Consider the following 114,459-nt stretch of genomic DNA (forward strand, 5'->3'; position numbering starts at 1 on the left):
TCGTCGAGGGGCCCAAGCTGCTGCTGCCGACGGCGAATCGCAGCCGCAACTGGGTGAAGAACGTGACGCAGACGCCGAAAATCTCAGTCGCGATCGGCGACGCGACTTTCAGCGGCACCGCCCGCCGCCTCGACGACGGTCCCGAGCGTCAGCACGCGCTCGCACTCGTGATGCGCAAGTACTGGTACGCGGCGCCGTTCATGATGATCGCCCGGATGCTCTTCGCGGCGGGCCTGATGACCGATGCCAGCACCGGCTTTGAAGTCGCGCTCGACGAATCGCCCGCGCCGGCGCAGGTTTGACAAGCGCGCCGTCATCCTAATAGCTAAGCCGAAGAATCCCTGGCGGAGAGTTTGCGCCGATGCCGACCAAGTACGTCCAAGTCAAAGGCTATGCGACACAGATTTATTATCGCGGCAAAACCACGCTGCCCGACGTCATTCCTGATTTCTCGCGCGGCCGCACGATCGCGCTGATTCATGGCGCCGGTTCCAACGGCCACACCTTTCATCGCCAGGTCGAGGCGCTTGGCGAGAAGCACAGTCCGGTCGCCCTCGACTTGCCGGGTCATGGCCGCTCGAGCGGCGTCGAAGGTCTGACGACGGTCGGTGATTACGCCGATTTCATCGCCGCCTGGCTCGACACGTTGAAAATAAAGTCCGCCGTGATTCTCGGCCATTCGATGGGCGGGGCGATCGCGATGGAGTTCGCGCTGCGTCATCCCGCACGCGTCGATGCGCTCGTGCTCAGCTCGACCGCGGCGAAGTTCAATGTCACCCAGGAACGAATCGATGCGCTGCGGGCGGTCTCGATGGGCCGCACGACGCAGGCGTTTAACACGGACGGCTACTCGCCTAAAACGATCAAGGACAACTTCGACGTCGTCCGCGAAGGATGGATGGAGCAGATCAAAACCGATCCGCGCGTGCGCTACGGCGACATCGTTGCCTGCTCGAAGGTCGATCTGCGTGAGGCCATTGCGAAAATCGACCAGCCGGCTTTGGTCCTCGCCGGCAAAGACGACCAGGGTACCACTGTCGATGACGCGGAGTTGATTGTCTCGAGGATTAAGGGCGCGAAACTCGAAGTCATCGCTGACGCGGGCCATTACTCGACTCGCGAGCAGCCGGCGCAATTCAACGCCGCCGTCCAGCAATTCGTCGATGGTCTTAAGTAGGAAGCAGCTTCATGAGCCTCAAACATAAAACCGCAATCGTCGGCGCGTATGAGCATCCCGCGCGATTTGCTCCGGACAAGACCGCATTTCAGATCGCCGCCGAGAGTCTGCGCGGCGCGCTCGACGACGCGGGCCTGACAATCAAGGACGTCGATGGAATCGCGTCGAGCGGGATGGCAGGCGGCATGGGCATCATCTCGCTCTGCGACTATTTGAACCTGCAGCCGAACTATATTGATTCGACGAGCGTGGGTGGCGCGTCGTTCCTGTTCCACGTCGCGCACGCGGCGGCCGCGGTAAACGCGGGATTATGCAACGTATGCGCTGTCGTGTTCGGCTCGACGGTCGCCTCGCGACCGGCAGGCGGCATGGGCGCGGGCGGTGCGGATCCATGCGATCAATATGAAGTGCCGTTTGGCGTTACGACCGTCAACGCGTACGCGATGATCGCGCAGCGCCACATGCACGACTACGGCACAACGCCCGAGCAGCTCGCCGAAATCGCGGTCACGATGCGGCTGCATGCGTCGATGAACCCGGCCGCCAAGTATCGCGAGCCGATCACGATCGATGACGTGCTGAAGTCGCGTTACATCGCGACCCCGCTGCATCTGCTCGATTGTTGCATCATCAGCGACGGCGGCGGCTGCGTGCTGGTCACATCGGAGGAGCGCGCGCGCAGCATGAAGAAGAAGCCCGTGTACCTGCTTGGAGCGGGCGAGACAGCGCGGCACACTTCCGCCGGTCATCGCGATTTCCTCGAGCTCGCGGCGTATCAATCCGGCAAGCTCGCCTTCGAGCGCGCCGGCGTGACGCACAAAGACATCGACATGGCGATGATCTACGACTCGTTCACGATCACCGTCCTGACGCAGCTCGAGAATCTGGGCTTCTGCAAGCGCGGCGAGGGTGGCGCGTTCGTGCAGGGCGGGCGGCTCCGCTTCGATGGTGAGCTGCCGCTCAACACCGACGGTGGCGGGCTCTCGTCGTGTCATCCGATGATGCGCGGGATGTTCCTGCTCATCGAGGCGACCAGGCAGCTCCGCGGCGAATGCGGTGCGCGCCAGGTGAAGGACTGCAAGACCGCGCTATGCCACGGCACCGGCGGCGCGCTCGGCACGCGTCACTCGGGCGCAACGCTCGTACTCGGAACGGAATAGGCAGGAGCATCGACAATGGCTGAACAGCAGAAGAAATACACAAAGCCCCTGCCGCAGATCGACGAGGAAAGCCGCCCCTACTGGGAGGCGTTGCAGCGGCACGAATTGTACATCCAGAAATGCCGCGCCTGCGGCCATCAGTTTTTTCATCCGCGCGCCGAATGCCCCGATTGCCTCTCGCCCAACCCCGAATGGGTCAAGTGCAAGGGCAGCGGCAAGGTGTACACCTTCAGCGTGACGCATCAGAATCCGACGCCCGGATTTCGCGAGGCGCTGCCGTATGTGCTCGCCTATGTCGAGCTCGACGAGGGCGTGAAAATGCTCACCAACCTTGTCGACTGCCAACCGGATACGGTTAAAATAGGGATGCCCGTCGAGGTCGTATACGAGGATGTCACGCCCGAGGTGACGCTCGCGAAATTTCGCCCGGCGAGGTGAGGATAACCGCCCTGAGCACAATCCTTGATCTGCATACCCATAGCGAAGCTTCGGAAGACAGCCGCGCGCCGGTAGAGGCCTATCTCAACTGGATCAAGCTGCGTCACGCCGAACGGCCGCTCGATGGAATCGTGCTGACCGAGCATCGGCAGTACAACCGCGAAGGCGAGTATCGTCCGCTCGAGGACAAGTTCGGACTGATGGTGCTGCGTGCGTCGGAAGTCGAGACCAACTACGGTCACATGCTCGTCTTCGGCGTGAATGACGACATTCTGGCGCGCTTTGATTTCGCCAATATCCGGCTCGATGCGCAGACTGTGATCGACGAAGTCGCGAAGATGGGCGGGATCGTGGTCCCGTGTCATCCGGGGCGGCCGAATATCGGACTGTATGAGCATTACCAGGCAAAGCCTGCGCTGGAGAACGTCGTCGCGGTCGAGGCGCTTAACGGCGGCTCGCGCAAGGGCGAGGACGAGCGCAGCGAGGAGCTCATCGCGAAGTTCGGCTATGCTGCAACGGGCGGCTCCGACAGCCATCTCGTCAGCCTGATCGGCCTTTGCGCAACGCGCTTCACCGCTGATATCAAGACGATCGATGACCTCGTGCGCGAGCTCAAATCCGGCAACTACGAACCGGCCGACTTCCGTCCGCGGCGCAAGACCGTGCCGCACGCCGTCGCGGTAGAGACGAGATAACAAATGGTCGATTACGATCCAGCAATAATCAACAAGGTGTTTGAGACCACCGATCCGGTCGAGGTCAAACCTCATCGGATTGCGGAATACTGCGCCGCGGTCGGCGAGACCAATCCGCTCTTCACCGATGAGGAAGCGGCGAAGAAGGGACCGTATGGATCGCTGATCGCGCCGCCGTCGTTCGCGGTCACGTTCCGCAACGGACGCAACTTCTTTCAGCATATTCCGCGCTTCGGCAAGCGCGGCTTCGACGCGGGCAAGGACGTCGAGTTCGTGGCGCCGATTCACGCGGGCGACAAGATCGTGCTGAGCTCGGCGGTCAAGGAAATCTACGACAAGACCGGACGCACGGGCACGATGGTGTTCGTCGTGATCCGATCGACGCTCACCAACCAGAAGGGCGAGGTCGTCGCGCATATCGACCATCGCTTCATGAACCGTCCCTGACGGAATTCGCTGCGGGAATCAAAAAAACGTGAAGAGCTTCCAGGAAATCAATGTCGGCGACACTCTCGGCCCGCTCGAACTGCACGTGAGCAAGGACCAGGTCCGCGCGTACGCGAAGATCATGGGTTTCGGCGATATCGCCGGGCGCTTCACCGACGAAGAAGCGGCCAAGAAGGAGGGGCTCCCGGGGATCATCCTGCCCGGCAACATGAGCCTCGGACTTTTGACCAAGCTCGTCACCGACTGGATCGGCGCCGATGGTGGCGCGCGCCTGTCGCGAATCGGCACCACGTACCGCGTGCCGGTACAGCCCGATCGCACGATCATGATTCACGGCTTTGTGACCAACACCAACGCCGCCGATCGCACGGCGGAGATCGACGTGTGGGTCGAGAATGAAGACGCCGAGCGCCTCGTGACCGGCACCGCAACGGTGGAGTTCGCGAAGTAATGGAGCCGCGATACATTACGCCCGAGCATCGCACGTTCCGCGAATCGCTGCGCTCGCATATCCAGCGGCATATCGCGCCGCACGCGCTCAAATGGGAAGACGCGCGCAAGGTTCCGCGCGAGGCGTGGCTTGAGATGGGCCGCCTGGGATTTCTCTGCCCGTGGGCTGATCCCAAGTACGGTGGCAGCGGCGCGGATTTCGGCTACAGCGCCATCTTGCGTGAAGAAATGGTCCGCTCGGGATCGACGGGCCTCTCCGAAGGCGCCGCGGTCCATACCGATATCGTTGCGCCATATTTCGAGCGCTTCGGCTCCGAGGAGCAGAAGCAGCGCTGGCTTCCCGGATGCGTCAGCGGTGAGTTCATCGCGGCGATCGGCATGACCGAACCCGACGCCGGTTCCGATGTCGCGGGAATCCGCACTAGCGCGGTCCGCGACGGCGATCATTACGTCGTCAATGGTCAGAAGATATTCATCACCAATGGCATGAACTGCGATCTGATCCTGATGGCGGTGCGGACCACGCCGCAGTCGCAGGCGGGGCCGCGTCATAGTGGTGTCAGCCTGCTAGTGATCGAAAACGGTACGCCCGGGTTCATCAAGCATCGCCAGCTCGACAAGATGGGCCTGCATGGCCAGGACACGGCGGAACTCTTCTTCGAGGATTGCCGCGTGCCCGTATCGAACCTGCTCGGCCAGGAGGGCGCGGGCTTCAAGTACCTGATGCAGAACCTGCAGCGCGAGCGGCTCATCGTCGCGATCGGATGCCAGGCGTATTCCGAGTGGATGCTCGAGAAGACGATCGCATACACGCAGACGCGCAAAGCGTTCAACAAACCGATCGCGGCGTTTCAGCACAACTCATTCAAGCTCGCCGAGATGGCGACCGAAGTTAGAATCGGCCGCTCCTTCATCGATCGCCTCGTCGATACCTTCATCGAGGGCAAAGAAGACATCACGACCGAAGTCTCGATGGCGAAGTGGTGGATCAGCGAGAAGGCGAATCAGATCGCGTACGAATGCGTGCAGCTCCACGGCGGCTATGGCTTCATGCGCGAGTTCGAGATCTGCCGCGACTACATGGACGTGCGCGCGATGCCGATCTACGCCGGCACCAATGAAGTGATGAAGCAAATCATCGCCAAGCGCCTCGGCTTCGGCGAGTAGCGACACCGATCGAGCTCCTGAAAATAGCCTCGACTGCGGCTGGAGGCCATGGCGGAAGCCGCACGCCGGAGACGCGGCTGTTCGGCCTCCGGGGGCAATCAGCGGTGCGGGTGCAGCGCCAGGAGTAAGAAATCTCGCCGATCACTTTAGTGCAAATCGCGGCACAAACCGGGTTACACTCAGCTCCACGAGGTAACTCCGATGCTGACAACCGTAAAAGAGTTCCTGCAGCAGGTGATGCGCGACTTCTCTCAGGATGAATGTCCGTCGATGGCGGCGGCGTTGGCATATGCGACTTTGTTCGCGCTGCCCTCGCTCTTGTTGATAGTCATTTTCATTGCCGGACTCGTTCTCGGGCCCAAAGCGGCGAGCGGCCAGATCGAGGCGAGGTTGAGCGGCGCCATGGGGGCCCAGGCGGCGGCGCAAATCCAGACCATGGTCAGCAACGTGGCTGAGAACCGCAAAGGCGGGTTAGTCGCGACGGCGCTTGGAATCGTGGGGCTTCTTCTCTCGGCTACTGGCGTGCTGATGCAGCTTCAGCAGTGTCTCAACAAGGCCTGGAAGGTAAAGGCCGTCGGCTCCGGCGTCCGGAATTTCGCGATGAAGCGCGTGCGCTCAGGCCTGCTCCTGGTGGGCGCCGGTGTCTTGGCAATGATTTCGGTGGCAGCGAGTTCGGCGATTTCGGCCCTGGCCAAGATGCTGCCTTTTGCGGGAGCTGCGCACGCGGGCGAGGTTTTCACGTCCCTTGCGATGTTCACGTTGATCTTTGCCGCAATTCTCAAAGTGATGTCCGACGTAGAGTTGCGCTGGAGCGACGTCTGGGTGGGAGGGTTTTTCATCGCGATATTGTTCGTGGTCGGGAAATTCCTGCTCGCGATTTACCTCGCTCATGCTGGAAAGGCGAGCGCCTACGGAGCCGCCGGCTCGCTCGCGCTGATCCTGATGTGGACTTACTATTCGGCGCTCATCTTGCTCCTGGGAGTTGAATTGACCCAGGTCTGGGTCCGTCGCGGCGGGCGCGATATTGAGCCGAAAGAAGGCGCCGTGCGACTCGTTTCGGTCTGACTTCGTGAGCCGATCGAGTCGTTTCAGAGTCAAAGACAGAAGAAAAAATCACTACCAGGAAACAAATGCACCAAGGCATCAGCGCCGCGCCTCTTCGAAAACTGTTTCGGACTTTGTGGCTTCGTGCCTTGTTGGTGCTCAGTCATCCGAGAGTTTGAAAAGGATCGACCTAAGGCTCGTGCCACATCTTGCCGTCGGCGATGATTAGTTTCTCGGCGGCGACTGGTCCCCAGGTGCCAGCGGAATAATCCTGGATCGGTGAGCGGCCGCGATCCTGCCATCCGTCGAGGATACCCTGGACGAACTCCCAGGACTTCTCGACGAACGAGCCGCTCGGGAACAGCGTATGATCGCCGTCCATCACATCGAGTAAGAGCCGCTCGTACGCGTCAGGCGATACGCCCCCGCCGAATGCATTTTCATAGCTGAGATTCATCCGCACCGGCCGCAGCGACAGGTCGAGGCCCGGCTGCTTCGCCATTACGTCGAACGAAAATCCTTCGTCAGGCTGGATGCGAATCGTCAGCAGGTTCGCCGGCAGCGTCGAATCGCGGTTGAAGAGAATCTGCGGCACGTCCTTGAACTGTACGAAGATCGAGCTCGCGCGCTTGGGCAATCGCTTGCCGGTGCGGATATAGAACGGCACACCCGACCATCGCCAATTGTCGACGTAGGTCTTCAGCGCGACGAAGGTTTCGGTCATCGAGTTGTCGGGGATGCCCTCCTCGTCCATGTAGCCGACTACCGGCTTGCCTTCCTCCGAGCCTGCGGTGTAGCGGGCGCGTACGGTGTTGCTGCGCACGTTCTCGCTGCGCAATGGCCTCAAGGCGCGCAGCACGTTGAGCTTCGATTCTTCGATCGCGTTGGCGTCGAGCGAAACCGGCGGCTCCATCGCGAGCATCGAGAGCGTTTGCAGGATGTGATTCTGAACCATGTCGCGCAACGCGCCGGCGCCGTCGTAGTACATCGCGCGCGTGCCGAGACCTTCCTCCTCGGCGACCGTTATCTGCACGTGATCGACATTGCGCGAGCCCCACAGGCGCTCGAAGATATTGTTGCCGAAGCGCAGCACCAGCAGGTTCTGCAGCGTCTCCTTGCCGAGGTAATGATCGATGCGAAAGATCTGTGACTCGTCGAGATGCTTCAGCAGGGTGCGGTTGATTTCGAGCGCGCTCGAGAGATCGTGGCCGATCGGCTTTTCGACCACGATGCGCGCGAAGTGCGGCGAGCCCGGCGCCACCAGCAACCCGGCTTCCTCGAGGCGCTGCACGCTGTCGATAATCGCTTCGGGCGGCACCGACAAATAGAAGATGCGATTGGGCGGAATCTTGCGCGCCTTCTCGATCTCCTCGAGCTTGCTCTTGAGCCGCGTGAAGCCGTCCGGTTTGTCGAGGCCCGACAGGTAGTCAAGTCCCTCGGAGAAAGTCTGCCAGCACTTTTCATCGACCTTCAGACGCGAGAAGCGATCGGTCCAGTCGCGCGCGCTCTTGCGGAAGTCGTCGAGCGAGATCTCGCGCCGCGCAAAACCCAGCACGGCGCTCTGCGGCGACATCAGGCCCTGGCCGCACGCGACGAGATTGTACAGCGCCGGAATCAGCTTGCGCTTGGCGAGGTCGCCCGAAGCGCCGAAAATCACGACCGTGCATGGCGGCGCGGCATGGGTCTTCTGGATTGTCAGTATCTGGTCCATCGCACAGGCCTCTCAATCGATGATGCGGTGTCGAAGTCGGCTTAGCTTGGCATCGCTCGACTCAAGTGTGGCACGTTGCCGAATTCATGAAAAAGGACTTCGTCGCATCTGATGCTCGGCGTCGAGGATAGTTTCGCCGCACTTGCGAATCGGTTAAGCTGTCGCGACTGCAGTGATGACCGCCGATATCTCCAAGGAAGCTGCGCTGCGCGAATGGATTCCCGTTGCGCTTTGGGGGCTGGTGATTTTCACGCTGTCCACCTCAGCGTTTTCGGCGGCCAATACCGCCAAGATCATCGATCCGCTGCTGCGCGCGATTATCCCCGGCATCTCAGGCCCGGCGATCGACATCGGTCACGCGCTGATTCGCAAGGCCGCACATTTCACTGAATACTGCATCCTATTCTGGCTCCTCATCCGCGGGCCGATGGCGGGGCGGCCGTATCAGGCGCTGATGCTGTGCGTGATCTACGCGATGCTCGACGAAGGCCACCAGATCTTCGTCCCCGGCCGCACCGCGTCGCTGTACGACGTTGCGCTCGATTCCACCGGTGCGCTCTTTAGCCGCTTCCTCAACGCCGCCGTCCAGGAACTAAGCTGATGGGGCGACCAAGCGGTCGCGGGAGTGCTCGAGGATTTCCATCGTCTGGCGGTAACCCTGCTCGATCGCGGACTCCCATGAATGCCAGTCGAGCATGCCCATGTTGCCGAGCCGCGGCTCGATCAGGACATCGACCTGCTGACGGCGCAGCTTGACCTGCGCTTCGCTGTTCACCATGCCGGCGCTCATCAAGAGGCCGATGATGTTCGGCGTGCCGCGGCGCTTGGCGCTCAGCAGTTGCCATAACGAACGGCCTTCGAGGTCGTCGGCGTCTGCTGTCAGCACGTGCTCTCTGGCGACATCGACGCCGACCACGCGCCCACGGCGCATCGCGCTCATAACATCGACGGGCAAATTGTTCATTACGCCGCCATCGATCAGGATCTGATTGTTATCGATCACAGGCGGCAGCACGCCTGGGATCGCGATACTGGCTCGCACCGCGCGCCACAGCGGACCGAGCCGATGAACCTTCGCCTGGCCCGAAGTGAGATTCGACGAAGTGCAAAAGAAGGGACGCCAGCAATCCTCGATAAGCGCATCGCCGAAATGCTCGCGCAGGAGGCGCGATACCTTGCGCCCACGCACGACGGCGACGAGTGGCAGCGTGTAGTCGCTGAGAGGATTGGTCAGCACGAAGGCGCGCTTCAGATGATCGACGGTTTCGTCAAGTTCCCATTCGAGCGCCGCCGCACCGGCGATCATCGAGCCCATGCTGGTGCCGCCGGTCATGTCGAATGGAATCCCGGCGGCGTTGAAGGCCTTCATCACGCCGATATGAGCGAAGCCGCGCGCGCCGCCTCCTGAGAACACCAAGCCAACCGCGCGTCCCGAGATGAGCCGCGCCACGCGCGCGATGTCGGCGCGGCGCCTATCGCGCACATGATAGTGAAATCCTACGTTGAAGCGCGCGAGCATCTCCTCAATTCGCTGCGTGCGCGGCGCTCCTGAACCATGAATGAACACCATCTCGATTTGCTCGCCGCGCACCGCCGCGGGCATCACGCTGAGCGCTGGCGGTTCCGACTCGGGCGGGCGTTCGGCCGCGGCGAGCAACAGGATCCGATCGGCCTGGCGCACGCAGAGCCGTGTCCACTCCGACGGATCGTAATCGGCCTGGTAGAGGACAGTGTCGTGCGCCTCTTCGAGCGCGGTGAACCATTCCGTGTCGCGCTCGGCCGCGCGGCGGTCGACGGCGATCACGCGCGTACCGAGCTCGCCGAGCGCGCCTTCGAGCGCGCGCGCAAATTCGGCAGGATCGATCGCGCGGGTCAGCGGAACGATCGCGATCGTCGAACATGAGCCCGTCGCGGCCGTCCGATGCGACGTGCGTTCGAGGCGCTGCACGAGCAGGCGCGTGATGAAGCGCATGATCGCGGGATGGCGCTCGGCGAGCAGCTCGAATGACTGCTTGGTGAGCCGCAGCAACTCCGAGTCGCGCATCGCGACGACGGTGGCGCTGCGCGGCGAGCCGGACAAAAGCGCCATTTCACCCACGGTCTCGCCGGGAGTGATGTGACTGATGATCGTTTCGCGCCCTTCGGAGTCCGCCGTGACGACGCCGAGCCGCCCGGCAACGACTACGAACAGCGAATCGTCCTGCTCGCCCTCGCGGAACAGCACCCATCCTCCCGGCAGCCCCTGCCATTCGAGTTCGCCCGCGAGCGCGTCGAGCTCGTGCGGCCGCAGTTCTTTGAACAACGCAAGCCTGCTGAGCTTCGTGCGCAATTCGTTCGGCCTGCCATTGGCGCCGGCATCGCGAATCAAGCTTACTGCGGTCATCGAAGTTGCAACCTCAACATCTAGCCGAGCACCATGCCGCGGCCCGGCTCGTTGCGCTTCATCAGGAAGACGAACGGAATCATGCACGCGCTCAGCACCGCCATCAGATAGAACGCATCGATGTACCCGAGCGTCGCGGCCTGCGCCTGCAATCCCTGGTAGAGTCGCGCGTAGGTCTGGCCGAGAGCGTGCGACGCGCTGAGACCCTGATGATGCAACTGGCTCGTTACGTTAATTGCGAAGCTGCGCAGCGGACCGTCGTAGCTGGTCGCGTGCTCGACGAGATTTGCCTGGTGCAGTTGCGCGCGCTCGGTCACCACCGCCGAGCTGAGTGCGATACCGACGCTGCCGCCGATGTTGCGCGCCAGATTGATCATGCTCGAGACGTCGTCGTTATGCTCGGCGGCGACGCCTGTGTACGCCATTGTGTTGATCGGCACGAACAAAAATGCGACGCCGACTGCCATGTAAACCCGCAGCATCATCGTATTGTAGTAGTCGATTTGCGGATCAATGATCGTCATGTGATAGAGCGCTGCGACACAGGTCGCAAACCCGATCGCGATAAGCCAGCGCGCATCGAAGCGCGCCACCAGCGCGCCCGCCAGCGGCATGAGCAGCATCAGCGTGAACCCTCCAGGCGACAGCGCCATGCCCGCGCGCTCGGCGCTCCATCCGAGCAGTACCTGCACGTATTGCGGCAGCAGCACGATACTGCCGTAGAGCACGAAGCCGAGCACGAACATCAGGAGCGTCGAGATCGCGAAGGTGCGATTGCGAAAGAGGCGCAAGTTAACAACCGGTCGGCGATGGCTCGTCTCCCAGATGATCAATAACGCCAGTGACGCCATCCAGACGATCGCGAGGATCAAAATGAGATGCGACGAGAACCAGTTCGCCTCTTCGCCGCGATCGAGCATGATCTGCAGCGGACCTAGAAACGTCGCCACGAGCACCAGCCCGGTAAAATCGATACTCAGGCCGCGCCGCCACGCCATCTTGCGCTGGCGCACGAGATACGGCGGATCCTCGATCATGCGATAGGTGAGAATCAACGACAGAATCCCGGCCGGCAGGTTGATGAAGAAGAGCCAGCGCCATGAATAGTGATCCGTGATCCAGCCGCCGAGCGCGGGACCGATCGCAGGTGCCAGAATGACCGCCATGCCGTAGATCGCAAACGCCATCCCGCGTTCTTCGGGCGCGAACGTGTCGGCCAGGATTCCCTGCTCGCTTGGGCCGAGACCGCCGCCGCCCGCGCCCTGCGCGACGCGAAATATGATCAGCATCCACAGCGACGAAGCCATCCCGCATACCATCGAGCTCAGCGCGAACACCGCGACGCATCCCATGTACAGGCGCTTGCGGCCGAAGACGGTCGAGAGCCACGCGCTGATCGGCAGCACGATCGCGTTTGCGACGAGATACGACGTCAGCACCCAGGTGCTTTCGTCGAGCGTCGCGCCAAGTCCGCCCGCGATATGCGGCAATGCGACGTTGGCGATACTGGTGTCGAGCACCTCCATGAAGGTCGCGATCGTGATGCAGAGCGCGATCACCCAGCGATTGTGACGCGGGCGCCACGCCGCGGTCGGCTTCAGATGAGCGTGGCGATGTACAGGTGGATGGCTCTTTGGGGCGGCATTCATTTGAGCCAGACCGTGGCTTCGACCGACATCCCGGGCCGCAAGCGTTCGATATCCTGCTGGCCATCGAGGCGAATCCGCACCGGGATGCGCTGGACGATTTTCACGTAGTTGCCGGTCGCGTTTTCGGGCGGCAAGAGGCTGTACTTCTCACCGCTCGCGCCCGACAGGCTTTCGACGGAGCCGGTGAAATCGCGATCGAAGGTGTCGATATGGATTGTCGCAGGCTCGCCGCGACGCATCCGCGAGAGCTGCGTCTCCTTGAAGTTTGCAGTCACCCACAAATCGTCATTGCGGACGATGGCGAGCAGCTCCTCGCCGGGATCGACGTGCTGTCCCACTTCGACCGAGCGTTTGCCGACGATTCCATCGACTGGCGCGACGATCTTCGTATAGCTGAGATTGAGCAGCGCCTGGTCGAGCGTTGCCTTGGCGGCGGCTGCACCGGCTACGCGCGCGGCGCGAACTTTCTCGACCGATTCCGCAGCGGCAGCCTCCGCGGCGAGCGTCGCGGAGTCGACCTTTGCCGTCGCCGATGCCTGATCGAACTCCTCGAGCGACGAGACGCCGTTGTGCGACAGCACCTGGTAGCGGCCCTCGTCGCGCTGCGCCTTGGTGTCGGCGGCGCGCGCTGCCTTCACGCGCTCGATGGCGGTCTCGTAGTCCTTGGCCGACATATCGATCTGCGCGCCTGCCTGATCGTAGTTGGCGCGCGCCTCCTCGACGGCGACCTGGTAGTCGCGCGGATCGATATCGGCGAGCAGTTGTCCCGCTTTCACGCGCTGGTTGTCGTCAACGTAAACATGCAGCACCGTGCCGCTGATACGCGGGCTTATCGGATCGATGTGGGCATCGACCTGCGCGTCGTCGGTGGTCTGGTAGGAATTGAAATAGACCAGCGCGCGCCGACCGGCAGGAAAAGCGGCGGCCGCGATGATCAACAGAATCAGCGCGGTAACCGGGTTGCGGCGCAGCCAGGCCGCGAGCCGCACCGGCAGCGCGCGGGATTGGCCGGGCACTTCGTCGAGTTCTTCTTCGAGTTCCTCGCGGTCGCGGCGCAGGCGCTCGACCTCCTCGTGAAGTCGAAGGACTTCGCGCCTCAGCAGCAGGTGATCTTCGTAAAGGTGTGCGGCGATCGAGCTTTCTTCGCCGTTTTGCAATTCGGGCGATTCGGGATCGGTCCGGGCACTGAGGTCGCGCTCGAGACCATGAACTGCCGGTTTCTGCGCCATGAACAATCCGCCAGACTGTCCGTTTTTACTCCCTTCTGTCGTGGTCTGGCGCGGCGAACTATAGCCCAAGACCGTCGAAGCGCAAAGCGCGAACTTTTAAGTAGCTTGGATAATCTCTTTGTTGCGCGCGCGAGCTTTCAGGCGCTGCCGCTTTCGAGCTGCGACGAGATCCGATCGATCCGGCCGAAGTAGGCGCGCAGGTTCGGCAGTGTCGCGGGAATCTTCAGCTCACCCGTGAAGGCGAGATAGAACAACTGGCCGTATAAGCAAAAGTCAGCCAGCCCGATGCGCCCGGTAAGGAACGCCTTGCCCTCGAGCTGCGCCTCGAACGGCGCCAGCGCCTGGTTCACGCGCGCCCAATTCGCTCGGTCGTCAGCGATCATGCGATCGACGAAGCCCCTGCCGTATTTGCGCTCGCGGATGAAGGTCCACATCGCGCCGCGATCGATTCCCTGCCGCGTGTAATATTCGCGCTCATCGGCAAGTGCGACCGGGTAGATCGATTCCTCGAGATGATTGTCGATGTAATCCGCGAGCACGCGATGGAGCCCGGCCCATCCTGGCGGCATGATCGTCGGCTCGGGATAGAGCGCTTCGAGGCGCGCGGCAATCTTCGCCGAATCGATAATTGTCTCGCCGTCAGCCAGAGTCAGCGCGGGAACCATCATTTGTCCCGTCGCGAGCAGCAGCTCCTTGCGCTCGAGGTAATCGACTTCGACGATTTCGAATTCGACGCCCTTAAATTCAAGGATCTTGCGCGCTTTCGCGCAGAACGGACTGCCGAGAAACTGGTAGAGCCTCGCCTGCATCCTTATCACCAGCAAATTTCCAGATTCGCCGCCGAATCGTAGCACACGGCGTGACTCCGCAACCGTCGATGGCGCGCGAAATGCGAAGAACGAACGCCCAATACGTGCGCATCTATTAACATTTCAAGTCGCCTCTCTGGAACATACGACGTCATAAAGTTAGTAGCTGAGATCGGTCCTGGGGGGTCTGAGCGGCGTTGTAAATTTCTGTGACACGCGATTTTCGATCAGGCTCACCGCGCAGGATAAAGCGGACCTCGTCGCGTTTCTGCAAGCGCTGTAATTAAGACGCGCCCCGACCTAGGTCGAGTGCATCTGCGCGACGGCGCGCAGGACTTCGTCGAGATCGGTTTGATCGAACGACGGCCGCACGAAGTCTGCCGCGCCGAGAACCGCGGCCGAAGCGGTGTGCATCACCGCGAGCACGAGCATGCCCGCGCGATGCGCGGCCTCGATTCCGGCGGCAGTGTCCTCGACGACCAGACATTCGTTTGGTAGCACCGGATCGCGCTGGCGCAGCAGGAATCCGATTCGGCCGAGCGCGAGGTTGAACCCGTCGGGATCAGGCTTGCCGCGTGCGACGTCTTCCGCGGCGATTATGTCGAGGAACAAAGCGCGCAGGTCTGCGCTGCGCAGGATGGTCTCGGCTTCGTGGCGCAGCGTGCCCGTCACCAGCATCAAGGGAAACCGCGCGTGGCATCGGCGGACGAAGTCGGCGGCGCCGGGGAAAAAGACATTGCGCCCCGCGAGCATCGCCAGGTAGAGCCCGCTCTTGCGCTTGATGTCCCCGGCGATGCGGGCCTCATCTGCGGGCTTGCCGTGCTCGCGCAGTACGGCAGCGAAACAGTCGTGATCGTTCAGCCCGATGAAGCGCGTAAAGTACGCGTCACGTGCGATCGGCGCGCCGGCGTTGCCAAGAATCTCGCTGAACGCCTCGAAGTGAAGCGGCTCGGTATCGACCAGAGTACCGTCGAGATCGAACAAAACGGCGCGAATCACGACTAAACCTTGGCCGCGAACAGCGCGACGATCGCGCGTTGCCGCGGCTCACCGCTGATGAGCGCCCGGCCGCCTTCGATCGTCATGTCGAGCTCGCTGCGGACCCCGAATTTTCCCGGCAGGTAGATGCCCGGCTCGACGGAGAAGCACGTGCTCTCGATAAGGCGGCGATCGTCGAGAGTCTCAAGCGAATCGAGATTGGCCCCTGTGCCGTGGACCTCGCGGCCAATCGAATGGCCCGTGCGATGAACGAACTGCGCGCCGAAACCGGCCGCCTCGATGACGCTGCGCGAAGCGCGATCGGCTTCGCGACCACTTACGATTTCGCCTGCCGCAACTTTGCTTTGCACCAGTGCAATTGCCGCGTCGCGGGCGCGCGCCACGATGTCGAATATTCGCCCATGCTCGTCGGGAACGCGCTCGCCGGCGAACGCCGTCCAGGTGAAGTCGGCGTAAATCGAATCCGCACCTGACTCTTTCGCCCACAAATCGAGAAGCACGAAGTCGCCGCGCCCGATCTCGCGATCGTTGCCGGGCGCCGGACCAAAATGAGGATCAGCGCTATGCTCGTTGACGGCCACGATCGGTGGTTCATGTGCAATCATCCCGTGCGCTGCGATACGTTCCATTACGAACGCCTGGATCGAACATTCGCTGGCGGGCTCGCCGGAAACGATCCGGCCCGCGAGTTCGGAGAAAGTTTCATCGACGATGATACGCAGGCCGCGCGCGGCGCGATGATGGCTCTCGAGTTGCGCGGGTGTCAGCGTTGCCTCGAAGCGCTGAACCAGGTCCGCCGCCGAAACAACTTCGACGCCGAAGCTGCGCACGAGTTCAACCGTGCCGGCATCGACGCGCGAGACATACGGAATCGCGGCCGCGGGCGAGTAGTTCATCGCGATTCGGCGTGCACCTTTCAGGACGCCGGCGAGCGCCGAGCTCAGCTCGTCGTGGGATCGGTAGACCATCTTGCGCGCCGGCAAGGCATCCAGGCGATGCGCTTCGACCGCGGAAACGATCGCAACCGGCTCACCGGTGGCCGGCACGTAGCAAAACCATCGACGCGTTGTGGTTCCTTCGGTGGCGAGTTGCAGAATCCGGTAGGCGAGCGGATCGCTCAGGCGAAAGTCGTAGAAGAGCCATCCGTCGAGCTGCGCATCGAAAAGAGCGGCGGCGATTTCGGCGAGCCGCATCATGTCTGTTGCGCGCGGAACCGCGCACCCCATGCGTGCACATGCATAGGATCGATCCTCACGATCGGATTCTTCTCAGGCACCATCGTCATCGCCCGATACTGCACATACTTGTCGCGCAGATATCGCAGCGCGAGCATGTACTCCTGCGGATCGTCAACCACCCGCGCCGTGCCGCGAATCAGCACATAGCCGAGCTGTGTCCAATCTTCCTCGTAGTGATCGACCACGAGCGCGACGCGCGGATTCGCCGCGATATTGCGCATGCGCTTGAGCGCCAGGCCCTCTTTCGATTTGGGCTTCTCGTCGATCGCGAAGTAAAAGCGCGTGCCGTCGAACCAGAAGCAGAGCGGCACGTTATGCGGCGTGCCTTCGGCATCGGCGGTCGCCAGATGACCAACGCGCGCCGCAGTCAGAAATGACGCAACGCGCGGTTCGAACTGCAGGGGCGGCTGCTCGGCCATCAGCGCTGCTCCATCCGCGTGAGCGCCGAGCGTGCCGCACGCTGCATCGATTCGTCGCCTTCAGTTGAGGCGGCGCGCTCGAGCGCCGCGCGCATCCGCGGCGAAGAATTGGCAATCGTGCCGAGGGTTGCGGCCGCCGCGCGCCGCACACCGGGATCGGGATCTGATTCGAGACATCGCAGGGCAATTTCGGCCGCCGCCTCGCGCGAGTTTTCAAGCCGCACGAGTGCCGCCAGCGCGGCGAGTCGTAGATGATGCGAGCCGGCGCGGCTGGCGGACTCGATCGCTTCGAGCACGGCGGGACCGCTCGCGCGGAGATCGCGCAAACAATAGAGGGCCATCCGGCGCGCGACCGCATTATCATCGTGTGCCAGTGTCAGCAGGCGGCCGATCACCGTCTCACGATTCGCTTCGCCGAGAAGCAGCACGAGACCCGACGCGGCCCATCTGACATCGCCGTCATCGTTTGCGAGCGCGGCGAAGAGCGCGTCCGCCGCATGATGCGCATGCTCTCCGGCGCCGAGCCGCGCGAGCGCGTAGGCCGCGGGCCATCGCGCGCGCAGGTCGCTGCTATCGAGCACCTCGCGCAGCTTGAGCTGCGCGCGATTGTCATGTAGCGCGATCGCAGCGAAGGCGTCTGCGGCGCGGCGCTGAATCGCTTTGCTCTCGGCCCCGAGGCATCGCGCGAGAGCGTCAAGCGCGCGCGGCGAGAGCTGTACGTCGCCGTTTTCGGCAAGGTGCATCAGCGCGTCGAGTGTGCGCGCGGGATCGCCCAGCGCGTCGGCGAGCGAATCAATCCCGATGTCGATACCGTCTCTCATGCGGCCTTCACTATCAGTTGCACGAGATTCGACAAGTCGCCAATGCCAAGGAAGTAGTTGTCGCGGCCCGCAAACGTCTTAACTACCGCGCGCGACATCGTTGGAAAGTCGAGGCATGCGCCGCGGAGCTCGCGGTCGAGCGCGGTTAGACCGGGTGAGTTGGCGATGAAGTCGCCCGCAAGCATCAGATGATCGATGGTCTGGTTGTCGCGCAGGGCGATGCGAGTTTCGATTGCACCGAGTTGGGCAGTCATTCGCGAGGCAAGTTTGAATTCGCTGCCCAATCGACGCTGCAGCCATCCCGATTCCATCAACGTCGCGCCGCGATCGCGGCCACGCTTGGTTTCGTCCGCGGTGAGATCGCGCGCGTCGATTGCGCCATGCTGCGCCCGATAACCGGCCATTAACGCATCGGCGATCTCGCTGAACCCAGGCTCGCGATTCAGTTCGCGCGCGAGCGTCGTGGAATTTTCTGAATCGTACATCGCACACGCAAGCCGGCCGTCCGGGTCGGCATGCTCGAGATCGAGCACCAGATCGTGCATGCCGCGGCTTAGCGCCAGCGACGCTTCGAACAGCAACGCGCCGTTGCTATCGGTCTCGAAGCTACACATCGCGAGTTCACGCCGATCCAAGGTTACCGCGTCGCGACCGGGGTAGAAACATTTCAATTTGAGAGCGTCCAGCGCCGCGAGCAGTCCACGTGCGTAGCGATTAATGACTTGATCGGGTTTGATGCGCGCGTCGCGCTCCGGCAACAAGGCGGTGAGATGCGGCAGTATCAAGGCGACGCCGATCCATCCTTCGCCCGCGCCGACGATTCGTCCGCCAGTCAGCCGCCGCGTCAGGGTGATTCCGTCGCATTCGGCCGGACCGTCGTAGAGATGATGTCTGCCGATCGAGATGGCGCGGCCCGCCAGCGCATACACCAGCATGACAGGATTCGCTGCCCGGCTCGCGACGCGCTCCATGAAGTGAAGCTCGAGTCCGAGCAGGTCCGCCGCAGTAAGCGACGGGATGAGGATGGCGTCGAGTACGGCCACAATCTCGATGCTATGCGCGGCGCGGGCGGTGCGCCAATCAGTGCTCTTCGCCGAAAAGAAAAATCGACACGGCGATCATCGAGAACATCACGTTCGGTATCCACGCCGCGACCCATGGCTGGAGCAGACCCGAGCGCCCGAACGACGACGTAATTCCGAGCGCGAGCCAATAGCCGAAGCCGATCACGATCGCGAGGCCGAAGCTCCGGCCGAGACTCAGATGGCGCGGCAGCGGGTCGAGGCTCAGCACCATCCCGAGCGCGACCATGATCAGGCATGCCAGCGGCATCGCGTATTTCAGATCGCGATCGACAATATAGCCGCCCGGGTCGAGGCCCTTGCTGCGCAAATCCTGGATATAGCGGTTCAGTTCCCAGAGACTGAATTCCTCCGGGTCCAGCTTGAGCAAGCTGAAATCCGCGGGCGCGAGGCCGAGATCGAGGCGGTGATTTTCGCCGCGCGTCACATCGCTGCCCACCAGCTGATAGGTGCGCATATTGTCGGGGATCCATTGCCGGCCGTTCCAGCTTGCACTCGTCGCGCGCTCGATCGCGTGGAGGCCGAAATCCTTGCCGAGCGAATAGCGCGTGATGCCGAAGAGCTGCTGATGGCGGCTGTCGTAACTGTCCGCCGATACGAAACCGTCGTGCGCGCGCACCCAGATTCGATGCGCCGCGAAAACGGCCTTGAGCTTGCGCTTCTTCAGCTGCACGTCGTAGAGATATTTCGCCTCCCGCGTCGCGGCGGGAACGATGGTCTCACTCAATACAAAGTTGAACCCCGAGATCAGGATCGCCACGAACAGCACCGGCACCGCCATCTCGAGGCGGCTCACGCCGAGTTGCTGGCAGGCCAGCACTTCGCCCGAGCGATTCAGAATCGCAAAGCCGAGCAACACTCCGGCGAGGCTCGCGACCGGCAACACCTGCGACACGATCAGCGGCAACTTGAGCGCGAAGTATTCGAGACCGAGGAGCCCGAGACCTCCGTAATGAATCAAATCGTCGAAGCGATCGAACATGTCACCGAGCAGGTACGCGGAAGTAAAGGCCGCCAGGCAGACAAGGAATGGGCCGAAGAACTGGCCGGCCAGGAACCGATCGATAACTGGCGAAAGGCGGGGACGCAGGTTCATGCTGCCGCGCGGCCCCGTTCGTAGCGTTCGACCAGATCCCAGATGAAGTCGCCGGGACCGCGGCCCTGGTCGCCGCGATCGCTCGCGGCGCGCGTGAAGAGCCATATGGCGAGAATTACAAACGCGATATCGGGCAGGCTCATCGCGACGAACGCGTTGAGCTTGCCGCGCTGCGCGAGCGTCTCGCCCACGCGCATCAGTGAGTAGTAAATGAAGAACAGTCCGACCGCGACGCCGAACCGCTCCGAATGGCCGCCGCGCGCGGGCTTGAGGCCCAGGGGAATTCCGATAATCGCAAACAGCATTGTCGCGAATGGGATCGTATACTTGCCCGCAAGCTCGGTCTCGGCCTCGTAATCGGGCTTGCCCTCTTCGCGTGCCTTGCGAATCTGCGCAACCAGCGCGGCGTAGGGCAACTCCTCGGGATCCTGCGCGCGCACGCCCATGGACTCCATTGGCTGCACGCTCAGATCATAAATGCGGAAGCTTGTGATATGGCTCGACTCGGACTTGGGCTCAACGCCATAGATCGAACCGTCGAACAGGCGCAGCGTGACTACGCCCTGGCTGGCGGGGACGATGATTCCGCTGCGCGCGATGATCGTGTTCTGCTGCTTGGGGTCGCGCGAATCGGAAATCATCACGCCCTTGAGCATCTGATTTTCCGACGACATTTCATCGACATAGACGACGAGGCCCGGGAAATTCGCGTTGAAGATCTTTTCCTTGAGGCCCGCGGTGCTCGTGGTCTCGGACAGCTCGAAGAGTTTGTGCGTGAGATTTGAATTGGCCCACGGCCTCAGCGAGAACGCAAACCAGCTCGAGATCGCATAGACGACCAGCGCGACCGCGAGCACCGGGATCGCCAGACGATAGAGGCTCACGCCGCAGGCCCGCGCCGCGGTCATCTCCTGGTCGCCGGACATCCGCCCGAATCCGAGCAGGACGCCCAGCAGCACCGCCATCGGAAAGGTCATCTCGAGAAAGGCCGGCATGATGTAGCCGATAAGTCCCAGCACGTCACCAACCGACACGCCGTGATTCACGACCATTTCGGTGAGCTTCAAGAGGCGCGCGGTGACGAGCGCGAAGGTCAGCAAGCCGACGCCGACCGCAAACGGCGCCAGCACCTCGCGCGCGACGTAGCGATCGATGATCGCAAAGCCGGGAATCGTGATTTTAGGCAGCAGTCTCATCGCGACTCTTCAAGCAGCTCACTTCGTGACAGTGTAGATGCTCGGCACAGCGATTGGAACGTAGCGGCGCGCTCGCTCAAGTCTGAGGCGCACAAGTCTGATACGATCCTGGCGATGAAAGATTTCAGGCGCCATCAGAAGGACGATCGGCCACCCAGGCGTGACGAGCGCACGCCGGCGCATCGACCGCTCGATGAGCGCGGCAGTGCGGGCATCGATCGCGAGCTGGTATACGGCGTGGAGCCGATTCGCGAGCTGATCGCGGCGGCGCCGCAGGTGGTTCGCGCACTCTTCGTGCGGCGCGACGAGGAACGGCGCTTCGCCGAGCAGATCGAGCGCGTGAGAGCAGCGGGCGGACGCATCGAGATGGTCGAGGCCGAGCGCCTTGCGCAAATCGCGGGCACCGAGGCGCGTCACCAGGGCATCGCCGCGATGATGCGCGAGTTCGAGTACGCCGCGGTCGAGGACCTGATCGCCGCGCAGGCGGATCCCCTCGTGCTGGTGGACGGCGTCACCGACCCGCGCAACCTGGGCGCCCTGATGCGCTCAGCCGAAGGCGCCGGTGTAAACGCGATCGTGCTCGCGAAAGATCGCACGGTAGGCATCACGCCCGCGGCGGTGAAGTCGTCGGCGGGCGCATGGATCCACCTCAAAATCGCGCGCTGCGGCAACGTCGCCCGCACCCTCGAAGAATTCAAAGAAGCAGGTTACTGGATAGCCGCCTTAGCCCCCGGCGGCGAGACCTCGATTTACAATCTCGACACCACGCGCAAACTGGTAGTCGTAGTAGGCTCCGAGGGCAGCGGCATCCGCGACATAGTCCGCAAAAACTCCGACTTCATAGTAAGCATCCCAATGCGCGGCAGAGTCGGCTCACTAAATGTGTCAGTAGCGTCAGCACTAGCGCTGTACGAAATTTCCCGCCGCCGCACCTCGTCTGCGAATACGTAACCGCAACTCGGAAGCGGCTGGCCTCTGTACATTTCTACGACATTTAGTTAATCAACTTGACGGCCAGGTGGGTGGACAAATCACGCCACACACAAGGGAGGGATGGCCAAGCAGAGACTCGCAACCATGGCTCGGTCGCGAGCCCAGCCCGGACGCTGAATTTTTTTCAAGCGTAAACTGCGACTTTATTCCGTCGTGGGCGCGCACCATTCAGGTGTTGGCCAGCATTGCATTGAATGGAAACTTCGCCGAACCGGGGCATCTGGGTTATTTTGGCGCTATTTCTCGGCGGATATCTGACTCTACTGCCGAGTCGCGCTACGACGCCTTCCGCCACTAGCGCGGCAACATCGTCGAGCTTGGGCTTGTCCGGAAAGTCATCGCCATCCGAAACCCAGGATGGAAGTCCCTATTGCCTTATTCAGAAGTATTTCGATTGTCATGACGAGAAAAAAGCTCCTGACTGTGGTCATCCTGACAAGGTCGGAAGTCTACTCAGCAGCAAAGGATACGATGCGCAGGCGGTAATCCTCGCCGTTCCAGACCCCGTCGACACGGGACTTGGGTTGGAGTTTGACGACCTCATCGATGCGACTCTTCAGGCCGCCGCATCGGCAGGATATCTGCTTGAGTCATACTATTTGCCTTGGTCAGCGGCTGGCAGTGATGCCGAGCAACCGAGCAAATGCGCAGACGCCCTGGAAAATAAAGTGCTGGCTCTTCTGGCGCCCGATTCCAGACAGGACTGTGGCGAGCTACCGCTCTATCGGGAAAAGCCTGGCGTGATTCTCTTTCGTAAACGAGAGCCCGAACACAAATTGTTGTTTGTACTTCTGGTCGGCGAAACTCCTACCAGCGGGATTCACAAACGAGCGTTGAGTCTCGCGATCAATGAGGCGAATCAATTACTTGGGCGCTGTCGCAGTCACATTTCTATTGTCGGTCCCGTATATTCGGGATCTGCACGCTCGTTTGAAATCTCACTTGAGCAAAATGCCGACCAAAAGCCATTCTTCCTGATTTCAGGAGCAGCATCCGGAGATAACCTTGATAATTTCGGGTTGGAGCTAAGCAAGCACGGATCGACGTTTCGAACCACCACACTCCGAGAGGACGATTTGGAAGACGCCTTGATGAAGTACCTGGGAACTGGGGACGGTAAAACCGTTGCCTTCTTGAGTGAGGGAAGTACTTCGTTTGGAACGAATCCGTCCAAAGAAAAAAGGTACCCGCGAGCCCTGTATCTGACTTTTCCGCTACATATCTCCGCCCTCCACGCAGAGTTGGAAAAAACGGGCGCCAGCGCAGATCAATACCTTCCACACAGTGCTCCACTGGAAGGACAACATCTTTCCTTGGCTACCGAAGTAACGAATAGGAAGGATTTGATACCGCCGTTTTCAAAGGACGAGGCGGCTTCAATCCAGCTCGAACTGGATGAAACCCTTCGCACGCTCGATCGCGCCCATATCAGGACTGTCGTGATAGTAGCCACTGATGTGGCGGACACTATTTTCCTGGCGCAGCGGATACACAGCACGTTACCGCAGGTTAGGCTCGCGACTACAGGAGCTGACATCCGACTGCTCCACCCCGATTACAATCCCGACCTTCGGGGCATGCTTATTGCCACTTCGTACCCGTTAAACAGCTTCAACCAACTGTGGTCGGCCCCACACTCGGGTGAAACAACAACTGCGTTGTTTCCCTCCGATAGCGCCGAAGGCATCTACAATGCACTGACGGTCCTGTTTTCGGAGAACGGAGAGCCCGAGCTTCTCGACTATGGATTTCCTTTCCAGCAGGAGTATTCAGCACCACCAGCCTGGATAGAGGTTGTAGGTCAGGACGATTTCTGGCCCGTCTACGCGCAGCAGTCGAGCCGTACCGAAGATTTGATAAAGCGATGCAGCGCGACGAAAAATACAAACTGGCCTCTTCTCTGGTGGCCCGGGAATTTCCTGGTGGTGTTTGGGATTATCACCGTTCTTAACCTGATGCTCTGGCTATATTCCATTCGTCTGGGTTGGCTGCCGTTACCGAAGACGCTCGATCAGTTGTTTGGCGAGCCCGCATTTGCAAGCAATCAGAAGCGGCATTCGGATTATATTTTTGCGCTGAATATAGTCTCGACTTTGGCGTATATATTTATGGCGGCGTACTCAACGGTTCCGACCGTCTTAGAACAGCTATTCAGAATCAGCTCCAACCTGTGTTCGCATTGCATCTGGTGGATTAGTCTGGCCGTCTCGTTCGTCGGGTTAGCAGCATCGGGTGTGGCGTATAGTCGGCTCCGTCTAAAGCCGGTACCGAAGTTCCTTCGACTTTTGCCTTGGCTTACGGCCATTGGGCTCTTTGGCTACGTGTTTGTGGCCGGAGGAACTCTTGGAACTGCCAGCGATATCGCTCTGCTCACTAGTGTGCGAGCAATTTATCTTTCTAGCGGCGCATCCCAAATGCGGGCGCTAATCTATGCTTTTGCGGCGTTGCTTGCCCTGATAGGCGCATCACTCTGGCGCAACAGTATTGGTGAATCACGCCCTTTGAAACCACGATGTTTGTGGTTTGCAGCCGAATCATTCTCAGGAGTGCGGCAGCGCGAGGAGGACGTTCGCAAGGCGATAAACTGTTTTTCCGCGAATTGGTACGGACCGTGTTTGGCGGCTGTGGGTTATGTATCCATGTGGGTGTGGAAGGTGACGTGGATTCCCTATGAAAAGCCATTTCTGTGGCTATACTTAATATTGTCGGCGATGGTTGTTTTCGGTATCGGTATCTTTACGACGCGGATTGTCTCGGCATGGTATTACACCCGAGAGCTGCTGAGATTGATGTATTGGCATCCGAGCCGAGACGGCTATCGGAAGTTCCGCGAGCGTTTGCCCGCGGGCAAGAACGCGCGAGTTAATATATTCCGTCTGGCGCCCACCGGAACTCCGTTGCAATTTGGGCTCGAACAGGCTCGAACCATAGGAAGTGAATTCGATGATGTGAATCTGGAAGCCGCGATCGCCGTGGCCGATTCACTCGTTGCCGGTGCGAGGAATTTTGAGTCGGAGAACGACTGGAGGTCAGAGACCTGGGCTCGGGCATCGACGGAAGTGGTGATGGCGTGGATTTCCAACCTCATTGTAGCGAGATTTGAGCCCGCCTGGAGGGAGACGGCAGCACGCCCCAGCCAACCCGAAAAAAATCTACTTGATCGAGCGAATGTGTACATCGCTAGTCGGGTAGTCGATCTGCTCCGCCAGATCATGCCGCAGTTCGAGATTTTGACATTTGGCATCGCGGCCGCGTTTCTGTTGGTACTGCTGAGCCTCAGCAGCTACCCATTACCGGCGGAAGATCTGCTTCTGACGTATGCCTGGGTTGCCGGCGGTGCCGCAGTTTCCATTGTGATCTGGTTTTTCGTTTCGGTTAATCGTGACCGCGTGATCAGTCTGATTTGCGGTACTACACCTGGGGGAATCGATTTCACGTCGACCTTTATCTTCCAGGTCACGATCTACGCAGCGCTTCCGATCCTATTTCTGCTGGGCGTTTCGTTTCCTCAGCAGCTCTCGGCGATCTTCGCCTGGACGTCGGGAATATTCCAGCACAAGTGATTTGCAAGCGGCTCTGGCGACTAGCCTTGTTCAAAATGCATCCGCGGTGGCGCCGGCGACCAGGTGGATGCGCTATTCGTGGTCGCGATGAATCGCGTTCCGCTAGTTCACATGGATCGTTGAGGTGTACTTACTTAGGTCCGCGGCTTATAAGAGCGTCGCGGAATTGCATGGAGGGACAGCGACCCAGTTTATTGTTCTTATGCATAGCCGCGATACTCGGCGGGACGTTCGCGGTCTCGCCGGGACGCGCGGCGTCGACCTCTGCTAACCCGGCAGCGGCCATTTCAGCGACTCGCGCTCAGGCGGCGTCCTCCGCGCCGGAGCATTCTGGGCTGGCTGAGGTCAACGAATATCTTTGTGGCGGCGATGCACCGGGATGCGCGGCGTATCAGGATGCCCGGGCCGGCAATTATTCGATCAATACGCTGGTCGCAATTGTTCCCGATCCGGTTGAGTCGGGGCTGCGCAGCGATTTCGATAACTCGATCGATTCGATTCAGCGCGCGGCCGGTATGGCGGGCTTTCTGCCCGATCGTTTTGATTTGCCTTGGGTTCCGTCTGCGACGAGCGATTCATCCGAGAGCCGCGTTAAGACTGGCCTTGGCGATGACGACAGCAATTCGGGCGGTGGCATCAAGCGGAATCCGGAGCGCGAGCCGGGTCTCATGCTGTTTCGCGACAAGAGCGGCCGCTCGCTGCTGCTGCTTTTCCTGATCGGCGAGACTCCCACCGCGGGGATTCATAAAACCGCGATGAGCCTCACGGCAGCGCAGATGTGCGCGCTCCGCGAGGAGTTTCCGCCGCGGCCGGATGGCGGCGGATTCAACTCGGGTTCCGTCAAAATCATGGGGCCGACGTATTCGGGCTCAGCCGAATCGCTTCAGCTTGCGATCACCGACGCGAGCGCCGTACTCAAGGCCTGCGGTCTCGATCGGATCGATATCGTTTCGGGCAGCGCGAGCGCCGTCAAGGCGCAAGACTTCACGAGCATACCGGGAGTCTCATTTCACGCCACGACGTTGCCAAGTGAATCCGAAATCAACACCCTGATGAACGCGTTCGAGGCCCGGCCCGGCGAATTTGCCTTGCTGAGCGAGGAGGGCACGAGCTTCGGCGAGGGATTGCGGCAGCGCAAGGAGGCGAGCTCGAAACCGCATCACGGGATGACCTACCTTGGCTTTCCGATCCATGTCGCGGAGCTCGAAAACGCCGCCGCCCAGGAGCAGCAGGCCGAGGCCGCGAGCGCGAGTATTCCGGGGATCGGTCATCAGGATCTGCTGCTCGTGAGTCCCGCGGAAAGCCGCCGCGACGTGGTGCCGCTTTACTCGAGCTCGACCCCCGCCGTGATCGATCTGATCCTCCAGGAGCTGTTGATCGCGCTTAAGGAGCCGCAAGTCCATTACGTCGTGATCGCGGCCACGGACGTGCAGGATTCGATCTACCTCGCGCAGCAGGTGCGCGCCGCGAATCCCAACGCGAAGATAATCGCCCTTAACTCGCATCTCCTGTATCTGCACAGCGAGTTCAACCCGACGTTGCGCGGGATGCTAGTCGCGTCGCCCTATCCGCTGTTCATCGAAGATCAGTTCTGGCACCCGGCCGCAGGTACCACGCGCCGCCCCATCCAATTTCCGTCCGATGAGGCCGAGGGCATCTACAACGCAACCCTGGCCCAGCTCGGCGCCGCCGCGGCGATGGTGGATTACGGATTGCCGGGGCGCTCGAACAAGCCGCCGCTCTGGATAAGCGTTGTCGGGCGCAACGGAATGTGGCCGATCGCGGCGGTCGATGTCGCCGATACGCAGGGCTACACCATCGAGGGTCCGCCGGCGCAGGATTTGGGTGCGCAACATGCGTTTATCACGCCCTGGACGATCCTGATATTTGCGGTGATTGTCGGCGGAGTCGGCTTCGCGATCCTGATGGCGAGCCTCGCGCTTATCTGGCCTGATCGATTGCCGGCTGGAATCGTCCAGTATGCCGGCGGCGCGGTGCTGCCCGAGCATCGCAGCGACCGCCGCGTCTACCAGCTCGAGGCGGCCGGGATCGCACTCGCATTGCTCGCCACGTTTGCGATCTACCTCCTCTTGCAAGGCAGCTGGCCCGGCACTTATCCCGCGACGTCGGTGGGCAACGACGCGGCGATTTGGCAGATGCGGGTCTTTCGCGCGACGCATCTTGGCAACGGCGTGTCGCCGCTGATGCCGGTGTTGCTGGCCTCGATCGCGGCGCTAATTCTGCTCGGCGCTGCAATTCGGCGGCGGGTCCTGATGGACACGCACCAGCTTCTGACGCCGTACCTGGGTTTTCAGACCGATTCGTTTGAGGGCGTCGAAGCTCTCGAGCAGCGCGTGCGGATTGCATTGGAGCGACCGCTGACGCGCTCGCTCGTTTGGTGGATCGTTGCCGGCGCCACGGCCGCCTTCTACGTCCTGGTCCTGCGCTCGTGGCAATACGAGCCGCTCGATGGAGGCTTCCTCGAATGGATGTATTTATCGCTGTCGTTGGTCGCCTACCTGTGTATCGTGCGCGCGATCTTCCGGCTCGTTGCGCTGTGGCTCGCGACGCGGCGCCTGCTGCATCGCATGTACTGGCATCCGAGCCGTGAGGGCTACGCCAGGCTGTACAGCGATATGCCGGGCGAGAAGGCGTCAACTATCGATCTGCTCTCGGCAACCGCGACGATGGTGCCGCTCGAGGCTGGACTCCACTACGCGCGCGCGATCGAAAAGTATCCGTGTGATGAGCATGCGGCCGGCGCCGTCGCATCGCGGCTGCGCGAGAGCCGTGCGCGGCTCGGCGACGCGATTTCTGACACGGAGCGCGGTGTTCGCAAGACGCTTGAAGCCAACGCGCAGGGCGAGTGGCGCGAGGAGATAAGGAAGCGGCGCGACGCCGAGCACGAGGCGGGTGCGATGAGCCGCGCGGTCGCTTATATCTGCGAGCCCGGATGGCGCGAGATCGATCCGGGCGCCGACGCGGCATGGGACAAGGAGCAGGAGCTGGTCGCCCTTGGGGAGGCATATGTCGCGACTCGGGTCGTCGATTTGCTGCGCGCCGTGATCCCGCATCTGAGGACGCTTGCGATCTCGTCCACGCTGGCGGTGCTGCTGATGCTGATGGCGGCGAGCTCGTATCCGTTCCCCTACGGCGACGACTTGTTGTGGTTTGGCTGGGCGCTCGTGATCGCCGGCGCTGGCTCGACGACCTGGATGTTCCTGTCGATGAACCGGGAGCGGGTTCTCAGCCTGATCTCAGGAACGACGCCGGGAGCGCTCAACTGGAACTCGACGCTGGTGCTGCAAATCGCGACTCATGCCCTGATACCGATCATGGTGCTGCTCGGGGCGGCATTCCCGGAGCGGCTGTCGCGGATCGCTGGATGGCTCGGCGGAATCCTCGGCGGAGGGCATGGCTAGCGCTCGGAACGGCGCGTCGGGGGGCAAATAATGCAAGAAATACACCCCTTATCGCGCCATGCTTGACAGTCTGGTATGCTGCGGATAGCTTTCTCCCTTTACCGTCGTTTGCCGATGTAGCTCAAAGGTAGAGCAACTGACTTGTAATCAGTAGGTTGCGAGTTCAATTCTCGCCATCGGCTTTCATCGGCAATGATACGGCTCGAGATTGGCCTGGTTCACGGAGAGGTACCCGAGTGGCCAAAGGGAGCAGACTGTAAATCTGCCGGCGATAGCCTACGGAGGTTCGAATCCTCCCCTCTCCACCAATTTGGCGATGGTTGACCGGCGAGGTGAGCGGGAATAGCTCAGTTGGTAGAGCGCGAGCCTTCCAAGCTCGGGGTCGCGGGTTCGAGTCCCGTTTCCCGCTCCAAACCAAGCCGGCTGAGACGCGAGAATGGCTCGACGAAAAACGATGCCCATGTAGCTCAGTCGGTAGAGCACTTCCTTGGTAAGGAAGAGGTCACGGGTTCGAATCCCGTCGTGGGCTTTGAAGCTTTCGTGTCGCGACGAGCGGCGCGCTACAATGATCAGGTAAGACGATGCGAGATTTAATCGGGTTGGCGTGCGACGGCTGCAAACGCCGCAACTACACCACCAGCAAAAACAAGAAGAAGCAGACGGACAAGTTTGCAATCAAAAAGTTTTGTCCGAGCTGCCGGACCCATACGGTTCACAAGGAAAGCAAGATTTAGGGCACGGATGGCCGCCTGCGGAGGGCCAGTAGCTCTAATTGGCAGAGCATCGGACTCCAAATCCGAGGGTTGCAGGTTCGAATCCTGCCTGACCCGCCACAAGTGGCCTAACCCTTGCTTTGAGAGCGAAAAATGGATAGCCTAAAGAGTTACCTCAATCAGGGCATCAGCTTTTTGAAGGAAGCGTGGATCGAGCTTTCGAAGGTCCACTACCCGTCGCCCAAGGAGACCATGCAGGCCACGGTCGTCGTGGTCGGACTGACGTTCGTAATGGCTCTGTGGCTCGGCCTGATTGATTACGTTGCCGTGCGCGCGGTCCGCCAGCTTTTAGGCTAGGACCGGCGAACGGCTGAAAGCATTTTTGAGAGCGACGCTCTAATTAGAATGGACGAAGCGGCAATCCAAACGAACGCGCCCGCCAATAAGAAGTGGTACGTGGTGCACACGTACTCGGGCTACGAGCATAAGGCCAAGGCCGCGCTCGAGGAGCGGGTGCGCTCGCTGCACATGGAAGAGAAGATCGGCGAGGTCCTGGTGCCGGTCGAACGCGTGCAGGAGCTCGGCAAGGGCGGCCAGCGCAAGATTTCCAATCGCAAGTTCTTCCCGGGCTATATCTTCGTCAACATGCAGCTCGACGAGGAAACCTGGCACGTTATCAAGAACACGCCCAAGATCACCGGCTTCGTCGGGCATTCGACCAACCCGCCCGAAGTGCCGGAATCCGAGGTCCGCGAGATCACGCAGCAGATGGAGGAGGGCGCGCTGCGCCCCAAGCCCAAGGTGCTGTTCGAGGTTGGCGAATCGGTCAAGGTAGTCGACGGTCCGTTCCAGGATTTCAACGGAACGGTCGAAGAAGTGAAGCCCGAAAAGGGCAAGGTGCGGGTACTGATCTCAATTTTCGGCCGCGCGACGCCGGTCGAACTCGATTTTGTGCAGGTAGAGAAAGCCTAGACGCGATAGCTCTAAGGCCGCTTGTGCGCCGCACTTCGGGCGCGGCAGGCGGCGTTTAGCCTCGCGAGCAGGAAACGGAAAGCAAGTGGCGAAAAAGGTAGTCGGTTCAATCAAGCTTCAAATCCCGGGCGGAGCGGCTAATCCCTCTCCTCCGGTCGGGCCCGCGCTCGGCCAGCGCGGCGTCAATATCATGGAGTTCTGCAAGGCGTTCAACGCCCAGACTCAAGCGATGCAGGGTCTGGTGATCCCGGTGATCGTCACGGTCTATGCCGACCGATCGTTCACTTTCATCACCAAGAGCCCGCCCGCGTCGGTCTTGCTTCTGAAAGCGGCCGGGCTCGACAAGGGCTCGCCGACGCCGAACAAGAACAAGGTCGGCAAAGTCTCGCGCAGCCAGGTCGAGGAAATCGCCAAGACCAAGATCAAGGACCTGACGGCCGCCGATCTCGCAGCTGCAGTGAAGACCGTCTCGGGCACGGCGCGCTCGATGGGTATCGACGTAATCGACTAGGGGAACCGCCAACATGGCAGGCAAGAAATACAGCGAAGCGGCCAAGAAGATCGATCGCGACAAGCATTACGGCCTCGAAGAAGCGATCCAGATCGTGGCCGACAATAAGGTCGCGAAGTTCGACGAGACCATCGAGATCGCGGTGCGCCTCGGTGTCGATCCACGTCAGGCTGATCAGAACGTCCGCGGCACCGTCGTGTTGCCTCACGGCACCGGCAGCGTGGCGCGCGTGCTCGTGGTCGCCAAGGGCGAGAAGGAGCGCGAAGCCAAAGAGGCGGGCGCTGACTTTGTCGGCGGCGACGAGATCATCAAAAAGATCCAGGAAGAGAACTGGCTCGACTTCGATCGCGTGATCGCGACGCCTGACATGATGGCGCAGGTCGGCCGTATCGGTAAGATTCTGGGCCCTCGCGGCCTGATGCCGAATCCCAAGGTCGGCACCGTTACCTTCGACGTGGCCAAGGCGGTCGGCGAGATCAAAGCCGGTAAGGTCGACTATCGCGTCGACAAGGCCGGCGTCGTTCATGCGCGAATCGGCAAGATGAGCTTCGGTACCGAGAAGCTCGGTGACAACGCGCGCGCGATCCTGACGGCGATCATTCGCTCGAAGCCCGCGAGCGCCAAGGGCAACTACATCAAGAGCGTCGCGCTGTCCTCGACGATGGGCCCCGGGGTCCGCATCGAGCCGGCTTCGGCGAACAAGGTCGTCGCGGCAGCGGCTTGATCGGCGGTAAAGGCAGATGAAGAAGCAGGACAAGACGGCACTGGTCGAGAAGCTCAACGATAGTTTCGGCCGCGCCAGTATCGCACTCATTTCGGAGTATCGCGGGATGACCGCGGGTGAATCGACCGAGATCCGCCGGCGCTTTCGCGCGGTGCGCGGCGAGATGCGCGTGGCGAAGAACACTCTGGTGCGGCGTGCGATCAAGGGCACGGCTTACGAGGGGCTCGACACCAATCTCGGCGGCCAGGTTGGGATTATCGTCAGCTATGACGATCCCGTCGAGCTCGCCAAGACCTTCAGCAACCTGCGCGAGTTCGGCGACAAGCTGAAACTGCGCGGCGGCGTGCTGGGCGGCAAAGCGATCACGGTCGAAGAAGTGCAGGCGCTGGCGACGATGCCGCCGCGTGAGGTGATCCTGGCGCAGTTGCTCGGGCTGTTGCAGGCTCCGGCGACACACCTGGTCAGGCTGCTCAACGAGCCCGGCACGGCACTCGCGCGGCTCATCGACGCGATTGGCAAGAAGAACGGCGGCGGCGAGGCGCCGGCTGCAGCGCAAGCTGCTGCGGAACCTGCGGCGGAGACGCCCGCATCGTAAGAGATGGATTTTGATTCGCGCGGCGGGTGTCGGAGCGCTCGCGGCCGCGGATGGATTGAATACGTTTTCGTCAATACTCATGGGGCGCTCCCACATCGTCCCGGGTGACTGAGGAGAGAAGGTAAATGTCAGAAGCACAGCTTAGCCGCGATCAGGTTAAGGATTACTTGAAGAACCTGAGCCTGCTCGATGCGGCGGCTCTGGTAAAAGAACTCGAAGAGGAACTCGGCGTATCCGCCGCGGCTCCCATGGCCGTCGCGGCGGCACCCGCAGGGGGTGCAGCGGCTCCAGCGGCCGCGGCTGAGCAGACCGAATTTACGGTCGTGCTCACCGGTTCGGGCGACAAGAAGATCCAGGTCATCAAGGTCGTCCGCGAAATCACGGGTCTTGGTCTCAAAGAGGCCAAGGATCTCGTCGATGGCGCGCCGAAGCCGGTCAAGGAAGGAATCGCCAAGGCCGAGGCCGAGGATATCAAGAAGAAGATTGAAGAAGCGGGCGGCAGTGTGGAGCTGAAGTAGGAGTCTTTTTGGCGTACGACTACCCTGACGAAGATCGCGGGCACGCTTGGATGTTGCGCGGTCTTCAGATGGAAAAATTTTTAGGATGCCGCGGGTGCGGGGGATATCCCTGCGCCCACGGCTTTTACCGCTCGATGGCCGGGCAGCATCCGTTGCTACGCCATAGCGAGGTTTTGTAATGGCTCAGACGCAGGTTACGAGCAATCTTCGTGTCCGCCGCAGTTTCGGCAAGATCAAGAAGATCATCGAGATCCCGAATCTTATCGAGATTCAGAAGCGCTCGTACGACGAGTTTCTGCAGGCCGGCGTATCCGCCGAAGATCGGCAGGACACGGGTCTGCAGGCAGTCTTCAAGTCGGTTTTCCCGATTAAAGATTTCAACGAGACCGCCTCGCTCGAATTCGTCGCCTACGATCTCGGCCAGCCCAAGTACGACGTCGAAGAATGCCATCAGCGCGGCATGACTTACGCCGCGCCGATCAAGGTGAAGATCCAGCTCGTTATCTGGGACGTTGAAGGCGGCCGCCGCCAGATCAAGAACGTCAAGGAGCAGGAAGTCTACTTCGGCGAGATCCCGCTCATGACCGGCAACGGCACCTTCATGGTGAACGGCACCGAGCGCGTCATCGTCTCGCAGCTCCATCGCTCGCCCGGAGTGTTCTTCGAGCACGACAAGGGCCGCACCCATTCCACGGGCAAGCTGCTCTACTCGGCCCGCGTCATTCCATACCGCGGAAGCTGGATCGATTTCGAATTCGATCCGCGCGACGTGCTCTACGTCCGTATCGATCGCCGCCGCAAGTTTCCGGCGACGGTGCTGCTGCGCGCGCTCGGGATGACGACCGAAGATCTTCTCAACTATTACTACAAGAAGGACGTTATCCTTCTCGACAAGCAGCAGTACGCCAAGCAGTTTATCCCCGAACAGCTTCTGGGCGCGCGCGTTTCGCGCGATGTGAAAGATCCCAAGAGCGGCGACGTGCTGGCGCGTGAAGGCCGCAAGTTCAACAAGGCCATCGTCCGCGCGCTCGAAGCGGCCAAGGTCAATGAAGTTCCGGTGGCGCTCGACGAAGTGGTAGGCCGCGTGTCGGCTCACGATATCGTCGATTCAAACACCGGCGAGGTGCTGGTCGCCGTCAACGACGAGCTGACCGAGGAGACCCTCGAGAAGCTCAAGACCGCCGGCGTCAAGAAAGTCGAAGTCCTGTTCACCGAGGACCTGCCCGGTGGCGGACCGCTGCGGCTGACGCTCGCGCAGGATAAGCTCGGCACGCCTGAAGAGGCGATGCTCGAAATCTATCGTCGGTTGCGTCCGGGCGATCCGCCCACGATGGACACGGCGACCACGTTCTTCAACAACCTGTTCTTCAATCCGGAGCGCTATGACCTGTCGCGCGTCGGACGCCTGAAGCTGAATCACAAGCTCAAGGTTGACGTTCCGCTCGAGCAGGGCACGCTGCGTCGCGAGGATATCCTCGAAGTCGTGCGCTACCTGATGGATCTCAAGAATGGTATCGGCCAGGTCGACGATATCGACCATCTCGGGAATCGCCGCGTGCGTGCGGTCGGCGAGCTGGTCGAGAACCAGTTCCGTATCGGCCTCGTGCGCATGGAGCGCGCGATCAAAGAGCGGATGAGCCTGCAGGACATCGAAACCCTGATGCCGCAGGAGCTGGTCAACTACAAGCCAGCCTCTGCCGTTATCAAGGAATTTTTCGGCTCGTCGCAGCTCTCGCAGTTCATGGACCAGACCAATCCGCTGTCGGAGATCGCGCACAAGCGGCGTCTCTCCGCACTCGGACCTGGAGGTCTTACGCGCGAGCGCGCGGGATTCGAAGTCCGCGACGTTCATCCGACGCATTACGGCCGGGTATGCCCGATTGAAACGCCCGAGGGTCCGAATATCGGACTAATCGCGGCGCTCTCGACGTATGCGCGAGTCAACGATTTCGGCTTTATCGAGACGCCATATCGCGAAGTCGAAAACAGCCGCGTCACCGATCGAATCCTCTACCTCTCCGCGCTGGACGAGGAAGACAAGGTCATCGCGCAGGCCAACGCTCCGATCGATGCGCACGGGCGCTTCCAGACCGAGCAAGTGTCGGCGCGAATCGGCGGCGAGTTCACGATGGCGCGCGCCGAGGATGTCCAATACATGGACGTGTCGCCCAACCAGCTCGTGTCGGTTGCGGCGTCACTTATCCCGTTCCTCGAAAACGACGACGCCAACCGCGCGCTCATGGGATCGAACATGCAGCGCCAGGCGGTTCCGCTGCTCAAGACCGACGCACCCCTGGTCGGCACCGGCCTCGAAGGCACCGTCGGCCGCGACTCGGGCGTCACTGTGGTCGCGCGGCGCGACGGTACGGTTGAGAGCGTCGATGCGGAGCGAATCGTCGTGCGCGCCGACAAGCAGAGCAAGGATTTGCGCGATGCGGGCGTTGATATCTACAACCTCATCAAGTATCAGCGCTCTAACCAGAACACCTGCATCAACCAGCGCCCGATCGTCGTCAAAGGCGAGCGCGTGAAGGCGGGCGACGTGCTGGCCGACGGTCCTTCGACCGACATGGGCGAGCTCGCGCTCGGCCGCAACGTGCTGGTCGCGTTCATGCCGTGGGGCGGTTACAACTTCGAAGACTCGATCCTGATTTCCGAGCGCGTCGTCAAGGAAGACCTCTTCACTTCGGTCCATATCGAGGAGTTCGAATGTATCGCGCGCGACACCAAGCTCGGGCCTGAAGAAATCACGCGCGATATTCCGAACGTCGGCGAAGAAGCGCTCAAGGATCTCGACACCAGCGGTATCATCCGAATCGGCGCCGAGGTTCGACCGGGCGATATCCTGGTCGGCAAGATCACGCCCAAAGGCGAGACGCAGCTCAGCCCCGAAGAAAAGCTGTTGCGTGCGATCTTCGGCGAGAAAGCGGGCGAAGTCCGCGACACCAGTCTGCGTGTGCCGCCGGGCGTCGAAGGCACCGTGATCGATGCGCGCGTGTTCTCGCGCCGCGGCGTCGCCAAGGATGAGCGCACGCAGGAAATCGAAGTGCTCGAGGCCGAGCGCTTGAAGCAGGACGAGGGCGAGGAAATCCGCATCATCCGCCAGGAAACGCTGCGCAAGCTGAAGCGGATCCTGGGCGGCAAGAAGCTCGCCGCGCGTATCATGTCTGATGACCCGAGCGATCGGCATCAGCTGTTCGCCAAGGGCGATCCGATCAGCGCGGAAGATATCGAAAACCTGACGCCCACGATGTGGAGTCTCGTCCGCGTCGAGAACGAAACCTCGCAGGCCGAAGCGCAGCAAGCGATCACTGCGATGACCTCCAACGTCGAGGCCGTGCAGAGCTACTACGGCCAGAAGGTCGAGCGCCTGAAGGCGGGCGACGAGCTCGCACCGGGCGTTATCAAGATGATCAAGGTGTTTGTCGCTATCAAGCGCCGCCTCCAGGTTGGCGACAAGATGGCGGGGCGGCATGGCAACAAGGGCGTGCTCTCACGAATCCTGCCCGAGGAAGATATGCCGTGTCTGGCCGACGGAACGCCGGTCGACATCGTGCTCAATCCGCTCGGCGTGCCCTCGCGGATGAACGTCGGCCAGATCCTCGAGACGCATCTCGGATGGGCGGCGCGTGAGCTTGGCCGCATAATCGAGCGTGATCTCAAGGCGGGCGTGACAGTCACCCAGATGAAGAAGCGGCTCAAGGAAGTCTATCCGGACAAGGAGAGCCACGAGTTCATCGACGACCTGCCTGATCCCGACGTGTTCAAACTCGCAGGAAAGGCGCTGGCGGGAGTTCATACCGCGTCACCCGTTTTCGACGGCGCGCGCGAAGAGGAAATTTTCCAGTTGCTCAAGCGCGCCGAGCTGCCCGAGAGCGGACAGGCGACGCTCTACGACGGCCGCACCGGACTCTCTTTCGAGCAGCCGGTCACGGTCGGCGTGATGTACATGATGAAATTGCATCACCTGGTCGAGGACAAGATCCACGCCCGCTCGACTGGCCCGTACAGCCTCGTCACCCAGCAGCCGCTGGGCGGTAAGGCGCAGTTCGGCGGTCAGCGGCTGGGAGAAATGGAAGTGTGGGCTCTCGAAGCTTACGGCGCCGCCTACACGCTCCAGGAGATGCTGACAGTTAAAAGCGACGACGTGGCGGGACGGACCAGGATGTACGAGGCGATCGTCAAGGGCGAGAACACGCTCGAGCCCGGACTACCGGAATCGTTCAACGTCATGGTCAAGGAACTACAGTCGTTGTGTCTGAATATGGAGCTGCTCGAGCAGCCGCAAAGGGCATAGGGGCCGAAGCCCAGGGAGTTATAGATGGAAGATCTCTTCGGCGTATTTGAGAAGCCCAAGAACCCGCTGGCGTTCAACGCGATCCGGATTTCGATCGCGTCGCCGGAAATGATCCGGTCGTGGTCGCATGGCGAGGTGAAGAAGCCCGAGACGATTAACTATCGCACGTTCAAGCCCGAACGCGACGGCTTGTTCTGCGCAAAGATTTTCGGGCCGACCAAGGACTACGAATGTAACTGCGGCAAGTACAAGCGCATGCGCCATCGCGGCGTCGTCTGCGAAAAGTGCGGCGTCGAAGTTATTCAGTCCAAGGTGCGGCGCGAGCGCATGGGTCATATCGACCTGGCCGCGCCCGTCGCGCACATCTGGTTCCTGCGCTCGCTGCCCTCGCGTATCGGCACCCTGCTCGACATGACGCTCAAGGAACTCGAAAAGGTTCTCTACTTCGAGTGCTACGTCGTGACCGACGCGGGCGAGACGCCGCTGCAATACAAAGAGCTCCTCACCGAGCGCAAGTATCGCGAGGCGCGCGAGCAGTATGCCGACGGCTTCAAGGCCGAGATGGGCGCCGAGGCCGTGCGCGGCCTGCTCGGTCAGCTCGGTCTCGATCAGCTCTCCGAAGAACTGCGCGCCGAGATGAAATCTACGGCGAGCGAGGCGCGGCGGAAAAAAGTCGCCAAGCGGCTCAAAGTCGTCAACGCGTTCCGCGAGTCGGGCAACAAGCCCGAGTGGATGATTCTCACGATCCTGCCGGTCATTCCGCCGGATCTGCGTCCTCTGGTTCCGCTCGACGGCGGCCGCTTTGCCACATCCGATCTCAACGATCTGTATCGCCGGGTTATCAACCGCAACAACCGGTTGAAGCGGCTTATCGAGCTGAACGCGCCCGACATCATTATCCGCAACGAAAAGCGGATGCTGCAGGAAGCGGTCGATGCGCTGTTCGATAACGGCCGCCGCGGCCGCGCGATCACGGGTCCGTCCAAGCGTCCGCTGAAGTCGCTCTCCGACATGCTCAAGGGCAAGTCGGGACGTTTCCGGCAGAACCTGCTCGGCAAGCGCGTCGATTACTCGGGCCGCTCGGTAATCGTCGTCGGCCCCGAGCTCCGGCTGCATCAGTGCGGACTGCCCAAGAAGATGGCGCTCGAGCTGTTCAAGCCGTTCATCTACAACAAGCTCGAGGAAAAGGGCTACGTCACGACCATCAAGAGCGCCAAGAAGATGGTCGAGAAAGAGGGCAAGGACGTTTGGGATATCCTCGACGAGGTTATCCGCGAGCATCCGGTGCTGCTCAACCGCGCGCCGACGCTGCATCGGCTTGGTATCCAGGCGTTCGAGCCGGTGCTGATCGAGGGCAAGGCCATCCAGCTTCATCCGCTGGTCTGCGTCGCCTACAACGCCGACTTCGACGGCGATCAGATGGCGGTGCACGTGCCGCTCTCGATCGAAGCGCAGGTCGAATCGCGCGCGCTCATGATGTCGACCAATAACATCCTGTCACCAGCGTCGGGCAAGCCGGTTATCGTGCCGACCCAGGACATGGTGCTGGGGCTCTATTACATGACGCGCGAGAAGCCGCTGGCGCAGGGCGACGGCAAGTTCTTCGCGAGCCCCGACGAAGTCCGGATCGCCTACGATCACGGCGAAGTCGATTTGCATGCGAAGGTAATCGTGCGCATGACGCCGCGGATGGCCGAAGGCGCCGAGACTGCCGCGCCCAACGGCAAGGGCAAGTCCAAGCAGCCGCCAGTTCCCGTCTACGAGCGTATTACGACGACGGTCGGCCGCGTGCTGCTCTATGAGATCGTTCCGGACGAGCTCCCCTTCGCCGAGGTCAACAAGACCATGAAGAAGAAGGAGCTCGGCAACCTGATCGATACCGTGTATCGCCGCTCCGGCAACAAATCGACGGTCATCTTCGCCGACCGCCTGAAGGATATCGGCTACGAGTTCGCGACCAAGGCCGGAATTTCCATCTCCATCAAGGACATGACGATTCCGAGCCAGAAGGCGCATCTGCTGGACAGCGCGCGCAAGGAAGTCAGCGAGATTCAGCAGCAGTACAACAACGGCGTGATCACCGACGGCGAGCGCTACAACAAGGTTGTCGACATCTGGGCCGACGTTCAGGACCAGATCGGCGGCGCCGTTATCAAAGGCCTCTCGACCCAGGTCTTCGGCAAGGACAAGGACGGCAAGGAAGTTTCGGGACCGTCATTCAATCCGATCTTCATCATGGCCGACTCCGGCGCGCGCGGCTCCGAGCAGCAGATACGTCAGCTCGCGGGACTGCGCGGTCTGATGGCGAAGCCGTCGGGCGAAATTATCGAGACGCCGATCACGGCGAACTTCCGCGAAGGTCTGACGGTCGGTGAGTACTTCACCTCGACCCACGGGGCGCGCAAAGGTCTCGCCGACACGGCGCTCAAAACCGCCAACTCAGGTTACCTGACGCGGCGGCTGGTTGACGTGGCGCAGGACTCGATTATCACCGAGGACGATTGCGGCACGCTCGACGGTATCGACATGGCGCCGCTGGTCGAGGGCGGCGAGATCATCGAGGCACTCGGCGACCGCGTGCTGGGACGCGTCGCGCTCGAAGAGGTGCGCGATCCGTTCACCGGCGAAGTGCTGGTCAGCGCCAACGAGATGATCGACGAGGACAAGGTGCGGCGTATCGAGGACGGCGGCGTCGAGCGGACCAAGATCCGGTCGGTGCTCACCTGCCAGTCGCGCCAGGGCGTATGCGTGAAATGCTACGGCCGCGATCTCGGCCGTGGACACCAGGTTAACCTCGGCGAAGCGATCGGAATTATTGCCGCGCAGTCGATCGGCGAGCCTGGCACGCAGCTCACGATGCGGACCTTCCATATCGGCGGTACCGCGAGCCGGCGCGCCGAGCAGACCACGCTCGAAGTGCGCAACGAAGGTGTCGTGCGCCTGCACGGCGTCAACCTCGTCGAAGTGAAGAACGCCGAGGAGGCCAAGGGCGGCCGCAAGACCTGGGTTGTGATGTCGCGGCACGGCGAAGTCGTGATCGCGGCGCGCGTCAAGGGCGAAGACGGAGTGACGCGCGAGCGCGAGCGCGAGCGCTATCCACTGGTTTACGGCGCCAAGCTCTACAAGCACGAAGGCGACGACGTGTCGGCCAACGAGCTTATCGCCGAATGGGATCCGTACACGACGCCGATCATCACCGAAGTCCCCGGTATCGCGAAGTACGGCGATATCGCCGAGGGCAAAACGATGGAGGAACGCGTCGATGAACGCACCGGCGCGCGTTCCAACGTTATCGTCGAGTTCAAGGATCTCGACGCGCGCCCGCGTATCTCGATCAAGGACGAGACCAACAAGACTGCCAAGCTGCCCAACTCGAACAACGTTGCGCGATACTTCCTGCCCGTCGGGGCCTATATCAACATCCCTGAGGGCACTCCCGTCAAAGCGGGAGACATCCTGGCCAAGATCCCGCGCGAAACGACCAAGACCAAGGACATCACCGGTGGTCTGCCGCGCGTCGCGGAGTTGTTCGAAGCGCGCAAGCCCAAGGAGTTCGCTGTCATCTCGGAAATCGACGGCCAGGTCTCCTTCGGCAAGGATACCAAGGGCAAGCGCAAGGTCGTCGTGACGCCCGAAGTCGGCGAACCGCGCGAGTACCTGATCCCCAAGGGCAAGCATATCGGCGTTCACGAGGGCGACATGATCAAGGCCGGCGAGCCTCTGATGGAAGGCTCGTCGAATCCGCATGACATCCTGACGATCCTCGGCGAGAAGGCGCTGGCGAAGTACCTGGTCGATGAAATCCAGGAGATCTACCGCCTCCAGGGCGTGCGTATCAACGACAAGCACATCGAAGTGATCGTGCGGCAGATGCTGCGTCGCGTCCGAATCAAGGAAGTGGGTGACACCGATTTCCTGGTCGGCGACCAGGTCGAGAAGTGGCGCTTCGACGAAGAGAATGGACGCGTGTTGACCAAGGGTGGCGAGCCCGCGATTGCGGAACCGCTTCTCCTCGGTATCACGAAGGCGTCGCTCTCGACGGAGAGCTTCATCTCGGCGGCGTCGTTCCAGGAAACTACGCGCGTGCTGACTGAGTCGGCGATCAATGGCAAGATAGACCGTCTCGTTGGACTCAAGGAGAACGTGATCATGGGCCGGTTGATACCGGCGGGCACGGGACTCCCGAGCTACAACCAGATGGTGGTGAAGGTCGAAGGGTCCGAGCAGGCGGAAGATCTCGAAAAAACTGAGCTTCCGGCCGCCGTGGCTCCGGGTGGCGCCGGGCGGTGATTGACAGCCGCCCTGCCGTACCGTAGATATACTGTTTCCCCCAAGGGCGCTTCTGCCCTTGGGGGGTTTGTTTGAACAACCGCGCCCTTACCTAAGCAAAGCCTGCTGAAGATGCGCTCCCGTGAGCGCGATGCGTGAGTGAAGAAGGCTCCTTTTGCGGGCGCGCGGTTACGACGAGAGAGAACGGAAAAGTAACGTGCCGACGATTAACCAGTTGATACGCCAGGCGCGCGTCAAGAAGCGCTACAAGGTCAAGGCCCGTGCGTTGCAGGGCTCGCCGCAGAAACGCGGCGTCTGCACGCAGGTCAAGACCACGACGCCCAAGAAGCCCAACTCGGCGCTGCGCAAGGTTGCGCGCGTCAGGCTCTCCAACGGGATCGAGGTTAATACCTATATCCCCGGCGTCGGCCACAATTTGCAGGAGCACTCGGTCGTGTTGATCCGCGGCGGCCGCGTGCGCGATCTGCCCGGCGTTCGCTATCACGTGATCCGCGGTACGCTCGATTCAATCGGCGTGCAGGAGCGCAAGAAGGGCCGCTCCAAGTACGGATCGAAGAAGCCTAAGTAATCATATGTCGCGTAAAGGCCAAATTCGCGTCCGGGAAGTTCCGGCCGATCCCAAGTATCACGATCGCACCGTGGCGAAGTTCATGAACGTTGTCATGGAGCGGGGCAAGAAGTCGCTCGCCGAGAACATTTTCTATGGCGCGCTCGACGTCGTCGCCACTCGCTCCAAGGAAGACGGTCTGGTCGTCTTCAAGCGCGCGCTCGAGAACGTTCGTCCGGCGGTCGAAGTTCGTTCGCGCCGCGTCGGCGGCGCCAACTACCAGGTTCCGGTCGAGGTTCGGCCGGTACGCCGCAACTCACTCGCGATGCGCTGGTTGGTTACCGCAGCGCGTGCACGTGGCGAGAAGTCGATGGCGGAGCGGCTGGCGGCGGAAATCCTCGAAGCCGCGGCGAATCGCGGCGGCGCAGTTAAGAAACGCGAAGACACTCATCGTATGGCGGACGCCAACCGCGCGTTCGCGCACTACCGCTGGTAATTCGAGAGTAACCAAAGGCTGTTTTTATGCCTCGGCAGACGCCAATAGAACGGGTCCGCAATATCGGGATCATGGCCCACATCGATGCGGGCAAAACCACGACCACCGAGCGTGTCCTTTTCTACACCGGCATCAACTACAAGATCGGCGAGGTGCACGAAGGCACCGCGACGATGGATTGGATGGTGCAGGAGCAGGAGCGCGGTATCACGATAACCTCGGCCGCCACGACCTGCTTTTGGAAGGACCATCGTATCAACATCATCGATACGCCGGGTCACGTCGATTTCACGATCGAAGTCGAGCGCTCGCTGCGCGTCCTCGACGGCGCGGTCGCGGTGTTCTGCGCGGTCGGCGGCGTCGAGCCGCAGTCCGAGACCGTGTGGCGTCAGGCTGACAAGTATCGCGTGCCGCGCGTCGCGTTCGTCAACAAGATGGATCGCGTGGGCGCCGAGTTCGAGCGCGTCGTACAGGAGATGCGCGACAAGCTGAAGGCGACGCCGCTGCCGATTCAGTATCCGATCGGCGCCGAAGAAAAGTTCCGAGGCGTCATCGATCTGATCACGATGAAGGCGTTGATTTGGGACAGCGATGCGCTTGGCGCCGAATATCGCATCGACGAAATTCCCGACGATCTCAAAGAGACGGCGGCCGGATGGCGCGACAAGATGATCGAGACGCTCGCCGATCACGACGAGCATCTGATGGAGCTCTACCTCGAGGGCAAGCAGCCCGACGACGAGGCGCTCAGGGCCGCGGTGCGCGCCGCCACTTTAAAGATGTTCGTGACGCCGGTGCTGTGCGGCACCGCGTTTCGGAACAAGGGCGTGCAGCCGATGCTCGACGCCGTCATCGATTTTCTGCCGTCGCCGCTCGATCTACCGCCTGTTATCGGCAAGGTCGATGACAAGGTTGAAGAACGATGGCCGCGCGATGACGCGCCGTTTGCCGCGCTCGCCTTCAAGATCATGACCGATCCGTATCTCGGCACGCTGACCTTCCTGCGCGTCTATTCGGGCAAGCTCGAAAGCGGCGTGGCGGTGCTCAACTCGACCAAGCAGAAGCGCGAGCGTATCGGCCGTATCTTCAAGATGCACGCGAACAAGCGCGAAGAGCTGACCGAGATTTACGCGGGCGATATTTGCGCCGTCGGTCTGCGCGACACCACGACTGGCGACACGCTGTGCGATCCGGGACAGCCGATCGTCCTTGAGTCGATCGAGTTCCCCGAGCCCGTTATCCAGATCGCGATCGAGCCTAAGACCAAGGCCGACCAGGAGAAGCTTTCCGAAGCGCTCCAGAAGCTGGCCAAGGAAGACCCGTCGTTCCGCGTGAGCGTGAACAAGGAAACGGCGCAGACGCTGATCTCCGGGATGGGCGAGCTGCATCTTGAAATTATCGTCGATCGTATGCTGCGCGAGTTCAAGGTCGATGCGAATATCGGCAAGCCGCAGGTTGCGTATCGCGAGACGATTCGCAAGGCATCGGAGGCCGAGGGCAAGTTCGTGCGCCAGAGCGGCGGTCACGGCCAGTTCGGCGTCGTCGAGCTTTTGATCGAGCCGCTCGGCAAGGGCAGCGGATTCGAATTCGTCGATGCGACCAAGGGCGGCTCCATCCCTCGCAACTTCATTCCGGCGATCGAAGACGGCGTGCAGGAAGCGATGGAAAACGGCGTCGTCGCGGGCTATCCGATGGTCGATATCAAGGCGACCGTGCTCGACGGCAAGTATCACGAAGTCGATTCGTCGGAACTCGCGTTCAAGATCGCGGGCTCGATGGCATTCAAGGAATGCTGCGAGAAGGCTCAGCCGGTCATGCTCGAGCCTGTGATGGACGTCGAAGTCGTGACGCCGCAGGAATTCATGGGCGACGTGATCGGCGATCTCAGCTCGCGGCGCGGCAAGGTGCTCGACATGGAGACCCGTGCCGGCGCGCAGGTGATCGAAGCGCGGGTGCCGCTCGCCACGATGTTTGGTTACGCGACGCGGCTGCGTTCGATGACGCAGGGCCGCGCCAATTACACGATGCAGTTCGGCGCCTATGAAGCGGTGCCGCAGAACATTTTTGAGGAACTCACGGCGACCAAGAAAGCGTCGTGATCAGAACCAGTTAAGGAGATGCTCCTAATTCGGAGGGAAGAACATGGGCAAGGCTAAGTTTGAACGCACCAAGCCGCACGCCAACGTCGGCACCATCGGCCATATCGACCACGGCAAAACCACGTTAACCGCGGCGATTACCAAGGTGCTGGCATCGAAGAAGCTTGCCGAGTTCATGGCCTTCGACAAGATCGACAAGGCGCCTGAAGAGCGCGAGCGTGGTATCACGATCGCGATCGCGCACGTCGAATACGAAACCGCCAAGCGGCACTATGCTCACGTCGATTGCCCGGGCCACGCCGACTACATCAAGAACATGATCACCGGCGCGGCGCAGATGGACGGCGCGATCCTGGTGGTCGGCGCCAACGACGGCCCGATGCCGCAGACCCGCGAGCATATCCTGCTCGCCCACCAGGTCGGCGTGCCTTCGATCGTCGTGTTCATGAACAAGGTCGATATGGTTGATGACCCCGAGCTCCTCGACCTGGTCGAGCTCGAAGTCCGCGACCTTTTGAAGAAGTACGACTATCCCGGCGACGATGTCCCCGTGATTCGCGGCAGCGCGCTCAACGCGCTCAACTGCGGATGCGGCAAGGAAGACTGCGCCAACTGCAAGCCGATTCTCGAGCTGATGGACGCGGTCGACAACTACGTGCCGCAGCCCAAGCGCGAGATCGAGAAGCCATTCCTGATGCCGATCGAAGACGTGTTCTCGATCTCCGGCCGCGGCACCGTCGTCACGGGACGTATCGAAAAAGGCGCGGTCAAGGTCAGCGAGGAAGTCGAGATCGTAGGCTTCAAGGACACGCAGAAGACTGTAGTGACCGGCGTCGAAATGTTCCGCAAGCTGCTCGATGAAGGCCAGGCTGGAGACAACGTCGGCGTGTTGCTGCGCGGTCTGAAGCGCGAAGACGTCGAACGCGGACAGGTGCTGGCCAAGCCCGGCTCGATCACGCCGCATACCCAGTTCGAGGCTACGGCCTACATCCTGACCAAGGACGAGGGCGGACGGCATACGCCGTTCTTCAACGGTTATCGGCCGCAGTTTTATTTCCGTACCACGGACGTCACGGGCGTGCTGAATCTGCCCGAGGGCACCGAGATGGTCATGCCCGGCGATAACATCAAGATCGTTGGCGAGCTGATCACTCCGGTCGCGATGGACGAGGGACTGCGCTTCGCTATTCGCGAGGGCGGCCGCACCGTCGGCGCCGGCGTGGTCGCGAAGATCATAAAGTAAGAGATCGCAAAGTAAGCAACCTGTTTCACCTGGTTAGGAGTTGAACGCGTAGGAATCGAGCGCGGTACGAAGAATGAACGAGAAGATCCGAATACGTCTTAAGGCGTACGACTACCGCCTGCTCGATCAGTCGGTTCGCGAGATCGTCGATACCATCCGCCGCACCGGCGGCCGGGTGGCTGGACCGATCCCGCTGCCGACCCGGGTGGAGCGTTTCACAGTTAACCGCTCGCCGCACGTCGACAAGAAGTCGCGCGAGCATTTTGAAATTCGCACTCACAAGCGCCTGCTCGACGTGCTCGAGCCGACGCAGCAGACGATCGACGCGCTCGGCAAGCTCGACCTTGCCGCCGGCGTCGACGTCGAGATCAAGCTCGAGTAGGGCCGATGCTTAACGGATTGATCGGCAAGAAAATTGGGATGACCCAGGTGATTGACGGCGCGGGCCGAGTCCGCGCTGCCAGTGTGATTACGCTCGGGCCATGCACTGTGAGCCAGCTCAAAACCGAGCCGACCGACGGCTATGAAGCCGTGCAGGTCACGTTCGGCAAAAGAAAGCTGACGCGAGTCAGCCACGCACTGCGCGGCCATTTCGCGAAGGCCAACGTGGCGGCGGGCGTGAAGTCGCTCGAGTTCAAGCGGCGCGGCGAAGTTGAGATCACGCTTGGCCAGGCGATCGCCGCGGGCGACGTGTTCAAGGCCGGCGACCAGATCGACGTCGAAGGCGTGTCGAGAGGTCAGGGCTACGCGGGCGTTATCCGGCGGCATCACTTCGCAGGATTCCCCGGCTCGCACGGTACGCACGAGTATTTCCGCCACGGCGGATCGATCGGTAACCGTTCCTATCCCGGCCGCGTGCGCAAGGGCCTCAGGATGGCGGGCCAGATGGGCAACGAGCGCGTCACGGTGCAGAACCTCGAAGTGGTCGAGCTTTTGCCCGACGACAACGCGATAGTGGTGTCGGGCGCGATTCCGGGACCGAGAGGAACCTTCGTCGTCGTTCGTCATGCCTCGCGGCCGCGGCGCAAGTCACAGGTGAAGAGCAATGCCTGAAATGAGCGAGCAGGTTAGTTCGGTGAAAGTGCCGCTCTTTTCGGCTACGCACGAAAAGGTCGGCGAGTTCGAAGTCGCCGGCGCGATCTTCGCGCACGAGGGCCACGAATCGCTGCTTCACGAAGCGGTCAGGATGCAGCTCGCGAACCGGCGCGCGGGCACCGCGTCGACCAAGACCCGCGGACTTATCTCGGGCGGCGGACGCAAGCCGTGGCGGCAGAAGGGCACGGGCCGGGCGCGCGCGGGGTCGACCAGGTCCCCGATATGGCGTCACGGCGGAACGATCTTCGGCCCTTTGCCCCGCGACTATTCGTACAAGATGCCGAAGAAGGCGTGGCGTGCGGCGCTCTGCGTTGCGATTTCCGATCGCGCCAGGAACGGCAAGATGCTGGTCGTCGAATCGCTCGATCTGTCGGAGCCCAAGACCAAGGTGGCGAAGGCCGCGCTCGAAAAGCTCGGCGTCAAGCATGCCCTGATCATTCTCGGCGATGGCGAAGAGCAGTTCCTGCGCGCGGCGCGAAATTTGGCCGCTCACAAGGTGTTGGCGCTTGCCGGGCTGAATGTTTACGACGTGCTCAACTACGACGAACTCGTGATGACGACCAAGACCGCCAAGGCAATTGAAGAGCGGCTCGGCGGAGAGGCGCGATGAGTCCCGATAGCATCATCATGTCGCCGGTCATCACCGAAAAGGGCACGATCGCCGGCACCAAGGGCAACCAGGTCGTGTTCCGCGTGCGCGCCGCCGCGAGCAAGGACCATATCCGCGAGGCGATTGAGCAGCTGTTCAAAGTCACGGTGCTCAAGGTGCGCACGCTCAACCAGATGGGCAAGGAGCGGCGCCGGGGCGCGATTCGCGGCCGCCAGATGGATTGGAAGAAAGCGTACGTCACTTTGAAGGACGGCGACCGGATCGAATTCTTCGAGGGCGTATAACGAGCGACTAAGATGGCAGTTATTCAGCTAAATCCGCGCACCCCGGGCCAGCGCTTCATGCAGATTGCCGATTTCTCGGACCTCACCAACAAGGAGCCCGAGAAGAGCCTGCTGAAACCCGTCAAGCGCTCGGGCGGACGCAACAATCTCGGCCGCATGACAATTCGTCATCGAGGCGGCGGTCACAAGCGGCGCCTGCGCGTTATCGATTTCAAGCGCAACAAGGACGGCGTGCCGGCCATCGTGGCGGCGCTCGAGTACGATCCGAATCGTTCGGCGAATATTGCGCTGCTGCATTTCGCCGACGGCGAGAAGCGCTACATCCTGGCGCCCGACGGGCTCAAGGTCGGCACCCAGATCGAAACCGGTGAGAAGGCCGATATCAAGCCTGGCAATGCGCTCAAGCTGCGTCATATCCCGGTCGGCACGATCGTTCACGCGATCGAGATGAAGCCGGGCGCCGGTGCCCAGCTCGCGCGCGGTGCGGGAACGCAAGCGCAGTTGATGGCGAAAGAAGGCAAGTTCGCGCTGCTCAAGCTTCCCTCGGGCGAGCAGCGGATGGTGCTGGCGGAATGCCGCGCGACGATCGGCCAGGTCGGCAATCTCGACTACGAAAATATTTCGATCGGCAAAGCCGGACGGATGCGATGGATGGGACAGCGCGGTCATGTGCGCGGCATCGCGATGAACCCGGTTGACCATCCGCACGGTGGCGGCGAAGGCCGCTCCAAGGGCAATCAGCCGCAGTCGCCGTGGGGGACGCCAGCCAAGGGCTACAAGACGCGCAAGAAGAAGCCGTCGGATCAGTACATCGTGAGCCGCCGGCCGCGCGGGAAGCATTAGACCATGAGATCACAAAAAAAAGGCCCGTTTCTGGACGAGCACCTCAAGAAAAAGGTCGAGGTTGCCTCGGGCGCGGGCGACAAGCGGATTATCCGCACCTGGTCGCGCCGCTCGATGATCGTGCCCGACATGATTGGGCTGACCTTCGCGGTCCACAACGGTCACAAGTTCGTGCCCGTGTATTGCACCGAGAACATGGTGGGTCACAAGCTCGGCGAGTTCTCGCCCACACGCACCTTTCACGGCCATGCGGGCGACCGCAAGGGCGAAGTGAAGTCGGCCGCGGCGCCGGCCGCGCCGCCGCAGGGGCGCTAAATCTTCGGAGTTGATGAGTAATGGAAGCCCTGGCACGTCATCGTCATGTCCGGATTTCGCCGCGCAAGCTGAAGCTCGTGTGCGATCTCGTGGTCGGCAAGCGCGTCGAGCAGGCGCTCTCGATCCTGGAGTTCACGCCCAAGAAGGCGGCGCGCTTCGTGTCGAAAACCCTGCTCTCGGCGGTTGCCAATGCGCGCGATCAACAGAACGTCGATGAAGATAAGCTTTACGTCAAGCGCGCCACCGCCGACACCGGTCCGACCTGGAAGCGCTCGATTACGCGCGCGCATATGCATGCGACGCCGATTCACAAACGCTCGAGCCATCTGACGGTGGTCGTGGACGAGAAGGAATAAGGCATGGGTCAGAAGACACATCCGCGCGGCTTTCGCCTCGGCGTGATCGAGAACTGGGATTCGCGCTGGTATTCGAGCCACGACTACGCGGCACTTTTGCACGAAGATCTGAAGCTGCGCGACTTTATCAAGAAGCGGCTCTATCACGCCGGTATCTCGCGTATCGAAATCGAGCGCATGGCCAACAAGGCCAAGATCAATATCCACACGGCGCGGCCCGGAATCGTTATCGGTAAGAAAGGCGCCGAGATCGACAAGCTCAAGACCGACGTCGCCAAGCTGATGAAAGGCAAAGAGGCTTTCATCAATATTCACGAAGTGCGCCGCCCCGATCTTGACCCGCAGCTGGTGGCTGAGAATATCGCGCTCCAGCTCGAGCGCCGCGTCGCGTTTCGCCGCGCGATGAAAGAAGCCGTGACGCGCGCGATGCGGATGGGCGCGCTGGGCGTGAAGGTTCACGTCGCGGGACGCCTCGGCGGCGCGGAAATCGCGCGCCAGGAATGGTATCGCGAGGGCCGCGTGCCGCAGCAGACGCTGCGCGCCGACGTCGCCTACGGGTTTGCCGAAGCACGCACGACCTACGGCGTGATCGGCGTCAAAGTATGGATTTTCCGCGGCGAGATTCTGACCCGCCGCGAAGAGGATTTGAAGCGGAGTGGTTCGCAGGCCCAAGCGGGCTAGCACCGAAAGATCATGCTCCAACCCAAGAAAGTTAAGTGGCGCAAGATCCAGAAGGGCCGGGTCACCGGCGCCGAGTCGCGCGGGCTGACTCTCGCGTTCGGCGACTTCGGACTGAAGGCCGTCGAGACCGCGCGCGTCGATGCGCGTGCGCTCGAGGCTGCCCGTATCGCGCTGACGCGTCATATCAAGCGCGGCGGCCGCGTATGGATTCGCGTGTTTCCCGACAAGCCCTTCACCAAGAAGCCGGCTGAAACCCGCATGGGCAAAGGCAAGGGCTCGCCCGAAGGATGGACGGCGGTGGTGAGGCCGGGACGAATTCTGTTCGAGATGGAAGGCGTCGACAAGGCGACAGCGACCGAAGCGATGCGGCTTGCGGCGCATAAGCTGCCGATCAAGACCATCTTCATCGAACGCGAGGTAGGGGCCTTTGGAGCTTAGCGAACTCAGACAGATGTCGGCGGCCGATCTTCGCGTCAAGGAACGCGAGACGCGCGAGGAACTGTTCCGCTTGAGATTGAAACTACGAACGAATCAGCTCGAAAGCCGCGTCGGCTATCAGACTGCGCGCAAGGAGCTGGCGCGTATCATGACCTTGATTGGTGAGAAGAACCGCGCCGAGAAGGCCGCGGACAAGAAGGCAGGCTGATGCGGGATCGAATCAAACGGCGCGAGGGCACGGTGGTCTCCGCCAAGATGACCAAGACGGTGGTGGTCCAGGTCGATCGCCTGGTCGAGCATCCGCTTTACGGCAAGCGGCTCAAGCAGCGCCGCCGCCTGATGGCGCATGACGAGAAGGCCGAGTGCCGCGAAGGCGACCGCGTCGTGATCATCGAATCGCGTCCGCTGTCGAAGAATAAACGTTGGCGCGTGAGCAAAGTGCTCGCCCGCCGGGCAGGGTGACGGGCGATGATTCAGACCCAGACAGTGCTCGACGTAGCCGACAATTCGGGCGCGCGCAAAGTGATGTGTATCAAGGTGCTCGGTGGATCGCGCCGGCGCTACGCGACGGTGGGCGACATTATCGTGGTCGCCGTCAAAGAAGCGATCCCCAATGCCAAGGTCAAGAAGGGCGACGTGTCGCGCGCGGTTATCGTGCGCACTGCCAAAGAGATCAGCCGCGGCGACGGCAGCTATATCCGCTTCGACGGCAACTCCGCCGTGCTGCTGGACAAGGATCACGAGCCGATCGGCACGCGTATCTTTGGCCCCGTCGCTCGCGAACTCCGCGCCAAGCGCTTTCTCAAGATCATCTCGCTGGCGCCAGAGGTACTGTGATGGCGGCAAGGACGGGAAATAAGGCGAAGTTCAAGATTCGCAAGAACGACCTGGTGATGGTTGTTGCCGGGCGCGAGCGCGGCAAAACCGGCAAGGTGATGCGCGTGCTGCCCGAGAGGGGTCGCGTCGTCGTCGAACGGCTCAACATCGTCAAGCGGCACAGCAAGCCCAAGGGCGCGACCAGCCCCGGCGGTATCGTGGAGAAGGAAGCGGCGATCGACATTTCCAATGTCATGATCATGTGCGACCGCTGCAACGCTCCGGTGCGGATCGGAATCAAGGGAACCGGCGACGACAAGACGCGAATCTGCCGCCGCTGCGGAGAAACATTAGGTAACGAGTAATGGCCGAGAAAACCGAACAGCCCAATAAGCCTCCCAGGGGCGAGAAGGGCGACAAGGCTAAGCGCAAAGAGCAGAAGGGCGCGCAGGCCGCAGCACCGGCTGCCGAGCCCGCTCCCGAAGCTCCGCCCGAGCCCAGGCTGCCGCCGCGATTGCGCGACCGCTTCGAGCAGGAGCTTGCGCCCGCGCTGATGCGCGAGCTCAAGATCGAGAACAAGATGCGGGTGCCGCGTCTTGAGAAGATCACGATCAACATGGCGCTCAACGAGGCGCGCGACAACGTGAAGATCCTCGACGCCGCCGTCGAAGAGCTGCGCCAGATCACCGGGCAGAAGCCGGTGCTGACGCGCGCGCGCAAGGCGATATCGAACTTCAAGCTGCGCCAGGGCATGCCGATCGGCGTGATGGTCACGCTACGGCGCGAGCGGATGTGGGAATTCTACGACCGCCTCGTCAATATCGCGCTGCCGCGTGTGCGTGACTTCCGCGGCGTGAGCGACAAGGCGTTCGACGGCCGCGGTAATTACTCGCTCGGCCTGCGCGAGCATACGATTTTCCCCGAGCTCAACCTCGACAAGGTCGAGAAGGTGAAGGGACTTACGATTTCGATAACTACCAGTGCGCACAGCGATTTCGAGGGACAGACTCTGCTGCGCGTGCTTGGGATGCCGTTCCGTGGTGTGACGGCGGAGAACCGGGCCGCGGCCCAGGGATAATCGCATGGCGAAGACGTGTCTTCGGGTCAAGGCGGCCCGTAAGCCCAAGTTCAAATCGCGGGGCTACAATCGTTGTCCGCTGTGCGGCCGCGCGCGCGCATACTTCCGGCGCTTCAAGATGTGCCGGCTGTGCCTGCGCAAGAACGCACTCAGCGGCAAACTGCCCGGCGTCATAAAGGCGAGCTGGTAAAGAGACCGAATATGTCGCAGACCGATCCGATCGCAGAACTGCTTACGCGAATCCGCAACGCGATGCGCGCGCGGTACAACGAACTGACGCTGCCGCATTCGCGCCTGCGCGAGGCGATTTGCCGCGTGCTCGAGACCGAAGGCTTCCTCGACGGCGTCGAGGTGGGCGGTGAGATACCCAAGCGTCAGCTCATGCTGAAGCTGCGCTACTCGGCGGCGCGCGAGCCGGTTATCAAAGGCATCCAGCGCGTCAGCCGCCCCAGCATGCGCCGCTACGCGGGCGCCGAGGATATCGGCAAATCAACCGGCGCGATGGGCGTGCAAATCGTGTCGACTCCGCTCGGCGTGATGACGGGGCGCGAGGCGCGCAGGAAAAAAGTCGGCGGCGAAATCCTCTGCAGGGTTTGGTAACACGATGTCACGCATAGGTAAATTGCCCATCACCCTCGACAAGACCGTCAAGGCGAATCTCGCCGGTGGTGTGATCAAGGTCGAAGGCCCAAAGGGCAAACTCGAAATGAAGGTGCCGGCCGGCTACGACGTGCAGATCAATGACGGCGAGATAACCGTCAAGCGGCCGGGCGATAGCAACGAGCAGCGCTCGGTCCACGGGCTTACGCGCAAGCTTATCGCCAACATGGTCGAAGGCGTAGGCAAAGGCTTCACGCGCGTGCTCGAGATCAACGGCGTCGGCTATCGCGCCGAGGTGAAAGGCACCAATATCAACCTGACGCTCGGCTATTCGCATCCGATCGTTTACCAGTTGCCACCGAGCGTGACGGCCAAGGTCGATAGACAGGTTGTTATCACGCTCGAGAGCGCGGACCGGCAGGTTCTGGGTTCGGTAGCATCCGAGATTCGTGGATTGCGGCCGCCGGAGCCGTACAAGGGCAAGGGAATCAAATACGCGACTGAAACGATTCGCCGCAAGGCCGGTAAGGCGGCGGCGGGCGGCGGCGCGTCGTAAGGCATTAGGACCATGGCTTTCAATCGAGTTGAGAAACGCAAGGCGCGCCAGTATCGCGTGCGTCGTACAACGCGCGGCACGGACACGCAGCCGCGGCTGTCGGTCTTTCGCTCGCTGCATCATATTTATGCGCAGGTGATCTCCGACGAAAGCGGGCGCACGATCGTGGCAGCTTCGACCATGACTCCTGCGCTCAGCGGCGATCTCAAGAGCAAGCGCAGCGTCGAGGCCGCCAAAGCGGTCGGCAAGGCGATCGCCGCGCGATGCATCGAGTCGGGAATCAAGAGCGTGGTCTTCGATCGCAACGGTTTTCTTTATCATGGACGCGTCAAGGCGCTGGCCGACGCGGCGCGCGAGGCGGGGTTACAGTTTTGAACGCACGACGATTGGAAAGAGCGGGTTCGACGGCGCAGCGGATCGATCCGCAGGGCCTCGAGATCAAGGAAAAGGTCGTTCATATCAACCGGGTGGCCAAGGTCGTCAAGGGCGGCCGGCGTTTCAGCTTCAGCGCGCTGGTCGTGGCGGGCGATCAGAACGGTCTCGTAGGATTCGGCCTGGGTAAGGCCAACGAAGTGCCTGAGGCGATTCGCAAGGGCGTCGATCGCGCCAAGAAGAGCCTTATCCGCGTGCCGCTTATCGAAGGCACGATTCCTCACGAAGTCGTCGGCCGCTTCGGCGCGGGGCGCGTCGTTTTGCGTCCGGCTTCGGAAGGAACCGGGGTTATCGCGGCGGGTGGCGTGCGTGCGGTCGTCGAGCTGGCCGGTATCCGCAATATCCTGACCAAGCGGCTCGGCTCGTCTAATCCTCACAATCTCGTCAAGGCGACGCTCGAGGCGTTGACGGAGCTGCGCTCGCGCTCGGATATCACGGGACTGCGCAAGCGTCCGACCGAGCCGTCGGCGGCTGCCTGACGCGGGAGCTTTGAGCATGTCCGATAAAATCCGCCTGAAGCTTGTTCATAGCCCGATCGGCACCACTCAGCGGGTGCGCGAGACGGTCCGCGGCCTCGGCCTCCGCAAAATCGGCAGCGAGAGTGAGCTCAAGCGCACCCCCGCGGTCGAAGGGATGGTCAAGCGGCTGAAGCACCTGGTGATCGAACTCAAGGACTGAAATGAATCTCAGAGATCTCAAACCTTCTCCCGGATCGACTCAGCGCAAGACGCGCCTCGGTCGCGGGATCGGCTCGGGCCTCGGCAAGACTTCAGGCCGCGGTCATAAGGGCAAGGGCTCGCGCGCCGGAGGCAATACGCCGCCGGGATACGAAGGCGGTCAGATGCCGTTGCAGCGGCGCCTGCCCAAGCGCGGCTTCCGCCGGCTGCTGAAGAACGCGGCGCGGCGCGATGAGTACGCTGTCATCAATGTCGATCGTCTCGGCGATTTCGACGAGGGCGCGACTGTCGATGCGGCGGCGCTCGCCGCGCGCGGTCTTGTGCCCACCGGCCGCAAGGTTAAGATTTTAGGAGACGGGGAACTCAAGAAGAAGCTGACCGTGCGCGCCGATGCGTTCTCGAAGGGCGCGCGCGAGAAAATCGCCAATGCAGGTGGCAGTGTCGAAGAGGTAGCGCAGAGCAGCAATGCTTGAAGGTTTCGGCAGCGCCTCGCGCATCCCGGAATTGCGCCGCAGGCTGTTGTTCACAGCCTTTATGCTGGCCGTGTATCGACTCGGCGTGGCAGTGCCGACGCCTGGAATCGACGGGCAGGCGCTCGCCTCGTTCTTCGAGCAGGCCAAGGGCACGTTGTTTGGCTGGGCCAACCTGTTCTCGGGCGGCGCGCTCGAGCGCTTCTCGGTCTTCGCCCTCGGCATCATGCCGTACATCTCGGTCGCGATCATTCTCGACCTGTTGAAGGTCGCGTCGCCGTATATCGACGAGCTGTATAAAGAAGGCGAAGCGGGCCGGCGCAAGATCACTCAATACACGCGCTATGGCACTGTCGGTCTCGCGATCGTGCAGGGCGGCATGATCGCCTACTCGCTGCAGAAGCTGCCCGCACCGGGCGGCGGCTCGATCGTGCTCAATCCCGGTCCCGCGTTCATCATCATGACCGTGCTGACCGTCACGGCGGGCACGATGTTCGTGATGTGGATCGGCGAGCAGATCACCGAGCGCGGTATCGGCAATGGAATCTCGCTGATCATCATGGCGGGCATTATCGCCCGCCTGCCGAGCGCGATCGGCACGACGACCGACTACGTGCGCAACGGTGAAATGAGCCTCTTCGTGCTCATCATCATCCTGACGATCGCGGCGGCGGTCATCGCGGGAATCGTCTATATCGAGACGGCGCAGCGCCGGATTCCGATCCAGTATGCGCGCCGCGTGCAGGGACGCCGCGTGTACGGCGGCCAGAGCTCGCATCTGCCGCTCAAGATTAATACATCGGGAGTTATTCCGCCGATCTTCGCATCCTCGATTCTGATTTTTCCGGCGACGATCGCGCAGTTCATCCCGAGGTTTAAAGATATCGCGACGGCGTACCTGACTCCGGGCAGCCTCGTTTATAGCAGTCTCTACGTCATCCTGATTTTCTTCTTCTGCTATTTTTATACGGCGGTGACGTTCAACCCTGTCGATGTCGCCGACAATCTGCGCAAGTACGGCGGCTTCATCCCGGGTATCCGACCGGGGCGTTTCACGGCCGAGTATATCGACAAGGTGCTGTCGCGGATTACGCTCGGCGGTGCGGTCTATGTTAGTCTGGTTTGCATCCTGCCGACGTTGCTGATTGCTCGATTCAACGTTCCGTTCGTCTTCGGCGGAACAGCGCTCCTGATCGTGGTTGGAGTCGCGCTCGATACCGTTGCGCAAATCGAAACGCATCTGCTGACGCGCAACTACGAGGGTTTCATGAAACGCGGGCGCGTCAAATCAAGGCGGGGTGCGTAACGCGTGCGGCTGGTGCTGCTCGGCCCGCCGGGGGCCGGCAAAGGTACCCAGGCGAGAATTCTGCGGGAGAAGTTCGAGATCCCGCAAATCGCGAGCGGCGATCTCCTGCGTGCGGCGGTCAAGGAAAAGACTCCGCTCGGCCGGGAGGCGCAAGGTTTTATGGACCGCGGTCAGCTCGTGCCGGACGAGCTGGTGTTGAAAATGATCGCGGAACGGATCGCGCAGGAAGATGCGCGAATCGGATTCATCCTCGACGGCTTCCCGCGCAGCGTGGCGCAGGCTGAAGCGCTGGCGAAGATGCTGGGCGCGTCCGGAGTGGCGCTCGATAAGGTTATTGCAGTCGACGTTCCCGATGAGGAACTCGTCAAGCGAATTTCAGGACGGCGCACCTGCACGAAGTGCGGTGCGATGTATCACGTCGCATTCGAGCCACCCAAAGAGGCGGGCCTGTGCGACAAGTGCGGCGGTGAACTCTATCAGCGCGAGGACGACGCCGAGGAAACTGTGCGCGAGCGGCTCAAGGTTTATGCCGCCACGACCCGGCCGCTCATCGAATACTATGGGCGGATTGGGATTCTCGCGCAGATCGATGGTGTAGGTAAGCCCGAAGACGTCGAGCGTCGTTTGCTCGCCGGCTTGAATTGAAGAGAACAATGATCACGCTCAAAACGCCGGCCGAAATCGCCGTGATGCGCAAGGCGAGCCAAATCGTGGCCGAGATCCTTGCGGAACTCGCGGCCAAGGTGCGTCCTGGCGTGACCACCGGCGAGCTCGACGCTTTGGCCGAAGAGCTGACGCTCAAGAAAGGCGCGCGGCCGGCATTCAAGGGCTATAAGCCGGGCGATGTCGTTTATCCGAAGACGCTGTGCGTGTCGGTCAACGAGGAAATCGTCCACGGTATCCCGAGCGGCCGCAAACTCAGGGAAGGCGAAATCGTCAGTCTCGATTTCGGTGTCGTGTACCAGGGATTCTACGGCGATTCGGCGCGCACCGTTCCCGTCGGCGAAATCTCCGAGAAGGCCAAGCGCCTGCTCAAAGTCACACGCGAAGCGCTCTATGCCGGAATCGCGCAGGCCAAGGCAGGCAATCGCATCAGCGATATCGGGCGCGCGGTGCAGGAAGTCGCGGAGGGCGCCGGATTCTCAGTTGTGACGGAGTTCGCCGGGCACGGTATCGGGCGGCGGCTTCATGAGGAGCCGCAGGTTCCTAACTACTTCCGCCCCGGGATGCCGAATCCGCGGCTGCGCGAAGGGATGGCGCTGGCGATCGAACCGATGGTTAATGAGGGCAGCCCCGATTTGGAGATCCTCAGCGATGGGTGGACTGCGGTAACGGCGGACGGTAAACTATCTGCCCACTTTGAACATTCCATCGCGATCACCGACAACGGGCCGGAAATTCTAAGCGAGCTCGGTAATGTCTAAAGGCGACGCGATCGAAGTCCAGGGGACGGTTCACGAAGCATTGCCCAACGCGGTGTTTCGGGTGACGCTCGACAATGGGCACAAGGTGTTGGCCCATATCTCGGGCAAGATGCGGATGCATTACATAAAGATTCTGCCCGGCGACAAGGTCACCGTCGAGTTGTCGCCTTACGATTTAACCCGCGGGCGTATCACCTATCGGATGCGCTAGCGAAGAGTTGATGAAATGAAGGTCCGAGCTTCCGTTAAAAAGATTTGCAAGAACTGCAAGGTGGTGCGCCGCCAGGGCGTGATTCGAATCCTCTGTTCGAACCCGCGTCATAAGCAGCGCCAGGGCTAAGAAGGTCACGAGTTATGGCACGTATAGCCGGTGTCGAGCTGCCCAAGAACAAGCGGATGGAAATTGCGCTGACCTATATCTATGGGATCGGCCGCGCCTCCGCGATCAAGATTTTGAGCGCTGCCAACGTCGATCTGACCCGCAAGACCGACGATCTCAGCGCCGATGAGCAAGTGCGGATCCGCCAGATCATCGACCAGGATTTCGAGGTCGAAGGCGATTTGCGCCGCGACGTGCAGCAGTCGATTAAGCGCCTGATGGATCTCGGATGCTACCGCGGCATCCGCCATCGCCGCGGACTTCCGGTGCGCGGCCAGCGCACCCATACCAACGCCCGCACCCGCAAGGGACCGCGCAAGATCGTCGCAGGCAAGAAGCAGGCACCGCCTAAGGGCTAATTACCAAACCGCGCAGGGCCTGATTGCCGCGTGTGATTGAGAGAACGAAGGAACGATGGCTGACGAGAAAGAAACCAAGGAAGAGGCGAAGGCCCCCCCGCCTGCTGCCGGTCAGGAAAAAGCCGCAGCCGCAACAGGAGCTGCCGCCGCACCCGCGCCGCGCCGCCGCAAGGTGCGCAGAATGGTGCCCGAGGGCGTCGCGCATATCCATGCGACGTTCAACAACACGATCGTGACGATCACTGATCCGCAGGGAACGGTCGTATCGTGGGCTAGCGCCGGGTCTGTCGGCTTCAAGGGATCGCGCAAGGGTACGCCGTTTGCCGCGCAGATGGCGGCTGAGGCGGCGGCGCGCAAGACCCAGGAATTTGGGATGCGCGCGGTTATCGCATACGTGAAGGGTCCCGGCGGCGGCCGTGAATCGGCGGTTCGTGCGCTGCAAGCCGCGGGACTCGGAGTGATTTCGATTAAAGACGTGACGCCGATTCCGCATAACGGATGCCGACCGCCCAAGCGGCGCCGCGTCTGATCCAGGGGATATAGCAAGTGGCCAGGAATCTTGGTCCGGTATGCCGGCTGTGCCGGCGCGAGGGACTTAAGCTCTTCTTAAAGGGAGAGCGATGCTACAGCGACAAGTGTGCGATCGAGCGGCGTAACTATCCGCCCGGAGCGCACGGCCAGGCGCGCACGCGCTTTTCCGAATTCGCAATCCGGTTGCGCGAGAAACAGAAAGTCAAGCGCATCTACGGCCTGCAGGAAAAGCAGTTCGAAGCCTACTTCGAAGAGGCCAACCGCCTGCCTGGCAACACCGGCGAGAGCTTGCTGGTACTGCTCGAGCGGCGGCTTGACAACGTGATTTATCGGCTCGGCTTCGCGAGCTCGCTGGCGCAGGCGCGCCAGCTCGTGCGCCACGGTCATTATCAGGTGAACGCCAAGAAGGTCACCATACCTTCGTATCTGGTCGCCGTTGGTGACGTCGTGAGTATCACCGAGAGCAGCCGCACCAAGAAGGTGATTGCCGAGGCGATCGAGATGGCGCAGCGGCGCGGAGTGCCGCCATGGATCGCGCTCGAACGTGAACAGTTCCGCGGTTCGCTCAGAACGCTGCCGACGCGCGGCGACCTGACGATGCCGATAAGCGAAAAGTTGATCGTCGAACACTACTCGAGATAGCGCGGAGGAAGTGGTTCGGCGTCCCGGCTCGTGGTGAGCCCGTGGGGCGCCAAAATTCCAAATTCCATTTAGAGATCATCGAACTATGCAGAACGATTGGCGAGACCTCATCAAACCCAAAGCGGTTGAATTCGAAGAAAAGGAACTTACCCCTTCCTACGGTAAGTTCTATGCCGAGCCGCTCGAGCGCGGCTACGGTATCACGATCGGCAACGCGCTGCGGCGTGTGCTGCTCTCAACCCTGCCGGGTTTTGCGATTACGGCGGTCCGGATCAAGGGCGTGCTCCACGAGTTCTCGACGCTGCCCGGAGTCAAAGAGGACGTGACTGATATCGTCCTCAACCTGAAGGAAGTCCGGCTCAAGCTCCACGAGGGTGACGAGCTGACTGCTGCGCTTAAGGTCAAAGGTGACGCCGTCGTCACGGCGCGTGATATCACGGGCGGGCCGAGCCTTGAAGTGCTCACTCCCGATCGGCATATCGCGACGCTCGACAAGGGCGCCGACCTCGACATGGAACTCGTGATCAAGCGCGGTCGCGGCTATGTGCCGGGCGAGCGCACCGATGACGAGGAGCCAATCGGGACCATTCGTCTCGATGCGATCTTCTCGCCGATTCGCAAGGTCAACTTCGTCGTGACCAACGCGCGCGTCGGCCAGCGCACAGATTACGATCGGCTTGCGATCGAAATCTGGACCGACGGTTCGATCTCTCCGCGTGACGCGATCACCTACGCGGCGCGGGTGTTGCGCGATCAGATGACGATTTTCGCGGGCGTCGAGGAAGAAGCGGCTCCGCAGGGCGCGGCGATCGAGACCGGCGAAACGCGGCCCACGATCAGCGAGCTGCTCTATCGTCCGGTCGAGGGGCTGCCGATTTCAGTGCGCGCCTTCAACGGCCTGCAGAACGCGGACATCAAGTATATCGGCGAGCTGGTGCAGCGCACCGAGCAGGACATGCTCCGCATCAAGAACTTCGGGCGCAAGTCGCTCAATGAGATCAAGGAAGTCCTCGCCGACATGGGACTCTCGCTCGGCATGCGGCTGGAAAACCTGCCGCCGCGCGGCGAGCTGGATCGGATGTGGGAGGAACAGGAGCGGCGCGAGTCGGCGTAAGCCTGCCGCCCCGGAGTGAGTCAGTAAAATGCGTCACCTCAACAAGGGACGAAAACTTAATCGTACTTCCTCGCATCGGAAGGCGCTCTTCAAGAACATGGTGCTGAGCCTGATTCGTCACGGCCGCATCAAGACCACCGATCCCAAGGCCAAAGAGCTCAGGCGCGTGGCGGATCGCATGGTCACGCTCGGCAAGAAAGGCGACCTCGCCGCACGCCGCCGCGCGTTTGACTTCATTCAGTCGCACGAGATGGTGAAGAAGCTGTTCGATGAGATCGCGCCGCGCTACAAGGATCGCAACGGCGGCTACACCCGCGTGATCAAGTTCGGCCATCGCCGCGGCGACGCTGCGATGCTCTCGATCATCGAGTTCACGGGCCAGGAAGAAACGACCCAGCAGAAGAAGCCCAAGAAGCGCGCCCGCAAGCAGGAAGGCGAGCAGACCGAAAGGCGCGCCGCCGCTGGCTGATTGCTTTCTGCCACGAGAAGAACTAACCAGGGCGGTCGATCCGGACCGCCCTTTTCATTTCAGCCAATCCAGTTTTCGATTTTTAGGTTTGGAATTCGCAGGGCAAATGCGCAATTCCTTTTCGGTTCGTTCGCCAGAACTTCAGGTTCATAGTAGGCTGCGCGAGTGGCGATGCTTTTTACCTGATGCGGATGAAGCTTGGGCGATTCACACTTGCGATTGCGGCGATCGCGATGTTCGCGGTCGCGGGATGTGGCGAGCCACCAATTTCGAATCGCGCGGTTCAGCTCGACGATCTCCAGGCTGAAACCGGCCGCGTCAAAGTCAAAGAGCAGGAATGTACGCTCAGCGCGATGAAACGCTCCGACGATTCGATCGCGGAAATCGTCAGTTCGCCGGATCTATCAATCGACATGCGAATGCAGGCCGTTGTCGACCAGCGCAACCGCGATCTCGCCAAGTGCGAGTCCGACGCTGACAACGCCAACGATCAACTAACGGAAGGCGAACGCACCGATTACCAGAACGAGACGCAGGAGCAACGCCAGCGCGTCGCCGCGATCATTCTCAGTCAGCCTTGAGCCTCGACCCGCTTCGCTTCCGCCTTAGAAGCGCGCGTTGGGGACCGGTAGTCCCGGCACGCTCGCACGCATCTTCCAGATCGTGCCCTTGCGCGCGGCGTCTTCAGTGTTGTCCGCCGTGACGACATACAAATCATTGCGATCGCGAACGCCGAAGGTGAGGCTCGTCACCATCGTGGCCGGAAACTTGATGCGCTCCTTCACGACGCCATCGTTGCCGAAGTGAACGACCTCGCCGACGCGCACCGCCGCAACCCATACGCCGCCTTCCGCGTCGACCGCGAGGCCGTCGGGCATCCCCTCGGGGAGCTTCGCGAAAACGCGTCGATCCTTCACGCCGCCGTCCGCGGTGACATCGTAAACCCATACAGCCTGCGTCGGAGAATCGGAGTGATAAAGCATCTTGCGATTCGGGCTCAGACCCAGACCGTTTGTCACTTCGATTCCGTCCCAGAGCTTGGTCGCTTTACCGGGAGGATCGATTCGAAACAGGCTGCCCGGGATCGGCTTGTTGTTGCTCAGCGGATCGAAATTGAGGTTGCCGCTGTAAACGCTGCCCTGATCGTTGGTGGTCAGATCGTTGAGGCCCATCAGCGGCTTGCCGTCCCATTCGGCGAAGAGGTCTCGGCTCTTGGCGGTCTGCTCATCGAACAGGATGAGGCTGCGTCCGGTGGTGACGATGCCGCCGCCCTGGTTGAACATCATGCCGCCAACACCGCGCCGCTTCGGGATCACGGTCTCGATGCGGCCGTCGGGATTGCGTCGATAGACGCCGCCATTAGGTACGTCACTGAAGTAGAGCCGATCCTGCTCGTCGACGCGCGGCGCTTCGATGAGCCCATAGCCGCTGGCCAGCATCTCGAACTTCATCGCGATGAACCTCCACCGCCCGTTTAGCACGGACGGCGCAGTATCGGCGAGCGCGCGATAACTCTCCTTTGCCGTGCTGCGACGAATGTGATTTTTCAGAGCTAAGCCTCGATCGGGCCTTGGGGCAGGAGTGGCAGCGGGCTGGTTGGGCGTGGGCGATTCTGATCGGCGAGGCGCAGGCGGCGATGGCAGAGGTAGATCAGCACCGGCTGCAGCACTCGGGTCAGGAGCATGATCGCTAGCGCGCCGCCGATTACGACGATCGCGAGCGGCTGCTGCGTTTGTGCGCCGATACGCGTCGAAAGCGCTGCCGGGAGCAGGCCGAACGCATCAACGAGATCGGTCATCACCGTGGCGCGCAGGCGGCGATCCGATCCCATGATGATCGACTCGACGAACGGATGACCTTCCTCGATGAGCTGGCGAATGTAAGAACTGAGCAGGATCCCGTCCATCACCGCGATGCCGAAGATCGAAATGAAGCCGACAGCCGCGGAGACGCTGAACGGCGTATGCGTGATGATGAGGCCCAGGATACCGCCGAGGCATGCGACCGGGATCTGCGCCATGATGATGAAGGTGTCGACGAGCGAAGTCGTCGCGCCGTAAAGCACGCCCGCGATCAGCAGCAACGCGAACGGCACGACGATCATGAGACGGCGATTGGCGGCCTCGAGCTCGCCGTATTCTCCCGCCCATTGCAAATGAGTTCCTTCAGGTAGCGTTACGCGGCGGGCGACTTCGTTCTTCGCCTGCGCCACTGCGCTTTTCAGGTCGCGACCGTGCACGGCGAATCGCGTAGGCACGTAACGTTCGAGCCCTTCGCGATAAATGAACGAGGCGCCTTCGGTGGTGTCGATCTTCGCAACCTGGTCGAGCGGGATCGACGCGCCAGACGGCGTGTTGACGCGAATCTGTGAAATCGAATCGAGGCTCTGGCGGAACTGCGGTTTCCATCGCACTACTAGGTCGAAGCGGCGATCGCCTTCCAGCACTTGGGTGACTGCCTGACCGCCGATCGCGGCCTGCACCACGGCTGCGACGTCGCCGACGTTCAATCCATAGCGTCCGCATGCCGCGCGGTCGGGCGTGATGCCAAGGTTGGGTTGCCCGATTGAACGGTACACTGCAGTCTCACCGATCCCGGGTATCGTATCGAGCACAGCCTTCACATTGTTCGCGACGCGCTCATCAACCTCGAGATCGGGGCCGAACACCTTGACCGAGTTCGAGCCCTTCACGCCGGAGAGCGCCTCGTTGACGTTGTCTTCGATGTTCTGTGAGTAGTCGAAACTCACGCCTGGAAAGCGCCGCGTCAGTTGCTGATCGATCTCGCGGACCAGACGCTCCTTGGTCATCCCAACGGGCCACTGCTCCTGAGGCTTGAGCTCAACTGAAAATTCACTGTTGAAGAAGCCCGTCGCATCGGTGCCGTCGTCGGGGCGACCGAGTTGCGAGACGACGGTAGTGACCTCGGGGAAACTGCGGAACACGTCGCGCATCGCGTTGGTGAGCCGGGCCGCATGCTCGATCGAAATCGTGAGCGGCATCGTGGCGCGCGCCCAGATATTTCCTTCCTCGAGCTTCGGAAGGAATTGGCCGCCCAGCAATGGAAAGGCTGAGAGAACAGCCACGATGATCGTCGCTATCGCCGCCAGCGTGAGGCGCGGCCAGCGCAGAACACGCGCGAAGAGGGAATGGTAGAAGCGGGCTATCGCTGCCCAAATCGGATTCGGCAGCGTCTTCATTCCGCGCGCGAAGAAATAACTGCAGAGCACCGGCGTCAGCGAGATTGCGAGGACAATCGCGGTGCCGAGTGCGAACGCGTAAGTATGGGACATCGGTGAGAAGATCGCGCCTTCCACCCCGCGCATCGTAAACAGCGGAAGAAACGCGACCAGGAAAATGATCGTCGAGAACAGCATCGGTTGGCCGACTTCCTGCGCCGCCCGCAGGATTCTCAACCTGATGCTTTCACGCGATCGCTCGGGCGCCGTTAGATGACGCTCGATGTTTTCCATCACGATGACCGTGGTGTCGATGATGATGCCGAAGTCGATGGCGCCCAGCGAAATCAGGTTCGCCGGCGTGTCGGTGAGATGCATCAGGCTGAATGCGCCGCAGAGCGCCAGCGGGATGTTGACCGCCGCAATCAGCGCCGCACGCAGGTTGCCGAGAAAAAACACCAGCACCAGGAAAACCAGCGTCATGCCGATCGTGAGGTTCTCGAATACCGTGCGCAGGGTGGTGTCGACGAGGTTCGTGCGGTCGTAATAGGGAACTATCGAATAGCCCTTTGGCAGGATGCCGGAGGTGTTCAGTTCGCGCACCTTAGCCTCGACGCCCTTGAGCGTATCCAGCGTGTTGCCATACTTGCGCATCAGAACGATGCCGCTAACGACCTCGTTCTGCTGGTTCATGCCGACGATGCCAAGGCGTGGCGCGTAGCCGATCTCGACATCGGCAACGTCGGAAACGCGAGTCGGCGTGGCCTTGTTGATGCTGAGTACGACATTGCCAATCGCATCGAGGCCATTAAAAAAACCGAGACCGCGGACATCGAACGCCTGCTCACCGACAGTCATGTAGTTGCCGCCGGCATTGGTGTTCGAGTTCTGGATTGCGGAAATCAGCGTCGCGAGCGGCACCTGGTAGTAGTTGAGGCGCATCGGATCGACATCGACGTGATACTGTTTGGTCAGACCGCCGAATCCGGACACGTCCTCGACGCCGGGGACCGTGCGCAGCTGTTTTTCGAGAATCCAGTCTTCGACTTCCTTCTCGCGCAGCAGATCGTGATCGCGACTTTGAACGGTGTAGCGATAGATTTCGCCGATTGGATTGTCGGGCGAAATTGCGGGCGTTATCCCTTGCGGCAGCGTGACGAATGACAACCGGTTGATCGTCTCGACGCGATCCCAGTAGTAGTCGCTATCCCACGAAAAGTAACACTTGATGTCGGACAAGCCGTAAAGCGATATCGAGCGCATCGCTTCGAGATCGCGCATGCCCGCGAGCCCGAACTCGAGCGGCACCGTCACCAGCTTTTCGACCTCCTCGGCACTGAGGCCGTTCGGCTGCGCGATTATCTCAACGCGCGGTTGAACCGGATCCGGATAGGCTTCGATATCGAGTTGCGTGAGCGAAACCGCGCCTGCGAGCATCAAGAGAAGCGCCATGCCGAGAACGACGATTCGCTCCCGGAGCGCCAGCGCCATCAACGACTGGATCATTGCGACGGAAGGCGATAGGCGGAGGCCGCCGGCATGACGGCCTCAACGACTGTGCAGATTTGTTGTTGTTCGGGATCCGGATCTAAAGTGAGAGACATGCGCGCGCCGGCTTATACATCGACCGGAGAACCGGGATTCTCCGGCGGCAAAATAGGCAGCGGGCCGGTTGGGCGTGGGCGATTCTGATCGGCAACGCGCAAGCGTCGATGGCATAGGTAGATCAGGATGGGCTGGAGAATTCGCGTGATGAGCGCGATGGCGAGACAGCCGCCGATCACGACGATAGCGAGCGGACGCTGAGTCTGCGCGCCGATCTTCGTCGACATCGCGGCGGGTAACAATCCCAGACCGTCAACCGTCGCCGTCATCATGACCGCGCGAAAGCGCCGATCGGATCCCATGATGATCGATTCAACGAATGGATGACCTTCCTCCCAGAGCTGGCGGATATAGAAGCTGAGCAACACGCCGTCCATGACCGCGATGCCGAAGATCGAAATGAAGCCGACCGCGGCCGATACGCTGAAGGGCGTGCCCGTGATGATTAATCCCAGGATACCGCCGAGGCAGGCGACCGGGATCTGCGCCATGATGATGAACGTGTCGATGAGCGACATCGTTGCGCCGTAGAGCACGCCAGCGATCAGCAGGAGGGCGAACGGGACGACGATCATGAGGCGGCGATTGGCGGCCTGCAGCTCGCCGTACTCTCCGGCCCATTCGAGATGGTCACCCTCCGGCAGATGCACCTTCTGTGCGATCTGCCGTTTAGCGTCGATGATTGTCGTTTGTAGATCGCGGCCGCGCACGGAGAATCGAATCGGGACGTAGCGCTGCAGCGCGTCGCGATAGATGAACGAGGCACCTTCGGCGGTCTGGACATCGGCGACCTGGTCCAGCGGGATCTGGCCGCCTTGAGGCATGTTGACGCGAATCTGCTTGATCGCATCGAGGCTCTCGCGATACTGCGGCTTCCAACGCACGACCAGATCGAAGCGCCGATCGCCTTCGAGCACCTGCGTCACGGCCTGGCCGCCGATCGCCGCCTGCACGACCGCGGCGACGTCGCCGACATTGAGCCCGTAGCGCGAGCATGCGGTCCGGTTGGGCGTGATTTGCAGATTCGGCTGACCCATCGAGCGAAGCACGACGGTATCGACCACGCCGGGTACCCGATCGAGCACCGCCTTGATCTGGTTGGCGGTGTTCTCGTCGCTGGCGATATCGGTGCCGAAGACTTTGACCGCGTTCTCGCCGGCCTTGACGCCTGATAGAGCTTCGTCGACGTTGTCTTCGATATTCTGCGAATAACTGAAAGACACGCCCGGGAAGCGACTTGTTAACTTGGTGTCAATCTGCCGAACGAGCTGCTCCTTGCTGAGCCCCTCCGGCCACTCTTCCTGGGGCTTCAGATCGACTGAAAATTCGATGTTGAAAAAACCGGCGATTTCGGTGCCGTCATCGGGGCGGCCGAGTTGCGAGACGACGTTGGTGACTTCGGGAAAGCTGCGGAACACGGCGCGCATTCCATTGCAAAGCTTGGCGCCGTGCTCGAGCGAAATCGTCAGCGGCATCGTAGCGTGGGCCCAAATATTTCCTTCCTCGAGCTTGGGCAGGAACTGGCCGCCGAGCTTGGGGAACAGCGACAGGACGAAGACGATCACAGCGCTGATCACCAGCAATGTGATTCTTGGCCAATTGAGTATGCGTACGAATACCCAATGATATGCGCCTGAGAACCCTTCCCAGAGCGGATTGTGAATGACGCTCATTCCCCGCGCGAAGAAATAAGAACTCAGCACCGGCGAAAGTGTGATCGCGAGCAGGATCGCCGTCGCCAGCGCGAACGCGTAGGTGTGCGACATCGGCGAGAAGATCGCGCCCTCGACGCCGCGCATCGTGAACAGCGGCAGGAACGCGATCACGAAGATGATCGTCGAGAACAGCATCGGCTGGCCGACTTCCTGCGCCGCCTGGAGGATTCGGAGCCGGATACTCTCGCGCATCCGCTCGGGCGCCGTCAGATGGCGCTCGATGTTCTCCATCACGATGACGGTCGTGTCGATGATGATGCCGAAGTCGATCGCGCCGAGCGAAATGAGATTGGCCGGCGTGTTACTCAGATGCATCAGGCTGAACGCGCCGCACAGCGCCAGCGGGATATTGACCGCCGCGATCAGCGCGGCTTTCAGATTACCCAGGAAGAACAGCAGCACGAGAAAAACCAGCGTCATCCCGATCGTCAGGTTCTCCATGACGGTGCGGAGTGTGGTCTCCACCAACTTGGTGCGGTCGTAGTAGGGCACCACCTTGTAGCCGTGCGGCAGGATTCCCGAGGTGTTGAGCTCGTGAACCTTGGCCTCGACCCCCTTGAGCGTTTCGAGCGTGTTGCCGTACTTGCGCATCAGCACGATGCCGGTGACGACTTCGTTCTGCTCGTTCATCCCGACGATTCCGAGGCGCGGCGCGTAGCCAATCTCGACATCGCCAATGTTGGATATTCGAATTGGCGTTGCCTTGTTGGTGTTGAGCACCACCTGCTCGATGTCCTCGAGACCGCGGAAGAAACCGAGCCCGCGCACGTCGAAGGCCTGCTCGCCGACGCTCATATAGTTGCCGCCGGCGTTGGTGTTTGAGTTCTGTAGCGACGAAATAACGGTGGAGAGAGGTACCTGGTAGTAGTTGAGCAGATGCGGATCGACATCGACGTGATACTCCTTGGTCAGGCCGCCGAAACCTGAGACATCCTCGACGCCAGGGGCCGTGCGCAACTGCTTTTCGAGAATCCAGTCCTCGATTTCCTTCTGCCGAATCAAATCATGATCCGGGCTTTGGACTGAGTAACGATAAATTTCGCCGATAGGATTGTCGGGCGAGATTCCGGGCGTTACGCCCTGAGGCAAAGTGACGAATGACAGCCGGTTGATCGTTTCGACACGGTCCCAGTAGTAGTCGCTGTCCCACGAGAAATAGCAGCGGATGTCGGAGAGGCCGTAAATCGAAATCGAGCGCATCGCTTCGAGATTGCGCATCCCGGCCAGGCCATACTCGGTCGGAACCGTGACGAGCTTCTCCACCTCTTCGGCACTGAGCCCGTTCGGTTGGGTGATGACTTCGACCAGCGGCTGAACCGGATCGGGATAGGCTTCGATATCGAGCTGCGAGAACGAGAATGCGCCAGCCAGCAGGAGCATCAATGCGATGCCGAGTACAACGACACGCTCGCGCAGAGCGAGCGCCATGATCTGACGGATCATCGGTCGCTCGAAGCCGCTCCTGCAAACATCCGCATACGCCTACGAGCTCTCTCCGTGCGCTTGGTGCCAGAGCGCGTTGACTTGCAGCGTCTCGCCGGTGACCACGCGTTCGCCAGCGTTGAGGCCGGAGACCACGCGCGCATAGCCAGTCTTGCTCCACGACGCGATCCGGACCATGCGATGCTCGAACGTGCCGGGACTGACCTCGACGAAGGCATAGTAGTTGTCGGTGTCGAACACCAGCGCGTCCTGCGGCACGACCAGTGCCGAGCCAGGGCGTGTGACGATCCGCACCGTCGCCAGCATCTGCGGTTTCAGCTTGCCGTTGGGATTGCGAATCTGGCAGCGGAGCTGTGCGGTGTGCGTATTGGGATCGATATTGGGGCTGATGCGCGCGATCACGCCTTCGAACTTTTCATCAGGATAGGAAGTCGTGACCGCGCTGAGTTGCTGGCCGACCTGCACGCGCGAGAGGTCGTCCTCGTAGATATCGCCGGTGACCCAGACATCTTCGATAGTGCCGAGGGTGAACAGCGGATCGCCGGGATTCACGGCGCCGCCGCGCAGCGCCTTGTTGTCGACGACCGTGCCGCTGATCGGCGCCCGCATCCATACGACGGGATCCGGCTGCGTGAGCGCGTTGATGTCGCTGTCTTCCATCCCGAGCAGCTCGAGCTTGCGCCGCGCGGCGAGCAGGAGCGATGCGCCGAAGTCGGCGTTGGCTAAAGCGGGGGTCTTGCCGAGTTGCGAGGTCTGACGCGCCTGCAGGTATTCAGCCTCGGCGGTCATGAAGTCCGGGCTATAGAGCGCGACGATCTTTTCACCGCGCCGCACGTTGTCCCACAGCGATACCCGATTCTGCTCGATACGGCCCTGCACGCGCGACACGATCGTTGAGACACGCCGATCGTCGTAGGTGATTTGTCCCGAGGTTTCGAGCACGCCCGGCAATTCGCGGGCCTCGACCTCGCGAATAACCATCCCCGGCACTTTGTTCTGCCCGATCGAGAGCAATTCCTCGCCGCCGCCCTGCTGATGAACGAGCTGCGGCATCCATGGCGTGGCCTCGGGCGTCGCGGCGCCGCTCGACGACTGCGACTGGCATCCAGCAATGAAGAGCGCGCCAATGAGTGCGGCGGTCGCCCCGAGCCTGCTCAATTGAATAGTCATTGTGTAAGCGGCGTGCCGATCGCCTGTTCGAGCGCGACTTCGCCGGCGAGAAATTGGTTGGCTGCCTGGAGATAGTTGATCCGCGCAGCGTAGCTGCGCTGCAACGTCCCTGAGAGCGTGACGAAATCGATCTTGCCCGACTGGTACGCAACGAGCGCGACCAAAAAATTCTGATGCGCGAGCGGAGTCAGCGAATCGCGATAGAGCAGGGCCGTTTCATATGCGAGCTGCATGTTGCGATAGAGCGTCGTTATTGAAGCGGCGGTCTGGTTCCGAATCGATTCCAGATCGGAACGTGCGGCCGCAAGATCCATTCGTGCCCGAGTGACATCCTCCCGCTGATGGAGCCAGAAGAATATCGGCACGTTGAAGCCAATGATCCCGACCCAGTCGTTGGTCTGCGTTGGCGTCGGGGCAAAATTCGGTATCAGGTACTGGTCGTACGTTACGCCGACCGTAAAATCCGGCAGGTACTCCATCTTCGCGAGCGACAACGCGGTATTGCTATTGAGCTCCGTCAGCGCGGCTTCGAGAATCTCCTGCCGCGCTGCATATGCGCGATCGATCAGGCTGTCGAGTGGGAGGTTCATCACCTCGAGCTTCAAAGTGCGATCGACAGCGAGCGGTTCGGCCGGCCGCCGATATAACAGCTGGTTGAGAGTGGTCGTGTCGTTTTCGATCGCGACTTCATACTGACGTTGCTGCTGACGCGCGGCGGCGAGATCGAACTCGGCGCTAATAACGTCGGTCTGCGAAACCTGCGACGCCGAGTATGCGATCTGGGTCACCTTGAGCACCTGGTCGAGGCTCCGCAGGTTATCGGCATTGACCGTGGCTGCCGAGCTATCGAGCACCAGTTGATAATAGCCGGTAAGAACGGCAGCGCGGATATCGCGAATCGTCGCATCGAGGGTCAGGCGCGCGATATCCGCGTTGCGCACCGCCTGGTCGCGCTGCAGGAAGGCCTTGCCTGGAAACTGGAACGCCTCGGTCACGTTGAACTGACGCAGCGCCGCGCGTCCAACCGGGTTCTTCACACTGTCGCTGTTGGTGTAGTTAAAAATCGGATCGTTGGGCGCGACAGTCTGTTTGATCGAATGCTCGGCGGACTGCAGCCGATAGCGCGCCGACTTGACTTGCGGATTTGCCTGGATCGCCATCGCCACGAGTTGATCGATTGTCAGGAGCGTTTCGGCGTGGCCGTCGGCCAGATGCATCGCGATCATGACCAACGCTGCGAGTGCGGCGGCGATGCTCGTCAAGGAGCGTCTCATGAGGTCAGGCTTAACTCCTTATTCCGCAAAGCGCGCGACGATCCAAACTGCCTACCGCACATCGCGCAAACCAGCAATCAACCGATCATTAAATCGATTTAAGAGCCCGACCGAAAGACGCTGAAGAGCGAAAAAAGTCGCCGCCGGAATTGAAATTCCCGGCGGCGATGCAATCTGCAAGTTGGACCGCACGCCGGTTCCAGCCGCGCGAGAGAAGAATTTCCTGCTATTGGCCCGAGGCTGCTGTCTTGCCGGCTGCCTGCTGCAGCGAGCGCACGTACAACACGACCTGCCATCGCTGATCGGGCGGCAGCGAATCGGCGTAGGAGGGCATCGTGAGGATCCCGTCGGTGATCACGCCATAGATATAACCGTCAGGCAGGCTCTTGCTCGCGCCGGCGACGAGGTCCTTGGAAGGCTTGATCAGGATCTTCGTGACGGGACCATTGCCCTCGCCAGTCGAACCGTGACAGGGCGCGCAATTCGTTTCGAAGAGGGTCTTGCCAGTGGTGAGATTCTCCGCAGTCGGCTGCAGAGGATTGTGCATTTTGATCGTGGCCTGCTCGAGGCTTAGCGGCGGCTCGCCATGAACCGGCAGCGTATCCGCCGGCGTCACGCGCGGCGCCTCGGCGAGCGGCTGCACCTCCGGCCCACGATACATATCGATATCCCACGGAAAGCAGAACGCCGCGCTCGCGCTCATCGCGAGCGACGCAGCCAACACTAACCCGACCCCCGCCGACTTCGCGATACGGGCCGGCGGCCATCCGATGATGCTCAATCTCACAGGGTGCTACTTCTTTACGATGATAGTCCCGACCATACCAGCCCCCTCGTGGGGAAGGCAAAAGTAGCGGTAGGTGCCGGGTACCGTAAAGGTGTAATCGTACTTGCTGCCCGGGGCAAGAAACCCGGAGTCAAAAGCCTTGGCGCCCGAAGGCAAGGAAACGTCCTTGGGATTCTGAGCGTTAGCCGCTTCGGTCGAAACCGAGTGGATAGTGTCGCCGTTATTGACCCATTCGACGGTTTCGCCAGCTTTGATTGTCACTTTATCGGGCGCATAGTACGGCGCCTTGTCGGACATTTTCACGACGACCGGCGTGCCCGCGGCATGTGCTGGATTGGGCAGGAGCGCCAGCGATGCGGCCACGGCGGCGGCGCCGACGACGATCGCGATCCGAAGCAGGGTGCGCTTGGCGATGCGCGGTGCGGCTTTCTCCTCAGCGCGCTCGATACGAAATCCAATAGTTGAACTAGCCATAAACTCCCGCGAGACCAAGTTACGGGGCCCCGCATCCGAATTAGTCTGCCGAGTCAGTCATGAGGCGAACTTATATAAGTAAAGCTCATTTCTTAACCCGACCATCATCACTCTTACTAAAGTTTAATCATCTAATATTTCGATGCAAGAGGGGGCGGAATGTTACGCGGATTGGGCAATCGAAAGGCGCCGGAGTTGTGCTCCGGCGCCTTGCTGGGATGCGGATTTTTGGCGGACGAGACTTAAGCTGCCGACTTCAGCGATTCGCTCTTGAACTCGAGGCCGCGCGCCCCGACGTCGACCGTCACCCTGCTACCGTCGCGGACCTCGCCGCTTATCAGCTTGCGAGCGAGCGCGGTCTCCAGCTCGCGCTGGATTAGCCGCTTGAGCGGCCGCGCGCCGTACGACGGATCGTAGCCATTCTCGGCCAGGTAGTCGCGCGACTTGTCCGTCAGCTCGAGCTCGATCTTGCGCTCCTCGAGCCGCTTGCGCAGCGAGCCGAGCTGGATATCGACGATCTGCCGCAGCTGCTCCTTCGCCAGCGGATGGAACATCACGATTTCATCGACACGGTTCAGGAACTCTGGCCTGAAATGCGATCGCAGCACTTCCATCGCCTGCGACTTCATCCGCTCGTAGTCCTGGCCCTTGAACGACAGGATAAGCTGGCTTGCGATATTCGAGGTCATGATCACGACGGTGTTGCGAAAATCCACCGTGCGGCCATGACCGTCTGTCAATCGGCCATCATCCAGCAGTTGCAGCAGGATATTGAACACGTCGCCGTGCGCCTTTTCGATTTCGTCGAACAGCACGACAGAGTAGGGGCGGCGCCGCACCGCTTCCGTTAGCTGACCGCCTTCCTCGAAACCGACGTATCCCGGAGGCGCGCCGACCAGGCGCGACACCGTGTGCTTCTCCATGTACTCCGACATGTCGATGCGAATCATCGCGGCTTCGTCGTCGAACAGGAACTCCGCGAGTGCGCGCGCCAGCTCGGTTTTGCCGACCCCTGTCGGGCCCAGGAAGATGAACGAGCCGATGGGGCGATTCGGATCCTTGAGGCCCGAGCGCGCGCGGATAACCGCGTCGGCGACTGCCGACACCGCCTCGTCCTGGCCGATCACGCGCTTGTGCAGATGCTCCTCGAGGTGCGCGAGCTTCTGCACTTCGCCTTCGAGCAGCCGCGACACGGGGATTCCGGTCCATCGCGCGACAACGGCCGCGATATCGTCCTCGTCAACTTCTTCCTTGATCAGTCGCTGGCCGCCGCCATGTTGTTTGATGAGCTTGTCTTCTTCGCCGCCGAGCTGTTTCTCGAGACCCGCGAGCTTGCCGTACTGGAGCTCCGCGACCTTGTTGAGATCGTATTCGCGCTTGGCCTTGTCGATCGCAAGCCGGGTCTGCTCGATCTCGGCTTTGATCTTGGCTAGAGATTCGAGCCCGCCTTTCTCCTGCTCCCATTGCGCCTGGAGCTGCGCGCGTTTGTCCTTCACGTCGCCCAGCTCTTTTTCGAGCTTGGTCAGACGGTCGCGCGAGGCCGCGTCGGTTTCGCGCTTGAGCGCCTCGCGCTCGATCTCGAGTTGCATCACGCGCCGGTTAACTTCGTCGAGCTCCACCGGCATCGATTCTTTTTCGGTGCGCAGCTTCGCCGCCGCTTCGTCGACGAGATCGATTGCCTTATCGGGCAGGAACCTGTCGGTGATGTAGCGATTCGAGAGCACCGCCGCCGTGACGAGTGCGGCATCCTTGATCCGAATCCCGTGATGAACTTCGTAGCGCTCCTTGAGCCCGCGGAGGATTGAAATTGTGTCTTCGACGCTCGGCTCCTCGACCAGCACGGGCTGGAAACGCCGCTCGAGCGCCGCATCCTTTTCGATATGCTTGCGATACTCGTCGAGCGTGGTCGCGCCGATACAATGCAGCTCGCCCCGCGCGAGCATCGGCTTCAGCAGATTCGACGCGTCCATCGCGCCTTCCGCCGCGCCCGCGCCGACGACGGTATGCAGCTCGTCGATGAACAGAATGATCTCGCCGGCGGCCTCCTGCACTTCCTTGAGCACGGCCTTCAGGCGCTCTTCGAACTCGCCGCGGAACTTGGCGCCCGCGATCAGCGCGCCCATGTCGAGCGCGACGAGGCGCCGATTCTTGAGACCCTCGGGCACGTCGCCCGAAACGATTCGCTGCGCGAGACCCTCGACGATCGCAGTCTTGCCGACTCCGGGCTCGCCGATCAGCACGGGATTATTCTTCGAGCGCCGCGACAGCACCTGGATGACGCGGCGGATTTCCTCGTCGCGTCCGATGACGGGATCGACCTTGCCCTGCGACGCTAGCTTGGTCAGATCGCGACCGTATTTTTCGAGCGACTGGTAAGTTGCTTCAGGATTCGATGACGTGACGCGCTGGTTGCCGCGCACCTTCTTGAGCGTGGCCATCAGCTTGTCGTGCGTGAGGCCCGCTTCGCGCAGGATCTTCGCCGACGCGCCGGTTTCGTCGAGCATCGCGATCAGCACGTGCTCGACGGAGACGTATTCGTCCTTGAGCTTGCCCGCTTCCTGCTCCGCGCGCGCGAGCACGCGGCCGAGGCGCTGCGTGGCATAAATCTGGCCCGACTCGGCGCCGCCGCCGGTGACGTGCGGAATCTTCTGCAGCTCGTCGGCGACCTTGCGCTTGACCGCGGCGATATCAACGCCGGCCAGCTTCAGAATCGAGGCGCCGAGGCCTTCGTTGTCCTCGAGCAGGGCTGCCAGCAGATGCTCAACATCGACGGCCTGATTATGAGCGGAAAGCGCGCTGTTCTGCGCACGTTGCAGCGCTTCCTGCAATTTGTCGGTAAAACGGCTTGCGTCCATGAAGTCCTTCTTACTCAGATTTCCTTTTAAAGGTAACCACTAAGCCCCCATCCGCAACCAAAACACCGTTCCTGTCGCGCGGGCCGAAGACAAATCCGATCCACCACAAAGACCCGAAGGCACCAAGAAAAGATCCCTTCCTGTCTTCGTGCCTTCGTGGTGAGTTTCTCTTCTCTTTCAGTGGCGCATCGCGGCGAACTATTGCTAATAAAACGTCGGGTAAATGGAGACCTTCCTATGCGAGTGAACCTCACGATCAATGGCGAGCAGCGCTCCGACGATATCGATCCGCGCACCCTGCTCGTCCACTACATCCGCGATGTCGCCAATCTGACCGGCACGCACGTTGGCTGCGAGACCTCGATTTGCGGCGCCTGCACCGTGCTGATCGATGGCCGCGCCTCGAAGTCATGCGCGATCCTCGCCGTGCAGGCCGAAGGCGCGAAGATTACGACGATCGAAGGCATGGCTGACGGCGACAAGCTCCATCCGCTGCAGGAAGGTTTCTGGGAAGAGCACGGACTCCAATGCGGATACTGCACGCCCGGCATGATTATGACGGCCGCCGATCTGCTCTCGCGCAATCAGAATCCGACGGACGCCGAAGTTCGCGAAGCGCTCGAAGGTAATCTCTGCCGATGCACCGGCTATCAGCACATCATCAATGCCATCCAGTCGGCGGCGGCGAAAATGCGCGAGAAGAAGGCCGCCTGACGGGCGCGAAGGAAGACGACGATGGCTGTCATACCGAAGTTTATAGGCCAGCGAATCAAGCGCCGCGAAGATCCGCGCCTTATCACCGGCACCGGGCTCTACGTCGATGACGTGCGGCTGCCGGGGATGCTCACGGCGGTGATCCTGCGCAGTCCCTATGCGCACGCGAAAATCAATTCGATAAACCTCGACGCGGCGCGCAAGGTGCCCGGCGTCGTCGCGGTTTTCTCCGGCGACGATTTTAAGGACAAGATCGGAACGGTGCCGTGCGTCGCGCCGGCCGAGAACGTGCCCTACCATCCCGTGCTCGCGCAGGGAAAAGTCCGCTTCGTCGGCGAAGGCGTCGCGGTTGCCGTTGCGCCGAACGCATACATCGCGCAGGACGCGCTTGATCAGATCGAAGTCGATTACGATCCGCTCGACGCGGTCGTCGATCCCGAGAAGGCGCTGGTGGACGGCGCGCCGATCCTGCACGAGGAGTTCAAGAGTAACTCAGTAACGTTCGCCGCCGTGCCCAATCCCGCGGTCGACGAGGCGATGAAAAAAGCGGACAAGATCATCCGCTTTCGCATTCACAACCAGCGCCTCGCGCCCGTGCCAATGGAGCCGCGCGGCGTCGTCGCGCGATGGGACCACGGCTACAAGAACCTGACGATCTGGTCCTCGACGCAGATTCCGCACCTGATGCGCTCGCAGGTTGCCGAGATGCTGAAGCTCGGCGAGAACAAGATTCGCGTCATAGCGCCTGAAGTCGGTGGCGGCTTCGGCGCCAAGCTCAACGTCTACGCCGAAGAAGCGCTGACCGCGTATCTGTCGATGACGCTGCGGCGGCCGGTGAAATGGATCGAGCGGCGCCGCGAGAATCTCTCGGGCACGACCCACGGCCGCGATCAGATCGCGTACATCGAAGCCGCCGCCAACAAGGACGGCGAAGTGCTCGCGCTCAAGGGCAAGTTCATCTGCGACATGGGCGCGTACCTGCAACTGCTGACGCCCGCGATCCCGGGATTCTCCGGGCTGATGATGACCGGGTGTTACAAGATTCCCGCGCTCGCCTTCGATCAGCAGATGGTCTTTACCAACAAGATGGCGACCGACGCGTATCGCGGCGCGGGGCGGCCCGAAGCCGCGTTTATAGCAGAGCGCACGATGGAAGAAGTTGCGATTGAGTTCGGCCTCGATCCCGCCGAAGTGCGGCGCAAGAACTTCATCCCCAAGGCTGCCTTTCCCGCACCGACCGCGGGCGGCCTCGTTTACGATTCCGGCGACTACGAGCTGACGCTCAAGAAGGCGCTCGACGCGATCGATTATAAGAAAACGCGCGAGGAGCAGGCGGCCGCGCTCAAGCAGGGTCGCTATATCGGAATCGGCCTCGCCTCGTACGTCGAGATCTGCGGCATCGGCCCTTCGGCTCTGCTGCCGCCGAAGCTCAAGGGCGGAGGATGGGAAAGCTGCACGGTCAGAATTGAGCCCGATGCCAAAGTGACCGTGCTCACCGGCGTGTCACCGCACGGCCAGGGTCAGGAGACTACTTTCGCGCAACTGGTAGCCGACGAGTTCGGCGTCGATATCGACGACGTCAACGTCGTTCACGGCGACACCAGCGTCGTGCCTTATGGAATCGGCACCTTCGGCAGCCGCGGCACGACGGTCGGCGGACCGGCGCTGATGATGTCGGTCACCAAGCTTCAGGACAAGATGAAAAAGATCGCTTCCACGATGATGGAAGTGCCGCCCGACCAGCTCGTGTTCCAGAATCGCACCGTGGCGATGGCGTCGGACGCGTCGAAATCGATTCCGCTGCAGGGCGTGATCGACGCGGCCTACGGCTACAAGACGCCGATCGCGGGCGTCGAGCCTGGCCTCGACGCGACCAGTTTCTACGAGCCGTCAGCCTGCACGTTCCCGTTCGGCACGCATGCCGCCGTCGTGGAAGTCGATGCCGACACGGGCGCGGTCAAGTTCCTGCGCTACGTGGCGGTCGATGACTGCGGCAAGATTCTCTCGCCGCTGCTGGTCGAGGGGCAGATCCACGGCGGTATCGCGCAGGGAATTGCGCAGGCGCTCTATGAGGAAGTTCGCTACGACGAGAGCGGTCAGCTGCTCAGCGCGACGCTGATGGACTACGCGGTGCCGAAGGCTCATATGCTGCCGCACTACGAATTGATCTCGACTGTCACGCCGTCACCGGTGAATTCACTCGGAGTCAAGGGCGTGGGCGAAGCCGGCACGATCGGCTCGACGCCGTGCACGTTCAATGCCGTGCTCGATGCGCTGAAGCCGCTCGGCATCCGCCATATCGACATGCCGCTGAAACCCGAAACGCTGTGGCGCGCGATTCGCGACGCGAAGGCAAAGAAGGCTTAGGATGTTCCCCTCGACGTTCGAATATCATCGCGCCTCGTCGGTTAAGGAGGCGCTCTCGTTCCTTTCGCAGTTCGGCGATGACGCCAAGATTCTCTCGGGCGGCCATAGCCTGATCCCGATGATGAAGCTGCGGCTCGCGCAGCCGGCGCATCTGATCGACATCGGCCCGGTGCGCGAACTCGCGCAGATTCGCGAGGAAGGCGGCCGCGTCGTGATCGGCGGCCTCGCGACGCATCATGCGGTTGAGGCGTCGGCGGTCGTGCGCGGCAAGCTTGCGATGCTCGCCGAATGTGCCGCGCAGATCGGCGACATCCAGGTGCGCAATCGCGGCACGATCGGCGGCAGCCTCGCGCACGCCGACCCGGCCGCCGACTACCCTGCCGCAGTGCTCGCGCTCGAAGGCGAAATCACGATCGAAGGCAGCGGTGGAGCGCGGAAAGTGAACGCGGCGGATTTCTTTCTCGATCTGATGACGACAGCGGTGAAGCCCGGCGAGATCCTGACCCAGGTGAGTTTTGCGCCATTGGCTCAAGGGGCGGGCACCGTTTACCTGAAGCATCGGCATCCTGCGTCCGGTTTCGCGACCGTCGGAGTAGCCGCGATCGTCACGATGAAGGGCGCGAACTTCGATAAGGTGCGCGTCGGTATTACCGGACTCGGCTCCAAGGCGTTCCGCGCAACCGGCGTCGAATCCGTGCTCACGGGCAAAGGCGCAGCCGCGATTGTGGAAGCGGCCTCGCACGCTGCCGATGGAATCGACGCGACCTCTGACAGCTACGCCTCCGCCGATTTCCGCGCCGAACTCGTCCGCGTCTACACGCGCCGCGCCCTCGAGCAGGCGGCCTCACGCGCGAAAGCGTAACGAATGAAGATTTCCGGTGAGCAACCTTTGTCTGCCCCGCGCGATGCTGTGTGGGCGCTCTTTAACGATCCCAACCGGCTGTCGCGGCTGATTCCCGGATGCGAAAAGCTCGACATCCTCGCTCCCGACGAATACTCGGGCACCGTCAACGTCGGTATCGCGTCGGTGAAGGGGGTCTATACCGGGAAGATCAAGATCGAAGACAAGCAGCCACCGCAGCACTACAAGATGTTGATCGATGCCAAGGGCAAGCAGGGCTTCATTCGCGGCTCGGGCACGCTCGATCTCGAAGCGAACGGTGGCGCCGCGACGATGGTGAAGTACGCGGGCGACGTACAGGTCGGTGGCCCGCTGATGCAGGTCGGGCAGCGCATGATCGAGAGCGCGTCGAAGATGATGCTCGGCCAGTTCTTCGCCGCGGCCGAAGCTGAGCTGAAAGCGTCGGCGGTGGGCGAGGTCGCCCGCCAGGGCATCATCATAAACTTCTGGCGGTACCTGGTGAGACTGTTCAAGTCGATGGTCGGCGGCAGCAAATGATCACCACAAAGGCACAAAGGACACCAGGTACACCAAGCAGAAGTTCTTCTTAGTGCCCTTCGTGCCTTGGTGGTGATCTTTTTTCTTCTTACGCGCTGGCCGCGGTAGCCGTCGCACGATGATTTCGTCCGCTGCGCGTGGTTCGTGGTGCCCGCTCGACGACGGCGCTTTCGCCAGCGTCCTCACGGCGCGCTTGAGTCATCCCTTCGAGCTTCGAGGGCGAGAGCAGGATATGCCGCCGCCCCGAGCGAACGAGCGTGCCGCGCGCCGTCATTTCAGTGAGCAGCTTGCTAACCATCGGTCGCGAACTGCCGATCATTTCGGCCAGTTCCTCTTGCGCGAGCTCGGGCAGGAGAAGAGTGCCGCGCGCGTCGGGCACGCCGAAGCGCTCCGCCAACTCCGCCAGCACGAACTCGAGCCGCTTGCGCAGCGACATACCGAGGAAGGACGCATAACGATACGCCACCGACGACCACATCGTGTTAAGCGCCGTTCCGATCTTGATAAGAGCATCGGGCTCCAGGCCCTTGAGCACCTCGGTGATATGATGCCGGGTGAAGAGCGCCACGCATGAGTTGGTCAGTGCCTGCGCCGCGAAGAGCTGCGAGCGCTCGCCGCGGGCGTCGGCGAAGTCCGCGTATCCAACCAGGTCGCCGGTGCCGGCAAGCTCGACGAGCACCCGATCACTGCCGGGCCGAACGTTGACAACCTTAACCACGCCGCTCATGACGGCGAAGATCACATCCGCAGGTGAACCTTTAGTGAAGAGCTCTGCGCCTTTTGGATAGCGCAGGATGATATGGCGCTCCAGGAGTGCGCTCACGGTCTGTTTTGGGATTCCAAGCGCGAGCAATCGCGCCATTAGTTTTTCTTGTGCTTGCACCGTTGCCTGCGGGTTCATGAATACACTCCTGCGGCATTTCGCGCTGTCGGAAAGCCTTACAAGCAGTTAGTCGCTTTGCTTAGGAAGGTCAAGCGCGATGGTGCAAATTTGCAACAAATCGACTGAATCAAGCTCCTGCGATAGTCATTTCAGAAATCTTCACGGTCGGTGACGCCGTCGATGAACGCCAATGAAGATCGTTCCCGACCATTTCTATGTTCTTAAGCATTTCCTTGAGGTTTCCCGCGATCGTTATCTCTTGAACGGGATAAGTCAGCTCACCGTTCTCAATCCAGATTCCTCCGGCACCGCGAGAATAATCGCCGGTAACCATATTAACGCCCATACCAATCAGTTCCGTGAGGTATAGTCCACTCTTCACCGAGCCAATGATCTGTTCCGGCGTGTACCCTCCCGGAACCAGATGCAGGTTGGTCGTGGAGACTGAAGGAGCATCGCCGACGCCGCGTGAAGCGTTGCCGGTCGGCTTCAGATTGAGCTTTCGCGCCGAGTAGCAATCGAGCAAATATGTTGCAAGCCTGCCACCTTCGACCAGATTTTTGCGATTAGTCGGTAGTCCTTCGCCGTCGAATGGCTTCGAGCCAAGACCACCACGAATGAGCGCATCGTCGATGACGGTGACGCATGGCGCGGCGATCTCTTCGCCCAGGCGATCGATCAAAAATGAAGCGCCCTTATACAAAGACGGTCCTGAAGAGGCACCCGCGATCGAGCGAATCAGGCCCGCGGCCATGTCGGGATCGAAGACAATGGGCGCATGGGTCGTTTTGATCTTCCGCGCGCCGAGGCGGCGCAGCGCTCGCTTGGCCGCCATCAATCCGACGGCTTCCGGCTCCTCGAGGCGGTTGTACTTGCGGTTCGATGTGTACCAGAAGCCCTGCTGCATCGAGTCGGCATCCTGCGCGATGGGAGCACACACGAGCGAGTATGACGTCCCCGCGTAGTCGCCGCTGAAGCCCTGACTATTTGCGAACAGGACTTCGTAGCGGCCGGAGCTGAACTCTGCGCCTTCGGAATTTTTGATACGCGAGTCGGCGCCGAGCGCGGCACGCTCGGCGGCACGGGCGAGCTTCAAACCTTCGTCGGCACTCACGAGACCCTGCTCGCCATCGACCAGCTCGAGCTCGGGAAACGTTTTCGCTTGCAGCGACGGGTCCGGCAATCCCGACCATGGATCCGGCGAAGTGAGCCGCGCCATCGTAACGGTGTGCGCAATAAACTCGGCAAGGGAATCACGCTCGAGCTCCGCCGTCGAGGCGGTCGCCGAAGATTGTCCGGTGAACACGCGCAGGCCCAGGCGGCGTTCGCGCGAATGCTTCAGCTTCTCGACCTCGCCGAGCCTGACTCCCGCGGACAGCGACTCCGCCGAGATGCACAGGACTTCCGCTGCGGTCGCGCCGTGCTTTGCGGCCTCGCTTAGGGCCCACTCGACGAGCGTTTGATCGATCGTTGCCATCGTATCTGAACCTCTTACGCGCGCGTGCCGCCGACCGTGATTCCGTCGATGCGAGTTGTGGGAAGTCCGACGCCCACCGGCACCGATTGTCCGTCCTTGCCGCAAGTCCCGACGCCGGCGTCGAGCGCGAGATCGTTGCCGACTGCGGTGACGCGGGTCAGCACGTCCGGGCCGTTGCCAATCAGCGTCGCGCCCTTTACCGGCCGGGTGACGTGACCGTCTTCGATCAGGTACGCCTCGCTGGCGGAGAACACGAACTTGCCATTGGTGATATCGACCTGGCCGCCGCCGAAGCTCACGGCGTAAAGCCCGTGCTTGACCGACTTGATGATGTCGTCGGGATGCGACTCACCGGCGAGCATGAAAGTGTTCGTCATGCGCGGCATCGGCGAATGCGCGAAGCTCTCGCGCCGGCCATTGCCGGTCGGTTCCATCTTCATGAGACGCGCGTTCATGCGATCCTGGAGATAGCCGCGCAGGATTCCTTTCTCGATCAGCACCGTGCGCGTTGTCGGTGTGCCTTCGTCGTCAACGTTGAGGCTGCCACGGCGATTCGCAATCGTGCCGTCGTCGATAACGGTGCAGAGTTCGCTTGCGACCTTTTGCCCGATTCGATTTGAAAACGCCGACACGCCCTTGCGATTGAAGTCGCCTTCGAGACCGTGGCCGATCGCCTCGTGGAGCAGAATCCCCGGCCATCCCGGTCCTAGTACGACGACCATCTCACCCGCGGGCGCATCGTCGGCGTCGAGGTTGATGATCGCCTGGCGCGCTGCTTCGAGCGCGTACTCCTTCCAGCGCTCGTTCTCGAGGAAGTAGCCGTATTCGACGCGCCCGCCGCCGCCGTAGCTGCCGATCTGCCGGCTCTTGCCGTCCTCGGCGATCACGGTGACGTTGAGGCGGCACAGCGGCTGGATATCGGCGGCGATCTTGCCGTCGCTGTTCACGACCATCACGAGTTTGCGCTCGGCGGCGATCGAGGCCATCACGTTTTTGACGCGCGGATCATGCGCGCGCACCACGCGATCGATCTCGCTCAGCAGCTTGGCGCGATCTTCGAGCGGAATCTCGAGCGGCGTCGTTTCGATTTCGTAAAGATTGTGCCGTGCGACCGGAGTACCGACCTGGATCGCGCCGGGATTCGCGCTGCGCTGGTCGGCGATCGCGCGCGCCGCCTCGGCCGCCAGGCGCATCCTGTCGATCGTCACCTCGTCGGAGTAGGCGTAGCCGGTGCGATCTTCGGCGCATACGCGCACCCCCACACCATGACTCACGCTCTTGCTCGTATGATTGACCATCGATTCTTCGAGCGCGATTCCTTCGCTGCTGCGATACTCGAAGTAGAGGTCGGCGTAGTCGGCCTTGCGTTCCAGCGCTGCGCCCAGGATTCGCTCGAGGGCGCGCTCGTTCATTCCAAATCGGTTGAGGAAGAACTTATCGGGAGCAATCAATTCATTGGGCATCGTGTTTTCCCGCCTGTGTAGCCAAGTCTAACACGCAATGACCGCCAAGAAACCTGATTTCCTAGCCGCGCAGGTTGGCGAAGCGCGCACGAAACCGGCTACGATTCGCTCATGGCGGGCGCAACGCGGGAAACGCTCACGATGGTCGATCGGCTGATGCTCCAGATGATCGCGCAGCAGGAGAACAAGGTGCTCGAGATGGCGCGCCGGATTCATCCCGGCGTTACGCCCGAAGACATCCGCAACCCGCAAGATTTCCCCGACCTCGTCAGCAATCCTGAATGGAACTTCGAAGACGGCATCCTGGCCGGCCTCAAGTCGGCGCACATGGCACTGCGCGCGCGACTGATCGAAGAGACCTCGCGCTAAACCGGGCTTCGTTTATTCCCGTCCGCTGAACTTGTCCCGAATCGCTTCGCGTATCTGCTCGACCGGCGACCCGTTCTCCGACATCCGCTTGGCGAGTAGCGCCTCGCCCGTGCATATCGCGCAGGTTGCGCCGTGGTTTCCGCGATAGCAGTCGAGCAGGTTCCTATGGCCGTCGGTCTTGTCGCAGCCGCAATAGCACCACAACTGCGCGAGCAGCGCGGGATTCTCGCCGGCGAATTCGTAGGCCTGTTTAACTTCGCCGACGAACTGGTTCGGATCGAGCGTCAGCCGATCGGGATCGCTACTCGTCTTCGAAACTGGATCGCGAACGCAGCAGCATCGGCCACCGACGCACATCGGCGGGTCGCCAGACGCGAGCTGCGGTGACGCACGCGAATGCCATAAGTAAATCGTCCCGAGCGCGACGGATATCAGCGCGGCGATCGCGATTTTTCGTTTCACGATCGTCAACCGTTGCCGCCCGTCTTCTTGAGATCGTCAACAATGTCCTGCGCTTTGACGACTTCGCCGTTGTACTCGTGCACCATGCTGCCATCCGCGCCGACCATCACCATCTCGACGACGTGGCCGACTTCGCCATTTGGCTCGTGCTCGCGGATGATTTTGAAACCGGCCAGCGCGCTATCGACCTGGCTCGGCGAGCCGGTGAGGAAGTACCATCCCTTCTGATCGGCGCCTTGCTGGCGTGCGTAGTCGAGCAGCTGCTTGGGCCCGTCATGTTCGGGATCAACTGTGATCGAGACCAGCGTGTACTTCTGGCCGAGCTCGCCGCCTAGACGGAGCGCGACGTTAGCGAGCTTCGCGGTCTCCATCATGCAGGGACCGGGGCACGAGGTGTAAATGAAATCGACGAGCATCGGCTTGCCGCGAAGTGATGCGAGCGAAACGGCATCGCCATTCTGATCGACGAGCTTTGTATCAGTGAGAACAGTGGTTTGATCGCTGGCAGTATCGGATCGACTACAGCCGGAAATCGATAGAACTATCGCAGCTCCCAGTGCCACCCCTGTCAATCCGATCCACGATCGAATTCTGTCCGAAATAAAAGACTGACTCATTTCCTGTCTCCCAAAGATGAAGGTCCACACCACGCTAAAGCGGCACCGCACGTTGTCATGCGCCGCGACTCTGGCAATCCCGTTAAACGAATAGGCGGGTCAGGAAACAGATTTTGGCGGCGGCGTATCCGGGGTGATTTTCAAACTGACGCGCGGTTGCGGGATCTCGCTCGAGGCTTCATCAAATGGAAGCAGCGTCGGACGCAGCAGCATTGGAGCAGGGCGCGCCAACGTAACTGAGAATCCGGCCGCCGCAACCTCGAGCGGATGGCATAAGTCCAGACTCAACGAAGGCTGCCCCGAGTCTGGAAGCACAACAATGCCGGCAGTGAGCGGCAGGCCTCCAATCAAAAGCATCAGCGCGAGTATCGCGCCAATGAAGCGTGTGTCGGCCTTCTTGAAACGCATTACGAGCCGCGCGCGTCGCTACGGTCGAATGAGAATTACTCCCGGTTCCAGTCGAAGTCCATCGCCTACACTTCCGGCCGGGGCCGCCGATAGCGAACCACAACGAGTAAAATCGCGATGAGCGCGACGATGGCTACGAGATGGTCGCGCCACCGATGGCGTTTTACTGGTGAAGTGGCAAGGTCGTGCCGCCGATACAGGCGCGCGTAGCCGCTCTCGACTATCAGGTCGTAGCCGTCGGTCCAGTTTCCTGCTGACGCGGGAGGCGCGGCCTGGACGAGTATATACGGCGGACGGGCCGCGATTGCCGCGGCGAATTCATCCATGCCGCGCACGCGGCCGCCCATCTGATAGAGGTTATCTGGATGATGGTCGAATTCCATCGGGTCGTCGTCGATTCCAGTGAGTATTGGAAACTGCAAGAGCGACCACGATGACGTATCGTGCGCGAGGTGCAGAATATGTGTCGCAGTTGTAATACGCCCCGCGGCGATCTCGCTTTGCAGCATGTCGATCACCGGACGTTCGTCATTGCCAAAAGTCCAGCGCCGGTCGGAATGACCCGCCCAGTAGCCTATCGCGGCGGTGTGAAGATTGAATGCCCATTGCTCAGTAATCGAATGCTGAACCGAATCGTAATCGACGGGGTTGTCGAACTGATACCAGGGGTAGATGAGCAACGTCATGACCAGGAAGAAAACCGCCGGCCGTGACCATCGATCGTAGGCGAGTGAGATTACAAATCCGGCCGGGAACACCAGGAAGTAAGGAATCCAGTAGTCCCACAGCTTTATAGCCACATCCCACAGCATCACCATCTTTGTCGATTGGTACTGCGGCATGTGCGCGAGCGCATCGATATATTCGCCCGCGAACAACAGCGAAAGCGCGATCGCTGCGAGGCCCGCGTATGGAATCGGCGCGTCGCCGCCATACCATGAAACAAAAATCGCGGCGATCAGCCCGGCAAAGCAAAATAGCGAAAGCAGGGGCAAATCTTCCGCCACCTTATGAAATAGCGAGAATCGCTCCTCTGATTGCCGCGCGAATAGTACAAGTATAAACAGTGCAATCAGGGCTATATTCAGCACGCGCAATGCGGTTGGATCGCCGGTCGGCGAAGTCGGCGGGAGCAATTCGCTCGACATCGCAATCAACGCTGCGCCTGCGACAATAGCAAGTGCGAGCACCAGGTAAGGCAACGCATGCGCGGTTGAGATTACGATGTCAGGAACTGCGATCAGTGTCGCCCCTGCGAGGCAGCCGATTCCAACCAGGAATCGGCGATAGTCCTGCTCCATTAGCCAGAAGAGAATTCCCGCCGCCGCGACGATCATCGCAAAGGCCCCGTTCAGGGAATGCGAGGCGACTGCCGTGCCGAGCATCATCGCGCCGAGCGCAATCAGGCTTCGCCGGTGCGACGGATCGAGCAGGAATGCGATCGCGAGTCCGATCAAGGCGAAGTCGTTCGCCGTGCCACGCACTCCCTGCGCGCGGCGGAACAGGCAGGTCCAGAAAAGCAGGAGCGCCGCAAAGCCGCCGGCGCTGTCGTTGAATAGCGTTTTGCCGAGCCGCCAACATGCGAAGATCAAAAGCGCGCAAATCGGCATCATCGCCTGCGACTGCGCGAGCGCTCCCGCTCCTTCATGAAGATCGGCGCCTAATCCCAACATCGTCAGGAACAACTCAAGCCCCGGGGTCTGCGCCGCCGGTCCCCAGATTCCATACGCGGCGTTGTCAAAAGGCAGATACACGCCGAAGGTGATGATTCGTTGGATAGACGAAGGCACCGCGAGAACGTCCATGAACGGCGCGACCGGCGATGCGAGTTGCAGCGGCACCATCGACAGCGCCAGCAATACAGTCGCAAGCAGGGCGAGCTTCGGCCCGGTGCTCAGGCGCAGCGGCGGAAGCGGTGGCGGATGAAAGCACAACCAGGCGACGCCGAGCGCGAGCATCGACCACAGTGTTAGTGTGTTGAACATCCCGAGCGGGCCCAGGACTACGCCGAGGAAATATCCGAGTACCCACAGTCCTCCGACGCCGCCCAGGATCGCATCTAACAACTCGATTTCAGGATCGATTCGTAAGATTAAGCCGGCCAGAACCGCGCTGCTGGCGGCCCAGAAAAACCAGATCCGGGCGGTGGCCCAAAGCGTCGTGGGCAGCACCTCGGACATTCCATGCCAGGCGTCGATCCAGCTCAGGTGATAAGGGAAATCACGCAGACGCCAGATAGCGAGCGTAGTGATGATCGCGAGCACGACCCATACGCCAAACCAGAGATCGCGTTCATTACCTAGGCTGTCTTTTCGAGTTTCCAAATGACGATCGCCGCCGAAATTGTGACCAGCGTTATTAGTAATGCCAACAGTATCCGGTCCGGCACATATATCAACTCGATACTATGCCGCCCGGCCGGCAGCCGAATGCCAATCAGTCCGCCATCACTGTATAGCTCGCCGTCGCCAATCGAGTGCCATCCGGGATACGCGTTCTGGTTGACAATCAGTGAAGTTGGGCCTGGCAAATCGACGTCGTAGCGCAACCGATTCGGCGTCCACAGCCTCTGATTCACCGTTCCGCCACCAAGCAAGTAGTATTCGCCGCGGTAGCCACTCTGGTTGTATCCGCGCGGATTTTCCGGGATGTCGTTGTAGCCGTAACCCTGGCAGTTCACCGAGGCCATGTTCGCGAGATTGATCTCTGTCATCATCCCGGTATTCAGGGTCCAGAACTGCCGGAAACTTGCCGAATAGGGCGCCCGCTGGATCGGATACATGAACAGATATCGAGCGTTGGGTGCGCCGACAATCCAGCTATCTATTGTGCCGATGATCAGTAAAGTAACCGCCAAGTACACGCCTCGTGGCCGCAGGTTCGCGCAAAGGTAGTCCGCGCCGTATGCGGCGATCACACCAACGCAAAACACGAAGGGAATGAGATAGCGGCCCGTTAATCCAGTGCTCGAACCCATCGGCAGATAAAGTAGGATGAATACGAAGGAATGTTGGCCGGTCCATCCGCGTGCGAACAGTATGAAAACGATCGCCGGCAAAACCCACGGCAGCGATTTGACCGGCCGCGCGACGAGGCCGACTGCGGCGAGAAAGAGGAAAGCGAGAGAAATATACGCACCGTATTCGCACCACGCGAACTCGAATCCGATTCGCGGCCGAAACAGATCCTGGTCAGGTGACAGTAGGAAACTCCGAATCAACTGCATCGAGATCGGTTCGATGCCGAACGGATGCTTCGGGTAAATCGCGAGCTGCTGCGACATCGGGATCAACCTGAGCGCGGCAAAGCCGAGGCCGAACAAGCCGATGACGGCGCCGCTGAGAAACGGCCGCGGACTCCGCTTGATCAATGACAATATTACGGCGACCATTGCGATCACGATCGTCGTATATAAGAAGGTGTAATTGCCTTCTGTCAAAGTCAGGGCGGCCAGTAATCCGCCGATCACCGCCGGAAAGAACTTGTTCGATTCGATCGATTCGAAGAGTAGCGCCGCAATCCAGGGTAGATATGCGCCCGGCAGAAAGTTGAGATGACCGACGGAGAGATGCAGGTAGAACCAGGAGCTGGCGGGAAATACGACCGCACAGACCGTGGCGGCGATCCGGTTCAGGCCAAGCATCCGTCCGAGGTAATATCCACCCGCGAACATAATTGCGAGGTGCAAATAGATATCCAGATCGATTCCGGCAACCATCCCGAACATCAAGTAAAGGAGAAAAAATGGCGTGACGATCGCCGACTCCGGATTCGAGAGCATGCCCATGCCGCCGCATTTGTAGGGATTCCAGAACGGCAGCTGATGAAAATGTACGACGGTCCAGTACGGCACCCATCGCAGTTCGGTGAAAAGATCGGCGTCGCCGTTCGACGGCAATCGCAACAGGTGATCATAGGCGAGCGGACGCGTTATCCAGTTCGCGAGACTGGATCCGAGCTCGCCCACGGGACTGAGCGTCGGATAAAGAAAGGCCGCCGCAAAGACCAGGGAAGCGGCCGCCAGCCACAGTGCTTCGCGCCGTGAGATAACGGCCGTGCGGTCCAATCTAATAGCCTTTCATCCACAAGACGAAGGTCGCCATCAGACCGAGAACCGAAATGGCAAACGCGAGCGCAAAGTGCGGCGGCCGATACCTAAGCGAGACATCCTGCGTGCTCTGCGGCAAATCGATTGCCAGCAGACCGCCGTGATCGGCGATGTCGCCCGAGCCGTCCGCGAGGCGCCAGCCGGGAAAGTAATTCTGGTTAACTATCAAGCGAGTGGGCGATGGTATTGCTATGTGATAGTCGAGCCGCGCCGGAGACCATTTGCTCTGGTTAACCGCCCCCGGGCCGGCGAGATAGTATTCGCCCCGATAGTTAGTTTGGTTAAATCCCGAGACACGTGTACTTGAACCGAGATCTTCTCCGTATCCCCAGCAATGAATCGTGCCCAGATTTGCCTCGTTTAGTACGGTCATTGTCTGAGTGTCGCTGTACCAGAACTGCCGAAACTGGATGTTGTGCGCGATTGAATCCACGGAGAAGTGAAACAGGTAGCGTAGATTTGGCGGACCGACCATCCAAGCGTCTCCGAGTCCTAGAACTATGAGGCCAATGACTGCGCGCGACCCCCATGGCTTGAAGCGTTGGGTCAGGAAGTGCGCGCCGACCGCAGCCAGCGGCGCGAGCGCAAAGACAAACGGAAAGATAAACCGCGTTGGAAACGCGATATTGCTACACAGCGGCAGGCGCCGCAAAAGCTGCAGCGCGCAGTACGGCCCGGAATCTCCGCGCGCGATCAATAGAAACACTATTGCCGCGACCACCCATGGAATCGCCTTGAGCCTGCCGGCGGCGACACCGATAATCGCCAGCACCGCGAACACCGGCGATATATATGCCCCGTAGCAAGCAAAGACGAACAGGCCCTTAATATTACGAAACAAATCCTGGTTCCGCGAGAATAGAAAAGTAGGAATCCACGCGAGAGTATCATCTTCAGGACCCCTCCATCCCACCCGCGGATGGAGCGCCAGCGTACCCGTAACCGGGATCAGCTTGACCGCGCCGATTGCCGCGCCAAAACCGAGAATGATTAGTGCGCCAATGAGCGGCCATATCCTTCGCTCGAGTGTCGCCATCGATACGGCGACGAGCGCGATCATCATCGCGGCATACACAAACGTATAGTTGCCCTCAGTCGCACTCAGGGCGAGCAAGATGCCGCCCACGGCTAGAGGTGCAATCTTCGCGCGCTCAAGACCAATGAGAAACAACGCCAGCATCCAGGGCCAGTAGGCGATCGGAAATGTGAGCGTCAGGTTGCCCAGCGAGAGTTGCAGGTAGATCCAGGAGGTCGAGAGGAACACCGACGAGAGCGCGAACCCGGCGACACTCCCGAGCCCAATCACGCGCGCCAATACGTATCCGCCTGCGAACGCGAGTGCCAGATGCAGAACCAGTTGGATATATAGTCCGAGGGTCGGTCCCGCGATCAGATCAACCAGGAGAAATGGAGTGATAACGACGGCTTCAGGGTTGCCCAGCAATGGCATCCCGCCGCACTTGTACGGATTCCAGAAGGGAAACTGATGGAAGTGAGTAATCGTTTGATGTATCGCCCAACGAAGTTCATCGAACATGTCCCAGTCGCCATTGAGCGGCAGACGAGTCAGATGGCTCCAGACCGGGCCGGTCCCTATCCATCCGGAGACCCCCGGTCCGAGGTACACGATTTCGCACATCAGCGGATACGTGAATACGAGAGCGAAGCCGACAGAGGCGGCCGCGAGCAGGGCTACTTCGCGCCGCGTCATCCGCGGCAGCCATGGGTCGTGAGATGAGATTGACGATCCTGCGGCGCTCATAGGGATAAGGGTGAATGTTGAGCAGGCCAGAACGCCATCATACGGTCAAAGAGGACTACACTGCAGAGGTGCGAATGTCTACATTGCCCTTCTTGCCTACTTTGCGTTGGATGTCCTAACGTCAGGCGATCGAATTACAGCGTCCGGAGGGATGACCATGAGTTCTCAGCTCTACGACTTCAAGGTTCGCCGCATCGATGGCAGCGAGACTTCGCTGGCCGAGCACAAGGGTTCGGTGATGCTGATTGTTAACGTTGCGTCCAAGTGCGGGCTCACGCCGCAGTACGCGGACCTCGAGGCACTGCACGAGAAGTATCATGACCGCGGCCTGGTGGTGCTGGGCTTCCCGGCCAACGAATTCGCGGGCCAGGAGCCGGGCAGCAATGCCGAGATCAAGGAGTTTTGCGAAACCAAGTTCGGCGTGAAATTTCCGATGTACGAGAAGATCGTCGTCAAGGGCGAAGGGCAGCATCCGCTGTATCGCTACCTGACCGAGACCCGGCCGAGCTCGCGCAAAAATCCCGACGGCCAGTTGCGCCAGACGCTCGACAAGCACGGCCTCGGACCGAAGAATGAGACCGACATCATGTGGAACTTCGAGAAGTTCCTGGTCGATCGCAACGGAGAGATCGTCGAGCGTTTCGCCCCTGACATTTCACCCAAAGATTCCGCGGTGACGAGCGCGGTCGAGTCTGAACTCGTGAAGTAAACTGCTGACTGCCCCGCTCGGATGACGGGCGGGGCAGCCTTTTGTGCCTCTTTCCAACCATGTAGAAATGTCGCGGTATTCACGGATGCCGTGAATTTTTTTGCCCCCGCACGTCATCAAGTTACTTCACATTTTTACGTAGACTGTTGAGCTTTTCGCGGTGGTCCCGGATTTGCTCACTACACCCCTGTGCATTGAATAGGCACTCGCGCGACTGAAACCGAAAAAGTTTCGGCGACTCGCGGTGTGGAACGCATAAACCAAACGGTTCAGGGGTAAAAGCAAATGATTTCTTTCGTTAAACATCCGGCCGCGCGAGCGGCTTCCGTAGCGGCGACCCTGCTAGGTGCAGTCGTTTTTGTCACCCCTTCGTTCGCCGCTGGAAATTCCCAGGACGCCCAGCCCAAGACCAACATGGTCCTCGCCAGCGCGTCATCCGAGAAGGCGGTGAGGACAGAGGCTCCAGGGCCGGCTGCAGTCGAGGCACACATCAAGGAACTGCGTACCAAGCTGAAGATTACCGAGGCTGAAGAGCCGCAGTGGAATAACCTGTGCCAGGTGATGCGCGACAACGCGCAGGCAATGCTGGATCTCGAGAAGCAGCGTGCGGCCGACGCGCAGTCGATGAATGCCGTCGATGTCATCAAGTCGTACGAACAGGTAATCGAAGCGCACGAAGATGGAATGAAGAAGTTCGTGCCGGCATTCGAGGCTTTCTACAACACGCTGTCGGATTCCCAGAAGGCGACGGCCGACGCGATGTTCCGCAGCAAAGCCCGAGCTTCGGCGCGCGAGACCGCGCAGAAGTAACCCGACGCCGCGATTGAAATGGAGCCTTTATGAAAGACAGCATCGAACGTAAGCCATTACGGCACACGGTCACGAAGATTCTATTTGGCGTTTCGCTCATCGGGCTGGCATGCGCGATGTCGGTAGGCACCGCCAGTGCCCGCTGGCATCACCATGGTCACTGGCACGGTGGCTATGCCGCTCCCGATTACTACTATGCGCCGTCGCCTGGATATTACACGGCGCCCGAGCCCTATGAGTATTACGGACCGCAGCCGGCACCTCCGCCCTCAGGGTTCGGCCTCTTCTTCGGCTTTTAAGCTTCCGGCGTGGGAAACTGGATCCGGGCTCGTCGGCGCAACGTGCGCGCCGACGAGCCCGCTCGCGATTAGTCAGTTATCGCAACTGACTATCGGGGCCGCGCATTCTCTGAAACAGGAAACTTAAGCGCTCAGGCGTTCGGGACGGGTCTCATGGCCGTTGAGCTCGCGCATCGCGCCACCGCGAAGAATCTGAAATTCGCGACCGCCCCATAGCACGCGGTTGCTGATCAGGCTGGCGAACCAGATCCCCGTCATCACGAAATCCTTGAGCAACACGATCCATGAATCGCGCAACGGGTTCGGCAGCTTCAGAATACGGGAGATGATCGAGGACATCGCGACGCGGGCCGTGATGACCGCGGCGAAGGTCGCGATCGCAAAGGGGCTGAACAACGCCGCGAGCATCAGCACGATCCCCCAAAACGGGCCGTGCGTGAAGATCGTAAACAGACTGATCGGGCGCGCCGTTCTATAGGTCCGGGCCCAGCGGAGTTGATGATTCCAGAATTCGGCGAAGGTCTGCTCTTCGCAGGTCAGCGTCACGATCGAGCTCGACAGCTTGATCTTCCAGCCGCGCTGCGAGACGAACTGACCAAGGAAATAGTCGTCCGCTAGCATGTTTTTGACGGAGCGAAAGCCACCGATCGAATGTAGCGTTTCGCGCTTGAACGCCATCGTTGCGCCCATCGTATACTGCATCGGCTCGATCGTTTCGGAAACGAGAATCTGCGGGAAGAAATCGGTGTTGGCAAATGACGCCTCAAGCCGCGACGCGAACGTTCCGCATGGCCGCGCGCGATACGCACACGTGACGGCGCCGATCTTTTCGTCCTCGCCGAATTCGCCGACGATACGCCGCAGATGGTCGCGGCTGACTTCGACGTCGGCGTCGCTGACGGCCAGGATCTCAGCCTTGTCCGCGCGCTCGGACATCTTAATCACTTTGGCGATCTTGCGATTGCTGCAGCCGGGCTCCTCGCCGACCACCAGGGTTATGTTCTGGTATTGATAGCGCGGACGCAGCGCGACGGGCACCTCTGTCGCACGATCCTCGTAGTCAGAAACACCGAAGTAGTATTCGACGCGCGGGTAGGCGATTTCGAGATAGCTCGAAAGATTCGCTTCGAGGCTTTCGTTGATGCCGTGCAACGGCTTCAGGATCGCAACACGCGGCGCAATTTTTGGCAGCGATGGAATCGGGGTGCGAAGCCGGCGCGCGAAACGCAGCGCCAGAATCGTCGCTACTACATAATAGCCGAGCGACACTGAGACACCGGCAAGCGCGATATCGATCACGAGGTTCATCGCTTAGTGAGCGCGGTACCGCTTCAGCTCTGCGCTTTGAACATGAACTGCAGTTCTAGGCGAGGTGGCGTCAAGCCGCCGCTTGAGAGGCCATCTGATGGCGCCGCTGGCGCATCGTGGACAGGAATTGCATTCCCTCCTTGAGCATACGTTTGGCGTCCTCCCGCGAGGACACCATTTTCTTTACCGACTTGAAAATATAGCGAGGGCGGAAATAGAAGCCGCGATAGAAACGCTCCACCGCGCCGTAGATCTCGTCGTTGGATAGCCCCGGATACTTGATCGTGCACTTCTGATAGCCCGACTCGTCGAGCAGCGGATCGACGGCCAGATAGCCATTGGCCGTGACGTATTCGAACAGCTCAGTGCCGGGATAGGGCGACGCGAGCGAGACCTGGATCGTTTCGCAATCCATCTCCTTCGCAAACCGCATCGACTCTTCGATGGTGTCCTTGCTCTCGCCCGGCAGACCCAGGATGAAGGTGCCGTGAATCAGGATACCGATATCGTGGCAGTCCTTGGTGAAACGGCGCGCGCGATCGAGTCCCACGCCTTTTTTGATGTTCTTGAGTATCTGCGCGTTGCCGGATTCATAACCGATCACGAAAAGGCGCAGGCCGCCGTCCTTCATGATCTTGAGCGTTTCGTAATCGACGTTGGCCCGCGAGTTGGTCGACCATGTGATCCCGAGCGGCTTGAGCAGCTGCGCGATGCGCCGGGCGCGCGCGGGATCGGCGGTAAAGGTGTCGTCGTCGAAGAAGAGTTCCTTCATCTTCGGGAACTTGGCCTTCATCTGCAGCACTTCTTCGAGCACGTTCTCGGGGCTGCGCACGCGATAGCGATGGCCCTGCGTGACCTGTGGCCACAGGCAGAAGGTGCATCGCGCCGGGCATCCGCGCCCGGTGTACATCGAAACGTAAGGATACTGACAGTAGGGACTGTTATACTTGAGGTAGTCGAGATTTTTGTCGTAAACCTCGGTCACGAACGGCAGCTTGTCGAGCTCCTCGTCGGTGAGCGACGGTCGATCCGGATTGTGCGCGATCGCACCGTTCTTGCGATACGAGATTCCGCCGATCGTGCTCCAGTCGCGGCCCTCGGCAACTTCGACCATCGAGTGGTCGAATTCCTTACGTCCGGCGATATCGACGGCGGTCGAAAGCTTCAGCACTTCGTCGGGACGCGCAGTAGGATGGCCACCGACCATCGCGATTATTGCGTCGGGATTGGCAGCTTTGATCGATTCCGCCGTCCGCAGATCCATTCTGAGCGAAGGCGTTGAAGTATGAATCACGACCAGGTCGTAACCTTTTGCCTCGTCAATCGTCTTTTCAACGGTATAGCCGTGCGGAGGTGCGTCCAGCAGCCGTGCGCCGGGTATCATGCCGGCGGGATACGCGAGCCACGTTGGATACCAAAAGGACCAGACTTCGCGAGTTGCCTGATAGCGAGAACCGGCGCCTCCGTCGAAGTCATCGTAGGAGGGCGGATTTAGGAAGAGAGTCTTCATCACATCCATAAGAATCGGGTGTCTCCGGTGCCTGTCCGCTTGGTTAGTCAAGAGAATATACATGCGCAGGTCGGCGAGGTGCAAGATTTCGGCAGTATTTCTGCGCGTTATTAGTAAGCTCACCCGACGTAGCAGCTAAAGCATGATAGAAGTCACTTAGAGGTCAATGGGGGCGTTTGAGATGAGCTGACCGGCTGGCCAACAGGGGTCGGGGTCGTGATGAAAGCGATCGCTCCCGTCAGCCCACCGAGCATGGTAGCCGCAAACCACAAGAGTCCCAGCGCGATCGCGTCGTCATGGCCGATACCCGCCATCCCCAATAAGAAGAGGTAGGCAGTTTCGCGGAGTCCCAGTCCGTTGAACGTCACGGGCAGGCTCGCCGCGACATTGGCAATCGGAACTACCAGAACGAACAGCGTGAGCTTGGCTGACAGGCCGAGTCCGCGCGCCAGCATCCATTGGCAGATGGCGAGCGAGATATGCAGTCCCACCGACAGGGCGATCGGAATCATCATGGTGCGCGGGCGATGCAGATACAGCGCGATCTCCTCGCCGGCGCGCCTCAGCGTTCCCGGTAACAAGTAGATAACACGAACCAGCCACGGAGCGGCGGCAAGGCCGCCTATCGTGACAACACCGATCGCGATCACTGGGCGCGTGACCGTTGGCGGCAGTCCATTGCGATTCAGAAACATCGCGGCGAACGCGGCGAGCCAGAAAAGTCCGAGCAGGCCGGCCACGCGATCGGCGACCGCCGAGGCGATCGCGGCTGCGAGCTGCTTGTGCTGCCGGCCGAGATAGATCGATCGCGCCGCATCGCCGCCGAGCAGCCCCGGCACAAACAGATTCGTGAACATCCCGATGAAGTAGTAGCGGACGTATTCCCAATAGGGGCCGCCGAGGCCGAGCGCACCAGCAAGCAGTTGCCATCGTTTGGACGATAGAAGCTGTCCCGCGATATAGACGCAGACCGCGCCGACGAACCACGCCGGATCCTCGCGGGTCAGCGTATGCAGCACCGAGCGTCCCGCAAAGCGCCACAACAGGAACGTGACGATTGCCGCGCCCAGTCCTGCGCGAATCACAAACGCGCGGTATGGATGACCGCGGCGCGGCGCCTCACCGGGAGGTTGCGGTTGCACCGTTGATGATGGCTCGTTTGTGGCCTTCGGAAGCGACAAGTTCGAAATTCCCGAGCTGAGGTTTCATTCGATCGAGATCGTCCGCGTCGAGCACGATTATTTTGCTGCCGGGTTGCTGCCACCATTCGTAGAGCGCAGGGTCGCCGATCAGGAACCAATCATTCGCGTCGGGATCGAGGCGCGAGCCGAAGTCGAGTTCGGTGCGCGGCCCGAGCAGCATCACGCGGCGCCGATTGTAAAAGGCGAGGCCCTGCACGTACCGATGGTAGCAGAGAATGCTGGCGTCGCTGGTGCGCGCGGCGATCGCGCGGCTGAGTGCGGCGTAAGATCGCAGCGGTTCGAGCTCGATTCGGGCAAACGTGCCGGCGAAAAACGCAGCCGCCATTGCGGCGACGACGGCAGTGATTCCGAGCGTGGCGCGACGGCGCAGAAAGAGCATCGTCGCGACCGCTCCGAACGCAATAAACACTGCGGCGATCGCGAACAATGCGGGCCGAGCGGCAATCACGTAAGGAGTTCTGAGGTGATTTGCGATCGCGGCCGCGACCGCGGCACTGATTCCCATCAGGATCAGCAAGCCGCCGCTTTCAACCAGGATCCGCGTATCAGGCGGTCTTAGCGCTCCGGGTTGGGGCCAGATGCACGACGCGATTCCGTCGGCGATCAGCACCGCGAGGAATGGAAACGCCGGCAATACGTAGGGAATCAGTTTGGCGCTCGACGCCGAGAACATCGCGACGATCAGAATCGCGGCGCCGAGACAGAAGCGTCGCGCGGGATTCTTCGGCGCGCCGCGCCATGTCAGCAGCGGCACCATCAACGACCACGGCAACGCTCCCGCCACGATAACAGGAAGATAGAAATAGAATGATTCGGCATGGCTGTAGTCGGGCACGAACGCGCGGCGCAGATGCTCGCCGATGAAATAGAAATCGAAATAGCCGGGTTCGCGAATCGTCATGATGACGAACCACGGCGCGCATAGCGCGATCAGGAGCGCGGCGCCGGCGATCGCGTGGAAGCGGCTCAGCACGCCGCGCAGCTCCCGCTGCCAGACGAGAAAACCCGCCATCGCAACGATCGGAATCGCCGCGCCCACGGGACCTTTCGTCATCACCGCCAGCGCCATCGCCAGGTATCCGAGCCAGCACCAGCGCCCGCCCTCGCGCCAATGCAGGTACATCGCGAACGACGCGATCGTCGTGAAGCAGGTCAGCATCATGTCGGTAGTGAGCACCTGCGCCATCACCAGGTAGAGCGGCATCGTCGCGAGAATCGCGCCGGCGAGGATCGCATGGCGGCGGCCGTAGGTCCTGAGCGTGAAGTAAAATGTCGTGAGCACGCCGACCAATGCTGACAGCGCGACCGGCACGCGCGCTGCGAACTCGTTGATACCGAATGCGTCGAACGACAGCGTCGTTATCCAATAGAGCAGCGGAGGCTTCTCGACATAGGCGAGGTAGTTGAGATGAGGCACGAGGTAGTCGCGGCTTTCGACCATCTCGCGCGCAATTTCGGCGTAACGCGCCTCGTCGGGTTCCCACAGGCCATAGCGCCACAGGTTGACGAAAAACACGAACGCCGCCAGCGCGAAGAGCGCCGCAACCAGCATCCAGTATGGAATCGATTCCGTCTCGCGAAGCGGATTTTCCGCCGCGAGCGGCTCGGAGGCCTGAAGAGACACGGATGGTGAGTCTAGCCGTGCCGAGGCGGCCGCGAAACGCTAGTAGCCCTCGGCGCCGCCGCCCTTGCGCGGATCGAACGCGCCACGCAGGTTGCCCGGCTCGATCGTCATCGCGCCCACCGCGCCGAGCATCGGCACGACCCTGAGCTTGTAGCCCATTTGCGCAAGCGAGTTGCGCGTTGCCTCGGGCATCGCCTGCTCGACGATCACGACGTCGGGCGCGGCCTGCTCATGGATACGCGGCTCGTTGACGGCGCTTGCGGGATCCATGTGCGAGCTCAGGATGTTGAGCGCAACCTGGAGCACGCCGGTGAGTATCGTAGGTCCGCCCGAACCGCCCGACGTCATATACGGCGCGTTTTTCTTCAGCACGATGATCGGCGTCATCGAGGAAAGCGGTTGCTTGCCGGGCCGGATGTCGTTGGCGGTCGCGCCCATCAGGTGGTACGCGTTGGGCACACCGGGCGCCACAGAAAAATCATCCATCTCGTCGTTGAGGATGATACCGAGCTTGGGCACGGCGACCTTGGCACCGAATGCGGTGTTGATCGTCGTCGTAATCACGACGACGTTCAGGTCCTTGTCCACGATCATCATGTTCGAGGTGCCATGATCATGCGCCGCCGGAACCGGTTGTGCTGGGGATTTCGGATGCAGCGCGCGGTCGCGTAACTGCTGGATATGCATTGGCGACAGGTAGTCGAAGACGGGCACCTTGACGAAATCGGGATCGGCGTAGCTCTCGCGATCGATGAACCCCTGCCGCATCACCTCAATGAGCCGCGCCAGGTAAGGCGGCGAATCGACCCCGAGCCCGCCGATGTCGCCTGGCTCGAGCGCGGCCAGCATCTCGAGCAACACGCCGCCCGAGGACGGCGGCGGCATCGTGTAAACGTCGTAACCCTGGAACTCGTGATGAATCGGATCCTGCCAGCGGGGGCGGAAGTTCGCGAAATCCTGCGCCGAGAGAATCCCGCCGTGCGAGCTGACGAACGAGGCGATCGCGTCAGCTATATCGCCGCGATAGAACTTCGGCACCGGGTCGTCGCCGAGGCTCCGCAGCGTGGCGGCGAGATCTTTTTCGTAGACGGTGTCGCCCGCCCTGTGCGGCGAACCGTCGGGATTGAGAAAAATCGCGGCGAGCTCGGGATCGGCTTTCATCGCGTTCGCCTCGCGCGCGATCTCGCTCGCCAGATGCGGCGACACGATGAACCCGCCGTTGGCGAGCTTCGCCGCCGGCGCGGCGACGGCCTGGAACTTCATCGTGCCGAAGCGCTTAAGGATTGTGGCGAGACCCGCAATCTCACCCGGCACCCCGACCGCGAGCGCGCCGTCCTGCGCGAGCTTCTCGTTGGCCTTGCCCCCCTGCATGTACATCGTGGGACTCGCCTTCAGGGGCGCCGTCTCGCGATAGTCGAGCGCATAAAAGCGATGCTGCCTGGCGAGGTACACCAGCATGAAACCGCCGCCGCCAATTCCGCACGAGCTGGCGTTGGTGACGCAAACCGCCAGCGCCGTCGCGACGCCCGCGTCGATCGCGTTGCCTCCCGTTTTGAGAATCTCCACACCCGCGCGTGAACCGTCGGCGCTTTCCGACACGACCATCCCATGCTGCGCGATGACGGGTTGCTGGGGCCAGGGGGCGGCAGCCGGCTGAGCCAGCGCTCGATCGGTGAGAGATAGAGCTCCAGCAAGGAATGCCAGCGCAATGCTGCCGATCCAGAACAGAGATCGGTACGAGGGTGAGCAGTTTTGCATCGCGACTTAACTAACAGCCGTTCCAAGTCGATGAAAGTGGCGCAATCGCGTCCAGTCCGCGCCATTCGCGTTAGATTTCACGCCGGGGAAGTGCTTTGATCGCGGCGTCGCCATCGCGCGGAGGATCACAAATGGAATTCAAGGAAATCATTTTCGAGAAGAAAGATCGGATCGCGACCGTCACGATGAATCGGCCCGAGAAAATGAATGCGTGGACGTCGTCGATGGGCGCGGAGATGAAGACCGCGATGCTCGACGCCGATCGCGACCCGAGCATCAACGCGATCATCGTGACTGGCGCTGGCCGCGCGTATTGCGCGGGCGCCGACATGACCGGGCTGTCGAATATTGCCTCTGGCAACGCTTCCGCCCGCGCCGCCGCCGCGCCGGACGAATGGCTCGCTGCACAGCGCGCTGACTATCGCACGACCTATTCGTGGCCGTTAGCGCTCAACAAGCCCGTCATCGGTGCGATCAATGGCGCATGCGTCGGACTTGGCTTCACAACCTGCCTCTACCAGGACATCCGCATCGCGTCGGACAACGCGCGTATGGGATTTATCTTCGTGCAGCGCGGCCTTGCGATCGAGCACGGCTCGAGCTGGATGCTGCCGCGGATCATCGGCGTGGCGCGCTCGGTCGAGCTCGCGATCACGGGGCGGCTCGTTGATGCGGAAGAGGCTCTGCGCATCGGCCTCGTACATCGCGTGGTGCCGCAGGCTGAGCTGATGAGTGCGGCGCGCGAGACCGCATCGTACATCGCGGACAAGTGCTCGCCGCTCGGCGTCTCGCAGGCCAAGAAGATGATCTACCAGCACCTGTTCACGGATCTTGCCACCGGCATCCGCGAAGACGACGAGTCGATGGAGATGATGACGCGTTCCGACGACTTCAAAGAAGGCGTCAAGGCCTTCCTCGAAAAGCGCGCCCCGCGTTTCCAGGGCCGCTAACCAACTGTCACTGAACGCCCTCCCGGATGGGAGGGCGTTTTAATTTTCAGAGCTCGAATTTGCGCTTGACAATACGTAACTCTGAGGTTACATATTAGGGCGGTCGCCAGGAATAGGCCGCAATGACAATCCGCAAATCGATCTTTGTCGGGCGCGTGCCGGAGGTCTCCTTCAGAGTCTTCTGCGAGGAGATCACGCAATGGTGGCCGGGAGGGTTCGGCGGCAAGGATACGAAGCTCTATCTCGAAGGCGAAGTCGGCGGACGCTTCTACGAACGGCGCATCGACGGCTCGGAATACGAGATCGGCAGGATCACCGCCTATCAGCCGCCCGCGATCGTCGCATTTACCTGGCGAGCACCGAGCTGGGACGTGACAACCCGGGTCGAAATCCGCTTCGCGCCCGAACGCGGCGGCACTCGCGTCGAGCTCGAGCACAGCGGATGGGAGCAGGACGCCAAGACGCAGGATGCGCGCAAGAATTACGACAGCGGCTGGGAAACGATTCTCGGCTATTTCCGCACTGCCGCAGGAGTCCAGTCGTGATCAGGGCTTAGTGCAGAACTTCTTACCACGAAGGCACAAAGACTCGAAGATAATTCTCCGACTTTGTGACTTGGTGTCTTGGTGGTGATCCGTTTCTGGGAGAAAAACGATGAAGCTCTACTACTTTCCGTCGCCAAATCCGCAGAAGATTCATTTCGCGTTAAACGAGCTCGGCCTCAAGTGCGAGATGGTGCCGGTCGATCTCACCAGGCGCGAGAGTCATACGCCCGAGTTCCTCGCGCTGAATCCCGCGGGCCGCGTGCCGGTGCTCGTCGACGGCGACCTGAAGCTGTGGGAATCGCACGCGATCCTCGCGTACCTGGGCGAGAAGACGGGCAAGCTCTGGCCGACGACGGTAGCTGGCCGCGCCGACGCGCTCCGCTGGCTCTTCTACCTGACGAGCACGATCGGACCATCGGCGACCGATCTCGCCTTCAACCGGATCGCGGCGAAGCTCATTGGCGCGCCGTCCGATGAGGCTGCGATCGCGCGCGGCGAGAAAGGCCTCGTCGATCCGATGCGAATCCTCGACCAGCATCTGGCCACGAACAAATGGATGCTCGGCGCTGACTTCTCGTTGGTCGATTGTGACTATTGCCCGACCCTTAACGTGATCGAGAAAGCCGCGTTCGATTTCTCGCCCTTCCCACGGGTTCGCGCCTACCTCGACGCCTGCCGCGCCCGCAAAGGCTGGCAGGAGACACCTAGGTTGCCGGGTCTCTGAGCGCGCAATTCATTCAAAACAAAAACGCCCTCTCGCCTCGATGCGGGAGGGCGTTCGTTGTCGTCGTTGGAAATCGACTACTTGTCGATCGGATGCTTGAACTTGCGATCGGGATGGCGAATGGTGAGCACCGGGCAGGGTGCCTTCTGCACCACGCGCTCGGCGACGCTGCCCATCAGCACGTGGGCGAGGCCGGTGCGGCCGTGAGTACCGAGCACGATCAGATCAGCCTTTTCATTCTGCGCGGTGTGCAGGATTTCGAGGAACGGCGAGCCGACCTTGAGCAGGCATTTGCCCTTGAGGCCGGCATCGCGCACGTTCTTGATCAGCTTGTCGAGCTCGCGCTGCGCGAGCATGCGCTGCTCCTCGGCGATGCGGCTCATGGCGCCGATGTCCATCGCCGGGCCGAGCTCGGGCGTCATCATCACGGGCGCGAGCGGCTGGTCGACATGCAGCAGGACGAGTTCGGCGCCGAACTTCGCCGCCATCTCCTGCGCGTAGGACAAGGCCAACGCAGAGTCTTCTGAGAAATCAGTCGCCGCCACAATTTTGGTGAAGTTAGCCACGTCCGAACCATACTGCGCCCCGAAATGGGTGGCAAGCACGGTTAAAGAGCGAGCGGGAATCAGGTGGATGGGCGCCTCGTGCCGAGGTCGCTACAAACGGTGCCAAAGAGTTTGACAGCCGGATGCCGGCGCACGACAAATGGCGTGAGCTCTCGCCTTTGGTCCAGGACACGCGTACCAAAAATGGTGCCGTCGCGCCTGTTGTCCCCGCTCATCGGATCACCTTTCGACAGTTGGTTGCGCGAGGAAAAGCTCTACGACGAGGCCGCTGCGAGCGCGATCAAACGTGTGCTGGCGCGGCAAGTCGCGGCCGCGATGAAAGAAAGCCGCCTTTCCAAATCCGAAGTGGCGCGTTGGATGGACACGAGCCGTGCCGCCCTCGATCGTCTGCTGGACCATCCTATGACGCCGTGACGCTTGGCACTCTTTGCAAAGCCGCGACTGCGCCGGCGATTCCATCGCGCAACCTCAGCAACTCGTTGCACGCGTTAACCCTCGACGTGCGACGCTGAGCGGCGTTAGTATTGCGCGGGAATCGGGGTAAAGTTTTCTCATGGCCAAGCCGCGCGCTTCCTTATTCGACGACTTCGAACGTGTCATCGATGAGTTCTTCGATGAGATGCTCATCGGGCGTTGGCGCGCGGGCGGCGAGTTCGAGCGCGCCGCCGTGCTCGACCGCGGCGATCATTACGAGGTGCGGATCGAGGCTGCCCATATCGACCCCGCGCATATCGAAGTCGAAGTCAGCGATCACAGACTGACGGCGCGCGTGCCGTCGCCGCAGGGCGAGAAGGTCGAAAGCTCGTTCCGCTTTGCCGACGAGATCGAAAATGAACATGCCGGCGCGCACTGGTCGGCCGGCGTCCTGACCATCACACTCCCCAAAAAGAAAGGGCGCCGCGTCACGCTCAAGCATTCCTGACGCTGCTTCCGACAGGCCGGTATGACTGATCAAGGCGACCACTCTAACCCGAAACCCGACCTTGTGCCGGCCGCGCCGCCGGTCGAGCTCGCCGCGGCCGAGCTGCGGCTCAAGCTTCCTGTCGAAGCCGCCGAGCTCGAGCATTCCGCGTCTCAGGGTCAAGTCGAAGAGCTGCTCGGACAAGGCCGCGCACTTGATGCGATACGGCTTGCGATCGGTGTCGGCGGTCCCGGTTACAACGTATTCGTCTCCGGTCTTCGCACGCGCGAGGAGCGCAACACGGTCGTGCGGCTCCTGGCGGAGAAAGCCGCGTCGATGCCGACGCCTGGCGACTGGGTTTACGTTCACAATTTCAAAGACCCGGAATCTCCGGTCGCGATCTATCTCGAAGCGGGCCAGGGACTGGTGCTACATACGCGCGTCGCCGATCTTTTGACCTACATCGTCGACCAACTGCCGAAAGCTTTTCGCCGTGAGGATTTCGACCAGGAGCGCACGGCGCTCCGGGAGAAATACAACAAGCGCGCGCAGGAATTGTTCGGCGGCCTTGAGCAGCGCGCGCGCGAACGCGGCTTCGCCGTCCAGGCCGCACCCAACGGCCAGATCATTTTGATTCCGCTCATCGAGGGCAAGATGCCCGAGTCGCCTGAGGCGCTTAACCAGGCGATGCAGAAGAAGACTGATGCCGAGCGCGAGGAGCTCGCGCGCGTGCAGGCGGAGTTGCAAGAGCAGCTCGGGACGATCCTGCTCAAGCAGCAGGAGATCATGCGCGAGTTGATCGACGATATCCGCGAGATCGAACGCTCATTCGCGGCGCGTCTCATCAAGCCCGCGATCGCCGAGCTCAAGAGACACTTCTCGAATCCAGGCGTCGATTCTTACCTCGATGACATGAGCGACCACATGCTGCGGCATCTCGAGCGTTTCCGCGAGCGCGAGGCCGCTGAGCAGGGCCCGGTTCCGGTGCAGCCCGGGGGCGAAGAAGGTGGGCGCCGCTTCGTCGAGTACCAGGTCAACCTGATGGTTGATAACTCGCGCACCAAGGGCGCGCCGGTGATCATCGAAGACGCGCCCAACTATCGCAATCTGTTCGGCACGATCGAGCGCTGGATCGATCCGCTGGGGCGCACCGGCACCAACTTCACGCGCATCATTGGCGGCTCGTATATCAAGTCGCACGGCGGCTTCCTGGTTTTCGATTTGGAAGACGCAGTGGTCGAGCCGGGCGTGTGGAAGACGATCAAGCGAATCCTGAAGTCGGGCCGCATGACGATCGAGACCTTCGAGCCGCTGCCGTTCTTCGCGACCAGCGGCCTGCGCCCGGAGCCGATCGAAGTCGAGAACAAGGTGACAGTACTCGGCAGTAGAAATCTCTACAATCTGCTGTATTTCTATGATCAGGACTTCGGCGAGTTGTTCAAGATCAAGGCCGAGATGCGGCCCGCGGTCGATGCGAACCGCGAGGCGGCGCTTCAATATGCCGCACGGGTCGGAACGCTCGCGCGGCGCGAGAATCTGCCGCTCTTCGACGCCTCGGCGCTTGCGAAAATCGTCGAATTCGGGATGCGGATGGCGGGCGATCGCGATCGCGTGCTGGCGATGCTCGAGCCGATCGACGATCTGGCGCGCGAGTCGGCATACTTCGCCCGCGCCGATTCGGTCGAAAAGGTCAGCGCGCGGCACGTCGAGCGGGCGCTTATCGAGCGCAGGCTCCGGCTCAATTTTATCGAGGAGGAGATCCGCCGCCTCATCGCAAATCGCACGCTGGTCGTGAATATCACCGGCCGCAGTGTCGGCCAGATCAACGGCCTCGCCGTGCTCGATGTCGGTGGCTACTCGTTCGGTCGTCCTTCGCGCGTTTCGATCACGGTCGCGCTCGGACAGGCGGGCCTTATCAATATTGAGCGCGAGGCGCGACTTTCGGGAGCGACCCACGACAAGGGCATCATGATTCTGAGCGGCTTTCTGCGCTCGCGCTTCGCCCAGCAGCATCCGATTGCGATGACGGCGAGTATCGCGTTCGAGCAATCGTATTCGGGAATCGATGGCGACAGCGCGAGTTCGACCGAGCTCTACGGGTTGCTCTCTGCGATAAGCGGCGTGTCGATCCGGCAGGAACTCGCGGTCACGGGATCGGTCGATCAATTCGGCAACGTGCAGGCGATTGGCGGCGCCAACGAGAAGATCGAAGGCTTCTACCGCGTATGCAAGGCGATCGGTCTGACGGGCACGCAAGGCGTACTGTTGCCGCGTGCAAATCTCGCCAACCTGATGCTGGAGCCCGAAACGACGGCGGCAATCGAACAGGGCCAGTTCCACATCTACCCGGTCGATACGATCGATCATGGAATCGAAATCCTGACCGGCGTGCGCGCGGGCTCGATCGGCGAAAAGGGCACGATTAACGACCTCGTCGACACGCATCTCAAGCGCATGGCCGACGTGCTGCACGATCGTGCGCTCCAGGAGACGCGCATCGTCCAGGAACCCGCCGCGGCGCCCAAGCCGCCCACGCCGCCCGAGCCGCCGGAGCCGCAGCGATGATCGCATCGGGAATCGCTGCCGCGGCAGGAACGCGCGATGCCGATTGACCTGCGTCTCGACGCGTCCGAAGTTCCGCTCCTGACGGATCTGTACGAACTGACCGTGGCGGCGGCGTTTTTCGCGCACGGCCTCAACGACGCCGGGTCGTTCGAGCTTGGGATTCGACGGCTGCCGCCCGGACGCGGCTACATGATCGCGGCTGGTGTCGAGCGCCTGATCGAAGCTCTCGAGGAATATCGCTTCGACGAAAAGGCGATCGCGCATCTCAGATCGCTTGACCTGTTCACACCGGAGTTTCTCGACTACCTGGCGAGCTTTCGCTTCAGCGGCGCGGTGCGCGCTCTTCCCGAGGGCACTATCTTCTTTGCGGGCCAGCCAGTTGTTGAGATTCACGCGCCGCTCATCGAAGCGCAGCTCATCGAAACGATCGCGCTCAACCAGGTCGGCTTCGCGTCGATGGCGGCGACCAAGGCGGCGCGATGCGTCGGCGTCGCGGCCGGCAGGCGGCTTATCGATTTCGGTCCGCGCCGCGCGCAGGGTGCGGATGCGACGCTGATCACGGCGCGCTCGAGTTATATCGCGGGCTTTCACGGCACGGCGAACGTGCTCGCCGGGATGCGCTACGGAATCCCGGTGTTCGGCACCATGAGCCACAGCTTCATCATGGCGCATGAAACCGAGCGCAAGGCCTTTGAGGATTTCATCGACAACTTTCCGAAGCTGAGCACGCTGCTGGTCGATACCTACGACACGGTACGCGGCGTCGCGATCGCGTCTGAAATCGGCGCGCGGATGAGAGCGCGCGGACTCAAGCTGCAGGCGATTCGGCTCGACAGCGGCGACCTGCCCGATCTCAGCCGCAAGGCGCGGCGGCTCCTCGATCAGGCAAATCTCAAGGACACGGCGATATTCGCGAGCGGTAATCTCGACGAGTACAAGATCGCCGAGCTGGTCGATTCGAGCGCGCCGATCGATGCCTTCGGTATTGGGACTTCACTCGCGGTCAGCGACGATGCACCCGCGGGCGACTTCACTTACAAGCTCGTCGAGTACAAGGGCACGGGGCGCCTCAAAACTTCGGCCGGAAAGCTCTCGACGCCCGGACGCAAGCAGATTTTCCGCGGCTTCAATTCGTCGGGAATCGCGATGGGCGATCTGATTGGGCTGCTGGATGAAAGCGCAAGTACGGTGACGCGCGAGTTCAAGTCGCCGCCGGCAAAAGTGACACCGCTGCTCGAGACGATGATGGAAGTTGGCAGGCGAATCATGCCGCGGCCGGAGCTCGCCACGATTCGAACCAACCTCGCATCGGGGCTCGCGGCATTGGACCCGCGAATCAAAATGCTGCGGCGGCCGGCGGAATATTCGGCGCGCCAGACCGCGGCGCTCGGCGCGCTCGTGATCAGTGAAAAATTAAAAGCCGAAAATCGCCAGGCTTAGCGGCTGGCCAGGGCGGCGGCGCAATCGAGCAGGCAGCGCTCGGTCGTCGGCCAATCGATACAGGGATCGGTGATCGAGACGCCGTATTTCAGCTTCGAGCGATCCGACGACAGCGCCTGATTACCGGGATACAGGTTGCTTTCGACCATTGCGCCGAGGATCGCGCGACTGCCGCCGCGTACCTGCTCGACCAGCGCCGCGAGCACCCCAGGCTGCTTGGTGTAGTCCTTGCTGGTCTGCGCATGCGAGCAATCCACGAGCACGCGCGCTTCGAGGCCCGCTGCGGTTAGCAACTGCTCGCATTCGCCGATGCTCTTGGCGTCGTAGTTCGGATTGTGACCGCCGCGTAGCACGACGTGTGTATCAGGGTTTCCGCTGGTGCGGATGACGGCCGAGAGGCCCTCCTGCGTGATGCCCAGGAAAGAATGCGGGCGCCGCGCAGATTGCACGGCGTTGATCGCGGCTTGCAGGTTGCCGTCGGTGGTGTTCTTGAACCCGACCGGCATCGAAAGTCCGCTCGCCATTTCGCGATGGGTTTGCGATTCCGTCGTGCGTGCGCCGATCGCGGTCCAGGCGATTAAATCCGCGATGTACTGCGGCGTAATCGGATCGAGCAGCTCGGTCGCCGCCGGCAGCCCCATCCGGTTGATCTCGAGCAGGAGCCGGCGCGCGATACGGAGGCCCTCGCGCATGTCGCAGCTATTGTCCATGTGCGGATCGTTGATAAGCCCTTTCCATCCGACGGTCGTGCGCGGCTTCTCGAAATAAACGCGCATCATGATGTAGAGGCTCGGGCCGAGTTGCTCGCGCAGCTTGACGAGACGGCCGGCATATTCGAGCGCGGCCTCTGGGTCGTGAATCGAGCATGGCCCGACGATGCACAAAAAGCGCAAGTCGCGTCCGGCCAGGATTGCGCGCATGGTTTCGCGCGCTTGGACCACGGTGCGCACGATGCCTTCATCAACCGGCATCGCATCTTTCAACTGGCGCGGCGGAACGAGGGCTTCCGTGGCGCGGACGTGAATGTCCTGTATTTGGTTCATAGCGAGACTCCCCAACATATAGGAAAGCGAAAGGCTAACAAAGGTGCATCGTGGCGATGCGCGGTGCGTCCCCGCGCAACGTTCAACTCTTCGCGCGCTGTGCTAAGGATCGATCAATTTCGCATCGGAGCACGCTCTAAGATGAAAACACCGATTTGTTCGATGCTTGGGATCGATTTTCCACTGGTTGCCTTCAGCCATTGCCGCGATGTGATAGCCGCGGTCAGTAAGGCCGGGGGATTCGGGGTGCTCGGCGCGACGGCGTTCACGCCCGAGCAGCTTGAGCTCGAGCTCAAGTGGATCGACGAGCATATCGACGGCAAGCCCTATGGCGTTGATGTCCTGATTCCGGAAAATCTCTCGGTCAAGAACGAGAAGGGAATCACCTACGGCGCGTTGCAGAAGCGCGTGCCGCAGGGGCATCGCGATTTCGTCAGCGGCCTCCTGCGCGAGCATGGAATCGAGCCGTCGCAGGCGATCGAGGGCGAGCGCCAGCGCTCGCCAGAAGCGCCAATCTCGATGCAGGCGGAGAACGCGCTCAAGCTGATCGAGATTTCATTTCGTCATCCGATAAAACTTGTTGCGAACGCGCTCGGCGTGCCGCCCGAGCAAATGATCGAGATGGGCCATAAGCATGGCGTTCCCGTCGCCGCGCTGGTCGGTGCGCCTGAGCATGCGGTACGCCAGGCGAAGGCTGGCGTCGACATTATCGTAGCCCAGGGCGGTGAAGCAGGAGGCCATTGCGGCGAGGTCGCGACGATCGTGCTGATCCCGGAAGTGATGCGCGCTATCAAACCGATCCGCAATATCCCGGTGCTCGCGGCCGGCGGAATCATGACGGGGCGGCAGATGGCGGCGTGCATGGCGATGGGCGCGTCGGGCGTCTGGACCGGCTCGGTATGGCTCGCGACGACCGAATCGGAAACCTCCGAAGTATTCCGCGAGAAGATGATCGAGGCGCGCTCGCGCGACACCGTGCGCTCGAAGTGCCGCACCGGCAAGCCCTCGCGCCAGCTCCGCTCGGCGTGGACCGACGCCTGGGAAGGATCGAAGAGCCCGGGCGCGCTGCCGATGCCGATGCAGAGCCTCATCAGCGAACCTGCGCTCGCGACTGCGCAACGCTTCGCCGAGCGTGGCGATCCCAAGGCGCGCGAGCTCGTGACGTACTTCGTTGGCCAGGGCGTGGGACTCGTCGACAGCGTGAAATCGTGCCGCACGGTGGTGCAGGAATTCATGGAGGACTTCGCCGAGGCGGTCGGCGATCTGAATGCCGCGGTTGAGGCGTGATCTGTCGTCGGCGCGCAATCTTGCGGTTGTGGCGATGCGGGCCTAGTCTCGAATTTGTATGAAATTATAGGAACACGGGGCCGGCGCCGTACGTCATGAACGTCTCGATGGCAGAAAGCGTGTCCAAAGCTGGTTCGATTACTCGAACCATCGACGCCGTCGAGCGAGTGCCGGTGCTGCAGCGCGTCGGCTTGTGGCGGGCGATCGCGGGGATGGCGGTCGCAATCGCGCTTGCCTCGACGATGGTGTCGATCGAATTTGCCGTCGCTCTTTCGCACCGCACCCATCTTCTGAATCGACGCATCGATCGGCTCTCGGCTGATGTTCGGCAGTTGCGCCACGTGCAATCGAGCACCTGGAACAAGCTCGGAGTGGCGCGCGTGGAGGCCTCGGAGGGCGAGCTCTTCGGCAAGATTCTTTTCGCGCCTGATCTCAAGCTCACGAAACTCGCGGGCACCATTGATAGCGCGGGCGCGACGGGAGTCCTGGCGGTGAGTCCCGCAGCGTCGGCGGCGATGCTCGGTGTGAGCGGCATGAAGGCCCTCGACGCGGGGATGGTCTATCGCATCTGGTTTTTCCCGCGCCGCGGCATCGCGCGCTGGGTCGATGATTTCCTGGTGAGCGACAACGGCAAAGCGACGATCGCCGTGGACTTTCCGCAAGCGAAATCCGCGCAGGGCACTATCGTCGTGACGATGGAGAGCCAGGACTACGCCGAAGAGCCCTCGGGCCCGGTTCAATTGAAAAGCGTCCCGCAAGTCGAGCCTCGCGGCCGCAAGAGATAATGCATCCGCGCTGTTCGTGATCCCGATCGACCGGCTGCGATCAAATTCCGTCATCAGTAGCGGACGCCGCATCGTTGTATTCAGGCTGACAGGGTTTATACCGGCCAGCGAAGCATAAGACGAAGTCGAGCGCGGGAGCGATCGCAGCCCGTGCCTTTCGCCGATGCGCTGGCGCATCTATCCTGTCGCTCGTGGACGGCCAATGAGCGATACGGTGCAAAGTGAGAGCGCCGAGGCGCACTCCGAAGGGATAGTTTACGGGCGCGCGTTCTGGCTGGTTTTTGCCGGGACATTTGCGCTCAACTTCGTCTTGAACCTGTTCGTTCTTTTTCCACTATGGATCGTCGAGCGCGGCGGATCGGCGGCTGCGATCGGCGCGATCATCGGGACCGGATCGCTGGCTGCATTGGCGGCGCGGCCGGGCCTGGGCGTGCTGATCGATCGGCGCGGATGCCGCTGGACGGCGATCGTGTTTCTCGTGCTGGACATGTTCGCGATTGCTCTCTATCTGCCGATTCATTCGCTGGGCGCGCCGATCTACCTCGTGCGCGCGCTTCACGGCCTGCTCGAAGGCACTGCGCGCGTGGCGCTATTCGCGATGGTCTATGAGATGCTGCCGCGCGGCCGCGAAGGTGAGGCGATGGCGATCTTCAGCCTGTCGGGAATGGTGCCCGGCGCGCTGGCGCCGCTGGTCGCTGAACTGGTTGTCAACTCGTTTGGCTTTGGCGCTTTCTTTGCCGTGGCGATTGCGCTTATCGCCGCTGGGGCGGCGACCGCGTATTTCACGCCCGACGATCGGCCAGCGCCGCATCATGTGCGAGCGGCGCAGAGCGGGCCGGGGTACCTGGCGCTCGGATTTGATCGCGATCTCCTGCCGCTCTGGATCGTCACGCTGCTGTTTGCGCTGGCGATCGCGCCGCGGCTTAGCTTCGTCACGCCGTTCGCATACCAGGAGGGCGTGCGCCGCGTGGGGATCTACTTCCTGCTCTACAGTGTGACGGCGATAATCGCGCGGCTGGGCGGCAGGCGGCTGATGGACCGCATCGGGCTTAATCGAATGCTGGTGCCGACGATGGCGACGCTGGGAGTAGGAATTGCGGCGCTGGGATTGATCGGAACGTGGGGGATGATGGATACGGCAGCGATAATCGGCGGTCTGGGTCACGCGTATCTTTATCCCGCGTTGAGCGGGCTCGTGATATCGCGAACGAAAATCGGCGCGATGGGCCGATCCTCGAGCGTTTACACGTCGCTTTACGACTTCGGCGCGATGGCGGGGCCGTATATGCTGGGAATCCTCGCGCACGCCTACGGATACAGCCCGATGTTCGTCGTTGCGGGCGGCTTTGCGCTCCTGGGCGCGGCCTATTTTGCGCTTGCGGAGCCTGATTCGATCGCATTCGGGAATTAGCGAGAGCGCTAAACCCTAACGGACACAAGGGCTATCTCGCTCGAGGCGGACAACCTGTGGACAGTCGAAGGGCAGCGACAAAATATTTTCGCTGACCCACTTTACAAGCGCGGCGGCGATGGTAGTATCTTCTCTCGTCAGCGCGAAAACGCTGTCGCAGGGAAGCTCGCTCTAAAAATTCTGTCACATTGTGTTGACCGGATCCGAACCGAGCGGTATTATTTCCCTTCGCCCTCAAAGGGCCGGTCTTTGAAAACTGAATAGTAGTGCATGCCAGTAATTGGGCGGCGGGGGATCCGGAATGGATCTGAAGCCTGTCCGATTTCTTTGAATTGCGGTCAGACCGTCTCTTTGCGCTAGCCGCGCATTGAGATTGGTGACAATGAGCCTTTAATGGAGAGTTTGATCCTGGCTCAGAACGAACGCTGGCGGCGTGCCTGAGACATGCAAGTCGTGGGAGAATTTCGTAGCAATACGAATAGTAAACCGGCGCACGGGTGAGTAACACGTGGACAATCTGCCTCGGAGACTGGGATAACTCGTCGAAAGACGGGCTAATACCAGATAAGACCACGGGGAGTTCGCTTCCTGAGGTAAAAGGTGGCCTCTACTCTGTAAGCTATTACTTCGAGAGGAGTCCGCGACCTATCAGCTTGTTGGTGAGGTAACGGCTCACCAAGGCTAAGACGGGTAGCTGGTCTGAGAGGATGGTCAGCCACACTGGGACTGAGACACGGCCCAGAGTCCTACGGGATGCAGCAGTCAGGAATATTGCGCAATGGAGGAAACTCTGACGCAGCGACGCCGCGTGGGTGATGAAGGCC

At 61.2% G+C, this 114,459-nt stretch carries 112 protein-coding genes, 5 tRNA genes and 1 rRNA gene; 82 read left to right on the forward strand and 36 right to left on the reverse strand.

The genetic code is table 11. From position 1 onward, the window contains the following. The 9 genes from VMA09_08580 to VMA09_08620 all read left to right on the forward strand — a co-directional run. On the forward strand, positions 1 to 302 hold a 302-nt coding region (locus tag VMA09_08580; protein ID HUA33648.1), incomplete at its 5' end, for a nitroreductase/quinone reductase family protein. Positions 303 to 361: 59 nt separating this feature from the next. Then, complete coding sequence (locus tag VMA09_08585; GenBank protein HUA33649.1) at positions 362 to 1,177, forward strand: alpha/beta fold hydrolase; 816 nt, start codon at positions 362 to 364, stop codon at positions 1,175 to 1,177. Between the two features lie 11 nt (positions 1,178 to 1,188). Then, entirely contained in the window at positions 1,189 to 2,337 is a 1,149-nt protein-coding gene (locus tag VMA09_08590; GenBank protein ID HUA33650.1) for a hypothetical protein, read from the forward strand. Between the two features lie 15 nt (positions 2,338 to 2,352). Further along, the gene (locus VMA09_08595) at positions 2,353 to 2,775 is read left to right on the forward strand and encodes a Zn-ribbon domain-containing OB-fold protein (GenBank protein ID HUA33651.1); all 423 of its coding nucleotides are present in this window, start codon (positions 2,353 to 2,355) and stop codon (positions 2,773 to 2,775) included. Then, entirely contained in the window at positions 2,772 to 3,470 is a 699-nt protein-coding gene (locus VMA09_08600) for a PHP-associated domain-containing protein (protein ID HUA33652.1), read from the forward strand. The genes VMA09_08595 and VMA09_08600 overlap by 4 nt, the downstream gene beginning before the upstream one ends. Before the next feature lie 3 nt (positions 3,471 to 3,473). Beyond that, entirely contained in the window at positions 3,474 to 3,917 is a 444-nt protein-coding gene (locus VMA09_08605) for a MaoC family dehydratase N-terminal domain-containing protein (GenBank protein HUA33653.1), read from the forward strand. Between the two features lie 28 nt (positions 3,918 to 3,945). Further along, positions 3,946 to 4,368 carry a MaoC/PaaZ C-terminal domain-containing protein gene (locus VMA09_08610; protein HUA33654.1) on the forward strand — a complete coding sequence of 141 codons (423 nt, stop codon included), beginning with the start codon at positions 3,946 to 3,948 and terminating at the stop codon, positions 4,366 to 4,368. Continuing rightward, positions 4,368 to 5,534 (forward strand): acyl-CoA dehydrogenase family protein, encoded by a 1,167-nt coding sequence (locus VMA09_08615; GenBank protein HUA33655.1) that lies wholly within the window; start codon positions 4,368 to 4,370, stop codon positions 5,532 to 5,534. Before VMA09_08610 ends, VMA09_08615 begins: the two co-directional genes overlap by 1 nt. Before the next feature lie 201 nt (positions 5,535 to 5,735). Then, a complete protein-coding gene (locus tag VMA09_08620) occupies positions 5,736 to 6,599 on the forward strand; it encodes a YihY/virulence factor BrkB family protein (protein ID HUA33656.1) in 864 nt (287 codons plus the stop codon). A 169-nt stretch (positions 6,600 to 6,768) separates the two neighbouring features. Here the strand turns inward: VMA09_08620 and zwf are convergent, their stop codons facing one another. Further along, positions 6,769 to 8,289 carry a glucose-6-phosphate dehydrogenase gene (gene zwf / locus VMA09_08625; GenBank protein ID HUA33657.1) on the reverse strand — a complete coding sequence of 507 codons (1,521 nt, stop codon included), beginning with the start codon at positions 8,287 to 8,289 and terminating at the stop codon, positions 6,769 to 6,771. Positions 8,290 to 8,464: 175 nt separating this feature from the next. Here zwf and VMA09_08630 point away from each other — a divergent pair, with 175 nt between their 5' ends. Then, entirely contained in the window at positions 8,465 to 8,890 is a 426-nt protein-coding gene (locus VMA09_08630) for a VanZ family protein (GenBank protein HUA33658.1), read from the forward strand. Here VMA09_08630 and VMA09_08635 read toward each other — a convergent pair. The 11 genes from VMA09_08635 to lptF all read right to left on the reverse strand — a co-directional run bounded on the left by VMA09_08635 (position 8,882) and on the right by lptF (position 21,210). Further along, entirely contained in the window at positions 8,882 to 10,672 is a 1,791-nt protein-coding gene (locus VMA09_08635) for a patatin-like phospholipase family protein (protein ID HUA33659.1), read from the reverse strand. The genes VMA09_08630 and VMA09_08635 overlap by 9 nt on opposite strands. A gap of 20 nt (positions 10,673 to 10,692) precedes the next feature. Continuing rightward, positions 10,693 to 12,321, reverse strand: a complete 1,629-nt coding sequence (locus VMA09_08640) for a DHA2 family efflux MFS transporter permease subunit (GenBank protein HUA33660.1) — start codon at positions 12,319 to 12,321, stop codon at positions 10,693 to 10,695. Continuing rightward, complete coding sequence (locus VMA09_08645; protein ID HUA33661.1) at positions 12,318 to 13,550, reverse strand: HlyD family secretion protein; 1,233 nt, start codon at positions 13,548 to 13,550, stop codon at positions 12,318 to 12,320. The genes VMA09_08640 and VMA09_08645 overlap by 4 nt, the downstream gene beginning before the upstream one ends. Positions 13,551 to 13,687: 137 nt before the next feature. After that, positions 13,688 to 14,359, reverse strand: a complete 672-nt coding sequence (locus VMA09_08650; GenBank protein HUA33662.1) for a glutathione S-transferase family protein — start codon at positions 14,357 to 14,359, stop codon at positions 13,688 to 13,690. A 300-nt stretch (positions 14,360 to 14,659) separates the two neighbouring features. Beyond that, on the reverse strand, positions 14,660 to 15,358 hold the full coding sequence (locus tag VMA09_08655; GenBank protein ID HUA33663.1) for an HAD family phosphatase: 699 nt from the start codon (positions 15,356 to 15,358) through the stop codon (positions 14,660 to 14,662). Between the two features lie 2 nt (positions 15,359 to 15,360). Beyond that, positions 15,361 to 16,551 carry a Xaa-Pro peptidase family protein gene (locus tag VMA09_08660; GenBank protein ID HUA33664.1) on the reverse strand — a complete coding sequence of 397 codons (1,191 nt, stop codon included), beginning with the start codon at positions 16,549 to 16,551 and terminating at the stop codon, positions 15,361 to 15,363. After that, positions 16,551 to 17,015 (reverse strand): TIGR03668 family PPOX class F420-dependent oxidoreductase, encoded by a 465-nt coding sequence (locus VMA09_08665; protein HUA33665.1) that lies wholly within the window; start codon positions 17,013 to 17,015, stop codon positions 16,551 to 16,553. Before VMA09_08665 ends, VMA09_08660 begins: the two co-directional genes overlap by 1 nt. Then, complete coding sequence (locus VMA09_08670) at positions 17,015 to 17,836, reverse strand: HEAT repeat domain-containing protein (protein HUA33666.1); 822 nt, start codon at positions 17,834 to 17,836, stop codon at positions 17,015 to 17,017. Before VMA09_08670 ends, VMA09_08665 begins: the two co-directional genes overlap by 1 nt. Continuing rightward, positions 17,833 to 18,879 carry a hypothetical protein gene (locus VMA09_08675; GenBank protein HUA33667.1) on the reverse strand — a complete coding sequence of 349 codons (1,047 nt, stop codon included), beginning with the start codon at positions 18,877 to 18,879 and terminating at the stop codon, positions 17,833 to 17,835. Before VMA09_08675 ends, VMA09_08670 begins: the two co-directional genes overlap by 4 nt. A gap of 37 nt (positions 18,880 to 18,916) precedes the next feature. After that, positions 18,917 to 20,014, reverse strand: coding sequence for an LPS export ABC transporter permease LptG (gene lptG, locus VMA09_08680; protein ID HUA33668.1), 1,098 nt, complete (start codon positions 20,012 to 20,014; stop codon positions 18,917 to 18,919). Continuing rightward, positions 20,011 to 21,210: an LPS export ABC transporter permease LptF gene (gene lptF, locus VMA09_08685; GenBank protein HUA33669.1), complete on the reverse strand. Its 1,200-nt coding sequence runs from the start codon at positions 21,208 to 21,210 to the stop codon at positions 20,011 to 20,013. Before lptF ends, lptG begins: the two co-directional genes overlap by 4 nt. A 114-nt stretch (positions 21,211 to 21,324) precedes the next feature. Here lptF and rlmB point away from each other — a divergent pair, with 114 nt between their 5' ends. From rlmB to VMA09_08950, 53 genes are all read left to right on the forward strand, one after another. After that, complete coding sequence (rlmB, locus tag VMA09_08690) at positions 21,325 to 22,161, forward strand: 23S rRNA (guanosine(2251)-2'-O)-methyltransferase RlmB (protein ID HUA33670.1); 837 nt, start codon at positions 21,325 to 21,327, stop codon at positions 22,159 to 22,161. A gap of 236 nt (positions 22,162 to 22,397) precedes the next feature. Beyond that, on the forward strand, positions 22,398 to 25,766 hold the full coding sequence (locus VMA09_08695; protein ID HUA33671.1) for a hypothetical protein: 3,369 nt from the start codon (positions 22,398 to 22,400) through the stop codon (positions 25,764 to 25,766). Between the two features lie 170 nt (positions 25,767 to 25,936). Next, the gene (locus tag VMA09_08700) at positions 25,937 to 29,188 is read left to right on the forward strand and encodes a hypothetical protein (protein ID HUA33672.1); all 3,252 of its coding nucleotides are present in this window, start codon (positions 25,937 to 25,939) and stop codon (positions 29,186 to 29,188) included. 110 nt (positions 29,189 to 29,298) lie between these two features. After that, positions 29,299 to 29,370: transfer RNA gene (locus VMA09_08705), tRNA-Thr, on the forward strand. A 40-nt stretch (positions 29,371 to 29,410) separates the two neighbouring features. Further along, a tRNA-Tyr gene (locus VMA09_08710) sits at positions 29,411 to 29,496 on the forward strand. Between the two features lie 28 nt (positions 29,497 to 29,524). Next, a tRNA-Gly gene (locus VMA09_08715) sits at positions 29,525 to 29,600 on the forward strand. 44 nt (positions 29,601 to 29,644) lie between these two features. Continuing rightward, positions 29,645 to 29,717 (forward strand) — tRNA-Thr (locus tag VMA09_08720). A gap of 52 nt (positions 29,718 to 29,769) precedes the next feature. After that, positions 29,770 to 29,922 (forward strand): 50S ribosomal protein L33, encoded by a 153-nt coding sequence (gene rpmG / locus VMA09_08725; protein ID HUA33673.1) that lies wholly within the window; start codon positions 29,770 to 29,772, stop codon positions 29,920 to 29,922. Between the two features lie 22 nt (positions 29,923 to 29,944). After that, positions 29,945 to 30,021: transfer RNA gene (locus tag VMA09_08730), tRNA-Trp, on the forward strand. A gap of 33 nt (positions 30,022 to 30,054) precedes the next feature. After that, on the forward strand, positions 30,055 to 30,258 hold the full coding sequence (secE, locus tag VMA09_08735; GenBank protein ID HUA33674.1) for a preprotein translocase subunit SecE: 204 nt from the start codon (positions 30,055 to 30,057) through the stop codon (positions 30,256 to 30,258). Between the two features lie 48 nt (positions 30,259 to 30,306). After that, positions 30,307 to 30,873 (forward strand): transcription termination/antitermination protein NusG, encoded by a 567-nt coding sequence (nusG, locus tag VMA09_08740; GenBank protein HUA33675.1) that lies wholly within the window; start codon positions 30,307 to 30,309, stop codon positions 30,871 to 30,873. 85 nt (positions 30,874 to 30,958) lie between these two features. Then, positions 30,959 to 31,384: a 50S ribosomal protein L11 gene (gene rplK / locus VMA09_08745; GenBank protein HUA33676.1), complete on the forward strand. Its 426-nt coding sequence runs from the start codon at positions 30,959 to 30,961 to the stop codon at positions 31,382 to 31,384. A gap of 13 nt (positions 31,385 to 31,397) precedes the next feature. Beyond that, on the forward strand, positions 31,398 to 32,108 hold the full coding sequence (gene rplA, locus VMA09_08750; GenBank protein ID HUA33677.1) for a 50S ribosomal protein L1: 711 nt from the start codon (positions 31,398 to 31,400) through the stop codon (positions 32,106 to 32,108). A 16-nt stretch (positions 32,109 to 32,124) separates the two neighbouring features. Further along, on the forward strand, positions 32,125 to 32,703 hold the full coding sequence (gene rplJ, locus VMA09_08755; protein ID HUA33678.1) for a 50S ribosomal protein L10: 579 nt from the start codon (positions 32,125 to 32,127) through the stop codon (positions 32,701 to 32,703). A 125-nt stretch (positions 32,704 to 32,828) separates the two neighbouring features. Then, the gene (gene rplL, locus VMA09_08760) at positions 32,829 to 33,221 is read left to right on the forward strand and encodes a 50S ribosomal protein L7/L12 (protein HUA33679.1); all 393 of its coding nucleotides are present in this window, start codon (positions 32,829 to 32,831) and stop codon (positions 33,219 to 33,221) included. 178 nt (positions 33,222 to 33,399) lie between these two features. Continuing rightward, positions 33,400 to 37,518 carry a DNA-directed RNA polymerase subunit beta gene (rpoB, locus tag VMA09_08765; GenBank protein ID HUA33680.1) on the forward strand — a complete coding sequence of 1,373 codons (4,119 nt, stop codon included), beginning with the start codon at positions 33,400 to 33,402 and terminating at the stop codon, positions 37,516 to 37,518. Positions 37,519 to 37,542: 24 nt separating this feature from the next. Continuing rightward, positions 37,543 to 41,808, forward strand: coding sequence for a DNA-directed RNA polymerase subunit beta' (rpoC, locus tag VMA09_08770; GenBank protein HUA33681.1), 4,266 nt, complete (start codon positions 37,543 to 37,545; stop codon positions 41,806 to 41,808). 196 nt (positions 41,809 to 42,004) lie between these two features. Then, positions 42,005 to 42,376, forward strand: a complete 372-nt coding sequence (rpsL, locus tag VMA09_08775; GenBank protein HUA33682.1) for a 30S ribosomal protein S12 — start codon at positions 42,005 to 42,007, stop codon at positions 42,374 to 42,376. 4 nt (positions 42,377 to 42,380) lie between these two features. Next, positions 42,381 to 42,851: a 30S ribosomal protein S7 gene (gene rpsG, locus VMA09_08780; GenBank protein HUA33683.1), complete on the forward strand. Its 471-nt coding sequence runs from the start codon at positions 42,381 to 42,383 to the stop codon at positions 42,849 to 42,851. A gap of 26 nt (positions 42,852 to 42,877) precedes the next feature. Then, positions 42,878 to 44,950 carry an elongation factor G gene (gene fusA / locus VMA09_08785; protein ID HUA33684.1) on the forward strand — a complete coding sequence of 691 codons (2,073 nt, stop codon included), beginning with the start codon at positions 42,878 to 42,880 and terminating at the stop codon, positions 44,948 to 44,950. 43 nt (positions 44,951 to 44,993) lie between these two features. Next, positions 44,994 to 46,193 carry an elongation factor Tu gene (gene tuf, locus VMA09_08790; protein ID HUA33685.1) on the forward strand — a complete coding sequence of 400 codons (1,200 nt, stop codon included), beginning with the start codon at positions 44,994 to 44,996 and terminating at the stop codon, positions 46,191 to 46,193. Positions 46,194 to 46,266: 73 nt separating this feature from the next. Further along, complete coding sequence (gene rpsJ, locus VMA09_08795) at positions 46,267 to 46,575, forward strand: 30S ribosomal protein S10 (GenBank protein HUA33686.1); 309 nt, start codon at positions 46,267 to 46,269, stop codon at positions 46,573 to 46,575. Positions 46,576 to 46,580: 5 nt separating this feature from the next. Then, positions 46,581 to 47,246 carry a 50S ribosomal protein L3 gene (gene rplC / locus VMA09_08800; protein HUA33687.1) on the forward strand — a complete coding sequence of 222 codons (666 nt, stop codon included), beginning with the start codon at positions 46,581 to 46,583 and terminating at the stop codon, positions 47,244 to 47,246. Between the two features lies 1 nt (position 47,247). Beyond that, entirely contained in the window at positions 47,248 to 47,898 is a 651-nt protein-coding gene (gene rplD, locus VMA09_08805; GenBank protein ID HUA33688.1) for a 50S ribosomal protein L4, read from the forward strand. Continuing rightward, the gene (gene rplW, locus VMA09_08810; GenBank protein ID HUA33689.1) at positions 47,895 to 48,182 is read left to right on the forward strand and encodes a 50S ribosomal protein L23; all 288 of its coding nucleotides are present in this window, start codon (positions 47,895 to 47,897) and stop codon (positions 48,180 to 48,182) included. The genes rplD and rplW overlap by 4 nt, the downstream gene beginning before the upstream one ends. Before the next feature lie 12 nt (positions 48,183 to 48,194). After that, positions 48,195 to 49,025, forward strand: a complete 831-nt coding sequence (gene rplB, locus VMA09_08815) for a 50S ribosomal protein L2 (GenBank protein ID HUA33690.1) — start codon at positions 48,195 to 48,197, stop codon at positions 49,023 to 49,025. A gap of 3 nt (positions 49,026 to 49,028) precedes the next feature. Next, positions 49,029 to 49,340 (forward strand): 30S ribosomal protein S19, encoded by a 312-nt coding sequence (gene rpsS, locus VMA09_08820; protein ID HUA33691.1) that lies wholly within the window; start codon positions 49,029 to 49,031, stop codon positions 49,338 to 49,340. Between the two features lie 20 nt (positions 49,341 to 49,360). Continuing rightward, a complete protein-coding gene (gene rplV / locus VMA09_08825) occupies positions 49,361 to 49,696 on the forward strand; it encodes a 50S ribosomal protein L22 (GenBank protein HUA33692.1) in 336 nt (111 codons plus the stop codon). A 3-nt stretch (positions 49,697 to 49,699) separates the two neighbouring features. After that, positions 49,700 to 50,377: a 30S ribosomal protein S3 gene (rpsC, locus tag VMA09_08830; protein ID HUA33693.1), complete on the forward strand. Its 678-nt coding sequence runs from the start codon at positions 49,700 to 49,702 to the stop codon at positions 50,375 to 50,377. Positions 50,378 to 50,389: 12 nt separating this feature from the next. Further along, positions 50,390 to 50,815 (forward strand): 50S ribosomal protein L16, encoded by a 426-nt coding sequence (rplP, locus tag VMA09_08835; GenBank protein HUA33694.1) that lies wholly within the window; start codon positions 50,390 to 50,392, stop codon positions 50,813 to 50,815. Then, positions 50,805 to 51,023, forward strand: coding sequence for a 50S ribosomal protein L29 (rpmC, locus tag VMA09_08840; protein HUA33695.1), 219 nt, complete (start codon positions 50,805 to 50,807; stop codon positions 51,021 to 51,023). The genes rplP and rpmC overlap by 11 nt, the downstream gene beginning before the upstream one ends. Further along, positions 51,023 to 51,277, forward strand: a complete 255-nt coding sequence (gene rpsQ / locus VMA09_08845) for a 30S ribosomal protein S17 (protein HUA33696.1) — start codon at positions 51,023 to 51,025, stop codon at positions 51,275 to 51,277. The genes rpmC and rpsQ overlap by 1 nt, the downstream gene beginning before the upstream one ends. Positions 51,278 to 51,283: 6 nt before the next feature. Continuing rightward, on the forward strand, positions 51,284 to 51,652 hold the full coding sequence (rplN, locus tag VMA09_08850) for a 50S ribosomal protein L14 (GenBank protein HUA33697.1): 369 nt from the start codon (positions 51,284 to 51,286) through the stop codon (positions 51,650 to 51,652). Continuing rightward, entirely contained in the window at positions 51,652 to 51,996 is a 345-nt protein-coding gene (gene rplX / locus VMA09_08855; protein HUA33698.1) for a 50S ribosomal protein L24, read from the forward strand. The genes rplN and rplX overlap by 1 nt, the downstream gene beginning before the upstream one ends. A 149-nt stretch (positions 51,997 to 52,145) precedes the next feature. Next, a complete protein-coding gene (gene rplE, locus VMA09_08860) occupies positions 52,146 to 52,709 on the forward strand; it encodes a 50S ribosomal protein L5 (protein ID HUA33699.1) in 564 nt (187 codons plus the stop codon). A 4-nt stretch (positions 52,710 to 52,713) separates the two neighbouring features. Next, complete coding sequence (locus tag VMA09_08865) at positions 52,714 to 52,899, forward strand: type Z 30S ribosomal protein S14 (GenBank protein HUA33700.1); 186 nt, start codon at positions 52,714 to 52,716, stop codon at positions 52,897 to 52,899. Positions 52,900 to 52,910: 11 nt separating this feature from the next. Continuing rightward, positions 52,911 to 53,309 (forward strand): 30S ribosomal protein S8, encoded by a 399-nt coding sequence (gene rpsH, locus VMA09_08870; protein ID HUA33701.1) that lies wholly within the window; start codon positions 52,911 to 52,913, stop codon positions 53,307 to 53,309. Between the two features lie 4 nt (positions 53,310 to 53,313). Beyond that, positions 53,314 to 53,865, forward strand: coding sequence for a 50S ribosomal protein L6 (gene rplF / locus VMA09_08875; GenBank protein HUA33702.1), 552 nt, complete (start codon positions 53,314 to 53,316; stop codon positions 53,863 to 53,865). A gap of 12 nt (positions 53,866 to 53,877) precedes the next feature. After that, positions 53,878 to 54,240, forward strand: coding sequence for a 50S ribosomal protein L18 (gene rplR, locus VMA09_08880; protein HUA33703.1), 363 nt, complete (start codon positions 53,878 to 53,880; stop codon positions 54,238 to 54,240). A gap of 11 nt (positions 54,241 to 54,251) precedes the next feature. Continuing rightward, the gene (rpsE, locus tag VMA09_08885; protein ID HUA33704.1) at positions 54,252 to 54,776 is read left to right on the forward strand and encodes a 30S ribosomal protein S5; all 525 of its coding nucleotides are present in this window, start codon (positions 54,252 to 54,254) and stop codon (positions 54,774 to 54,776) included. A 16-nt stretch (positions 54,777 to 54,792) separates the two neighbouring features. Then, positions 54,793 to 54,975 carry a 50S ribosomal protein L30 gene (rpmD, locus tag VMA09_08890; protein ID HUA33705.1) on the forward strand — a complete coding sequence of 61 codons (183 nt, stop codon included), beginning with the start codon at positions 54,793 to 54,795 and terminating at the stop codon, positions 54,973 to 54,975. 1 nt (position 54,976) lies between these two features. Continuing rightward, positions 54,977 to 55,447, forward strand: coding sequence for a 50S ribosomal protein L15 (gene rplO, locus VMA09_08895; protein ID HUA33706.1), 471 nt, complete (start codon positions 54,977 to 54,979; stop codon positions 55,445 to 55,447). Beyond that, positions 55,440 to 56,750, forward strand: a complete 1,311-nt coding sequence (gene secY, locus VMA09_08900) for a preprotein translocase subunit SecY (GenBank protein HUA33707.1) — start codon at positions 55,440 to 55,442, stop codon at positions 56,748 to 56,750. Before rplO ends, secY begins: the two co-directional genes overlap by 8 nt. Positions 56,751 to 56,753: 3 nt before the next feature. Beyond that, the gene (locus VMA09_08905) at positions 56,754 to 57,395 is read left to right on the forward strand and encodes an adenylate kinase (protein HUA33708.1); all 642 of its coding nucleotides are present in this window, start codon (positions 56,754 to 56,756) and stop codon (positions 57,393 to 57,395) included. An 8-nt stretch (positions 57,396 to 57,403) separates the two neighbouring features. After that, positions 57,404 to 58,174 (forward strand): type I methionyl aminopeptidase, encoded by a 771-nt coding sequence (gene map, locus VMA09_08910; GenBank protein HUA33709.1) that lies wholly within the window; start codon positions 57,404 to 57,406, stop codon positions 58,172 to 58,174. Then, on the forward strand, positions 58,167 to 58,385 hold the full coding sequence (infA, locus tag VMA09_08915; GenBank protein HUA33710.1) for a translation initiation factor IF-1: 219 nt from the start codon (positions 58,167 to 58,169) through the stop codon (positions 58,383 to 58,385). Before map ends, infA begins: the two co-directional genes overlap by 8 nt. Positions 58,386 to 58,400: 15 nt before the next feature. Beyond that, a complete protein-coding gene (gene rpmJ, locus VMA09_08920) occupies positions 58,401 to 58,514 on the forward strand; it encodes a 50S ribosomal protein L36 (protein HUA33711.1) in 114 nt (37 codons plus the stop codon). A 14-nt stretch (positions 58,515 to 58,528) separates the two neighbouring features. Next, the gene (gene rpsM / locus VMA09_08925) at positions 58,529 to 58,912 is read left to right on the forward strand and encodes a 30S ribosomal protein S13 (GenBank protein HUA33712.1); all 384 of its coding nucleotides are present in this window, start codon (positions 58,529 to 58,531) and stop codon (positions 58,910 to 58,912) included. 55 nt (positions 58,913 to 58,967) lie between these two features. Continuing rightward, complete coding sequence (rpsK, locus tag VMA09_08930; protein ID HUA33713.1) at positions 58,968 to 59,441, forward strand: 30S ribosomal protein S11; 474 nt, start codon at positions 58,968 to 58,970, stop codon at positions 59,439 to 59,441. 17 nt (positions 59,442 to 59,458) lie between these two features. Then, positions 59,459 to 60,085: a 30S ribosomal protein S4 gene (gene rpsD / locus VMA09_08935; protein HUA33714.1), complete on the forward strand. Its 627-nt coding sequence runs from the start codon at positions 59,459 to 59,461 to the stop codon at positions 60,083 to 60,085. 85 nt (positions 60,086 to 60,170) lie between these two features. Next, positions 60,171 to 61,199, forward strand: coding sequence for a DNA-directed RNA polymerase subunit alpha (locus VMA09_08940; GenBank protein HUA33715.1), 1,029 nt, complete (start codon positions 60,171 to 60,173; stop codon positions 61,197 to 61,199). Between the two features lie 28 nt (positions 61,200 to 61,227). Beyond that, positions 61,228 to 61,668: a 50S ribosomal protein L17 gene (gene rplQ, locus VMA09_08945; protein HUA33716.1), complete on the forward strand. Its 441-nt coding sequence runs from the start codon at positions 61,228 to 61,230 to the stop codon at positions 61,666 to 61,668. 185 nt (positions 61,669 to 61,853) lie between these two features. Then, complete coding sequence (locus tag VMA09_08950) at positions 61,854 to 62,249, forward strand: hypothetical protein (GenBank protein HUA33717.1); 396 nt, start codon at positions 61,854 to 61,856, stop codon at positions 62,247 to 62,249. 24 nt (positions 62,250 to 62,273) lie between these two features. On the opposite strand, the gene VMA09_08955 is transcribed toward VMA09_08950, so the two are convergent. The 8 genes from VMA09_08955 to clpB form a co-directional block, all read right to left on the reverse strand. Continuing rightward, the gene (locus VMA09_08955) at positions 62,274 to 63,119 is read right to left on the reverse strand and encodes an SMP-30/gluconolactonase/LRE family protein (GenBank protein HUA33718.1); all 846 of its coding nucleotides are present in this window, start codon (positions 63,117 to 63,119) and stop codon (positions 62,274 to 62,276) included. 101 nt (positions 63,120 to 63,220) lie between these two features. Beyond that, a complete protein-coding gene (locus VMA09_08960) occupies positions 63,221 to 66,352 on the reverse strand; it encodes a CusA/CzcA family heavy metal efflux RND transporter (GenBank protein ID HUA33719.1) in 3,132 nt (1,043 codons plus the stop codon). A 110-nt stretch (positions 66,353 to 66,462) separates the two neighbouring features. Next, a complete protein-coding gene (locus tag VMA09_08965; protein ID HUA33720.1) occupies positions 66,463 to 69,609 on the reverse strand; it encodes a CusA/CzcA family heavy metal efflux RND transporter in 3,147 nt (1,048 codons plus the stop codon). 39 nt (positions 69,610 to 69,648) lie between these two features. Next, complete coding sequence (locus VMA09_08970) at positions 69,649 to 70,779, reverse strand: efflux RND transporter periplasmic adaptor subunit (GenBank protein ID HUA33721.1); 1,131 nt, start codon at positions 70,777 to 70,779, stop codon at positions 69,649 to 69,651. Then, the gene (locus VMA09_08975) at positions 70,776 to 72,053 is read right to left on the reverse strand and encodes a TolC family protein (GenBank protein ID HUA33722.1); all 1,278 of its coding nucleotides are present in this window, start codon (positions 72,051 to 72,053) and stop codon (positions 70,776 to 70,778) included. The genes VMA09_08970 and VMA09_08975 overlap by 4 nt, the downstream gene beginning before the upstream one ends. A gap of 226 nt (positions 72,054 to 72,279) precedes the next feature. Then, positions 72,280 to 72,840 carry a c-type cytochrome gene (locus VMA09_08980; GenBank protein ID HUA33723.1) on the reverse strand — a complete coding sequence of 187 codons (561 nt, stop codon included), beginning with the start codon at positions 72,838 to 72,840 and terminating at the stop codon, positions 72,280 to 72,282. A 6-nt stretch (positions 72,841 to 72,846) separates the two neighbouring features. Further along, positions 72,847 to 73,314 (reverse strand): plastocyanin/azurin family copper-binding protein, encoded by a 468-nt coding sequence (locus VMA09_08985; protein HUA33724.1) that lies wholly within the window; start codon positions 73,312 to 73,314, stop codon positions 72,847 to 72,849. Between the two features lie 242 nt (positions 73,315 to 73,556). Next, on the reverse strand, positions 73,557 to 76,169 hold the full coding sequence (clpB, locus tag VMA09_08990) for an ATP-dependent chaperone ClpB (GenBank protein HUA33725.1): 2,613 nt from the start codon (positions 76,167 to 76,169) through the stop codon (positions 73,557 to 73,559). 237 nt (positions 76,170 to 76,406) lie between these two features. Between clpB and VMA09_08995 the strand changes: the two genes are divergently transcribed. The 4 genes from VMA09_08995 to VMA09_09010 are packed head-to-tail and all read left to right on the forward strand — an operon-like array spanning position 76,407 to position 80,649. Next, the gene (locus VMA09_08995) at positions 76,407 to 76,883 is read left to right on the forward strand and encodes a (2Fe-2S)-binding protein (GenBank protein ID HUA33726.1); all 477 of its coding nucleotides are present in this window, start codon (positions 76,407 to 76,409) and stop codon (positions 76,881 to 76,883) included. 21 nt (positions 76,884 to 76,904) lie between these two features. Beyond that, positions 76,905 to 79,250: a xanthine dehydrogenase family protein molybdopterin-binding subunit gene (locus tag VMA09_09000; protein HUA33727.1), complete on the forward strand. Its 2,346-nt coding sequence runs from the start codon at positions 76,905 to 76,907 to the stop codon at positions 79,248 to 79,250. 1 nt (position 79,251) lies between these two features. After that, complete coding sequence (locus tag VMA09_09005) at positions 79,252 to 80,112, forward strand: xanthine dehydrogenase family protein subunit M (GenBank protein HUA33728.1); 861 nt, start codon at positions 79,252 to 79,254, stop codon at positions 80,110 to 80,112. A 3-nt stretch (positions 80,113 to 80,115) separates the two neighbouring features. Then, positions 80,116 to 80,649: a carbon monoxide dehydrogenase subunit G gene (locus VMA09_09010; protein HUA33729.1), complete on the forward strand. Its 534-nt coding sequence runs from the start codon at positions 80,116 to 80,118 to the stop codon at positions 80,647 to 80,649. An 88-nt stretch (positions 80,650 to 80,737) separates the two neighbouring features. Here the strand turns inward: VMA09_09010 and VMA09_09015 are convergent, their stop codons facing one another. From VMA09_09015 to tldD, 3 genes are all read right to left on the reverse strand, one after another. After that, entirely contained in the window at positions 80,738 to 81,550 is an 813-nt protein-coding gene (locus VMA09_09015) for a Crp/Fnr family transcriptional regulator (GenBank protein ID HUA33730.1), read from the reverse strand. A 109-nt stretch (positions 81,551 to 81,659) separates the two neighbouring features. Then, positions 81,660 to 83,009 carry a metallopeptidase TldD-related protein gene (locus VMA09_09020; GenBank protein HUA33731.1) on the reverse strand — a complete coding sequence of 450 codons (1,350 nt, stop codon included), beginning with the start codon at positions 83,007 to 83,009 and terminating at the stop codon, positions 81,660 to 81,662. A gap of 14 nt (positions 83,010 to 83,023) precedes the next feature. Next, a complete protein-coding gene (gene tldD, locus VMA09_09025; protein HUA33732.1) occupies positions 83,024 to 84,472 on the reverse strand; it encodes a metalloprotease TldD in 1,449 nt (482 codons plus the stop codon). A 111-nt stretch (positions 84,473 to 84,583) separates the two neighbouring features. Between tldD and VMA09_09030 the strand changes: the two genes are divergently transcribed. After that, positions 84,584 to 84,841 (forward strand): hypothetical protein, encoded by a 258-nt coding sequence (locus VMA09_09030; protein HUA33733.1) that lies wholly within the window; start codon positions 84,584 to 84,586, stop codon positions 84,839 to 84,841. Positions 84,842 to 84,853: 12 nt separating this feature from the next. On the opposite strand, the gene VMA09_09035 is transcribed toward VMA09_09030, so the two are convergent. The 6 genes from VMA09_09035 to VMA09_09060 form a co-directional block, all read right to left on the reverse strand. Then, positions 84,854 to 85,303, reverse strand: coding sequence for a CYCXC family (seleno)protein (locus VMA09_09035; protein ID HUA33734.1), 450 nt, complete (start codon positions 85,301 to 85,303; stop codon positions 84,854 to 84,856). Positions 85,304 to 85,308: 5 nt separating this feature from the next. Then, positions 85,309 to 85,866, reverse strand: coding sequence for an SCO family protein (locus VMA09_09040; GenBank protein HUA33735.1), 558 nt, complete (start codon positions 85,864 to 85,866; stop codon positions 85,309 to 85,311). A gap of 153 nt (positions 85,867 to 86,019) precedes the next feature. Further along, positions 86,020 to 86,328, reverse strand: a complete 309-nt coding sequence (locus tag VMA09_09045) for a hypothetical protein (GenBank protein HUA33736.1) — start codon at positions 86,326 to 86,328, stop codon at positions 86,020 to 86,022. 65 nt (positions 86,329 to 86,393) lie between these two features. After that, the gene (locus VMA09_09050) at positions 86,394 to 88,652 is read right to left on the reverse strand and encodes a hypothetical protein (protein HUA33737.1); all 2,259 of its coding nucleotides are present in this window, start codon (positions 88,650 to 88,652) and stop codon (positions 86,394 to 86,396) included. Continuing rightward, positions 88,628 to 90,394, reverse strand: a complete 1,767-nt coding sequence (locus VMA09_09055; GenBank protein HUA33738.1) for a hypothetical protein — start codon at positions 90,392 to 90,394, stop codon at positions 88,628 to 88,630. Before VMA09_09055 ends, VMA09_09050 begins: the two co-directional genes overlap by 25 nt. A 1-nt stretch (position 90,395) precedes the next feature. Further along, entirely contained in the window at positions 90,396 to 92,147 is a 1,752-nt protein-coding gene (locus tag VMA09_09060) for a hypothetical protein (GenBank protein ID HUA33739.1), read from the reverse strand. A gap of 208 nt (positions 92,148 to 92,355) precedes the next feature. On the opposite strand from VMA09_09060, the gene VMA09_09065 reads away from it, so the two are divergent. The 3 genes from VMA09_09065 to VMA09_09075 all read left to right on the forward strand — a co-directional run bounded on the left by VMA09_09065 (position 92,356) and on the right by VMA09_09075 (position 94,016). Continuing rightward, the gene (locus VMA09_09065; GenBank protein HUA33740.1) at positions 92,356 to 92,907 is read left to right on the forward strand and encodes a glutathione peroxidase; all 552 of its coding nucleotides are present in this window, start codon (positions 92,356 to 92,358) and stop codon (positions 92,905 to 92,907) included. A gap of 285 nt (positions 92,908 to 93,192) precedes the next feature. Beyond that, positions 93,193 to 93,717 (forward strand): Spy/CpxP family protein refolding chaperone, encoded by a 525-nt coding sequence (locus tag VMA09_09070; protein HUA33741.1) that lies wholly within the window; start codon positions 93,193 to 93,195, stop codon positions 93,715 to 93,717. A 116-nt stretch (positions 93,718 to 93,833) separates the two neighbouring features. Then, the gene (locus tag VMA09_09075; GenBank protein HUA33742.1) at positions 93,834 to 94,016 is read left to right on the forward strand and encodes a hypothetical protein; all 183 of its coding nucleotides are present in this window, start codon (positions 93,834 to 93,836) and stop codon (positions 94,014 to 94,016) included. A 123-nt stretch (positions 94,017 to 94,139) separates the two neighbouring features. On the opposite strand, the gene hpnI is transcribed toward VMA09_09075, so the two are convergent. The 5 genes from hpnI to ggt all read right to left on the reverse strand — a co-directional run bounded on the left by hpnI (position 94,140) and on the right by ggt (position 101,418). Then, the gene (gene hpnI / locus VMA09_09080; GenBank protein HUA33743.1) at positions 94,140 to 95,324 is read right to left on the reverse strand and encodes a bacteriohopanetetrol glucosamine biosynthesis glycosyltransferase HpnI; all 1,185 of its coding nucleotides are present in this window, start codon (positions 95,322 to 95,324) and stop codon (positions 94,140 to 94,142) included. Positions 95,325 to 95,394: 70 nt separating this feature from the next. Then, complete coding sequence (gene hpnJ / locus VMA09_09085) at positions 95,395 to 96,834, reverse strand: hopanoid biosynthesis associated radical SAM protein HpnJ (protein ID HUA33744.1); 1,440 nt, start codon at positions 96,832 to 96,834, stop codon at positions 95,395 to 95,397. 152 nt (positions 96,835 to 96,986) lie between these two features. After that, the gene (locus tag VMA09_09090; protein ID HUA33745.1) at positions 96,987 to 97,976 is read right to left on the reverse strand and encodes a lysylphosphatidylglycerol synthase transmembrane domain-containing protein; all 990 of its coding nucleotides are present in this window, start codon (positions 97,974 to 97,976) and stop codon (positions 96,987 to 96,989) included. After that, positions 97,954 to 99,660, reverse strand: a complete 1,707-nt coding sequence (locus tag VMA09_09095) for a glycosyltransferase family 39 protein (protein ID HUA33746.1) — start codon at positions 99,658 to 99,660, stop codon at positions 97,954 to 97,956. Before VMA09_09095 ends, VMA09_09090 begins: the two co-directional genes overlap by 23 nt. 39 nt (positions 99,661 to 99,699) lie before the next feature. After that, positions 99,700 to 101,418: a gamma-glutamyltransferase gene (gene ggt / locus VMA09_09100; GenBank protein ID HUA33747.1), complete on the reverse strand. Its 1,719-nt coding sequence runs from the start codon at positions 101,416 to 101,418 to the stop codon at positions 99,700 to 99,702. Positions 101,419 to 101,549: 131 nt separating this feature from the next. Here ggt and VMA09_09105 point away from each other — a divergent pair, with 131 nt between their 5' ends. From VMA09_09105 to VMA09_09115, 3 genes are all read left to right on the forward strand, one after another. Beyond that, positions 101,550 to 102,368 (forward strand): enoyl-CoA hydratase-related protein, encoded by an 819-nt coding sequence (locus VMA09_09105; protein HUA33748.1) that lies wholly within the window; start codon positions 101,550 to 101,552, stop codon positions 102,366 to 102,368. A 122-nt stretch (positions 102,369 to 102,490) separates the two neighbouring features. Further along, positions 102,491 to 102,913 (forward strand): SRPBCC domain-containing protein, encoded by a 423-nt coding sequence (locus VMA09_09110; protein ID HUA33749.1) that lies wholly within the window; start codon positions 102,491 to 102,493, stop codon positions 102,911 to 102,913. A 109-nt stretch (positions 102,914 to 103,022) separates the two neighbouring features. After that, positions 103,023 to 103,637: a glutathione S-transferase family protein gene (locus tag VMA09_09115; protein HUA33750.1), complete on the forward strand. Its 615-nt coding sequence runs from the start codon at positions 103,023 to 103,025 to the stop codon at positions 103,635 to 103,637. A 77-nt stretch (positions 103,638 to 103,714) separates the two neighbouring features. Here the strand turns inward: VMA09_09115 and VMA09_09120 are convergent, their stop codons facing one another. Beyond that, positions 103,715 to 104,203, reverse strand: coding sequence for a universal stress protein (locus VMA09_09120; protein HUA33751.1), 489 nt, complete (start codon positions 104,201 to 104,203; stop codon positions 103,715 to 103,717). A 183-nt stretch (positions 104,204 to 104,386) separates the two neighbouring features. Between VMA09_09120 and VMA09_09125 the strand changes: the two genes are divergently transcribed. The 4 genes from VMA09_09125 (at position 104,387) to VMA09_09140 (ending at position 109,109) form a co-directional block, all read left to right on the forward strand. Then, positions 104,387 to 104,617 carry a hypothetical protein gene (locus VMA09_09125; GenBank protein HUA33752.1) on the forward strand — a complete coding sequence of 77 codons (231 nt, stop codon included), beginning with the start codon at positions 104,387 to 104,389 and terminating at the stop codon, positions 104,615 to 104,617. A 139-nt stretch (positions 104,618 to 104,756) separates the two neighbouring features. Continuing rightward, positions 104,757 to 105,125: an Hsp20/alpha crystallin family protein gene (locus tag VMA09_09130; GenBank protein HUA33753.1), complete on the forward strand. Its 369-nt coding sequence runs from the start codon at positions 104,757 to 104,759 to the stop codon at positions 105,123 to 105,125. Positions 105,126 to 105,146: 21 nt separating this feature from the next. Next, entirely contained in the window at positions 105,147 to 107,669 is a 2,523-nt protein-coding gene (locus tag VMA09_09135; GenBank protein ID HUA33754.1) for an ATP-binding protein, read from the forward strand. Positions 107,670 to 107,705: 36 nt separating this feature from the next. After that, positions 107,706 to 109,109: a nicotinate phosphoribosyltransferase gene (locus VMA09_09140; GenBank protein ID HUA33755.1), complete on the forward strand. Its 1,404-nt coding sequence runs from the start codon at positions 107,706 to 107,708 to the stop codon at positions 109,107 to 109,109. On the opposite strand, the gene VMA09_09145 is transcribed toward VMA09_09140, so the two are convergent. Further along, positions 109,106 to 110,152 (reverse strand): 3-deoxy-7-phosphoheptulonate synthase, encoded by a 1,047-nt coding sequence (locus tag VMA09_09145; GenBank protein HUA33756.1) that lies wholly within the window; start codon positions 110,150 to 110,152, stop codon positions 109,106 to 109,108. The two genes, VMA09_09140 and VMA09_09145, sit on opposite strands and share 4 nt — an antisense overlap. A gap of 141 nt (positions 110,153 to 110,293) precedes the next feature. Here VMA09_09145 and VMA09_09150 point away from each other — a divergent pair, with 141 nt between their 5' ends. The 4 genes from VMA09_09150 to VMA09_09165 form a co-directional block, all read left to right on the forward strand. After that, entirely contained in the window at positions 110,294 to 111,439 is a 1,146-nt protein-coding gene (locus tag VMA09_09150; GenBank protein ID HUA33757.1) for a nitronate monooxygenase family protein, read from the forward strand. A 107-nt stretch (positions 111,440 to 111,546) separates the two neighbouring features. Further along, positions 111,547 to 112,224, forward strand: coding sequence for an anti-sigma factor (locus tag VMA09_09155; protein ID HUA33758.1), 678 nt, complete (start codon positions 111,547 to 111,549; stop codon positions 112,222 to 112,224). Positions 112,225 to 112,426: 202 nt separating this feature from the next. Then, on the forward strand, positions 112,427 to 113,635 hold the full coding sequence (locus tag VMA09_09160; GenBank protein ID HUA33759.1) for an MFS transporter: 1,209 nt from the start codon (positions 112,427 to 112,429) through the stop codon (positions 113,633 to 113,635). Positions 113,636 to 114,025: 390 nt separating this feature from the next. After that, positions 114,026 to 114,459, forward strand: a 16S ribosomal RNA gene (locus VMA09_09165); the annotation flags it as partial.

The sequence above is a fragment of the Candidatus Binataceae bacterium genome (genome assembly GCA_035508495.1).
GTDB lineage: Bacteria > Desulfobacterota > Binatia > Binatales > Binataceae > JASHPB01.

Coding starts and splice junctions, on each gene's coding strand:
- VMA09_08585 (HUA33649.1), top strand. CDS start 362: ATGCCGACCAAGTACGTCCAAGTCAAAGGCTATGCGACACAGATTTAT.
- VMA09_08590 (HUA33650.1), top strand. CDS start 1,189: ATGAGCCTCAAACATAAAACCGCAATCGTCGGCGCGTATGAGCATCCC.
- VMA09_08595 (HUA33651.1), top strand. CDS start 2,353: ATGGCTGAACAGCAGAAGAAATACACAAAGCCCCTGCCGCAGATCGAC.
- VMA09_08605 (HUA33653.1), top strand. CDS start 3,474: ATGGTCGATTACGATCCAGCAATAATCAACAAGGTGTTTGAGACCACC.
- VMA09_08615 (HUA33655.1), top strand. CDS start 4,368: ATGGAGCCGCGATACATTACGCCCGAGCATCGCACGTTCCGCGAATCG.
- VMA09_08620 (HUA33656.1), top strand. CDS start 5,736: ATGCTGACAACCGTAAAAGAGTTCCTGCAGCAGGTGATGCGCGACTTC.
- zwf (HUA33657.1), bottom strand. CDS start 8,289: ATGGACCAGATACTGACAATCCAGAAGACCCATGCCGCGCCGCCATGC.
- VMA09_08630 (HUA33658.1), top strand. CDS start 8,465: ATGACCGCCGATATCTCCAAGGAAGCTGCGCTGCGCGAATGGATTCCC.
- VMA09_08635 (HUA33659.1), bottom strand. CDS start 10,672: ATGACCGCAGTAAGCTTGATTCGCGATGCCGGCGCCAATGGCAGGCCG.
- VMA09_08640 (HUA33660.1), bottom strand. CDS start 12,321: ATGAATGCCGCCCCAAAGAGCCATCCACCTGTACATCGCCACGCTCAT.
- VMA09_08645 (HUA33661.1), bottom strand. CDS start 13,550: ATGGCGCAGAAACCGGCAGTTCATGGTCTCGAGCGCGACCTCAGTGCC.
- VMA09_08650 (HUA33662.1), bottom strand. CDS start 14,359: ATGCAGGCGAGGCTCTACCAGTTTCTCGGCAGTCCGTTCTGCGCGAAA.
- VMA09_08660 (HUA33664.1), bottom strand. CDS start 16,551: ATGCGGCTCGCCGAAATCGCCGCCGCTCTTTTCGATGCGCAGCTCGAC.
- VMA09_08665 (HUA33665.1), bottom strand. CDS start 17,015: ATGGCCGAGCAGCCGCCCCTGCAGTTCGAACCGCGCGTTGCGTCATTT.
- VMA09_08670 (HUA33666.1), bottom strand. CDS start 17,836: ATGAGAGACGGTATCGACATCGGGATTGATTCGCTCGCCGACGCGCTG.
- lptG (HUA33668.1), bottom strand. CDS start 20,014: ATGAACCTGCGTCCCCGCCTTTCGCCAGTTATCGATCGGTTCCTGGCC.
- lptF (HUA33669.1), bottom strand. CDS start 21,210: ATGAGACTGCTGCCTAAAATCACGATTCCCGGCTTTGCGATCATCGAT.
- rlmB (HUA33670.1), top strand. CDS start 21,325: ATGAAAGATTTCAGGCGCCATCAGAAGGACGATCGGCCACCCAGGCGT.
- VMA09_08695 (HUA33671.1), top strand. CDS start 22,398: ATGGAAACTTCGCCGAACCGGGGCATCTGGGTTATTTTGGCGCTATTT.
- VMA09_08700 (HUA33672.1), top strand. CDS start 25,937: ATGGAGGGACAGCGACCCAGTTTATTGTTCTTATGCATAGCCGCGATA.
- rpmG (HUA33673.1), top strand. CDS start 29,770: ATGCGAGATTTAATCGGGTTGGCGTGCGACGGCTGCAAACGCCGCAAC.
- secE (HUA33674.1), top strand. CDS start 30,055: ATGGATAGCCTAAAGAGTTACCTCAATCAGGGCATCAGCTTTTTGAAG.
- nusG (HUA33675.1), top strand. CDS start 30,307: ATGGACGAAGCGGCAATCCAAACGAACGCGCCCGCCAATAAGAAGTGG.
- rplA (HUA33677.1), top strand. CDS start 31,398: ATGGCAGGCAAGAAATACAGCGAAGCGGCCAAGAAGATCGATCGCGAC.
- rplJ (HUA33678.1), top strand. CDS start 32,125: ATGAAGAAGCAGGACAAGACGGCACTGGTCGAGAAGCTCAACGATAGT.
- rplL (HUA33679.1), top strand. CDS start 32,829: ATGTCAGAAGCACAGCTTAGCCGCGATCAGGTTAAGGATTACTTGAAG.
- rpoB (HUA33680.1), top strand. CDS start 33,400: ATGGCTCAGACGCAGGTTACGAGCAATCTTCGTGTCCGCCGCAGTTTC.
- rpoC (HUA33681.1), top strand. CDS start 37,543: ATGGAAGATCTCTTCGGCGTATTTGAGAAGCCCAAGAACCCGCTGGCG.
- rpsG (HUA33683.1), top strand. CDS start 42,381: ATGTCGCGTAAAGGCCAAATTCGCGTCCGGGAAGTTCCGGCCGATCCC.
- fusA (HUA33684.1), top strand. CDS start 42,878: ATGCCTCGGCAGACGCCAATAGAACGGGTCCGCAATATCGGGATCATG.
- tuf (HUA33685.1), top strand. CDS start 44,994: ATGGGCAAGGCTAAGTTTGAACGCACCAAGCCGCACGCCAACGTCGGC.
- rpsJ (HUA33686.1), top strand. CDS start 46,267: ATGAACGAGAAGATCCGAATACGTCTTAAGGCGTACGACTACCGCCTG.
- rplC (HUA33687.1), top strand. CDS start 46,581: ATGCTTAACGGATTGATCGGCAAGAAAATTGGGATGACCCAGGTGATT.
- rplD (HUA33688.1), top strand. CDS start 47,248: ATGAGCGAGCAGGTTAGTTCGGTGAAAGTGCCGCTCTTTTCGGCTACG.
- rplW (HUA33689.1), top strand. CDS start 47,895: ATGAGTCCCGATAGCATCATCATGTCGCCGGTCATCACCGAAAAGGGC.
- rplB (HUA33690.1), top strand. CDS start 48,195: ATGGCAGTTATTCAGCTAAATCCGCGCACCCCGGGCCAGCGCTTCATG.
- rpsS (HUA33691.1), top strand. CDS start 49,029: ATGAGATCACAAAAAAAAGGCCCGTTTCTGGACGAGCACCTCAAGAAA.
- rplV (HUA33692.1), top strand. CDS start 49,361: ATGGAAGCCCTGGCACGTCATCGTCATGTCCGGATTTCGCCGCGCAAG.
- rpsC (HUA33693.1), top strand. CDS start 49,700: ATGGGTCAGAAGACACATCCGCGCGGCTTTCGCCTCGGCGTGATCGAG.
- rplP (HUA33694.1), top strand. CDS start 50,390: ATGCTCCAACCCAAGAAAGTTAAGTGGCGCAAGATCCAGAAGGGCCGG.
- rpsQ (HUA33696.1), top strand. CDS start 51,023: ATGCGGGATCGAATCAAACGGCGCGAGGGCACGGTGGTCTCCGCCAAG.
- rplN (HUA33697.1), top strand. CDS start 51,284: ATGATTCAGACCCAGACAGTGCTCGACGTAGCCGACAATTCGGGCGCG.
- rplX (HUA33698.1), top strand. CDS start 51,652: ATGGCGGCAAGGACGGGAAATAAGGCGAAGTTCAAGATTCGCAAGAAC.
- VMA09_08865 (HUA33700.1), top strand. CDS start 52,714: ATGGCGAAGACGTGTCTTCGGGTCAAGGCGGCCCGTAAGCCCAAGTTC.
- rpsH (HUA33701.1), top strand. CDS start 52,911: ATGTCGCAGACCGATCCGATCGCAGAACTGCTTACGCGAATCCGCAAC.
- rplF (HUA33702.1), top strand. CDS start 53,314: ATGTCACGCATAGGTAAATTGCCCATCACCCTCGACAAGACCGTCAAG.
- rplR (HUA33703.1), top strand. CDS start 53,878: ATGGCTTTCAATCGAGTTGAGAAACGCAAGGCGCGCCAGTATCGCGTG.
- rpmD (HUA33705.1), top strand. CDS start 54,793: ATGTCCGATAAAATCCGCCTGAAGCTTGTTCATAGCCCGATCGGCACC.
- rplO (HUA33706.1), top strand. CDS start 54,977: ATGAATCTCAGAGATCTCAAACCTTCTCCCGGATCGACTCAGCGCAAG.
- secY (HUA33707.1), top strand. CDS start 55,440: ATGCTTGAAGGTTTCGGCAGCGCCTCGCGCATCCCGGAATTGCGCCGC.
- map (HUA33709.1), top strand. CDS start 57,404: ATGATCACGCTCAAAACGCCGGCCGAAATCGCCGTGATGCGCAAGGCG.
- infA (HUA33710.1), top strand. CDS start 58,167: ATGTCTAAAGGCGACGCGATCGAAGTCCAGGGGACGGTTCACGAAGCA.
- rpmJ (HUA33711.1), top strand. CDS start 58,401: ATGAAGGTCCGAGCTTCCGTTAAAAAGATTTGCAAGAACTGCAAGGTG.
- rpsM (HUA33712.1), top strand. CDS start 58,529: ATGGCACGTATAGCCGGTGTCGAGCTGCCCAAGAACAAGCGGATGGAA.
- rpsK (HUA33713.1), top strand. CDS start 58,968: ATGGCTGACGAGAAAGAAACCAAGGAAGAGGCGAAGGCCCCCCCGCCT.
- VMA09_08940 (HUA33715.1), top strand. CDS start 60,171: ATGCAGAACGATTGGCGAGACCTCATCAAACCCAAAGCGGTTGAATTC.
- rplQ (HUA33716.1), top strand. CDS start 61,228: ATGCGTCACCTCAACAAGGGACGAAAACTTAATCGTACTTCCTCGCAT.
- VMA09_08950 (HUA33717.1), top strand. CDS start 61,854: ATGCGGATGAAGCTTGGGCGATTCACACTTGCGATTGCGGCGATCGCG.
- VMA09_08955 (HUA33718.1), bottom strand. CDS start 63,119: ATGAAGTTCGAGATGCTGGCCAGCGGCTATGGGCTCATCGAAGCGCCG.
- VMA09_08960 (HUA33719.1), bottom strand. CDS start 66,352: ATGATCCAGTCGTTGATGGCGCTGGCGCTCCGGGAGCGAATCGTCGTT.
- VMA09_08965 (HUA33720.1), bottom strand. CDS start 69,609: ATGATCCGTCAGATCATGGCGCTCGCTCTGCGCGAGCGTGTCGTTGTA.
- VMA09_08970 (HUA33721.1), bottom strand. CDS start 70,779: ATGACTATTCAATTGAGCAGGCTCGGGGCGACCGCCGCACTCATTGGC.
- VMA09_08975 (HUA33722.1), bottom strand. CDS start 72,053: ATGAGACGCTCCTTGACGAGCATCGCCGCCGCACTCGCAGCGTTGGTC.
- VMA09_08985 (HUA33724.1), bottom strand. CDS start 73,314: ATGGCTAGTTCAACTATTGGATTTCGTATCGAGCGCGCTGAGGAGAAA.
- clpB (HUA33725.1), bottom strand. CDS start 76,169: ATGGACGCAAGCCGTTTTACCGACAAATTGCAGGAAGCGCTGCAACGT.
- VMA09_08995 (HUA33726.1), top strand. CDS start 76,407: ATGCGAGTGAACCTCACGATCAATGGCGAGCAGCGCTCCGACGATATC.
- VMA09_09000 (HUA33727.1), top strand. CDS start 76,905: ATGGCTGTCATACCGAAGTTTATAGGCCAGCGAATCAAGCGCCGCGAA.
- VMA09_09005 (HUA33728.1), top strand. CDS start 79,252: ATGTTCCCCTCGACGTTCGAATATCATCGCGCCTCGTCGGTTAAGGAG.
- VMA09_09010 (HUA33729.1), top strand. CDS start 80,116: ATGAAGATTTCCGGTGAGCAACCTTTGTCTGCCCCGCGCGATGCTGTG.
- VMA09_09015 (HUA33730.1), bottom strand. CDS start 81,550: ATGAACCCGCAGGCAACGGTGCAAGCACAAGAAAAACTAATGGCGCGA.
- VMA09_09020 (HUA33731.1), bottom strand. CDS start 83,009: ATGGCAACGATCGATCAAACGCTCGTCGAGTGGGCCCTAAGCGAGGCC.
- tldD (HUA33732.1), bottom strand. CDS start 84,472: ATGCCCAATGAATTGATTGCTCCCGATAAGTTCTTCCTCAACCGATTT.
- VMA09_09030 (HUA33733.1), top strand. CDS start 84,584: ATGGCGGGCGCAACGCGGGAAACGCTCACGATGGTCGATCGGCTGATG.
- VMA09_09045 (HUA33736.1), bottom strand. CDS start 86,328: ATGCGTTTCAAGAAGGCCGACACACGCTTCATTGGCGCGATACTCGCG.
- VMA09_09060 (HUA33739.1), bottom strand. CDS start 92,147: ATGACGCGGCGCGAAGTAGCCCTGCTCGCGGCCGCCTCTGTCGGCTTC.
- VMA09_09065 (HUA33740.1), top strand. CDS start 92,356: ATGAGTTCTCAGCTCTACGACTTCAAGGTTCGCCGCATCGATGGCAGC.
- VMA09_09070 (HUA33741.1), top strand. CDS start 93,193: ATGATTTCTTTCGTTAAACATCCGGCCGCGCGAGCGGCTTCCGTAGCG.
- VMA09_09075 (HUA33742.1), top strand. CDS start 93,834: ATGTCGGTAGGCACCGCCAGTGCCCGCTGGCATCACCATGGTCACTGG.
- hpnI (HUA33743.1), bottom strand. CDS start 95,324: ATGAACCTCGTGATCGATATCGCGCTTGCCGGTGTCTCAGTGTCGCTC.
- hpnJ (HUA33744.1), bottom strand. CDS start 96,834: ATGAAGACTCTCTTCCTAAATCCGCCCTCCTACGATGACTTCGACGGA.
- ggt (HUA33747.1), bottom strand. CDS start 101,418: ATGCAAAACTGCTCACCCTCGTACCGATCTCTGTTCTGGATCGGCAGC.
- VMA09_09105 (HUA33748.1), top strand. CDS start 101,550: ATGGAATTCAAGGAAATCATTTTCGAGAAGAAAGATCGGATCGCGACC.
- VMA09_09110 (HUA33749.1), top strand. CDS start 102,491: ATGACAATCCGCAAATCGATCTTTGTCGGGCGCGTGCCGGAGGTCTCC.
- VMA09_09115 (HUA33750.1), top strand. CDS start 103,023: ATGAAGCTCTACTACTTTCCGTCGCCAAATCCGCAGAAGATTCATTTC.
- VMA09_09125 (HUA33752.1), top strand. CDS start 104,387: ATGGTGCCGTCGCGCCTGTTGTCCCCGCTCATCGGATCACCTTTCGAC.
- VMA09_09130 (HUA33753.1), top strand. CDS start 104,757: ATGGCCAAGCCGCGCGCTTCCTTATTCGACGACTTCGAACGTGTCATC.
- VMA09_09135 (HUA33754.1), top strand. CDS start 105,147: ATGACTGATCAAGGCGACCACTCTAACCCGAAACCCGACCTTGTGCCG.
- VMA09_09140 (HUA33755.1), top strand. CDS start 107,706: ATGCCGATTGACCTGCGTCTCGACGCGTCCGAAGTTCCGCTCCTGACG.
- VMA09_09145 (HUA33756.1), bottom strand. CDS start 110,152: ATGAACCAAATACAGGACATTCACGTCCGCGCCACGGAAGCCCTCGTT.
- VMA09_09150 (HUA33757.1), top strand. CDS start 110,294: ATGAAAACACCGATTTGTTCGATGCTTGGGATCGATTTTCCACTGGTT.
- VMA09_09155 (HUA33758.1), top strand. CDS start 111,547: ATGGCAGAAAGCGTGTCCAAAGCTGGTTCGATTACTCGAACCATCGAC.
- VMA09_09160 (HUA33759.1), top strand. CDS start 112,427: ATGAGCGATACGGTGCAAAGTGAGAGCGCCGAGGCGCACTCCGAAGGG.